Consider the following 115,343-nt stretch of genomic DNA (forward strand, 5'->3'; position numbering starts at 1 on the left):
ATGAGTGTCTTATGTAACTAAAAAATAATAACTTTTTATTTAAAGTGCTGTTTGTTTTAAATATTTTTAAAAAAATAAGTTCAACGATATTTTTAAAATAATGAGTAAATAAAAAATAGAGTAAATGTAAAAAATAATTACAGGCAACAGGTAATAAGCAAAAAGATACAGTTATTAAAATGAAACCGTATCTTCTTTTTTAAAGCTCAATTTTAGAAATTATCTTTAAGAGTACGTATATGTGCGAAGTCTTCAACACTTTCTGCGCGAAGAAAGGGATTGGTCGCCAACTCAAGTTCAATCGTACTTGGTAGCGTGATTAAACCTTGTTTTCGTAGTTCACGGACTTCTTGAGCTCGTTCTGCTAAGGCAAGATTATGAGGTTCTACCGTTAAAGCAAATTCGGCATTTGAAAGCGTGTATTCATGTGTGCAATAAACTTTTGTGCTGGTTGGTAATGCTGCTAGACGGCTCAGTGAGTGATACATTTGTTCAGCCGTGCCTTCAAATAATCGACCACATCCCATTGCAAATAAAGTATCACCACAAAATACAGCTTCTAATTCTTCAATAAAATATACAATGTGCCCTAGGGTATGACCTGGAGTTGCAATAATTTCTACTTTTAAATCATTAAATTTTAGATGATCGTCATGTTGTAAGGGATGGGTAATTCCCGGAATCTTTGTGAGCTCATCACGGGGACCATAGACAGTAATATTTTGGGCAGCCGTTAAATCAGCAACACCACCTATATGGTCTTTATGCCAATGAGTAAGCCAAATTTGTTTTAGATTTAACTGATGCTTCTGACAAAATTGGGTGACTAGTTCTGCTTCTGTTGGGTCAACTGCTACAGCTTCTTGGGTTTCAGTATCTTCTAAAATCCAGATATAGTTTTGGAGGGCATTCTGCACATCAATAAAATGAATTCTATAACGCATTGTTTTATCCTGAAACTAAATCCAAAGAGTAAATGAATAATAATGACTAAATCTGATCATACCAGAAAATGGTATTGAGCCATGTACTCAACTATCTTTAAGAAAAGAGTTGTAAAACAAAAAAAGCCCTCTAGAAGAGAGCTTTTTTGTATGGATGACTTAACGGAGTTTAGCGAGCCAGTTTCCTAGCGTTTGTACAATCTGTACTAATAGTAATAGGATAATGACTGTTAAAATAACAACGCTGGTATCAAAACGTTGATAACCATAAGAAATCGCTAAATCACCAATACCACCTGCACCAACTGCGCCAGCCATAGCGGTTGCACCGATAAGACTGATTGTCGCTGTTGTAAGGTTTAAAATGAGCGAACTGCGTGCTTCAGGCAAAATAAAGCGATAGATAATTTGCCAAGGTGTAGCACCCATTGCTTGAGCAGATTCAATAATTCCTTCATTGACTTCAAGCAATGAAGTTTCAATCAGACGTCCCATATAAGGACCAACATAAATAGTCAATGGAACAATAGCTGCCCATGTACCAATTGAAGTACCTACTAACAGCTTAGTAAGAGGAATCACTGCAATAAGTAAAATAATAAAGGGGAGGGAGCGTAAAGCATTTACAATTGGATTAAGTAAATGATAAATCACTTTATTCGGTAAAATGCCCTCTGGACGGGTAACTAATAAAATAATTCCCTGAATAAATCCCCAAATACCACCAAACAAAAGTGCGAAGAAAACCATGTTAAAGGTTTCTTGCAAAGCTGTAACGAATTGATCAATAGAAAGGGAGCTGTGCCAGAAAGGTTGAGTAAGTTCAGTTAACCATTGTACGATTAAATCTCTCATACTTGATCTCCTGATTGAACTACACCTACTTCATTTTGTTCCAAAAACTCAATAGCCTGCTTAATTAGCTGAGGATCACCTAAAAGCTGCACAAACATTTGACCAATGACTGTGCCATTAATTTCAGTCATGTTGGCAAATAAAATATTTAAGCTAATATCGAATTGTTTAATTAGTGACTGAATTACAGGTTCTTGAGCAGAACGCCCTAAAAACTGTAAACAGTAAATACTATGATGATGCTGGTTTTCAAGCTGATTTAAAATGTTCACAGGCAACTGTTGATGTAAAACAGTTTGAATGAAGTTTTTAGTCGTTGGATGTTGAGGTTTACTAAAGATATCAATCGTTGAACCTTGTTCAATGACTTTACCTGCTTCCATCACAGCCACATGATCACAAATAGTTTCGATGACATCCATTTCATGGGTCACCATAACAATCGTGATTTTTTGCTCTTGATTAATTTTCTTTAATAGTTCTAAAACTGACTTGGTTGTTTGCGGATCTAGGGCAGAAGTTGCTTCATCACACAAAAGAATTTTTGGATGATTTGCTAAAGCACGGGCAATACCAACACGTTGCTTTTGACCACCAGAAAGTTCATCTGGGTAAGCATCTTTTTTATGCTTAAGATCAATGAATTCTAATAATTCATTTAAGCGCTTTTCGCGTTCTACCTTGTTGTAATTCAGTAGGCGCATTGGCATTTCAATATTTTCAGCAACCGTCTTGGTTTGTAGCAAATTGAAGTGCTGAAAAATCATTCCAATACTTGCACGTTCCTGACGTAATGAGCGCGCATCCAAAGCGGTGAAATCTTTCTGATTAATAATGATTTGACCTTCTGTTGGTCGCTCAAGTAGGTTGATCAGGCGGATTAAGGTACTTTTACCTGCACCACTATAGCCAATGATGCCAAAAATACTGCCCTCTGGAATCTCTAAATTGATTTGGTCGAGTGCGCGTATGGTTTGACTTTTGAGCTGATAGTGCTTTGAAATGTTTTTAAATTGAATCATATCTTCAGAAACTATGCTGGAAAGAAAAAACAGGCAAAGAGAATTTGCCTGTTTCACGTTTGGGTTATTATATTACTATTTAGCTTCTGAGAGATAGCTGATCGGTTGATCTACGTCAACTTTTGTTCCACCTAAGTGTTCTTCAACGTATTTTTTAACAGCGGCAGTGTGGTAAAGCTTACCAACTTTTTGCAAGACAGGATCATTTTTACGTGATTCAGTAGTTGCTAGAACGTTTACACTAATTTTTGAGATTTGATCAATAGGTTCATAGAACATAGAATCTTTGAGTACGTTTAAACCTCCCTCGAGTGCTATGGTATTATTTAATACAACTGCATCAAATTCATTTTTAAGACGTAATGCAGTTTCCATTTTGATTGGTTTGATGTTGATCTTTTTGGGATTTTCGATAACATCAATTGGACTGCCATGAATAGGATTAAAGTCAGCTTTAAGCTTGATTAAGCCAGCAGTTTGTAACAAGAGTAGCGCACGAGATTCGCTGGCAGCATCATCCGGGATTGAAATAATTGCACCTTCAGGAAGTTCTTCAATTTTTTTGTATTTACTTGAATAAATCCCCATTGGCTCAATATAAGTGGTAGAAACTGGTGCAATCTTATCCGGGTTTGAATTATTAAATGCAGTAAGATAAGAATAAGCTTGGAATGCGTTCAAATCTACTTCTTTATTTGCAATTGCTGTATTCATTGAAACGGAGTCTGAGAAGTTTTTTACTTCTAACTTCAGTCCAGCAGCTTGGGTTTCAGGTAAAGATGCGATATAACGCCAAATTTCAGCATCCGAACCTGTAGAGGCAATTACTACCTTTTGTACTTTGGAACTATCATTGTTTTGTTCGGCTTGTTGAGCATTTTCTTGTTTGCTACATGCTGTCAATAATACTACTGACATGCTTAAAAAAAGGCTGATCAGCTTTTTCATTTAAAAAAGTCCTGATTAAGATATAGAACAATAAAGATTGATCTATATCAATATGAAAAGAGAGGAGTTGAAATTACAACTAGTCTAAACTCTGTGATCTTTTTCTGGGGTTCCATAATTTGCTTGCATATTTTGGCTATAACAGAGGGTAATTGTTTAATAAACAAAAACTGTTTCCCCAAACAGTTCATCCCCAACAGTAGCCAAACGAGCATTCATAAATTTAGAATATTAAAAAACTCTCTACAGGCATAATTTGTAGAGCAAGTCTTTATGGAAATTATTAAAACAGCAGTGTCTGATGACAGTTACAACTATGTACTAATGATAGCAATAAAAGTATGCTTGATATAGGGGACTTCTTTTTATTTGTTGATATCTTTAGCAAAATTTTAAAGATTTATACGATTTCTTATATCGTGATACGTAATAAAAAAGCCTCTATATAGAGGCTTTTTTATTAGCGTTTTAAACTTGTAGGTTTTTTAAGCTTTTTCACGTGCAATTGCGCGGTAGCCAATGTCATTACGATATTGCATACCAGTAAAGGTAACTTGACCACATACTTCTAGCGCATTAATTTGTGCTTCAAGAACGCTGTCGCCCAATGCTGTTACGCAAAGAACTCGACCACCAGAAGTCACGATGTGACCATCTTCACGAGTTGCAGTACCTGCATGGAAAATTTTAGTATCTTCAGGTGATTGTCCGATACCAGAAATTACATCGCCTTTGCGTACACTATCAGGATAGCCTTCAGCTGCGAGTACAATACCGATTGACTTACGCTCATCCCATTCAGCTTCTTTTGGTAAATTACCAGCAATACCAGCTTCTACCAATTCCACAAGAGATGATTTTAAACGCATCATGATCGGTTGAGTTTCAGGATCGCCAAAACGACAGTTAAACTCGATCACACGTGGTTGACCTTGCTCATCAATCATTAGACCAGCATATAAGAAACCAGTGTAAACATGTCCATCAGCAGCCATACCGTCAACAGTCGGACGCATGATTTCAGACATAACGCGTTCGAAAATGTCAGAAGTTACAACCGGAGCAGGAGAGTATGCACCCATACCGCCGGTGTTAGGACCTTGATCGCCTTCAAAAATACGCTTGTGATCTTGTGAAGTTGCCATTGGTAAAATATTTTTACCATCAATCATACAAATGAAAGAAGCTTCTTCACCCGCAAGGAACTGTTCAATCACAACGCGTGAACCAGCATCACCAAATTTGTTGCCAGCAAGCATGTCATCAATCGCTGCAAAAGCTTCTTCGTTGGTCATTGCAACGATTACGCCTTTACCAGCAGCAAGACCATCAGCTTTAATTACAATTGGCGCACCATTTTTTTCAACATACGCTTTAGCTGCATCTACTTCAGTGAAAACGTCATAGAAAGCAGTTGGAATGTTGTGACGCTTTAAAAAGTGCTTAGCAAATGCTTTTGAGCCTTCAAGCTGCGCTGCGTATTGAGTAGGTCCCCAAATTTTTAAACCTGCTTCACGTGCAGCATCTACCACGCCATTAACTAATGGTGCTTCTGGACCAACAATAATAAGATCAACATTATTTTCTTTAGCAAAAGCAATGATTGCTGAGTTGTCTAAAATATCAAGTTGAACATTAACACATTTGTCTTCTGTTGCAGTTCCAGCATTACCTGGCGCAACAAAAACTTGAGTAACATTGGTATCTTGCGCAATTTTCCATGCTAAAGCATGTTCACGACCACCACTACCTAAAACTAAAATATTCATTTTTAATTTGTTCCTTAACTTTAATCCTTTTCATCTCCCTCTATCCCTCAAGTTGGAGAGTTAGCTCCATTATTGTGGAAAACCCTCCTGAATAAAAGGAGGGTTAGGGAGGACTAAATTTAAATTAGTGGCGGAAATGGCGCATACCAGTGAAGACCATTGCAATACCAGCTTCGTCAGCTGCTGCGATTACTTCTTCATCACGCATAGAACCACCTGGTTGAATAATGCATTTAATGCCAGCTTTAGCTGCATTATCAATCCCGTCACGGAACGGGAAGAATGCATCTGATGCCATTACAGCACCTTCAACAACCAAACCAGCATGTTCAGCTTTAATGGCAGCAATACGAGCTGAGTTAACACGGCTCATTTGACCTGCACCAACACCAATAGTTTGGCGATTTTTCGCATAAACAATTGCATTTGATTTTACATATTTCGCAACTTTCCAAGCAAAGATCAGGTCATCAATTTCTTGTTCAGTTGGTGCGCATTTAGTTACTACTTTAAGATCATCTTTAGTAATCATACCTAAGTCTTGATCTTGAACTAATAAACCGCCATTAACGCGTTTGTAGTCAAGTTGTGGTGCACGTGCGTCAATCGCAGGTAATTCGCCACATACTAAAACACGTACGTTTTTCTTAGCGCCAGTAACTTCAAGCACACCATCAGCAATACTTGGAGCAATAATCACTTCAACGAATTGACGGTCAACGATTGCTTGAGCAGTTGCAACATCTAACTCACGGTTAAATGCAATAATGCCACCGAAAGCAGATTCTGGATCTGTTGCATAAGCTAAATCGTAAGCAGCTTTAATGCCGTCTAAAGAAACAGCAACACCACAAGGGTTAGCATGTTTTACAATTACACAAGCAGGTTTTGCGAATGATTTAACACATTCAAGTGCAGCATCTGTGTCAGCAATGTTGTTATAAGACAATTCTTTGCCTTGTAACTGTTTTGCTGTAGAAACTGATGCTTCTTTTGCATTTGCTTCAACGTAAAATGCAGCAGATTGGTGTGGGTTTTCACCGTAACGTAGATCTTGCGCTTTGTTCAATTGAGTGTTGAACGTACGAGGGAATAAATCAGCTTCACCTTCGGTCTTACCAACGCGAGCGCCTAAGTAAGAAGCGATCATGCCATCATATTGAGCAGTATGTTCAAATGCTTTAACAGCTAAATCAAAACGTGTTTCATAAGAAAGTGAACCAGCAGTTTTTAATTCATTGATTACGGTGTCGTAATCTGAAGCATTTACTACAATACCTACAGAAGCATGGTTTTTAGCAGCTGCGCGAACCATTGTAGGACCACCGATGTCGATATTTTCGATTGCATCAGGAAGGGTACAGTCAGGTTTTGCAACTGTCGCAGCGAATGGATAAAGGTTTACAACAACTAGATCAATCGGATCAATGTTGTGTTCTTCCATTACTGCTTCGTCTAAGCCGCGACGAGCAAGAATACCGCCATGAATTTTTGGATGTAATGTCTTAACACGACCATCCATCATTTCAGGGAAGCCAGTATGTTCAGATACTTCAACAACTGCGATGTTATTATCTTTAAGCAACTTGTATGTGCCGCCTGTAGATAATAATTCTACCCCTAAAGCTGCAAGGTTTTGAGCAAATTCGACAATTCCTGTCTTATCAGATACAGAAATCAAAGCACGTTTAATAGTCATGATGTTTAATTCAACAATTTCAAGTCTACGGATTAAAACCAATAAGCATAAAAAAATGCCCACGAAGTCGTGAGCATTTTATCATTTATTCACTCATTAAACCGTGAGCTTTTAACTTTTTACGTAAAGTGCCACGGTTGAGTCCAAGAATCTCTGCAGCACGGGTTTGATTACCACGTGTATATTCAAGAACTACAGATAAAAGAGGTTTCTCCATTTCTGCTAGCACCATGTCATATACCTGAGATGGTTGCTCACCTTGCAATTGTGCAAAATAATGACGAACTGCGCGATCCACGTGGATGCGAAGAGCAACATCAGATTGTGCAGTAAAAATAGGAGATTTGCTATTCATGCGAGTTAATCCGAAAATCAAATACTAACTTGGATAAAGTAGTATATAAATGTGGTCTAAAAATACGGAGTCCTGTTTTAGATCCTAAAACAGTGACTCTAAAACATAAGAACAATTAGCTTGCCATATTTCTTCGTATTGAATAAAAAATAAGCGTAACAATAGTTAAATATTTGTTACAGCTCCCTCAAAAACAAAAAAAGTTAGGCTATGTGCTTAAAGTAGAAAAGCACACATGCTTAACAGTATTTTTTTTGGATTGAGAGCGAGGAGTATATGAGTCAAAGCTTTCGTGGCGCGTATCATACCATTGTCTAGGAAAAAGTGAGCAAATTAACTGCATTTTTTTTTATTTTTTTTTCACTTTTTTTACATTTTAGGGGTGGACAATTTCTAATCGATAATTTAATAGGCTTTTTTTGCTTTTGTTTAGATCAAATTGGAATCGGAAAGGGGTATCAGAGGGAATGCGTTGAATACCTCGTAAGTTTTCAACAAGATATTGTTGAGGAGTCAATATAATTTCTTCTGTTTTGTTTGGCTCTGTTGAAAAACTCAACTTTAGGTTTGGAAGTTCAATACTTTTATCATTTTGATTAAGCAATATGCCTGAGAATTGGGTATGACTTGTATCAACTTTGCGGAGTTTTAACTTTTCTATATAAATAAGTTGATATTGTTCGGCTGACTTATTGCAATGCATTATTCCGCAAACATAATTAAACGCATGGCTAACGGTCGGGCTTGCATGCATGAGCTTAGGATTAAACCAGAGAATTTGAAAAGTAAAAACTAAAATTAAAATAAGGTTAGCAGAACTCCAGAGCGTGTAGTACAGCCAACTATGCTTTTTATTATTGTCTTGTTCTTGCGAGGAAGTTTGTTCAGCTAAATTAAGATTTGGCAGAGCATTAATAGGTTCGTTATGAAAATAATTTAAGTTATTGAGATAAGTTAAAAGATCAATATTGGAATTTTCAACTTTTTGCTCAAAGATATCTAACACATGTGAATGTGTCATATATCTCGTTTGCATTGAACCATTGGCTAATGTTGATGAGTTAATTATGACAGGATTTTCAATATTAATCAGATGGGTGAGTGCATTAAAGCTCGAATCACATTTAGGGCAACAAACCATACCCTGAGCAACAGTCAATTGAGTAAGAGATACTTTATAAACTGTTAAACACTTAGGGCAGCGGGTTTGTTTTTCATTCATGAGTTAAAAGTCTCAATTTATTGTTTTACGTTTTCCTGAAATGCGACACCAGTTCTCTTCGCGCTTTTCGACATCTAATATATCAAAAAATTCAGAATAAACACCTGAAACATCAGTAACTTGCTCTTCAATTACCCCTGCGAGTGCGAACTCACCCTCAGATTTAATTAAATTTGCAAACTCTGGCGCAAGTGCCATTAATGGACCAGCCAAAATATTTGCAACTAGAACATCTGCTTGCTGAGGTTTGAACTCTTGATCGAATTCTTCAGGAAGGCCTACATATAGTCCATCTAATACCCCATTAAGTTCAGCATTTTGTTTTGTTGCTAAAACAGCCTGAGGGTCAATATCAGTGGCATATACTTTTTTAGCACCTAATAATAAAGCGGCTACCCCTAAAATGCCTGAACCACAGCCATAATCAATCACGATCTTATCTTTAACGTCAGTTTTACCTAGCCATTGTAAGCATAAGAAAGTACTTGCATGGTTACCTGTACCAAACGCAAGACCTGGATCTAACTTAATGTTGGTTGCATCAGCTTCTGGTGGCTCTAGCCATTCAGGTACAATCCAGAACTTTTCCCCAATTTGGATTGGTTCGTAATAATCCATCCATGCACGTTCCCATACTTGATCTTCAAGTTCTTCGTGGCGTATAGGAGCATCTGGAAGTTGTGCTTTTAAGAAAGCTTCTAAAGTGTCGACATCAATTGGGTCTTGTTCGTCTTGTTGATAGATGCCTGTCACGATTACTTTGTTCCATAAAGGTGTTTCACCTGGTAATGGTTCGAGCAAAGCCTGATCTTCAGCATCATCCAGAGTTACGCTTACCGCACCTAGAGACATTAAAAGTGTTTCTGTGAACTCAACTTGTTCTTGATCAACGGTAATGTGTATTTGTAACCACTTCACGAAAAGGACCTAAAAATTTTATTTAAAGGCGTATTGTAGCGGACTAGACCATTTTAAAAAAGAAAGCGGCTCATCTTTAATGAGCCGTCTTTGAAAATACTGATGAGATGTGGCGGAAAATAAATGACTTCTTCTACCTTATGTCAAAACAGATTAAGGGGCAGGGGCTTTAAATTGTAGTTTACCGTTTTCATTTGGTTCGCAAGTACCATTAAAGGTTACACCATTATGGCTATAAGATACCCATTCACCTTGCTGTTTTTTCATACAAGCTCTAAGTTCTTTTTGCATCACTGATTTGCTTGAATCTGCAGTATGACTAGCTGTTTTGCTTGATTTAGACATATGAGTCGATTTAGCAGTATGATTCGTCGCAGCGTGGGTAAACGTTACGCCTGAAAAACAAAGGAGAGATGCGGTTAAGATTTTTAACATAGTCGTTTTCATTTTGTGTTCCTTCTCGTTGCGTTAATTTTAAATTCGTAGAAGTGCTGTACATTTTTTATTCTAGGATGAAAAATTCTTAAAAACATTCACTTTGTATTGAATTCATGCAACAAAATGTCAAAACATGTGGAGTACCGTAAATCATGTAAAGACAATTTTGTAATTATGTACATCAATAAGCAGATAATTTTGCTATAATGTTCCGTCTTTTTTTTCTGGTGTTTTGTACTCATGCACTACCCTAAAGTTTATGATGTTATTGTTATCGGCGGCGGTCACGCAGGTACGGAAGCGGCCCTTGCTGCTGCGCGTATGGGACGACAGACTTTGCTTTTGACCCATAACATTGAGACTTTGGGCCAAATGAGTTGTAACCCAGCAATCGGTGGTATTGGTAAGTCGCATTTAGTACGTGAAATTGATGCACTTGGTGGCGCAATGGCGTTAGCTGCCGATAAAGGTGGTATTCAGTTCCGTATTTTAAACTCGCGTAAAGGTGCCGCAGTGCGTGCAACACGTGCTCAAGCTGACCGTGTGCGCTATAAAGCTGCCATCCGCGATACTTTGGAAAATCAAGCAAATCTTGATATTTTCCAGCAAGCAGCTGATGACCTGATTGTTGAAGGTGATACAGTTAAAGGTGTAGTTACCCAAATGGGTATTCGCTTTGATGCAAAAACTGTTGTGTTGACTACAGGTACATTCCTAGGTGGTGTAATCCACGTTGGTTTAGAAAAATCAAGCGGTGGTCGTGCGGGTGATCCACCTTCTATTGCACTTGCTCAACGTTTACGTGAATTAAAACTACCTGTTGGTCGTTTAAAAACTGGTACTCCACCACGTATTGATGCACGTTCGGTTGATTTTTCAGTCATGATTCCACAGCCGGGTGATTTCCCGTCTCCGGTCATGTCATTCATGGGTGATGCTTCTATGCACCCAGAACAAGTAAATTGTTATATCACGCATACAAATGAAAAAACTCACGACATTATTCGTGGTGGTTTAGATCGTTCACCAATGTATACCGGTGTTATTGAAGGTGTTGGTCCACGTTACTGCCCATCAATCGAAGATAAAATTCACCGTTTCGCTGATAAAGACTCGCATCAAGTATTTTTGGAACCAGAAGGTTTAGATACACACGAACTTTATCCAAATGGTATTTCGACTTCGCTTCCATTTGATGTGCAGTTTGAGCTTGTTCGCTCTATTCGTGGTATGGAAAATGCGCATATTTTGCGTCCAGGCTATGCGATTGAATACGATTATTTCAATCCGCAAGCTTTGAAATTCACCCTCGAAACTAAAGCGATTAATGGTCTATATTTTGCTGGCCAAATTAATGGTACGACAGGTTATGAAGAAGCAGGTGCTCAAGGTTTACTTGCTGGTTTAAATGCTGCGCGCCGTGCGTGGGAGCAAGAAGAGTGGACACCTAAGCGTGACCAAGCTTATATGGGTGTATTGGTTGATGACCTCATCACTTTAGGTACTAAAGAACCGTACCGTATGTTTACATCACGTGCGGAATACCGTTTGATGCTACGTGAAGACAATGCAGATCAGCGTTTAACGACTGTTGGTCGTGAACTTGGTTTGGTTGATGATATTCGTTGGGCTGCTTATTGTGAAAAAATGGAAGCGGTTGAGCGTGAAACCTCTCGTTTACAACATTTGTGGGCAGCACCAAATAACCCTATGGGTAAAAAATTCGTTGAGATGACGGGTGCTGATTTAAGTAAAGAATGTAGCGCAATTGATTTGCTTAAACGCCCTAATATTAGCTTTGGTCAAATTGCAGAACTTACGGGTTCTGAAGTTTCTGAGCAGGTTGGTGAGCAAATCGAGATTGCTGTGAAATACGAAGGTTATATTAACCGTCAGCATGAAGATGTGGCACAGTTAAAGCGTCTTGAAGAAACTAAAATTCCTACCGATTTTGACTATGACGTAGTGTCTGGTTTATCTCGCGAAATTACCCAGAAATTAAAAACAGTTCTTCCGGAAACATTAGCTCAAGCAAGCCGTATTCCTGGTGTTACACCAGCAGCTGTTCAGCTTGTAATGATCACAATTCGTAAAAACAATATGATTAAGAAAACAGCTTAATCATTTAAGTGTACAAAAAGCCCAGTTAAGACTGGGCTTTTTTATTTTCTGTTCAAAAAATATATGGAAACTTCCTAAGGAAGAAAATAGATTTCGCTTCCTTTTTTTCTTATTTCACATATTTCAGGTAGCCAGTTATATTAAATTCACGTTCAAACAAGAGGGCTTTAACCATGACAATGAAATCAATTCGCTACAATGGATATGAAATGGCATGCCAATGTTCATGTTCAAAATAGCGCAAAAGAAAGAGCAGATCAGTTTTGTGGGGGAAGAACAGATTGATCTGAAACAACTATAAATATAAGAGCCAATATAAAATTAAGAAAATTATAATTCAAAATCTAAAGAGAACCTTATGGTTCTCTTTTTTATATCTATTTATTCTCAGATTCAATTTCTCGAACAGCGTTGTGTACTTGAATTGGTTCGATATGCAGTAATTTTTTGCCAAAACTACGTAGCCACCACACAAGTTGAGATGTAAAAGGTACTGTTGCGGTAACTTCTACAATATTTTCTTCAAGTGGAATGATAGTTTGGTCTTTACTTAACTGGCTTTCATAGAAAGTTCGAGCGGTTTGCTCTGTCATCGTTAATGTGAGCTGGATTGATTCAGTTGGCTGTTTATAGTCCACTCTGAAGCCTAAAGCACCTGAATCAATATAATGATCAATATCAAAATTGACAGGATGCAGTGCTCGACTATCTAAGACTTTTGCTGATTTAAAACGGTGCAAGGCAAACGTTTGAACTTCAGTTTTGTCATGCCGTGTGCAAATCAAATAAATTACTGCACCTTTTTGTACCAAAGCCAAAGGGTTTAAAACATAAGTTTTATCTTCACCTTGATTTACTCGAGCCTGATAAACACATTCAATTTGTTTGTCTTGCAGCAATCCTTCATAAATTGCTTGTTGAGCAGCACGGTCGACTACAGGAGGAATAAGTGGTTGGCTTGCTGGGACAATGCGTACTCGGTTAATCCATTGTCTTACATTATTTTGTGTAGAGAGGCTGCGTTTAGCTAAATCAAACCAAGGCCCCATCTCATCAAGAAGACTAGGTGGAAGCAAGTGTTTAAGATGCTCCTCAACCATCATAAAGGTTACTGCCTGAGAACTCGTCATGTGCGGTAAGCTCTGAATAGGCGCATCGGATTGCCACCGCCAGCCCTGAGGTACGGCCTTATTGCTTTCAATCGGAAAGCGCTGAGCAATTTGATTTAAATCACGCTGAATAGTCCTTAAACTGATATCAATACCTTCACGTTCAAGCATTTCTTGTAATTCCCGTGTTCCGATCCATTTACCGGTTGGAAGGCGAGACAAGATCTGCCATTGGCGATATAAACTATTCGAAGTTTCTTTTTCTATTACAGACATAAGCGTAATACATCTATATCCAATTGCTTTGGTGTCAACACAATAAAAAATCTTTACAGATTTAGCAAGTTTGTCAGATTCGGTTTACTGAACCTTTTACAATCAATGTTAAGATTTAGAAGAAGAAAGCTATAACAAAACACCGTAAAAATATTAAACATATATAAGTGGCATTGAAATTGCTTATTTAAAAATGAAATATAGATAAATGATAAGACGAGGTGGTTATGTCAGAACAAGAGCATGAATTACATATAGATAATGATTTTTTTATACAAGAGCAGACAACTACGGCACTCATTAACCAAACCTCTTTTTTAGAACATATTTCCGTACAAACCAATTTATTTGAACAGCTAAAATCAGAGTTTTTTAATGAGATGTTGGATGATGTGACATCAAATGGAGCGGCTTCTAAAAAAATTGAACAATGGTTGAGTATTCGTACTTTAGATGATTTAAAAGAATTAAATGCTCAAGCGAAGCAGCATTTTCTTTATCATGGAATTACTTTTAACGTATACGGTGATAAAGAAGGTACAGAGCGAACGATTCCTTTTGATTTAATTCCACGGGTAATTGAAAAAAAACAGTGGGAGAAAATAGCTTCGGGCTGTGCGCAGCGTGTTAAAGCATTAAATTATTTCCTAGATGATATTTATCATGGACAACATATTTTAAAAGAACAGCTTATTCCCGAAGATCAAATTATGGGGAATGAGGCTTTCCAACCCCACATGCTCAAACATGCTTTGAAAGGTAAAATTTATTCACAAATTAGTGGAATTGATATTATCCGTGATGGTGAGGGAGAGTTTTTTGTATTGGAGGATAATTTAAGAACACCTTCAGGTGTGTCTTACATGATCGAAAGCCGAAATATTAGCCAACAATTGATGCCGGAGCTATGTGCAGCCAATAATTTACAGGGAATTGAGCATTATCCAAAACTTTTAAAAGAAATATTGCAGGAGAACTCACCTGCGGACCAGCCTTTTGTGGTGGTACTAACACCGGGACGTTTTAACAGTGCTTTTTATGAGCATGCTTTTCTGGCACGTGAAATGGATGTGCCACTAGTTACAAATCGGGATTTATTTGTAGAAAATGATCAAGTTTTTGTCAAAACTATTCGTGGGCGTCAAAAAGTAGATGTGATTTACCGCCGTTTAGATGACGATTTTCTAGATCCTTTGGCATTTAGACCAGACAGTGCATTAGGCGTGGCAGGTCTTATGTCTGCTTATTTGCAAAAAAATGTGGTGATTGCAAATGCGCCTGGAACAGGGGTAGCTGATGATAAATCTATTTATCCTTACGTAGACCAAATGATTCAATACTATCTGGGTGAAACTCCAATTCTAAAAAATGTACCTACTTATCAGTGCCGTAAAGATGAACATTTAGATTATGTGCTATCTAATTTAGATCAATTGGTTGTTAAAGAAGCACAGGGTTCAGGTGGTTATGGCATGTTAATTGGGCCTAAAGCAAGCTCGTGTGAAATTGATGACTTTAGAAAAAAATTGATCGCTACGCCTCATATGTACATTGCACAACCTACCTTAGCTTTATCTGTTGCTCCGACTTTAACTACAGGAGGGGTAGCTGAACGTCACATTGATTTGCGTCCATTTGTATTGAGTTCACCTTATCGTACAGAAATAGTACCGGGTGGCTTAACACGTGTGGCGATGCAGGCTGGCTCTCTAGTCGTAAATTCGTCCCAAGGTGGCGGTATAAAAGATACATGGGTTGTCGAAACATTACATTCCTGATTGTGGGTTAAAGAGGAACTTTATGGTTTTACTCAATTCGAGTGCGCATCAAATATATTGGTTGGGTCGATATTTAATGCGAGTTAAATTCGCAGCCTCTCATTTACCCTTTACACAAGATGAGAAAGCAACAAAATTTGCAGCAGCATTTGGTTTGATCATAGAAAATGCTGAATTACTAAATCACTATATGTTAGACAAGAAGCAAACATTTTCATTACTGAACCAGTTCATTATTGCTAAAGATAATATTCAGGAACTAAGAGGTATATTGTCATCAAAGGCTTATGCAGAATTAAATCATGTTATTAACACGCTTGAAGCTCAACCTGAAATCTTGAGAAAAGCTGTTGAACAATGTACTCAAATACTAGAAGCGGAAAATGAAGATGTTTGTTTATTTCTGCATTTAGGTCAAAAAATAGAGCAATTCGATATTGAGTTACGTTTTGGACAAGATTTAGCAGCTCTTATTACTGAGCTAGATATTTTGGTGAAACGGCTTGCTGATTTAGGGTGGGAGAATATAGATCAAAATTGGCAAGTGCTGAAGCAGCAACTTACGTGGGACGCTTATTATACTTTTACGCAGCAGTTGGAAAATATGTTTGAGGTCTGATTATGAAATTGATGGTTAATCATCAAACGCATTATAGCTATACGGAAACTGCTCAAAACAGTATTCAGTATATTAAAATGATGCCTCAAACATCGCCGCATCAACATGTTATGAATTGGGCAATTAGCGTGCCGGGTGACAAAACGATTAAAAGGGACATATTTAACAATGTCTGGATGACGGCTAGTCAGCGCTATCAATACCAACATCTTACATTCATGGCTCAAGGGATTGTTGAGCTTCAAGATCTAGAGCTGGGTTGTGTAAATTTATCTACACCTACAAATTTGTTTTTGCAGATGACAGGTGCAACCCGATGTGATTCAGAAATGTTGGATTTTGCTAGAAATATTGTAGTAGTCAAAGATCGACAGCATATTGCATTATTAAGTGAATATATTTTGCAGAAAATACTTTATCAGCCTGAAAGTACTTCAGTTCAGACAACTGCAACTGAAGCCTTTCATGCTGGAGAAGGTGTATGCCAAGATCATGCTCATGTTTTAATTGCAATGTGTCGTGCGCTACAATTACCAGCACGTTATGTCTCTGGTTATCTATTTGATCAAAACTATCCGCACCTTGCCAGTCACGCTTGGGCGGAAGTATTTGTAGAAAATCAGTGGTATTGTTTTGATGTAAGCAATCAGTTGTTTACACCCAAACATCATATCTACCTTGCAGTTGGCCGTGACTATCTCGATGTTGCACCTATTCGTGGTGTAAGAGAGCAAGGTGGAGTTGAGAACATGATGTCTGTGGTTCAAGTGTTGGCATGTTGAATGTAAAGAGAATGAAATGACTTATTGTTGTGCGCTAAGATTGGAACAAGGTTTAGTGTTTATTAGTGACACGAGGACTAATGCAGGAGTTGACCATATTTCTGTGTTCCGAAAATTGCATACTTTCGGCGTTACCGGAGAGCGTTTTATTGCTTTGCAAACAGCCGGTAATTTAGCCACAACGCAAGCTGTTATAGGTCATTTGCAAAATGCGCTTACTTTACAGCAAGAGCCTAATTTATATAGTGTTAATACGATGTTCGAGGCAGCAGAACTCATAGGTAAAACTTTAAAAGCTGTTTTAGAGGATATTAGTTCGGACACCCAAGAACAAATGAATTATGCCTGTAGTATTTTGGTGGGTGGACAGATTAAAGGTGGTGACATGCAACTTTATAATGTCTATCCACAAGGCAATTTTATTTGTGCAACGACGGATACGCCTTATTTTCAAATTGGTGAAAGTAAATATGGCAAACCGATTCTGGACAGGGCTTTATATTATGCAATGCCATTAGATGATGCATTACGTTGTAGCTTAATTTCTTTTGATTCAACTTTACGTTCAAATGTTTCTGTTGGTTTACCACTGGATGCATTGATTTATATGAAAGATAGCTTTGTAATTCCGATGGGAAAACGAATTACAGAAGATGATCCTTATTTTTCACAAATCAGTCGGCAATGGTCGGATACTCTACGCCGTGGCTTACAGGAAATGCCAAAACCGACTGATGACTACTGGCGATAAAATTTTGAGTACATATATAAAAAAATCCAAGCATGCTTGGATTTTTTTTAATTTTATTATTTAACTGCTTTTACGAGTGGGGCGATTGCTTAGGCGACAGAGTAATTCATATCCTATCGTTCCGTTTGCATCCGCAACATCATCCACTAGACGGTGTGCACCCCAGAGTTCGACTGGCGTACCTAATTTTACTTGCAGACCTGTCACATCGATTGCAAGCATATCCATACTCACTCGGCCTACAACTGCACAGAGCTGTTTATCAATAGCGACATAGTTCTGTTTAATATAAGCTCGTGGGTAACCATCACCATAGCCTATAGAAACAATCGCGATATCCATTGCTTGCTTTGCACAAAAAGTAGAGCCATAACCGACATGCTCATTAGTCTGAATATGGTTTAGTGCAATGACTTCTGCTGAAAAAGTCATGACTGGTTTTAAGTCAAGATCATGGATTGTCTTATCGGCGAAAGGTGAAGCGCCGTAAAGCATAATACCCGGACGAACATAATCAAAATGTAATTCTGGCCATTTATAAATAGCAGCAGAGTTACAGCAAGAAGCTAAAACTGGATCACAAGCTTGTTTAACTTGTAAAAATTGTTGCTTTTGTTGTTCGTTAAGCGGGTGGTCTACATCTGCATTTGCGAAATGCATCGCTAGTACACAGGTAAATCCTTCGGCTTTTAAAGTTTTAATAACTTCAATAATTTCAGTAAATTTAAAGCCTAAACGGTTCATGCCGCTATTAAGCTTAACCCAGACTTTTAAACTTTGAGCGATGTATTTTTGCTTATGTTTAATTAACCATTCAAATTGTTGTTGATGGTGAATCACACATTCAAATTTTTGTTCAATTGCAATTGGCATTTCATCTTCAGAAAATACCCCTTCAATTAAAGTAACAGGTTGTTGAAATCCGAGTTCACGAATTTCTAAACCTTCTTGTAGGCAGGCGACACCAAAGGCATCTGAGGCATTTAAGGCTGCTAAACAGTCTTTGATTCCATGTCCATAAGCATTAGCTTTCACCATACTTACAATTTTTGAATTTGTTGCGAGTTGTTTGACACGGTTTAAATTATATTGAAGCGCATTGCGATCAATATAAACTGTTGCTTGGCGCACCCTCATTTACTCCTTTGGGCTAGAGATAGAGTTTATTCTTCATCATCATATTGGCTGTAATACTCAGGAGAGAGATTACTAAATCGAGTATATTGACCTTCAAAGGCAAGACGGACTGAACCAATTGGACCGTTACGCTGCTTACCAATAATAATTTCTGCGGTACCAGCTTCTTTCGACTCTTTGTTATAAACCTCATCACGGTAAATAAACATAATTAAGTCGGCATCCTGCTCGATCGCACCAGATTCACGTAAGTCGGACATTACTGGGCGTTTATTTGGACGGTTTTCCAGACTTCGGTTGAGCTGGGAAAGTGCGATAACTGGGCATTGCATTTCTTTTGCTAATGCTTTCAAGCTACGTGAAATTTCGGAAATCTCACCTACACGGTTATCACCCATGCCTGGAACTTTCATGAGCTGCAAGTAATCGACCATGATACATCCAATTTTGCCATCATGCATTTTTGCAACGCGTCGAGCACGGGCACGAAGTTCCGTTGGAGGTAGGGCAGATGAGTCATCAATATACAAATGCATTTGTTGTAGTTGTAAAATGGTACCAGTCACTTTGGTCCATTCATCTGCATCTAAGTTCCCTGAACGTAAATGTCCTTGGTGAACTTTACCCATTGCGGAGATAAGACGCATCGCAATCGAATCTGCTGGCATCTCCATAGAGAAAACCAGAGCGGGTAGCTTGTTATATTGCAAAACACTTTCAACCAAATTCATGGCAAAAGTAGTTTTACCCATCGATGGACGTGCAGCAACAATAATTAAGTCACCAGGCTGCATACCAGATGTTTTGTTATCAAGTTCTAAGAAGCCTGTGGTTAAACCGGTAATATTGCCATCTAGTTTTGAGAGTTCATCAAGTTTACTAATTACATCGGCAGTAACAGAGCTAATAGATTTAGGACCTGCATCCTTTTTATTGTTATTGTGCTGTTCTGCTAAAGAGAAAATACTCGTTTCGGCCAAGTCTAGAATTTCACTAACACCACGACCTTTTGTGTCATAAGCATTTTGTAAAATTTCAGTACTGACTTTGATCATGCTGCGAAGCGTAGAGAACTCTTTAATTTTACTGGCATACGTTTCTAAGTTATAGAAACTTGATGGTGAATCAGCCATAAGCTGCATTAAATATTCTTCGCCACCAATTGCATCGAGTAAATTTTGTTTTAAGAGCCAGTCACTTACTAATACAGCATCATAAGGAGAGTTTTCTTGTGCTAGTTTCTCAATGGCACGATAGATATATTTGTGACGTGTTGCATAAAAATCATTTTCTTTTAATAAGTCGCTGACTTGTTCAAAAGATTCGGCAACTGTCATTAAGGCCGCAAGAACAGCCTGTTCAATGGCTAAATTGTGTGGGGGAGTGCGAAACTCTTTAAGTTGGCCTGATTCACTCGTCTTATTTTCTGTTGGAGATGAAAGAGTTAAAGAAGTGGCATTCGCCTGAGACATAATTAGACCTGATGATAAAGAAAGATGTACGCAAATAGCCTGTGAGGCCGAGAACTATCTTAAAACAAAATGAAATAAACTACCTAATTAAAAAACCAATTAAACTAAAGAACTGATCAGGAATTAATATATCTTATTTTAAAAATAGGGCACATAAAAAAAGAGCATGCAGAAGCATGCTCTTTTTTTGATGAGAAATTACTCAGATACGATAGTAACGAGAACTTCTGCAACAACATCATGGTGCAATTGGATTGCGATGTTGAATTCACCAGTGTGACGAAGCGCGCCATTCGGTAAACGAACTTCTGCACGGTCAACTGTAAGACCAGCATTCGTTAAAGCGTCAGCGATGTCACGAGTACCGATAGAACCGAAGAGTTTACCTTCGTCACCAGCTTTAGCAGTGATAACGATGTTAACTTCATTCAATTGTTCAGCACGTGCTTGAGCAGCAGCTAAAATTTCAGCTTCTTGCTTTTCAAGTTCAGCGCGACGAGCTTCGAAAGCAGCAGTGTTAGCTTCAGTAGCTGCAACTGCTTTACCTTGAGGGATAAGGAAGTTACGGCCGTAACCAGCTTTAACTGATACTTTATCGCCTAATTTACCAAGGTTCTTAATGCGTTGTAATAAGATAACGTCCACAGATCACCTCACTTATGGTTGTCAGTGTACGGAATCAAAGACAAGTAGCGAGCTTGCTTGATAGCAAGAGCTAATTGACGTTGATAACGAGCTTTAGTACCAGTGATACGGCTAGGAACAATCTTGCCGTTTTCAGTGATGTACTGTTTTAAAGTATCGATATCTTTGTAGTCGATGTACACAACATTCTCAGCTGTAAAGCGGCAGAACTTGCGACGACGGTAAAAACGTGCCATTGATGTTCTCCTTATTCAGCGTCTTGAGCAACTTGCTGTGCTTCTTCACGTTGAGCTTTACGCGCACGCTTTTCTTCAGCACTTTTAGCAAGCAATGACTCTTCAGTGATTGCGTGTTCACGACGAATGATAAGGTTACGAATGATCGCGTCATTATAACGGAACAATTCTTCTAACTCATCAAGTGTAGTTTGACCACACTCAACATTCATAAGAATGTAGTGCGCTTTGTGAATTTTGTTAATTGGGTAAGCCAATTGACGACGGCCCCAATCTTCTAAACGGTGAATTTGACCTTCAGCTTCTTTGATCTGAGAGATATAGCGTTCAACCATACCTACAACTTGATCGCTTTGATCTGGGTGTACTAAAAGTACGATTTCGTAATGACGCATTGTCAGCTCCTTACGGTTTAAACAGCCCCTAATAAATAAAAAATTAGAAGCAAGGAGTCATAACTTGAAAGTTATGTCGCAAAATTTGCGAAGGCTGAATTATAAGTAAAAGTTCGACTAAAAACAAATCTTTTGATGAGAAAAGTAAAACTTCTTTACTATCGAGGAGGAAATCCTCCCTTATTTAAAAGAGAGGAAGATTTGGAGCAGGGGATTGATAGGTAAAGCTAAAGCTCAAACTTAACAGGGTAATTAATATGACCGAGTAAAGGAAAAAACGTTTAGCCCAAAGTTGGTCATTTTCAGCTTTAAAGCCAATAATTGATAAATAGAACCAATATGCTGTTAATGCATTAAAGGTTACTAGAAAAAATATATTGGTATAGCCAAAACAATATAAACCATTCAATACGGCTGCAAACAACACAATATAAATGACACACTCTATTTTCGTACGATAAATAGAACGTGCAACAGGCAGAATGGGAATTCCCGCATTTTTGTAATCGTCAAAACGATAAATAGCAATTGCCCATGAATGTGGCATTTGCCATAGCGCGTAAGCTAAAAACAAAAGTAAAGCGGCTACATCAAAATGATGAGTTACTGCTGTATAACCAATAACAGGAGGGCTCGCTCCGGAAATACTACCAATGACGGTTTGATGAATTGAGGTACGTTTTGTCCACAAACTATAAAAACCGACATAGACAATAAAACCAATCATTGCAAACAAGAAAGCGTAAGCATTTACACCAAACCACAAAATACTAAAACCGATAAGTCCAAGAACAAATGCATATATAAGTGCAACAGTAGGAGAGATGGTTTTTTTGACTAATGCACGGTTTTGCGTGCGCTGCATTTTTGTGTCGATGTCTTGGTCTATCACATTATTTACAACACAACCAGAAGCGACAACTAAAGTTGTTCCAAGTAAGGTGAGTAGTAATAATAAGATGTCTATAGAGCCTTGGGCGGCTAAGAAAAAGCCGCCCAAGGTGGTAATGAAATTACCGAAGAGAATTCCTGGTTTAGTCAGGAATAGATATTTTTTCAACATGACAATCAGTTTAGATCATCATATTGTAGTGAAGGTAATTCATAATCCACACAGAACCGATTAAAAGCACAGCGATACATAAGATTGTGTAGATGAATGCAATCATATTCCAGCGTTGTTCAGATGATGTATTCATGTGTAGGAAGTACACAAGTTGTACAAGAACCTGAGCAACAGCAGCGATAGCAATTACTGTAACTAAGATGCCACGACTGAAACCACCCGCCATCACCATCCCGAACGGGATGATGGTGAGGATAACAGAAAGGATAAATCCAACAGTGTATTGCTTAAAGTTACCGTGTGACGCACCTGCAGCATTATGGTCATGACTACTCATTAGAGAACTCCCAGTAAGTAAACGACGCTGAATACACAGATCCAAACGATGTCAAGGAAGTGCCAGAACAAGCTTAAGCAAGCTAGACGACGTGTATTCGGTAATGTCAAACCTTTAGTTTTGATTTGATACATCAATACCAACATCCACACTAAACCAGAAGTTACGTGGATACCGTGTGTACCAACCAAAGTAAAGAACGATGATAAGAATGCACTGTGAGTTGGACCATGACCTTCTTCTACAAGGTGATGGAACTCATAAAGCTCCATTCCAATGAACGTTGCACCAAAAAGGAATGTAATAAATAACCAAGTAATAACTTGATTTACATTCTTTTTATAAGATCCAAGTACAGCAAAACCGAAAGTTACCGATGAAATCAATAAGGCAAATGTTTCAGTTAAAACGTAGCCTAATGAATCATGGAACAGGTCATATGCACTTGGAGTTCCTGGTGGAATATGACTGCTTAATACAGCGAACGCAATGAAGAGTGATCCGAAAAGAATCAAGTCACTCATCAAGTATGTCCAGAAACCAAAGACCGTTAAGTCAGTATCATCATGTTCATGATGACCATCGTGGCCGTGGTTGTCGTGATGAAGTACTTCAGCCATTTCCTTAGTCCTTCTTCAAGTGTTTTTCAAGTAAAGCATAGCGTTCGTTTTCAATACGCTCAACTTCAGCAGCAGGAACGTAGTAATCAACATTCTTAGTGAATGAGCTTACGATCAAGCTAACAACAGCTGAAACGAATGAAACAACAACGAGCCACCAAATATGCCAGATGAGTGCAAAGCCAAGAAGAGTAATGAACATTGCAATGACAAAACCAGCAGCACGATCAGTCGGCATGTGGATGTCTTCATATTTAGTGTTACGTGCGTATGCTACACCATTTTCTTTGTCAGTCCAGAAACGGTCAATACCGCTTGCATCTGGTTCATGCGCAAAGTTATAGAACGGAGCAGGGGAAGAAGTCGCCCATTCAAGCGTACGTGCATCCCATGGATCGCCTGTAAGGTCCATGTTGTCTTTGCGTTGTAAGAAACCAACAATGATTTGCATTAAGAAACATGCAATACCAATCGCAACGAGAACAGCACCAAATAATGCAATTGCAAGGTAAGGATCCCATTCTGGGTTGTCATATGTATTCAAACGACGAGTCATACCCATGAAACCAAGGATATAAAGTGGCATGAATGCAAAATAGAAACCGAAGAACCAGAACCAGAACGCAGCTTTACCCCATGCTTCATTGAGCTTCCAACCAAACATTTTTGGCCAGTAGTAAATGATGCCGGCAAACATACCAAACACCACACCACCAATAATTACGTTATGGAAGTGAGCGATCAAGAATAATGAGTTGTGTACAAGGAAGTCCGCAGGTGGAACAGCCATAAGTACACCAGTTAAACCACCGATACCAAATGTGATAAGGAAGCCAAGCGTCCACAACATTGGAGTAGTAAAAGTGATGCGACCTTTGTACATGGTGAATAACCAAGAGAAGATTTTCACACCAGTAGGAATCGCAATAACCATGGTCATGATACCGAAGAACGCGTTAACGTTCGCACCAGCACCCATGGTAAAGAAGTGGTGAAGCCATACAACGAACGCAAGAACTGTAATCGCGATAGTTGCATACACCATAGACTTGTAACCGAACAACGCTTTACGAGAGAAGGTTGCAACGATTTCTGAGTATAGACCAAATGCTGGTAATACTAAGATATATACTTCAGGGTGACCCCATGTCCAGATCAAGTTCACATAAAGCATTGGGCTACCGCCAAGCTCATTTGTGAAGAAATGGAAACCGAAGTAACGGTCTAGAGTTAACATTGCAAGTGTACCTGTTAATACAGGGAACGATGCAATGATTAATACAGCCGTACAAAGTGAAGTCCACGTGAAAATAGGCATATCCATTAATTTCATGCCAGGTGCGCGCATTTTGATGATGGTAACGAAGAAGTTAACACCAGATAAAAGCGTACCTAGACCAGAAACCTGAAGTGCCCAGATATAGTAGTCAACACCTACACCAGGAGAATATTGAATGCCAGACAGAGGAGGGTAAGCCATCCAACCAGTCGCAGCAAATTCACCTAATACAAGTGAAAGCATCATCAAACCAGCAGCACCAGCGAATAACCAGAAGCTTAAAGAGTTCAATAATGGGAATGCAACGTCACGAGCACCAATCTGTAATGGTACAGAGATGTTCATCATACCAACAACAAGACCCATTGCTACGAAGAAGATCATGATTACACCGTGTGCGGTGAAGATCTGGTCGTAATGGTCTGGATGTAGATAACCTTCGCCGCCGCCTTTAGCGAGGAAAAGCTGTAGACGCATCATAATTGCATCGGCGAAACCACGCAAAAGCATGACCACAGATACAAGAATGTACATGATACCAATTTTTTTATGGTCTACCGTAATAAACCACTCATTCCACAAGTATCCCCATTTTTTGAAATAGGTGATACCGCCAAGCACAACAATTGCACCAAGTGCCATAAGGACCATGGTGACAAGCACGATTGGCTCTGTCGGGATAGAGTCCCAACCCAGTTTACCAAAAATCATATCCATGTCTTATTCCCCTTGAGCAGCGTGTTCAGCTGTTGCATGCGCAGCAGAGTGGTCAACACCATGATAATTACTCATGTAATGGTTGATAATTGTTTCAAACAATTGTGGTTCAACTGAAGAGTAATAAGTCACAGGGTGTGGCTTAGTCGGGAACGGTTTCATAGCTTCAGCTTTAGCAAGCGCTTCTTGATCACCAGCAGCTTTAGCACGATTTACTAAATGCTCGATCTGGTGCTTAGAACGGTCACCATCACGTAAGGTTGCTAATTCAGCTTGGTCAAGCGTAGTTTTTTGAACTGCTTCTGGATTAATAGTAGAACCATTACCCGCTTTTACAGCTGCTACCCATTCGTTGAACTGTTGCTCTGTAACACTATGCGCCTTGAAACGCATTTGAGAGAAACCGTAACCTGAGTAGTTAGAAGAGAAACCACGATATACGCCAGTTTCATTTGCTAACAAATGAAGGTGAGTTTGCATACCTGCCATTGCATAAATCTGGCCGCCTAACTGTGGAATGAAGAATGAGTTCATTGTAAAGTTAGAGGTGATTTTAAAGCTTAACGGAGTTTTTTCAGGGAAACGTACTTCGTTAACAGTTGCAATGTTTTGTTCAGGATAAATGAAGATCCACTTAAACTGTTCTGCAACAACTTGAATAGTTAAAGGAGCTTTATCTGATTCTAAAGGACGGTATGGGTCATACTTGTGGGAACCCCACCAAGTTAACCAAGCTAGAATACCAATAATAATGACAGGGATACCCCATACTACAACTTCAATTGTAGTTGAGTGTGCCCATGTAGGTTTATAGTCTGCATCTTTATTTGACGCGCGATATTTCCAACCAAACCATAATGCCATGATGATTGAAGGAATCACCACAAGTAACATTAAATAGATCGCAGTCATCATAAGGTCACTTTGACCTTGACCAACTGGACCTTTAGAGTTTAGAAGTACCATATCACCACCACACCCAGTCAAAAGTGCGGCAAGCGTTGATAAAGACAATACAGCTAAAATCGTTTGTCTCATTTTACAACCTCGGTGAAGAGTCCCATTCCCTAATTAAATATGGGATAGCGATTAAAGTGTCGCATGATTGAGAACGCTAATCCTTAAATTTAGACTTCTCAATTATATGACACCGCTACGTTGTAGGGCATTATGCCTCATATCGACAAACTAAGCTATACATAAAGTAGTCTGAAATAATTGTTTTAAAACCCGATTTTTTTTGTAGGGTATCCAATCTATATGGAGCTTTTATTTAAATATCAACTCTCTATAGAAAAAAGGAGGCAGGGTGCCTCCTTTTTTTTTAGACCTTAAATGAATGAGTCATTCACTATCATTTGATCACTTTTGTTCTTGCAATTTTGTCATGTAGCGCCTGTCTCTTTTGCCCTAATGCAAAAGCGTAGTCAATAATTGTACTAATAGGCATAAACAACAAGTTGAGTATGATGAAAACAATACTTCTTAATAAGAAGATGCGAGTTAAATTAACTTTACCATTGCTCTCGGCATCTACAATTTTAATTCCAACAATTTTCTTACCTATACTTTGCCCATATTTTGTTAAAAGAAAGGCTTGAATTGCAAGCATGATTACGACGTAAACAAGCATAGAATGCCAAGCTTCAATAGGAATCAAAGTAAAAAGTTGATGTTGTAGCTCTGCTGCTTTAGTTGAAGCAACTTCAGCTGATTGCATTTGTTTTTGCAATTCAAATAATTGCTTATACTGAGATTCATTAAAGAAAAAAGACGGAATTGCGGCTATTGGTAACCAAAGCAATAAGTCAATAATTTTTGCCAAAGCTCGAGATGGAATAGAGGCAAGTTCGTGAATTTTAGGCTCTACACGAATTTGACGAATAGTTTCGTTAGGTGAGCTGTTTGTGTTTATGACAGGTGCAGAATAACCGATAGGTTGATATACAAGTTTACCTTGGGTTAATTCTCCTAAAGCTTTCCATTCTGTCATGCCTTCATGCCAAGCTAAATCAGTTAACAAAATTTGTTGGCTAGCCAACATTTGATTTACTTGTTCTAAGGTGTAAGGCCCAGCTTGTTGATTATTACGTGCCAAGTAAATTTGCATAAATAAAAATTCTCTATTCTAAAGATGAAAAAAGACCCACGGATGGGCCTTTTTTTATAACATATTAGATTTGCTTGATTTTTTCTTCAGCAAGGAAGAACCATGTATCTAAAACTGAGTCTGGATTAAGAGAAACAGACTCAATACCTTGTTCCATTAACCATTTTGCAAGATCTGGATGGTCTGAAGGACCTTGACCACAGATACCTACATATTTGCCTGCTTTACGGCAGGCATGGATTGCCATTGAAAGAAGAGCTTTAACTGCTGCATCACGTTCATCAAATAGGTGTGAAACAATGCCAGAGTCACGGTCAAGACCTAGGGTTAACTGAGTTAAGTCATTCGAACCAATAGAGAAGCCATCAAAATGCTCTAGGAACTGTTCAGCTAACAAAGCGTTAGTTGGTAATTCACACATCATGATTACTTTTAAGCCGTTCTCACCGCGTCTCAAACCATTTTGTGCGAGTAACTCAATAACGCGTTTTGCTTCAGATACAGTACGTACAAAAGGAATCATGATTTGAATATTGGTTAAACCCATTTCATCACGAGCTTTTTTAAGTGCACGGCATTCTAATTCGAAACAGTCACGGAAGTTATCAGATACATAACGGCTTGCACCACGGAAACCGAGCATCGGGTTTTCTTCTTCAGGCTCGTATAACTTACCGCCAATCAAGTTTGCATATTCATTTGATTTGAAGTCAGACATACGAACGATAACTGGCTTGTCACCAAATGCAGCAGCAAGAGTTGCAATACCTTCAACCAATTTTTCAACATAGAAATCTACTGGTGAAGCATAACCCGCAGTACGAGTTAGAACCGCAGCACGAGTTTCACGCGGTAGGCTATCAATGTTGAGTAGGGCTTTAGGATGCACGCCGATCATACGGTTAATAATGAACTCAAGACGAGCAAGACCAATACCTTCATTTGGAATTTGAGCAAAGTCAAACGCGCGGTCAGGGTTACCTACGTTCATCATAATTTTGAACGATAGCTTAGGCATAGATTCAATTGAGTTACGTTGAACTTCGAAATCTAAAGCACCTTCATAAATGAAGCCAGTGTCACCCTCAGCACAAGAAACAGTTACTTCTTGACCATCAGTCAATACTTCTGTTGCGTTACCACAGCCTACAATAGCAGGTACACCAAGTTCACGTGCAATAATTGCCGCGTGACATGTACGACCACCGCGGTTAGTAATAATTGCCGCAGCACGTTTCATTACCGGTTCCCAATCAGGATCAGTCATGTCTGATACAAGAACGTCGCCTTCTTGAACTTTGTCCATTTCTTTAATTGAATTAATGATACGGACTTTACCAGAACCAATACGTTGACCAATTGAACGGCCTTCACAAAGAACAGTACCTCTTTGTTTAAGAAGGTAGCGCTCCATTGTGCCTACATTTTGACGGCTTTTTACTGTTTCAGGGCGAGCTTGAACAATGTAAATTTGACCATCATCGCCATCTTTTGCCCATTCGATATCCATTGGCGCACCGTAATGCTGCTCAATAATAAGCGCTTGTTTAGCTAGCTCTTGTAACTCATGATCATTTAAAGCAAATTGTTGGCGCTCTTGTTTCTCAACATCAACAACGACAACTGATTTACCAGCAGAACCTTCTTCACCATAAATCATTTTCTGGTGTTTTGAACCAAGGTTACGACGTAAAACTGAATGTCTACCAGCATTTAATAATGGTTTAGATAAGTAAAATTCATCTGGGTTAACGGCACCCTGCACAACCATTTCACCTAAACCATAAGATGCTGTAATAAATACAACTTCGCGGAAACCAGACTCAGTATCAAGTGTAAACATTACACCCGCAGCGCCAGTTTCTGAGCGAACCATACGCTGAACACCTGCAGAAAGTGCAACAACGTCATGGTCAAAACCTTGGTGTACACGGTAAGAAATCGCGCGGTCATTATATAAAGAAGCAAATACTTCTTTAATCGCAATAAGAACGTTATCAATACCGCGAATATTCAAGAAAGTTTCTTGCTGACCTGCGAATGAAGCATCTGGTAAATCTTCAGCAGTTGCAGATGAACGAACGGCAACCGCGATTTCTGGGTTGCCGTTAGAAAGAGTTGTAAAAGCGGCGCGAATTTCTTGTTCTAGGGCTGCAGTGAGTGGAGTCTCTACAATCCATTGACGAATTTTAGCGCCTGTTTCTGCAAGAGCATTTACGTCATCGACGTTGAGTTGAGCAAGTTCTGCTTGAATTCGAGCGTTAAGACCGCTTTGATCTAAGAACTCACGATAGGCATCAGCAGTAGTTGCAAAACCGCCAGGTACCGATACACCAGCATTTGATAAATGGCTGATCATTTCACCCAAAGATGAGTTTTTCCCACCTACGAGTTCGACATCGTGTTTCCCTAATTTTTCTAGACCGATTACGCGCGCTTCCAAAGTTTTCACTCCACTTTTGCAGTATTAATGTCTATCTTGGCATGAAATTATAAAAATAAAGTGCTTAGTTGAGAATTATACTAAGCGACAGTCATGTAAGATCAGTTTACTATAAAGATTATATAGCACTAAGACAAATGTTTAAGGAGAATTTTAATGTCAGAAAGTAAACAGTTTAGACGGAGCGTTTTTTTTATTTCTGATGGAACTGCAATTACTGCCGAGACTCTTGGACATTCGTTATTAGCACAATTTCCCAATGTTGATTTTGATATTCATATCATGCCGTATATTACAACTGAAGAAGCGGCAATGGATGTTGTGATTGAAATTAATAGATGTCAAACCAAAGATGGTTGTCTACCTTTAGTCTTTGACACTTTAGTTGATCCACACGTACGAGAAATCATTAATACCGCTAAAGCAGTTAATCTTGATGTGTTTGAAGGTTTAATCAGCAAATTAGAACAAGAGTTAGGTACGCCTCCTACGACATTAGTTGGGCAGACACATGCCGTAACCGATTCTGAATCTTATAAAGCTCGTATTGATGCTGTTCATTTTGCGCTTGATAATGATGATGGAGCGCGTACTCGTCATTATGATAAAGCGGATTTAATCTTAATTGGCGTTTCTCGTTCGGGTAAAACTCCAACTTCTATTTACTTATCTCTTCAATTCGGTATCCGTGTTGCAAACTATCCTTTAACAGAAGAAGATTTGGATGATAACCGTTTGCCAGCAGTACTAAGACCGCATCGCAGTAAATTGTTTGGTTTAATGATTGATGCTGAGCGATTAGTTGCGATTCGCAGTGAGCGTAAGGCAAATAGTCGCTATGCAAGTTTTAGTCAATGCCAAATGGAACTTAGAGCAATTGAAGGAATCTATATTTCAGAAGGGATTAAATATTTAAACGTGACGGAAATGTCGATTGAAGAAATTTCAACGCGCGTTTTACAAATGACAGGATTAAAACGTCGTATTGGTTAATTTAGTCAAACCTTTATTTTAACCATTCAATTTATATATATTTATTTGTGATTAAATTGAATGGTTTTAAATATAAAACATGAGAAAAATAAAAGTTTTAAATATAAAACAAAAAGTTATTAAAACGTTTTTATTGGTTATCAGCCTGTAAGGTTTTTATGATCCAATTGTGAAATAAAATAAGAGTATTGAAAAGAAATGTATATATTTGAGTGAGTTTAAAAATTCTAATTAATTAATTTTTCTAAATATTTTTAAAAATCATGTAAAAATACATCAAATACTTAAAAGTGATAAATAGATCACACTATTTTTGTATTGTGTGATTAGTTTTTGATTTTAATTATACTTTCCCACCTCGATATGGGACTATCCGATTATCAAAATGCTAAAAAAATGTGTTTTTTCATTGGTATATATCTTGCCACTTAATTTATATGCCGCTCAAGTGGATGAATTGCGAGAGCAAGCTATTCATACTTACAAAACTGGACAAACTCACCAAGCAATATTGCAACTAGATCAATTGCTAAAAACCTATCCGCATGATCAAAAATTGCTAGCTGATTATTTAGTTGTAATGTCAAATGAAAAAAAAGATCTAGTAACTTTTTCTCAGCATTTAGCGAATATTAATTTAGTTACTTTTCCAGAATATGGACAGTTACCTTTAATACGTAATTTACGTGATTTTAAACACTTTAAAGATGCGATTGCTTGGTCAAATAAATTTAATATTCAAAAAACGCCTGATGGACAGATTTTGCTAGCAGTTTTATATGCTGAAGCTAAAGATGTTGTAAATAGCAAAGTACAGTTAGCAAAGATTAATACTAAAAATCTGAAGACTGATCAACTTGTACAAATCGCCTATGCATATCGACTTATCAATTCGCCTGTAGATGCTTTATCTGTAATTGAACAAGCATATGAGCAGCAGCCGAAGTCTTTCGCAGTTTTACAAGAATACAGTTACGACTTAGCGGCTGTAGGGGCCTATAACAAGGCTCAGCAGTTATTGCTTGCCAGCGATAAAAATCCACAAACAGAATCGTTGCAACACTGGCTACAAGTCAGTGAATTTTCTCAACGTGTAAATAACGCAATTACTCGTTATAAATTTTTGAATCGGGAAGGCATGGCAGATAGTGAAGCTTTTGCTGAGCTTGATGCTGTGTTGAAGCAAGGCGAGCAAATGCAGCTTTTGATTCAACCGTCAGATCCTAATTATTTAAGATTCCATTATGACTATATATATGCGTTAGATTTCCGCGGGCGTAACCGTACGGTATTAGATCAATTTACTAAATTAAATATACCTCTAGAAAAACTACCTGCCTATATTCGTCATGCGATCGCTGATAGCTATTTGGCTGAAAGACTGCCGCAACAAGCTGAGCTTGCTTTTAGCACCTTACTGACTGAAAAAAACTATTCAGATATGACGGTATATACCGGACTGTATTACTCATATATTGAACAAGAAAAATATAAACAAGCTGAACAACTTTTAAGTGATGTTGATCGGTTAATCCCTACGTATAAATATAGTCAAGCCAAAGGGGTGGATAAATCGAGCCACCCTGATCGTGATGATTATATTGCTTTACAAGGTATGCATTTAGCTTATGCAAATCATTTGGATCAATCAGAAAAACATTTCCAGAAACAAGTAGATCTTGCACCTGCCAACGAAGGCTTAATTAATAACCTTGCTCGTGTTGAGCGTTGGAGAGATAAACCTTTACAGTCCAAACAAACAATTGATCGTTTAAATGGCTTAACACCAGTTGCTAAAGATACTCGAATTAACCAGATGCAAAATGCTCAGGCGTTAGGGGATATTCCTGAGTGGCGCAAAAGCACAGAAACTCTTTTGCAATATTATCCTGAAGATAGCGGTGTAGTTAAAAGTCGAAAAGAGTTAGACGATCGTGATAGAGCAACCATCTCGCACTCAACAACTTGGGGCCAAAGTAAAGCAGAGAATAGTGATTCTGTGAGTGGGCAAAATGGTTTAAAAGACCGCGAAATGGAAACTCGTATTAATAGCCCGTGGATTAAAGATAATTATCGTCTATTTGCTTGGCATCAAGATCGTTACGGAGAATACCGTTTTGGTGATGTGCATGACCAACGTTATGGGGTCGGCGCTGAATGGCAAGCGAATCGTAAGGCATTGTCGGCAATTTTGTCGCAAAGTACAGATGGTGGACAAGCAGGAGTTCGTCTTGATTGGTCGCAATGGTTAAATGATCACTGGCAATATCAATTGCAATATGACAGTCAAGCTAATATTCCATTGCAGGCAATTGACGCTGGTGAGGATGGACAAGCTTACCGTGCCGCTTTGACATGGCAAAAAGATGAGTCACGTCAAATTGGGGCGAGTTATGGCTTAACCGATATAAGCGATGGTAATAAACAACAAGAATTTTCTACTTTTTGGCGCGAGCGATTATTTGATGCGCCTCACCATATTACTTACGGAACCGTTCGTGGATTTTATGGCAGTAATAGCCAAGATCAGACAGCTTACTTTAGCCCAAGCAATCACTACAGTGCTGAGTTGAATTTAAGTCATGACTGGGTCACTTGGCGAGAATACGAACGCTCATTTAAGCAGCATTTTGAAGCTGGAGTCGGGCTTTATAAACAAGCAGATTACTCAGCTCGACCAACATATTCTTTGCAATATCAACATCAATGGCAGCTCTCACGGACCTGGCAACTTAATTATGGAATTGGTTGGCAATACCATCCATACGATGGTCATGATGAACAACATACCTACGGTATTTTCGGATTTGAAGGGCGTTTTTAATGAATAATATGAAGTCAAAAATGTTGAGCTGTGTGTTTGCTTCAACATTATTACCCGTACAATTTTCTCATGCCCGCATTGAAACTGAACTACCAAAAAATCATACAGTTTCTTTAACTTTTCATGATGTACGAGATGACGTATTAAAGGAAGGTGACCGCGATGTTTATGCGATTCAGACCAATAATCTGGCGCAGTTTCTCGATTGGCTCAGTCAGTCTGATTGGAAACCGATTCGCTTAAAAGATATTGAAGAGGCGCGTAAGCAAGGTAAAGAATTGCCTCATAACTCTATTCTACTTACCTTCGATGATGGTGCATTGAGTAGTTATAGCCGAGTATTTCCTTTACTTAAGCAATATAAAATTCCAGCAGTTTTTGCTCTTCCAACCAGTTGGTTAAATGGCAATACTCAGGCAGCTTATGAAGCTTATGGGCAGGGTAACTTGGTGAACTGGGCTCAAGTTCGTGAAATGCAAGCATCGGGCTTAGCCGAGTTTGCAAGCCATAGTGACGATTTGCATCATGGCGTATTGGCCAATCCTCAAGGCAATGAGCAACCAGCTGCAACTTCTTATGCCTATTTAAAATCGCAATCACGTTATGAAACAGATGCAGAATATCAACAACGTATTTTGCAGGATTTGAAAAAATCCTACGCCGTTTTGAAAAAAGAAGTCGGTGTTAATCCGAAAGCAATTATTTGGCCTTATGGTGCTGTGAATGAGCAACTGGAAAAACTAGCGCAGCAAGCAGGTTTTGATTTTTCCTTCAGTTTGGGCCGTGATGGTATGAATCGGGTGAGTGATTCAACATTTAAGCGAAGCTTAGTTATAGGTAACCCTACAGCTGAACAGCTCACCGAAGGTATGTTAAATATTCTGAATTTCGAAGAGTCAGATTTATTTAAGCAACCTCGTCATTTTGTGAGTATGGATTTAAAGCAGTTAGCAGCTCCACAAAATGCTCAGACCGATGAAAAACTAGGGCAGTTGTTATCAAAACTATATAGCCTAAAAAACAATGCTCTAATCTTAAAGCCTTTGGAAGATAAAGACGGAGATGGACAATACGATGTTGCTTATTTCCCTACAAATAAAATGCCTGTTCAACAAGATATTTTAAACCGTAGTTTATGGCAGGCTCAAACTCGGGCAGGTCAATCGGTAATATTAGAACTGCCAGCTTATCCTCAAAAAGATAAGCCATTTTTAACAGTAGATTTGGCTAAAGATATAGCACGCTTTAACAGTAATTTAAGTGGTGTTCAACTCAATGCAGGAACAGCTTTAAACTGCGCAATGCAAAAAATAACAGTGCAAGAAAACAGTTGTATTGAGCAATCAAAACAGCTCGCACAACTGAGTCAAATGACTAAAAAAGCGGTAAAACCTTATTTAAATATGAGTAATCAGGCGCAGTTTAGTTTATTGCTTAAACCTGATTTAGATCATGTGGAAAAGCTACCTGAGCTTATAAAAACGCTTTTATTACAAAATGATTTAGTCAATTTGAAGTTCGATGTGATTGGCAAGAAAAAGCAATTTAATGAGTTGCTAATGCTTTTAAATACACTTAATGAAAATGATAAGCAAAGAATAATGCTGACTTTAGAATTACCAGAAAACTCGCAAAAAACTGCTTGGGAAGAAGTACAGCAAGGACTTTTTTCGATTCAGCGAGTAGGAATCCAGAAATTTGGTATCGATGGCTATGACTTTGAAAAATCAAAAGATGTTCATCAATATTTGTATAATCCAATTAGTCTGAATGCTAGTCCTGTGATGTATCAGCCTTTTGCTGAATTGGTAGAGGGGAAAAAGTAATGAGAGTATTACTTGATATTCTATTTGCTTTTGCCTTTTTATATCCCTTACTGATGGCTTGGACATGGATGGTAGGGGGACTTTGGTTCTTCTTTAAAAGAGAATACCGCGAACAAGCACTTCCTGAACCGACCAGCGAAGGATGCAGTATCATCATTCCGTGTTTTAACGAAGAAGCCCAAGTACGCCAAACAATTCGTTATGCACTGCAAACCAAATATCCTAATTTTGAAGTGATCGCCGTTAATGATGGAAGTAGTGACAGGACAGCTGAAATTCTAGATGAATTGTCAGCACAAGATTCACGACTTCGGGTTGTGCACTTAGCAGAAAATCAGGGTAAGGCCGTAGCTTTAAGATCGGGAGTATTGGTGAGTAAATACGAATATCTTGTTTGTATTGATGGCGATGCATTGTTACATCCGCACGCCGTACTTTGGTTAATGCAGCCATTTATTAACTTTCCGCGAATTGGTGCGGTAACGGGCAACCCACGAATTTTAAACCGATCTAGTATTTTAGGAAAATTACAGGTTGGTGAGTTTTCTTCGATTATTGGTTTGATTAAACGTGCGCAGCGTACATATGGTCGTATTTTTACAGTATCGGGTGTGATTGCGGCATTTCGTAAAACAGCACTCGTTCGAGTCGGTTTTTGGTCAGACGATAAAATTACCGAAGATATTGATATTTCATGGAAGCTACAGCTCGACCATTGGGATATTCAGTATATTCCACAAGCGCTTTGTTATATCTATATGCCTGAGACATTTAAAGGGTTATGGAAGCAACGCCTTCGTTGGGCTCAAGGTGGGGTAGAGGTTCTTATAGAATATATTCCACAAATGTTCAAACTGCGTGTTCGCAGAATGTGGCCAGTCATGATTGAGGCGCTAGTCAGTATTATCTGGTCTTATGTCATGATTCTGATCTTTACGCTATTTTTTGTGGGATTGTTTATTGAGTTGCCTCAGCAATGGCAGATCAAAACGCTTATGCCACAGTGGTACGGTGTAATACTCGGTGGCACATGTTTAATCCAGTTTTTGGTGAGTCTGTGGATTGATCAACGCTATGACCGTAGCCGCTTCTTTAGAAATTATTTTTGGGTCATTTGGTATCCGTTATTTTTCTGGCTACTGACTTTGTTCACAAGTGTTGTTGCGGTACCAAAGACTTTATTTAACACTAAAAAACGTGCCCGCTGGGTAAGCCCAGACCGAGGCTTCCGTGGAGATAACCCATGAAACCTGAGGAAAATAAGGATGTCGAAACGTTAGATATCCCTGAATATATTGACCAGCCAGAATACGTCAAAAATAAAACGGCAAACTATACATTACAAACCATCGGTTGGTTTTGTTTGATGTGGTTGTTGTTTCCACTGGTTTCTCTGTTTTTATGGGTTTTTGAAGGACACTTAATTTATGATTATGTCTGGGTTGACCATATATCAGAAGTTAAGACTTTATTACATTTAGCTTTGCTCATTGGAATTAGTGCGCTCATTTTAATTTTATGGGCTAGTTATAACTGGATTAGATTTAGTGGTGAGGACCGAAGAGTTAAGGCACCTAATAGTTCTGTTGAACTGTTAGCTACCCAATTTTCGGTTAGTTCCGGGATGTTAAGTGAGTTGCAAAAGAAACAACGTGTCATTTTGCATTATGATGATCATGGCAATTTGCAAAAGTATGAGTAAATAAAAAAGCATGGCTTAAAAACCATGCTTTTTTTATTTTTATGCGGTTGTTCTAATGATGATATCAACAGGTTGTTCTATGCCGTCCATACTATGAATTGATTTATGGTTAACTTTAACAATCGGCCAAGTTTGTAATTTACAGTTGGATTTTTGAAGTGCCGCATAATAGCTATCAGATTTAAAAAATACTTTTTTAGCCGTTGCCATATTGGGTGTTAAAAGGCGCTTAAGCCATGTTTCACTCACCTGAGTATCAAGAAAACGTAAAGCCAAAAGACTTTTTACTCGATTGTTAAATAATCTCCGGTTTTTGATAATGAGAGGATGGGTAATTAACTTATTTGTGCCCATTTGACTGTGGGGCAAAATAAAGTGAGGTGTGATTTGAAATACGGTCACAAATTTTGCTTGTTGACAGATTTTTTCAAGATGGGTCACGGTATCTTGATTTGTACCAATAATCGCGACAGATGAATGTGAAAAATCAAATTCTTTAATTGAGGTTGATGAAATCACTTGACCAGTAAAGTCTTCAAAATCTTGAGAGGTATTTTGAAAAATTACTGATTTTGAAGTGTTATTTTTAATATTAATACTCATTTTTCCAAAAGTCCTTTTGGTTTTTAAATCATGATGTTTTTATCGTTTTAATATAAATAACCAAGCAGGAAGTTGGGGTAAAGTCTTTTCAGATAGATGGTCATCCCATACTCGAAATCAATTCAAGTATGGGCATGCGAAGCGGAGTTTAATGTTCTGTTTTTACGTTCATTAGTTGTGTAAAGCTTTCTAAACGTTTAGCTGTATCGTATACATCGCATGTGAAAATAAATTCATCAACATCGTATGTCGCTAAAAGTTTTTGTAAACCAGAGCGAACTGTATCTACAGAACCAATTTGAGCCATTGCATAGAAATTTTCAACAGAAAGCTGTTCTGCTGTATTCCATAATCCCTGCATTGATTCAACCGGTGGTTTAAGCTTTAAACTTTCGCCACGAATTAAACCTAATACACGTTGGTACGCACTCGTTGCTAAGAACTGAGCTTCCTCATCTGTATCTGCCACAACAACAGGTACACCCATAGAAACATAAGGTTTATCTAAATACTCAGAAGGCTCAAAGTTTTCTCGATAGAGCTGAATCGCTTGACCTAACATACGTGGTGCAAAATGAGATGCAAATGAGTAGGGAAGTCCAAGTTTCGCTGCGAGTTGCGCACTAAAAAGACTAGATCCAAGTAACCAAACAGGAACATGGGTATTTTGCCCCGGTGTTGCAATAATCTTTTGCCCTGCCTGAGGGGCATCAAAATATTTTAAGATTTCGACAACATCTCTTGGAAATTGATCTTCTGTTTCTTGATGACCACGACGTAAAGCTCGCATGGTAAGTTGATCTGTGCCAGGAGCACGGCCTAAGCCAAGTTCAATACGGTTTGGATATAATGTAGCAAGTGTTCCAAATTGTTCTGCGACAACTAAAGGAGCATGGTTAGGAAGCATAATGCCGCCGGAACCTAAACGAATATGCTGTGTATGTGCTGCAATAAAACCGAGTAAAACCGCTGTAGCAGAGCTCGCAATTCCATCCATGTTGTGATGTTCTGCAAGCCAGAAACGTTCAAAACCTAGTTTCTCTGCATGTTGTGCTAACTCTAATGCGTGACGTAACGAAAATTCGATGGTTTTATCATTACGAATGGGAGCAAGTTCTAAAATTGAAAACTTGGTATCTTGAAGTGATCGCATGCGATATTCTCGAATAGGGATATATCGAAATACTACGATATATAATGGGTAATGTATATCGTTTTTTTTCGATATTAAATTTTACCTCTTAATAAAAAAGCACCCGAAGGTGCTCTTTTGTTTCATATGTGAATTAGCGGTTTTTATACCAGCCACGATGTAAGCCATTGTCGTGGCGGTGACGACCACCTTTATAATAACGACGGTCGCCATCATCATATCTACGATCATCTCGATCGTAACGGCTACCACGATCATAGCGATCATCGTAGTTACGATCTTCAGAAACTTTACGACCTAGGGCTGAACCACCCGCAGCACCTACTGCTGCACCGATATAGCCACCGTTGGTACCGCCCATGTTTTTACCGACGGTATAACCAGCACCACCACCTAAAGCACCACCAATCGCAGCTTCTGTACGATTGCGACGGTCACTTGCTGCGGCTGCACCACCAGCACCACCTAAAGCAGCACCAATTGTTGCGCCTGTTGTGCCACCCATGCTTTTACCAATTGCTGTACCAACTACACTACCTAAAGCAGATGTTGCAGCAACACGCGTACCATTATCTGCATGTGCAACTGTCACCATAGACGATGTTGCAAGTACTGCACTAGCTAACCAAATATTCATTTTCATCTTGGAACTCCATGTCCTTTTTACTGAAAGGACAGTATTTTTATCTTGAAGTAAATGTAATAAAAAATTTCGTGATAATTATGGAGAAGCCAAACGGAGATACGAGTGTTTTGTGTCGGTTTGTATTGTTTCTATTAATTTATGGATAAATCCTGAGCAAAGGAGAGGTAATGAATATTTGTTGATGCTAATAAAAAAGCACCCGAAGGTGCTTAGAGTCGTTTCATCAAATTTAATTAATGATGACGACGGTGTTTTTTCTTCCAGTGTTTAGAAGAGCGGTCATAATCGCGGTCTTTAGAAATTTTATTACCTAAAGCACCACCACCTGCCGCACCTAAAGCAGCACCGATGTATCCACCGTTTGTACCACCCATACTTTTACCAACGGTATAACCAGCACCACCACCTAAACCACCGCCAATTGCTGATTCTGTACGGTGACGACGATCACTTGCAACAGCTGCACCACCAGCACCACCTAAAGCAGCACCAATTGTTGCGCCAGAAGTACCGCCCATGCTTTTACCAATTGCAGTACCAGCGACACTACCTAGAGCAGAAGCAGCCGCTACATGTGTTGTGTTGTCAGCATGCGCTACAGTAACCATAGAAGTTGCTAAAACAGCACTACATAACCAAGCATTTAATTTCATTTTCTACTCCGTGTCCTTAGCAGCAGGACGCTATATCTTTTGTTACGGCAAATGTAACAAAACACGTTTCTCAAAATATGGAGAACCATCAATTCATTATTGTAGTTTAGTGTCTGGTTTGTATGTTTTCTATTAAAATAGAATATTTAATACCCATATAAATAAATATGAATCTCATTTAATTTTTATGAGTTGATTACTCACGATCTGAACAGAGAAAATTGATCAAAGCTCTTGTCGCAGAAGACATATGCTTATGTTGTGCATATAGTAAAGAGAAAGGGCGTGTGTGACCTGCATATCGTTCAAGTAAAGGCTGTAGCGTTCCTTGTTGAATTTTTTCATTAACAATAAAGTCGTAACTCTGGCATATCCCTAGTCCATTTTCAGCAAGAGACACGACTCCTAAAATATCTTCTTTTACTAAAATCCGATTTGTCGGTATCCACTGAATTTCCTGATCTATATCTTTAAGGAACCACGGAGTGACCTTGCCATTACTGGGTAACTCAAAGGCTATACACTGATGATGATTTAATTCTTCTAGCGTTTTTGGAATACCCATACGGTTTAAATAAGTGGGTGAGGCAACAAGTTTTAAAGGTGCTTGTTCTAAAGGTCGAGCCACAAAAGAGCTATTTGGAAGATGTCCTTGACGAATAGCTAAATCAAAACCCTCAGCAATTAAATCAACGTTTCGATTAGAAATACTGATTTCAATTTGAATGTCCGGATATTGCAAAAGAAATTTTTCTAGTAAGGGTGGTAAACGATAATGTCCATACGTTGTAGGAACACTTAATTTGATTTTCCCACAAATTTGTAGTTGTTCGCCTTGAATTACACGTTCTGCATGGTCAATTAACTGAAAAGCATGCTGCATTTTTTCGTAATAAAGTTGGCCTGCTTCCGTCAAGCTCAGATGGCGAGTCGTTCTTCTAAAAAACTGGATACCCAATTTTTTCTCCAGCCGTGTAATTGTTCTACTAATGACTGAAGGCGTCGTAGACAAATGAATTGCAGTTGCACTAATAGAAAGCTTCTCAGCTACAATTAAAAACACTTCAACATCGGCAAGGTAGTCAAATTGACGAGACATTTTGTCCTCAAACGCAAAAAAGATTTGTAAACGGAGTTGTTTTTCTACCTCTGGGGTAAAAATAGAATATAGCCATCCCAGTTATAAATCCAGCAAATGCTTGGAATGAAGGTCGAATAATGAAGATGTTAAATAAAATAATGTTTGCAATGATTACCGCTTCAGCAGCGTTAAGTGCAAATGCAGCTCATGTATTGGTTGTGTTGTCTGATGAAGCCCAATTAGAGCTAAAGAATAATCAAGTTTTTAAAACAGGTTTTTACCTTAATGAATTGATGCAGCCTACAAAAATGCTTTTAGATGCAGGTCACACAGTAACTTTTGCGACCCCTCATGGGAAAGCTCCGACTTTAGATGAGTCATCAAATAGTGCAATGTATTTTAACCAAGATGAAAAAGCGTTAAAGCAATATGCAGGTTTATTGCATGATCTAAAGTTAACATCTGCTCAAGATTCTCCAGTTTTGAGTTTGTCTCGCATTGAGCAAATCAGGTTTGATAAGTTTGATGCGATTTATATTCCGGGTGGACATGCGCCCATGCAAGACTTATTAAAAGATAAACAGCTCGGCAAAGTCCTCACGGCTTTTCATAAAGCTGGAAAACCTACCGCATTGGTTTGCCATGGTCCTATCGCTTTAATGTCAACTTTACCTAATGCCTCGGAAGTAGTTGGTCAACTAGAACAAGGTAAAACAGTCAAAACTGGTGAATGGATTTATAAAAATTATCGGATGACGGTGATTAGCAATCAAGAAGAAGAACAAGCAAAAGCTTTGTTAAAAGGTGGTGAAATGAAGTTCTATCCACAAACGGCATTACAGTCAATTGGGGGTAAATATCAAAGTAATACAACTGCGTGGACCCCAAACGTGGTGGTAGACCGTGAACTTATTACTGGGCAAAATCCGGCCTCGGCTGTTCTTGTGGGTAAAACATTATTAGAAAAATTAAAATAAATAGACCAGATAATAGAGGTTTTATAAATAAAGCCTCTATTACCAGTTGAGTGAAAAACGTGGCTTATTATTTTTTTATAGAGAAAGCTAAATTATAGGCCAGTGCATAAATCTTATCTGAAATCATTATATCGTTCAGCCGTTACTTACCGTGAAAGTTGATGAATTGGCTGATTATATATGTCATTTAAGCGCCATAATCTGTAAACTATGCGCTATTTTTACGATTTTGCTTATCTTCTATTTATATAGCATTCGATAAGCTTTTTGGACTTTTGAGATATTTCCTCTTATGAAAGCGTCACTCCGTTTACGACTTGATCAACTCTGTGATCGACATGAAGAACTTACCGCGTTGCTTGCAGATGTGGAAGTCATCTCCGATAACAAACGTTTCCGTAAATTGTCTCGCGAACATAGTGATTTATCTGAAATTACCGAAGTTTGGGGCAAATACCGTCAAGCAGAAGAAGATATTGAAACTGCTGAAATGATGAAGTCTGATCCTGACTTTAAAGATATGGCAGAAGAAGAAATTCAAGCAAATAAAGATTTGCTTGTAGAGTTAGAAAGCCAGCTCAATATTTTGATGATTCCAAAAGACCCAAATGACTCTAATGCAGCTTATTTAGAAATTCGCGCTGGAACGGGTGGTGACGAGGCGGCAATTTTCTCTGGTGACTTATTTCGCATGTATAGTAAATATGCCGAGACACAAAATTGGCGTATAGAAGTACTTTCTGAAAATGAAGGTGAGCATGGTGGCTTTAAAGAGGTCATTTGCCGTGTAGATGGCGATGGCGTTTATGGTCGTCTAAAATTTGAAAGTGGTGCGCATCGTGTGCAACGTGTTCCAGCGACTGAGTCACAAGGTCGTGTTCATACTTCAGCTTGTACAGTTGCGATTTTGCCTGAAATTGATGTTGATACCAATGCTGAAATTAATCCGGCAGATTTACGTATTGATACTTACCGTGCATCTGGTGCAGGTGGTCAGCACATTAACAAAACCGACTCGGCGGTACGTATTACCCACATTCCAACAGGTACAGTAGTTGAGTGCCAAGAAGAACGTTCACAGCATAAAAACAAAGCTAAAGCGATGGCCCTTTTGGTATCGCGTTTAGAAAATGCCAAACGTGCAGCGGCTGATGCTGCAACTTCTGAAATGCGTCGTGATTTAGTCGGTTCTGGTGACCGTTCTGAACGTATCCGTACGTATAACTATCCACAAGGTCGTATGACTGACCACCGTATTAACCTAACTTTATATAAGTTAGATGCGATTATGGAAGGTGATTTAACTGAATTGCTTGACAGCTTACATCGTGAATATCAGGCAGATCAGCTTGCGATGCTTGCACAGGAAAATGGCGGCTAATGAATATTGCTCAAGCGCTTGCAATTCGTGGTGAGCCTGACAGTTATGAACGACAAGAAAATGCTTGGTTACTTGAGCATTTTCTAAAAATCAATTCGCTTGAATTAAAGTTTAGACTTGAGCAAGAGTTAACCGCCCAACAAGAGCAAGACTATGTAGCTGGTCTTGAACGTATTCAAAAAGGTGAACCTTTAGCTTATGTGACGGGTTCACAGCCATTTTGGACGCTCGATTTAAAAGTAACATCTGATACTTTGGTGCCACGTCCGGATACTGAAATTTTAGTTGAAACCGTTTTAAATCTAAATTTGCCAAATACTGCAAATATTGTTGATTTGGGAACGGGGACAGGTGCAATTGCGCTTGCGTTAGCGAGTGAACGTCCAACTTGGACCGTCACAGCAACTGATATTTATGCGCCTACTTTAGAAGTCGCAAAAGAAAATGCACTAGCTCATAATTTGCAACGTGTAAAATTCGCTTGTGGCGCTTGGTTTGAAGCACTTGAGCCACAAAAATTTGATTTAATTGTTTCTAATCCGCCGTACATTGACCCTGAAGATGAACACATGCAAGCTTTGGCAACAGAACCACGCCGTGCATTGGTTGCAGATCATCAGGGACTGGCTGATATTGAAATTATTATCGCTGAAGGGAAAAACTGGTTAAAACCACAAGGCTGGATTGCACTAGAGCATGGTTATGATCAGGGGCAAGCTGTTCGAAATATATTTGCTGAGCATGGTTTTAGTGAAATTAAAACCATTCAAGACTATGGCCAAAATGATCGGGTTACGTTGGCTTCATTATCAATAAAATAAGAACGATTTAATCTATAGAGTTAAAGGTCGCTTCCCGATACGCACCTGGACTGACGCCAGTCCATTTTTTAAAGGCACGGTGAAAGGCGCTTGGATCTTGGAAACTTAAATCTTCACTAATATCTTGAATTGAATCATTCGTTTTACTTAAACGTTCAACGGCAATATCACATCGGATTTCATTTTTAATTTGTTGATAACTGCCCCCTTCATGTTTCAGTCGGCGCTGAATGGTGGCTTCTGAAATATTGAGTTGTTTTGCAACATCTTTGAGTTCGGGCCATTGCGCGGGATGGAGTTTCAATAGATGGCGACGAATAAGAACGCTCAAGGCATTTTCATTTTTAAAGCGAACTAAAAGATTTTGCGGTGTTTTTTCTAAAAAATCATAAAGCGCTTTTTTATCTTTTTTAATTTTAATATCTAAGTAATGAGCATCGAATTCAACTCGATTTATCTCGGCATTAAATTGAATATCTTCACCGAAACGTACGAGATAATCCTGAATATCGTTCGGTTTAAGACAACGTATTCTAATATTATTTAAACCAATTCGTTGGTCTACTAACCAGCACATAAGTCCGTGTACCAGCATTAAAAAGGTTGCATAGGTAAACATGCGTTTAGGTTGTTTTTGATCATGAATCACCAAATAAGCTTTTTCTTGATCTCGAATGAGTTCTGCACGCATGTCATCTAAAACAAAGTTAAAAAACTTTAAAATATCGTGGAGTGCCTTTTCTAAAGTTTCGGCCGTACTGACAAGTTTAGTCAATAACTTATAGCTGCCACGACGCATAGGGTGGCTATCCATGCCAAAAAATTCATCGTTCATGGCATTGGCAAGCTCTATCCACAATTGGGCATATGTTGTAACAGGCACACGAGCCTTTGGAGACAACAGTAATTCAGTGGGGATGCCTGCTTTATTGAGAATTATTTGTGTATTTAGGCCTTTGGCATAAGCCGCACTTAGTGCTTCATGGACTAGTGCAATCGAAATTGTGCCTTTACTTAAAGAAGATTGGACAACCATGTCAAAGACTCATATTTTCTTCATATATTTCAAGTGAAATATTTCATATTTAAAATTTGGATTGATCAAAAGCTGCAAGCATTTTGAGGCTTTTTGAAATTGTATCGGAAAACAACAACTTTTACTCTCACTACTAAGTTTAAAGAATATTTCTATAGGATCGTAAATAATGAAAATTCAAGGGAAACATTTCGTGATTACAGGTGGTGGCTCTGGTTTAGGTGCTGCTACAGCTGAGTATTTAGTCCAGCAAGGTGCTTCAGTCACATTGGTCGACATGAATGTAGAAGCAGGCGAGCAGCAAGTAAAACAATTAGGGGGAAAAGCTGACTTCGTAAAACTTGATGTAACAGATGAAGTTGCTGCTGAACAGTTCTTTAAAGATGTCTTAGTAAAACATGGTCGTTTGCATGGTTTAGTGAACTGTGCAGGTATTGGACCTTCTGCTAAAGTGGTTGGCCGTGAGGGTGTTCATGATTTGGGGTTGTTTGCAAAAACTTTAAATATCAATGTCACGGGTACATTTAATATGCTGCGTTTTGCCGCAGATGCAATGAGTAAAAACACGGTTGAAACAGGTGAAGAAGACCGTGGTGTAATTGTAAACACCGCTTCCGTTGCGGCATTTGACGGTCAAATTGGTCAGGCAGCTTATTCAGCCTCTAAAGGCGCTATTGTTGCCATGACATTGCCGATTGCTCGTGAGTTAGCGCGTCATGCCATTCGTATTATGACCATTGCACCAGGAATTATGGAAACTCCAATGCTTAAGGGCATGCCACAAAATGTACAAGATGCTTTGGGGCAAATGGTGCCATATCCATCGCGGTTAGGAAAGCCAGAAGAATTTGCTCGTTTGGTCGCACACATTGCTGAAAACTCATATTTAAATGGTGAAGTTATTCGTTTGGATGGTGCAATTCGTATGGCAGCAAAATAATAAAAATAAGGATGTTGAAATGATTCTAAATGCTGAACAAAGTATGGTTCAGGAGATGATGCGAAACTACTCGCAGAATCAGTTAAAACCAACAGCCGCACATCGCGATAAAACCCATGAGTTTCCTGCTCAGGAATTAAAAGATTTAGGTGCACTAGGTGCTATGGGGATGACCGTTCCAAATGAATGGGGCGGTGCGGGAATGGATTATGTATCTTTGGTGCTTGCAATCGAAGAAATTGCCGCAGGTGATGGTGCTATCTCGACTATTGTAAGTGTTCAAAATTCATTGATTTGCGGTATTACGCTCGCGTACGGTTCAGAGCAGCAAAAACAAACCTATTTGCCAAAATTTGCATCTGGTGAATGGCTAGGATGTTTTTGTTTAACTGAGCCTCATGTCGGTTCCGATGCGAGCTCAATTTTATGTAAAGCTGAGCGAGATGGTGACCATTGGGTTTTAAATGGCGTAAAACAATTTATTACCAGCGGTAAAAACGCCCAAGTGGCTTTGGTATTTGCGGTTACAGATAAACAAGCTGGCAAAAAAGGCATTTCGTGTTTTCTTGTGCCGACGAACACACAAGGTTATTTTGTGACTCGAATTGAAGACAAAATGGGCCAACATGCTTCAGACACAGCGACCATTACTTTTGAGGACTGTCGAATTCCGTTAGAAAATTTGGTAGGGCAACAAGGTGAAGGTTATAAAATTGCACTTTCTAATTTAGCAGCTGGCCGTATTGGTATTGCTGCTCAGTCTGTCGGAATGGCAAGAGCTGCTTTTGATGCGGCGGTGCAATATGCAAATGAACGTAAAGCCTTTGGTGTAGAGCTGGTTCAGCATCAGGCGGTTGGTTTTCGCTTAGCCGATATGGCAACCCAGATTGAAGCTGCACATCAGCTCGTTTTACATGCTGCAACTTTAAAAGATGCGGGATTGCCTTGTTTAAAAGAAGCTTCAATGGCAAAGCTATTTGCGTCTACTATGGCTGAACGAGTATGTTCGGATGCGATTCAGATTCATGGCGGTTATGGCTACGTAAGTGATTTCCCTGTTGAGAGAATTTATCGGGATGTTCGTGTAAGCCAGATTTATGAAGGCGCTTCTGACATTCAACGTTTAGTGATTGCTCGTGAAGTTGCTCAAGTTTAAATATGAGATTTAAAAAAATAGTGACTGAATGCAAAAGACCGCAATTGTTATGCGGTCTTTTGCAATTAAAACTGTTTAGTTTTAACTTATTTCAATGAAATTTAGAAAGTTAAAGCTAGCTTTTTGATGATTAAAGCTGAGCTTTGACTTCTTCACCAATTAAATAAAACGTTCCTCCTGCAATATAATGCAGACTTCGAAGTTCTTTAGGTGCATCTTGAAAATACCAGTGCCCATCTCTAAAAACGCGACTATCTGCCCAGGCACCTACAACAGAACCAATAAATAAATCATGTGCTGACTGATTATGCGGTTCTGGAATAAGTTTACATACGAGCCATGCAATGCATCCTGATACAAGCGGACTGGTAAGACCTTCTTGATAAAATAGTTCAGTACCACAATGCTCAAGTTTTTGTGGATCATCCAACTTACTAATGGTTCCAAGTTGATGAGTCAGATCGAGCTGTGCATAGCAGGGAACTTGTAGGGTGAAATAACCACTTTGCTCAACGAGCTGTCGGGTTTTAGTACTTTTATCTAAAACCACGGACACTTTGGCTGGTTTAAACTCTAAGGCACATGCCCAAGCAGCAGCCATCACGTTGCGGTCATCGCCATGTTGCGCAGAAACAAGGACAGTTGGACCATGATTTAACAAACGATAAGCTTTTTCTAACTCTACTGGTGCAATATATGATTGCGTCATATTTAGCCTAAGTAATAAAGAAAATAGATATTTCTATTGTTGCAGAAAGCTTTATAGATGCAATGTTATTAAACAAGCTTTATAAGAATAAAAAAGTTGTTTCTATTTTATAGCTTTCATAATGACGAACTTAGTCATAAAATCATTTCGCTTCTAAGTGAAAGGATTAACGCGTGACCGAGCTTCAAGATATCGATTTTGTAGAGTTAAGTGATGAAGAAATGCATCTCTATAGCCGTCAGATTTTACTTGATGGATGGGATATTGAAGCTCAGGAAAAACTCAAACTTGCTAATGTGCTGATTGTAGGTGCTGGTGGAATAGGCTGTAGCAGTGCAGAGCTACTTGCGCGAGCAGGGGTTGGGAAAATTACACTGATTGACGCAGATACTATTGAGATAAGTAATTTACAGCGTCAAATTGCATTTGGTCATGAAGATATCGGACGTTATAAAGCAGAAATTTTGGCTAAACGTTTACAGAAAATTAACCCTTATATCTGTGTCGAGTACTACAACGAACGTTTAGATGAACATAACATTGATAGACTCGTTGAACACCAAGATGTGGTTTTAGATGGATGTGATAATTTTACAACTCGCTATTTAGTAAATGCAGCTTGTAAGAAGCATCAGGTCGCACTAATTAGCGCTTCAGCAATTGGTTTTCAGGCACAAATGTTTATGGTTGAAGGAGATTCAGCGTGTTATGAATGCCTTTTTCCGAAAGAACAACATAGTAATGAAGGCCTTCGCTGTGCAGAGTCAGGGGTACTTGCAACTACTCCTGTAATGATAGCGTCATTACAAGCACATCACACTTTGCTATATTTAGGTTTAAATCGTACACCTTTAAAGCAGAAACTATTATTGTGGGATGGTTTAAATATGACACAACGTATTGTTAGTTTTGATAAAGATGTAAATTGCCCACTTTGTCAGGCAAGCTAATCAGTAAATTAAACAAAATTTGCTACACTCAACCTGAATGATTTAATTTTGAAGAAATATGAAAAAAAATATTTTGTTTGATGGGCTACGTTCGGTTGCCCGCATTGGTGAAACAGCAGTGGTTGCGGCCAAAGCTGGAATTAAATACGCAACTGAAAAACCAAGTAATGCCAAACTCATGCGAGAGACTTTTGAGTCACTTGGTTCAACTTATATTAAGCTTGGTCAGTTTATTGCAAGTACTCCATCGCTTTTCCCGCGAGAATATGTAGAAGAATTTCAAGGTTGTTTAGACCAGACCCCAACACTCCCATTTAGTTATATTCAAGGTGTGCTTGCATCTGAGTTTGAAGGGCGTGATTTAAGCCAGATTTTTAGCTACATCGATGAAAAACCATTAGCTTCTGCTTCAATTGCTCAGGTTCATGCAGCTAAGCTGACCACAGGTGAAGATGTTGTTATTAAAGTACAAAAGCCTGGCGTTGAAACTATTTTATATACAGATTTAAGTGTGGTGCATTGGGCTGCCAAGCTACTTGAACGTGCGGTACCAAAAATAAAATTTGCTGCTCTTTCCGAAATTGTTGATGAAATTAAAAGCCGTATGGTTCGTGAAGTCGATTTCATTGAAGAAGCACAAAACTTAGATGACTTTATTGAATATCTGAATATTTCACAAAACAAAGCTGCGACTGCACCTAAGGTTTATCATCAGTTTTCTACACGCCGTGTTTTGACCATGCAACGCCTATACGGTGTGTCATTGACTGACTTTAGTGTCGTAAAACAATATGCTAAAGATCCATCGCAAGTACTGATTACTGCCATGAATACATGGTTTGGTAGTTTAATGCTATGCAAGAGCTTCCATGCAGATTTACATGCTGGAAACCTAATGTTGCTTGAAGATGGTCGAATTGGTTTTATCGATTTCGGTATTGTGGGGCAGTTAAAGCCAGAAGTTTGGACAGCATGTATGGCCTTTATGGATGCATTGCAAAAAACTGATTATCAGGCAATGGCTGAAAATATGCAGAAAATGGGTATGACTCATAACAAAGTTGATGTTGATGTATTGGCACAAGATTTAGAGCGCTTATTTAATGGCGTATTAATGTCTGACCCTCAACAAATTCTCGCTTCAAATCCAGCTGATTTAAACGATATCATGATGGATATGGTAGGGGTTGGTGAGCGCCACGGCATTAAATTCCCTCGAGATTTTGCCTTGTTATTTAAGCAAATGCTTTATTTCGATCGTTTTATGCGCGTACTCGCACCATATACTGATATTTATGCAGACCAACGTTTGAAAATGGTTCAAAATATGGAACCTGCTTCGTTGTTAAAGCACTAAGGTCAGTTTAAATTTATGGATGCCATTATTATTGAAGGCTTGAAGGTTGAGACAGTGATTGGCTGTTTCAACTGGGAAAGACAAATCATTCAACCTTTAATGTTGGATTTAACCATCCATAATGATTTGAGCCGAGCAGCAGAGTCTGACAAACTTGAGGACACGCTCAACTATGCCCAGATTTGTGAGTTATCGGCTCAAACCATTCAACAAGCCAAACCTGAATTAATTGAACATGCAGCACATCTTGTTTTGAAATGTTTGTTTGAAACCTTTCCAACAATTGAAAAAATTACCATAACCATCCGTAAGCCCGCCATCATTGCAGAAGCTAATGCTGTAGGAATTCGTCTTGAACGCACCAGAAACAATTTTTGCGCTCGCCCTAGCGAGTAATTTAGACGCAGATCAGCACTTTACTTTTGCTTATATGCAATTGGCAACATTGGGGAAAGTGCAGTTTTCATCTGTTTATCAAATTCCATGCCGAGATGGTATTGGAGATGATTATTGGAATTCAGCATGTCTATTAAAAAGCACTTTATCGTGTGATCAAATAGAATCTTTTTTAAAGCAACTCGAGTCAGATTCGGGGCGTGTTCGTCCATCACATCATATTTCTTTAGATGTAGATTTAATTGCATGGGGAACTAATCTGGACCATATGCAATTTAATTCTAAAAAATTACCTTTAGCGCTTGATGTAAAAATTCCTTTATATGAACTTTGGCCTTGTGAAACCTTAAAAGCTGATAGCACGCTTTATCCAGTCGTTAATTTTAAAGTTTAAAGGCCTTCAAACTAGATTTTACGCAAACTTTACGCGGTCTTTAATTTCCTCAATAGAGAATTTACGGGCATTTTATCAATACTGAAATTCACTAAATTAGTGTTATTTCAGGACAATAAAGATGCTTATAAATTCTCAAATGCGCATCTTGCATCAGTCTGGCATTGTTTTATGCGGACTTAAAACAAATGATATTTCTTCATCTCTCCTTATTTCCAGTTTGGCAAATCAAGCCAAGGGGTATAGAGGAGAATAGCCATGTTAGAACTTATACTTGTTTTATTTATTGCTATTTTTTTAGCATGGTGTCTCGGTAAATATCTATCCAAAGTGATGACAAATCAGCCGATGGTGGGCGATGGATTATTTCGCTGGATTGAAAATCCTGTTTATCGCTTGTTAGGTATATCTCCACAACAACAAATGAACTGGAAACAATATTCTCTAGCATTTGTTGTTAGCTGTGTTTTTCTAGCTGTAGCCGTTTTTGTTATTTTTATAACACAAGCATGGCTACCATTAAATCCAAATCATGCACCAAATATGAGTTGGGATTTAGCATTACACACGGTTATTTCATTTTTAACTAATACCAATCAACAGCATTATTCTGGGCAAGCTCAATTATCTTATTTGTCGCAAATGACAGGTATTGTGGGCTTGCAAGTCATTACTCCAATGATGGGGCTGGCTTTAGTTGTCGCGACATTAAGAGCTTTCTTTTATCAACGTCCAAGCCATATTGTGGCCGATGTTGCTGAGCAGCCAGATCAAATTTTAATTGGTAACTATTGGGCAGATGTAATTCGCCCTACAGTCCGATTCTTGCTTCCTCTCTGTTTTGTCTGGTCTTTATTGCTCAACAGCCAAGGCGTACCAGCGACTTTCCAAGGCGGGCCAGAAGTACAGCTGATTGATAAAGCCAATACAGTTCAAACCCAAAAAATTCCTTTAGGGCCAGTTGCACCAATGGTAGCGGTTAAGCAATTGGGTAGTAATGGTGGTGGTTGGTATGGTCCAAATAGTAGTGTGCCTTTAGAAAATCCGACACCACTTTCTAATTTATTAGAAATGATTGCCATCTTACTCATTCCTCTTACCGTGATTTTTATGGTTGGGCATTTTACCCAGCGTAAAAAGTTTGCTTACTTTGTGTTTGGCAGCATGCTTTTCATGTCGATTATTTCAGGTGCAGCGGCTGTCTGGTCTGAGAGTATGTCATCGACAGCATCTCAACTTGCCGTAATGGAAGGTAAAGAACAACGATTTGGACCAGCTGCATCATCAGTTTGGGCAGCGCTTACTACACAGGTGAATAACGGTTCGGTCAATATGATGCATGATTCTTCTGCACCGCTTACTGGTTTAGTCGAACTCATCAACATGTTGATTAATGCGATTTGGGGTGGTGTGGGCTGTGGTCTGCAACAGTTTATGATTTATCTGTTACTTGCAGTATTTATTGCAGGTTTAATGACAGGCCGTACTCCTGAATTGTTTGGACGTAAGATTGAAGCGGCAGAAATTAAATTGCTCGCGATTATTATCTTGATTCAACCTTTAATCATTCTTGCATTTACCGCATTAAGCCTCAGCGTTCCAGGCATATCTGGAATTAGTAATCCGGGACCACATGGTATTAGCCAAGTGTTCTACGAATATGTTTCTGCATTTGCCAACAATGGTTCAGGTTTCGAAGGTCTTGGAGACAACACTGTATGGTGGAATGTCACTTGTAGTATCGCTCTACTGTTAGGACGTTTTCCGACCTTAATTTTGCCATTAATGATTGCGACACGTTTAGCAGCAAAAAGAAAAGCACCCGAAACAGCAGGTAGTCTTCAAGTTGAAACTCCAACCTTTGCTTTAACGCTGATTACGATTGTTGTGTTGCTTACCTTATTACAATTTATGCCAGTTCTTGTCCTTGGGCCTATTGCCGATCAACTTTTGTTGGTTAAAGGCTAAGGAGGCGAGTGAAAATGAATACACAAACTCATGTAAATAGCCATAAACAAACCATGGCAGTGCCAAATTTTGAAGTTTGGAAAAATGCATTTGTGAAACTGCTACCGCAGCATGCAATTAAAAACCCTGTGATGGCAATTGTATGGCTTGGAACAGTAGTTACAGGCATTAGTACAATCTTGGGTTACACCACGCTGTTATTTGGTTTCGCGGTTACAGCAATTCTGTTTATTACCATTTTATTTGCTAACTATGCTGAAGCAGTTGCAGAGGCCAGAGGTCGTGGACAGGCATCTTCATTACGTGCAGCAAGAGAAAATTTAACAGCTCGAAGACTCAACTCTTTGACAGATCGTCAAGCGACTCAAGTTGCAGCTACTGAACTTCACTTGAATGATTTTATTGAAGTACATGCAGGTGAGCTTGTTCCAGCCGACGGTGAAATTGTAGAAGGGTTTGCCACCATTAATGAATCGGCTGTTACAGGTGAGTCAGCACCTGTGTTACGTGAAGCTGGAACAGACCGTTCAGGTGTTATTGGCGGAACCAAAGTACTTACAGATCGTATTGTTGTGCAAGTGACTGCTGAATCTGGTCAGAGTTTCTTAGACCGTATGATTGCTTTGGTGGAAGGCTCAAATCGCCAGAAAACTCCGAATGAGATCGCGCTTGGCTTCCTGTTAATGGTGATGACAATCACATTTTTAATTGTTGTGATTAGCTTGCCATTTATTGCCAAGTATTTGCATATTGAACTTGATCCAGTTGTGCTCGTGGCATTATTGGTCTGCTTAATTCCTACAACGATTGGTGGTTTGTTACCTGCGATTGGTATTGCGGGGATGAACCGCGCGCTCAAGGCCAATGTTTTGGCGAAATCAGGTAAAGCTGTAGAAGTTGCAGGTGACATTGATGTGCTTTTACTCGATAAAACAGGAACCATTACCTATGGTGACCGTCAAGCGACTTCTTTTTATCCTTTAACTTCAGTAACCGAGTCGGAGTTGAGAGCTGCTGCTTGGGTAAGTTCGCTTGCCGACCCGACACCAGAAGGGAAATCGATTGTTAAATTAGCAAAAGAACAAGGTTTAAAACAGCAAGAACCTGAGCAAGCCGAATTCATTTCTTTTAGTGCTTCGACTCGAATTTCTGGTGTGAATTTACCGAATGGTGACCAAATTCGTAAAGGTGCTTTAGATGCGATCTTGAAGTTTGTAGATGAAGATTATTCTCAAGATTTAGAGTTAAAAGCACGTGTTGAACAAGTTGCCAAAAAGGGTGCGACACCATTGGTTGTCGCAAATCAACATCATGTAATGGGTGTGATTGAACTCTCCGATGTGATTAAACACGGCATTAAAGAACGTTTTGCACGTTTAAGAGAAATGGGCATCAAAACCGTTATGGTTACAGGTGATAACCCATTAACTGCGGCCGCGATTGCTGCTGAAGCTGGTGTAGATGACTATATTGCCGAAGCAAAACCAGAAGACAAATTGGCTTGTATTCGCACAGAACAGCAACAAGGCCGTTTAGTTGCGATGGTCGGTGACGGAACCAACGATGCACCAGCACTAGCACAAGCCGATATTGGCTTAGCCATGAACTCAGGTACACAAGCTGCAAAAGAAGCTGGCAACATGGTCGATTTAGACTCTGACCCAACCAAACTACTTGCTGTGGTTGAGATTGGAAAACAGCAGCTGATTACCCGTGGTGCTTTAACAACATTTTCGTTAGCAAACGACGTCTCTAAATACTTTGCTATCTTGCCTGCATTGTTCGCAGCTGCGATTCCACAAATGCAGGTATTGAATGTAATGCATTTGGCTAGTCCAAGCAGTGCGATTTTATCTGCACTAATTTTTAACGCGATTATTATCCCGTTATTAATTCCAATCGCACTCCGAGGCGTGAAATTTAAACCTTCAACTGCAACTCAGTTACTACGTCGAAATATGTTGATTTATGGGGTGGGTGGTGTGGTTCTACCATTCATTGCCATTAAGGCGATTGATGTAGTGATTGTTCAATTATTTGGTTTGTAATCTGGAGTTTGAAATGAAAACTTATGTACAAAATTCAGAAGCAAATTTGGGTCAGACCTTAAGAGCATCTTTGGGATTATTAATTTTTACCTTAGTTGGCTGTGGTGCTGTTTATAGTGCGATTGCTACAGGTGCGGGACAGGTGCTATTTAACAATCAAGCGAATGGTAGTTTGATTGAAATAGATCATAAAGTTTTAGGGTCAAAGTTAGTTGCTCAGCCATTTGTTGGAGAGGCTTATTTTCACCCACGTCCTTCAGCAGTCGCTTATGACCCGATGGCTATGGCAGGTACAAACTTAGCGCGTACTAATCCTGAGCTACAGCAACAAATTGATGCTCAGATTCTTGCGGTGAAAAAACAAGATCACACAGGTAATACACCAATTCCAAGTGATTTGGTGACTAAATCTGGTAGTGGTATTGATCCGCATATTAGTCCTGAATCTGCTCAGTTACAGGTTGCTCGAGTGGCTCAAGCTCGTCATTTAGACCCTAAGGTTGTGGAAGAGCTTTTGCAAAAGCATATTGAAGCTATGCAGTTTGGGGTTTTGGGGCAAGCTCGTGTTAATGTATTACAGCTCAATATTGCTTTAGATCAATTACAATCTACACATTAACTTAAAAATAAAGTTGTTAGTTTACTGGATGATATCAAGTGCAAAGCAATCGCGAAAATCAGGCTGAGGCCTTATTAAATCATGTCAACAGATATCAAGCCGGGCGACTAACGGTCTTTCTCGGTGCGGCACCTGGTGTGGGAAAAACCTATGCCATGCTCGCCCGCGCCAAAGAGTTATTTCAACAGGGCACAGATGTTGTTGTGGGTATTGTTGAAACTCATGGACGAATAGAAACTCTAAAAATCTTGGAAGGATTGCCTGAAATTGCTCGAAAGGAAATGCAATATCAGGGGCATACTTTAGACGAAATGGACCTCGATGCTATTTTGCTTCGGCATCCAGAAATTGTGTTGGTTGATGAGTTGGCTCATCGTAACGTCCCAAATAGTCGTCATGAGCGACGGTGGCAAGATATCAATGAATTGCTAGACGCAGGTATAGATGTATTTACGACTATTAATATTCAGCATTTAGAAAGCTTAAATGATGTGGTGTACCAGATTACGGGCGTTCGAGTAAATGAAACGGTACCAGATCGGGTATTTGATCGTATTCGAGACATTCGCTTAATTGATTTACCCGTCAGTGAACTCATTGAAAGGCTCCATCAAGGAAAAGTCTATGTGCCAGAGCAAGCAAATCTGGCATTACAAGGCTTTTTTAGCATTTCAAATTTAACAGCATTACGTGAACTCGCAATGCAATGCGTTGCTGAGCATGTCGATTCAGACTTAAAAGAGAGTTATGCCTCAAAGGGTTTGAAATCTATATCTTTACAAAATGAATTGATGATTGCGATAGATGGGCAAGGCTCTTCTGAATATTTAGTACGGGCAGGCTGTCGTTTAGCAGAACGTAATGGTGCTACATGGACTGTAGTGAATGTTGCTAAAAGTCTGGACTTTGGACAGAGTTCAGTTAGTTCTTATAAAAAAGAATACATTGAGATTGACCGCGCCTTTGAGTTGGCTCGACAACTCGGTGGTCGAACCGAGGTTTTATATGGGCATCGAGTTGCGTCAGTGTTAATGGATGCCGCTGTTGACCGAGGAATTTCGAATCTAGTCATTGGTAAAAGTATTTCACCATGGTGGTTAAAGTTATTTAAGAAAAATTTAGCTCAACAATTATTGAATCAAGAAAACTCAATTGCTTTAACCATTTTGCACCCAGAACAGGGCACTAAAAAGATTAATCAGCTCGAAAAACCTTCATTTTTATCATTAAAAGAAAGCATTTTTGTTTTAGCTGTGACGTGCGGTAGCATTTTTCTAGCTCACTTCGCCGAAGTTCTATTTGGTATTGAAGACTTCTCTGTCATTTTTATTATTTCTGTTTTAATTGTTGCAACTAAGACTCGAATGTTAGCTGCCGTAGTGGCAGCCTTAATATGTTTCTTGGCCTATAATTTTTTCTTTATTGCACCACGTTATACCTTTCAGATTTCAGCACACCAAGGGGTAGTCACCGTTGTGGCTTTTTTTGCAGCAGCTTTAATTGCTGGGCGTTTGGCTTCTCAGTTACGCCAGCAAGTTTTATCCTTAAAAGCAGCAAATGCCTACACTACGGTAATGCAAGACTTGGCACGTAAGCTTTCTAGTGCAGTAAACCTTGAAGAAGTCATGCAAACAGGACGTATGACTTTAGAAACACAACTACAAACTAAAGTGTGGATTTCTATTCGAGATAAGGTAATTTCATCTGATATTGAGCTAAATGATAAAGAAAAAGTAGCCGCAGAATGGTGTTTGAAACACAAGCAGCCATGTGGGCGTTTTACCGATACTCTGAGTCAGTCAAACTGGTGGTTTTTACCTCTTTTAGAACAAAAAAATAGCCTAGGTATTGTGGGAATTTACTTTAAGGATGAAATGGTTTCCTTAAATTTTGAGCAAAAGAAACTGACGGAAAGTGTAATTGAATATATTGCACAGGCAGCACTTCGAACCCAATTGGTCAATGAGCTAGAACAAGCAAAAGTCACCAGTGAAACGGAGCGATTACGTTCTGCTTTATTATCTTCGGTATCGCATGATTTACGTTCACCACTTGCTTCTATTATTGGCGCAGCAGACACACTTGCCCATTTTAAAGCCGATATGTCAGAACAAGACCAGCAAGATTTACTCGAAACCATTCATTTAGAAGGTGAGCGTTTAGATCGTTATATTCAAAACCTACTTGATATGACACGTTTGGGGCATGAAGGTCTATCTTTAAAAAGAGACTGGATTGGGGTAGATGAGTTAATTGGTTCTGCAACTCGCCGTTTAAAGCGCTATAAACCAGATACTCAAGTGTTGGTTGAATTACCTGAGCAAACCATAAGTTTGTATGTTCACCCAGCTTTGGTAGAACAAGCTATTTTTAATGTACTTGAAAATGCAGCAAACTTTTCACCTCCAAGTGAGCCGGTTATGATTCGTACTTATCTTTTATCGGAAGAAGAAATACAAATAGAAATTGAAGATAGAGGTGCAGGAATCCCTGAAAATGAAAGAAACCGCATTTTTGATATGTTTTACACCATGGAGCGCGGAGACCGTGGAAAGTTTGGTACGGGTTTAGGCTTAACAATCGTAAAAGCGATTATTGGTGCTCATATGGGTACAATAGAAGCATTTTCAGGGCGCCAAAATAAAGGTACTTTAATTCAAATCAGATTACCCATTCATCCAGTAAAAGAATAAGTTGTAAAGTCATGATAACTTCAGAAACATCACCTGTAGAAACACGTATTGTGATTATTGATGATGAGCCTCAAATCCGTAAATTTTTAGACATCGCCTTAAGAACACAAAAATACAAAACCACGCTCTGCGAAACGGGTTACAAAGGCTTAGAAACTTTGGCGACCCAAGGTGCCGACTTAGTTATTCTTGACCTAGGCTTACCCGATTTAGATGGTAAAGAAGTCCTTCAAGAATTACGTAGTTGGTCGAATGTTCCCGTTATTGTGTTATCTGTACGCGCTGATGAATACGAAAAAGTTGCTTTGCTCGATGCTGGCGCAAATGATTACATGACCAAGCCTTTTAGTGTGCAAGAGCTTTTGGCGCGCATACGTGTCATTTTAAGAAACCAACCTATTCAGCAAGAAGCACATGTGTATGACGATGGCTATCTTAAAGTCGATGTCACACAACGTTTAGTGTGGGTCGAGCAACAGCCAATCACTTTAACTCGAAAAGAATTTCAACTTTTGACGTTATTAATGCGCTATCAAGGACAGCTTTTAACACAGCCACAGCTCTTAAAAGAACTATGGGGGCCAACCCATCAGGAAGATACGCATTATTTGCGTATTTTGGTGGGGAAGTTACGTAGTAAGTTGGGGGATAACGCGATTCAACCACGCTATATTGCTACTGAACCTGGTGTTGGATTACGTTTTTTAGCTCAACAGAAGAATCATTAATGAGATATAAAAAAACCTTAGGGTATTTCTCCCTAAGGGATTGCAAAGTGGTTTTTATCTTTTAGCTTTTTTTATTTAAATATCCCAATGTTGTTCTGCTTCAGTCATTTGGCTGTAAATATTTTGATATTCAGCCAACTTAACTGTGTACCAATGCTCTACAAAGTCGGCCCCTAAATATCCTTTTAAAATAAGACTTCCTTTAAATATTTTTAACGCTTCTGGTTGGTTGTTGGTTAATAAAATGTGCTCGTCTGGAAATTTTAAAAGATGTGCAGGTTTTGGTAGCGGTAACTTATGAGATAAGCCATATGACGCGCCCGCTAAAATAGTCGCTGTCACCAGATAGGGGTTACAGTCAGCTCCAGCAACCCGATACTCTAAACGTTGATTTTTTAAATCTGAGCATGGAATGCGAATTGCGACATTACGATTATTGGTATCCCAGTTGGCTTCTAATGGCACATGATGACCAATTTTAAAACGTCTATAAGAATTAATATTAGGCGCTAAAATCGCCATAGATGCAGGCATTAACTCAATGAGTCCACTAATCGCGTTTAGTAATTTGACGGAAAGCTCATCTTTTTTTTTTCTTCTGAGCTAAATATATTTTCATGGTATTGATTGAGTAGACTCATATGAAAATGCATGCCACTACCAGCTTTTGCTAAGTTGGGCTTTGCCATGAAACAAGCAGTTAAGTCATGCTTTCTTGCGACTTGCTTTACAATTCTTTTTAAAGCATTAATTTGATCGCATAGCTTCAAAATGTCATGGCTATGTTGGAGGTTTAATTCATATTGTCCAGGTGATGACTCTGCAACAATAGCCGTAATTTCAATAGATTGCAGTAGGGCGGCTTTTTCAACTTCATCTAGGACTTGCTGATAGTTATTCGGTGCATCTATATCGAAACATTGGTTTTCTATGCAGGTTTCAGACTGATGCTGAGGTGAGAAAAGGTAAAACTCTAGTTCGGCCGCCATAACAGGAAAGTAATTGGTAGCATGTAACTGATTTAATAATTTTTTTAATATATTGCGTGGTTCATAATGACAATCTGAGCCATCTTCTTCTTGCATGGATAGGTAAAGCTGAGCATTCAGTTCAGGAGATAATGCGTTGGGTTGCAAGCTGCCTAAAATGGGCAGGCAAAGTCTGTCTGGTTCACCAATATATTTTCCTAAACCTGTCTCTTCAATCACTTTTCCATCAAGGCTCATGGCGTAAACAGAAAGTGGAAAATAGCATCCATTAGAGAGATTCTTTAAACTTTTAACATCAATCCGTTTGCCACGAATATGTCCGTTTAAGTCGTGCAGACAAATATCAATGTGCTGGGTATGAGGATATAAGTTTAAATATTCATCAATCTCTTTTAAAAAAAGCTCGGAGTTGAAAATGTGAGTTTGTGTTGGAGGAATAAAATCATCTGATATTTTAAATGCCTTAAAGTAAGGATTTTGTAAGTTTAAACTTGGGTAAATATGCGTACTCATTATAAAAAACCTTGGTGGTTATTTAGCTAAAATCCTACCGTAGCGTTTGAATTTAATCGCGTAAAAAAAGAGTAAAATGATTAAACAGTAATTCATGAATGGTTTTGGTTTTTTGTTTTAATAATCAAAATCTTGCAATTAATTTTTAAGGTAATTATTTTAAGTAAAATTAGTGTATAAAGGTCGTTTAAGAGCGAGTAAATTTCTGCGAATTTGCTTTTTTTAATTAAACAATATTAAGAATTATGACCTTTCAATTTGGTGAGATAGTCAAACTGATTTAAACTTAAGACTTATCCAGTGAATCACTTATTTTTGAAGTCTTGAATAGAGCAGGACCTTTTAGGGTGTTTACTGGAATTTTATTTTTGCGTTTTTTTAATTTATTTTTGAGTTCTCTTAATATGAAAAATATCGGTTTAGCCATTCTAGCAATCAGCCTTTCAGGTTGTGCTGCAATGAGCGTAGAAGAATGTAAGACTGCGAATTGGTCATTAGTGGGTGAGAAAGATGGTTCAAAAGGTTCGTCACCACGTTTAGATCAATATTACAAAGCATGTGGAAAAGCCAATATTGTTCCAGATCAAAAGTCATATGAACGCGGGTATAAAGAAGGGCTAGGGTATTATTGCCAGCCAACAAATATTTTTTATAGCGCTTTAGAGGGTAGTGGTAATATCAATGTGTGCCCAGTTGAGCAGCGTAATCGTTTAAGACCGTATTATCAGGCAGCTTCCGACTACTATAATGCAAAAAATGAATATGACCGTTATGACGAAAAGTTTAAGCAATATTCTGACAGTGCTTATAACGAAAAATTAAAGCCCGAAGAGCGTGAACGTTATCGTAAGCTTTTAAGAGAATTACAAAATGATCGTGACCGTATTAATCGAAACTATTGGAACTCAATTCGAGATATTGAACGTTTCAAATATGATCACGGCTTAAAATAATATTTAAAAAGGATTGATCCGAATTAGATCAATCCTTTGTTTTTTTAAAGATAATAACTAGTTTTTGTCATTAGCTTTGAAATAGCAGTCATCGTAATTTTTACTGCATATGGTAATTCAACACCACCTGCCTCAAGCGCTGTATGGCGATGATGTAACTCATCTTCATTCATTTGCTCTAAAATTTTACGAGAACGATCATCTTGAGCAGGTAACTGGTTTAAATGATCTTGTAAATGAAGGCTGACTTGACGTTCAGTTTCGGCCACAAAACCTAAGCTATATTTGTCACCAGCAATACCCGCAAGTGCGCCCATGCCATACGAAAGCCCATACCAAATTGGGTTTAATAAACTAGTATGACTATTTAGCTCTTTTAAACGAACTTCACACCACGCTAAATGATCTTGTTCTTCAATTGCTGCTTGTTGCATTTCTTTGCGTACATTTGGCAATTTCGCCGTTAATGCTTGTCCATGATAAAGAGCTTGTGCGCATACTTCACCACTATGGTTAACACGCATTAAGCCTGCAACATGACGAGCATCTTCTACACCTAGTTTTGCTTCAACCGATTCGGCTGGATTTTGGCGCTGTGCTGCGGTTGCACCCGGAACAAGACTACGTAATGCTTGATCAAAAGAGTTAATGAGCTGATCAATTCCAGTATAGTGGCGCATAAATTAGTCCTCCAAAGAAAGATGTGCTGTGGCAAGCATTGGTTTTAGACGTGCTAGAAGCCAAATACTAAAGATTGCACTAAGTACAGCTGTAATAATAAAGAGTATTTTAATATCAATTTTTAAAACACTTAAGATTAAGATTGAAAAAATTGCAGATGAAACCATAAAAACGGCATTTAAAATGTTGTTTGCTGCTACAACACGAGCGCGATGTGAACGTGGTGAATAAGCCTGCATCATGGCATATAAAGGAACAATATAAAAACCACCGCTAATTCCAAGTAAAGTCACCGCAATCATGACGTGATAGTAAACCCAACCTTGGGTAAAAATATCTTTTAATGTAAGTAATGCGCCAGTTCTTTCGGGTACAAAAGCTAAACTGGCAGCAAGGTAAAGCGCAAAAAGGGTAAGACCAATCGCACCAATTGGTACCATTTTAATATTAATTTCTGAGCCACCAATTTTACGACAAAGAAGAGACCCGACTCCAATACCGACTGAAAAGAAAGTAAGCAAAAGGCTGACCACATTTTCTGATGCATGCAGATTTTGTTGAGTAAGCTGTGGAATTTGCGTTAAATAAGTCGCTCCATAAAACCAGTACCATGAGTTGCCTAGCAAAATAGTAAATACTAACGGTAAGCTTTTGGCATACTTGATCGTTTGGAAACTGGTACGAATGAAATTCCAATCAATATCTAAGTCAGGCGCGGCAACTTTCTGTGGCAAGATGAAGCGACTACATAAATAGCCAATGCAAGCAATAATTACAACAGTAAGACTAATCCACAATAAGTTCCCATGTGATGATGCAATTACAGCACCACCTAAAATCATCCCGAATAAAATTGCCATTGATGTGCCCGACTGAAACAGAGCATTACCAGACATTAATTCTTGTGGTTTTAAAATTTCAGGCAAAATTGCGTATTTAATGGGACCGAAGAATGTCGAATGTGTACCCATTAAAAATAAAGCGAAAAGAAGTAGCCATAAGTGACCCAACATGAAACCAGCAGTACCGATGAGCATAATGATGATTTCTAAAATTTTAATGCCACGGACGAGTTGAGAACGCTCATATTTATCTGCAATTTGCCCAGCAGTGGCCGAAAAAAAGAAATACGGCAAAATAAATAAGAGGGCTGCCAAATTATTAAGTGTGCTTACAGGAGCAGATTGTTGCTGAATCCATCCATAAGTAATCACCAATAATAAAGCTTGCTTAAAAACGTTATCATTTAATGCGCCAAAAAACTGGGTAAAAAACATCGGTACAAACCGACGTGAGGTCATCAGGTGCTCATCTTGTTTCATCATGTGCAAACTTCATTGTGTTTTATAAAAAAATGTGACCGAGTGTTAATTTGCATCGAAAACCATGTATGATATTTTTAACGCTTGATTAAATGAAAAATCAATGGTTTTGAGTGAGTTTTACACTTACCTTGGTGCGTTTTATTAAAAAATAAGTCTAGAGTTTTCTATGCCTTCTAAAATTAAGTTTAAACAGTCAACTCTCTCTCATTCTATGCATTTAATTTTAAAAATGCAGGGGATTCCTAAACTTATTTGTAGCAGCTTGTTGTTAAGTGTTTGTGTAACGCCAAGTTTTGCTCAAACCTCAGTTGAGAGTAACACTTCAACTTTAAATCAAACGGTGCCTGATGCGTCGACTGAACAATTAGTTCCAGTGAATCAGCAAACAACTGCTCCTATAACAGATATTGCTACACTTGTGACTCAAGCGCAGCAACAACAAGATAGCTTGGCTATATTGCAACAACAAGAACAATTTCCAAATCAAATTGACGAATTTAAGCCAATTACGCTTGATAATCTTGATGATTTACCGGAAATGCCTGTTGATCAAAACATGGCAAACGAGATTTATAAAGTCGCTGAAGAAGCTAAAAGTGAGGCGCAAAACTTCCAAAATGGTACTCAGAAGCTACCCGAAGTTACAGTCAGTGATGCAACTCAGTCTGAGTTAAATCAGATTAATCAAGCGCCTGTAAATATTGATCAGCTTATGCAAGAGATTAAATCTGATAGTCAGATTGTAGTCGAAGCAAATGAAACTGGAAAAACTTTACCTGAGTTAACTCCGGAGGCTGAGCAGCCACCTGAGCAAGCTGGTTTCTTTAAACGTATTTTAAATAAAGTCCGCCCACCACGTGCAATTCCGATGGAACAAGTGCCGCGTATTAGTGCAGATGTGGACGGTGCTTCAGATGCACTGGCTAAAAATATTAAAGGGAAATTATCAACCTTCACCCAAGAATCATTCGAAGATTTTAATGCGGCTTTACCTCAGCTCAGAACATTAAGTAATCAGGCTGCTCAAGCAGTGGGTTATTATAATGCTGAGTTTAAATTTGAAAAATTAAGTCCGAGCCGGGTTCGTGTTAAGGTTACCCCCAATGAACCAGTGCGAATTAATGAGCAAAATATCGAATTTACTGGTGCTGGTGAAAAACGCCCTCAGTTTCAGGTTATTCGCTTAATTCCTGATCAGGATGTTGGGGATATCTTTAACCATGGTTTATATGAAACCACTAAAACCAGAATTGTTAACGCAGCCACTGATAACGGTTATTTTGATGCTTATTGGCGACTGCACGATGTGAAAGTAAGTCAGCCAGAAAACAAGGCTGATATCAATTTGCGCTACGAAACAGGTGAGCGCTATAAATTAGATAAGGTTGAGTTTCGCATGAGCGATCCATCGAAACCCTTACCTTTGAACCAAAATATTTTAGAAAGTATGGCCCCTTGGAAAGAGGGTGATGACTATGCATTTTGGCGTGTAAATACTTTAGCAAATAACCTAACCAACTCTCGTTATTTTAACTACACCTTAGTTGATAGCATCAAACCCGATCCAATTGAAAAGCCACTTGAACTACCACCAGATTTGCAAGCTTTAGTCGATGAGCAAAATATCGATGTTGATGAGTCTAATTTACTTTCACCTGAAGAAAGACAACTTGCTAAAGCACGTCAATTAGCCACATCTAATAAAGAAGTTACACAAAATGTAGTAGATGAAAAACAGTTTGCTGGAACACAAAAAGTAAAAGAGGGAGAACCTCGAACAGCAATGTTGCAAAGTGCTCCAAGTCAGCAGGATGATAAAGAAGCTGAACAAGATCGTTTACAAGCTCAAGCACGTGAAACGAAAAGAATTCCAGTCATTGTGACTTTAAATGCAGATAAGCTAAATAGTTTAGAAACAGGTATTGGTTATGGAACCGATACAGGTGCACGTTTACGTAGTCAGTATCGCCGCTCTATTGTGAACAAATATGGTCATTCTTTTGATGCCAACTTAGAAGTCTCACAAATTCGTCAATCGATTGATGGGCGCTATAGTATTCCCTATAAGCATCCGTTAAATGACTATTTTAACATCGTGGGCGGTTATGAGCGTGAAACTCGTGATGACATTGGTCCAGATGTAAGTTTGCTTACTGAATCCGCTGTTGTTGGTGGTGAGCGAATCATTAAGCGTCCACTAGGGAACTGGCAACATACTTTTGGTGTCCGCTACCGTTTAGACCGTTTAACCCAACAGGGTAATGTTGATATTTCTGAGTTACCAGATGCATTTAAAACTGCGGCATCAGAGCAAGAAGCATTATTATTTAGTTATGAAACCTCTAAAACTTCAAGTAATACACGGTTAAACCCAACGAAAGCTTTTAAACAAACCTATAAATTAGAATTAGGTAGTGAGAGTTTACTGTCCGATGCCAATATGGCTATTGCAAGTGCAGGTTGGAGATTTATTTATTCTCTTGGTGAAAATGATGATCATCAATTCGTTGGGAGATCTGACCTTAGCTACATTTTTACCGACGATTTTGACAAAGTTCCGTACAATCTTCGATTCTTTACTGGTGGTGACCAGACAATTCGTGGTTTTGACTATAAGAGTCTTTCCCCAGAAGTAGATGGATATAAAATTGGGGGGCAAGCTTTGGCTGTAGGTTCTTTAGAATATAACTATCAGTTTAAGGATGGTTGGCGTGCTGCTGTTTTCTCAGACTTTGGTAACGCCTATGATAAAGACTTTAATAATCCAGCAGCTTATAGCGTTGGAGTTGGAATTCGCTGGAAGTCTCCAATCGGACCAATCCGTTTAGATGTCGCATCGGGTATTTCAGATGAAAACCATCCGATTCGTTTACATTTCTTTATAGGCCCACAACTTTAAAAATAAAATTTTATTAGGTTTATTTTATGGCGGATGTAGAACAGCAGCCAACTTCGGCACCTCGCTCACCTAAGAAGCGGCGCATTTTGCGTAGTTTCCTGCTGACGATATTGATCATATTTTTATTATTAGCGTCTTCGTTAGTCATCATGATGTCAACAGATCGTGGAAGTCGTTTTTTATTAGATCGGGTTTTAGAAGCTCAGAAAATAATTAAATATGAATACGAAGGCGGAAACTTACTGCGCGGAATTATTCTTAAGAATGTTTTGGTGCAATTAACGGAAGTTGATGTTTCATTAGACAGAGCTGACGTAGGTTTGGGTTGGCGCTCTTTATTGTTAGAAAAAGAAGTGCATTTAAGCCATGCAGATGTGCGTAATTTACGTATTATTAATAAAACACCGCCGTCTGGTAAGGCATTCGAATTTAAGCCAATTAAATTACCATTTGTTCTACGCGTCGATGAAGCTGATGTTGATCATTTAGAAATTAAGCTAGCAACCTCAGATGTAAATTTTCATGATGTACATTTGCAAGATGCACTTTGGTCAGAGACTAAACTGGAATTTGAAAAATCCAGTATGGATATGGGCTATCTTTCAGTCCACAATGCCACAGGAAAAATGGATTTCAGTGGTAAATATCCATTAGATGCTACAGCAGATTTAAGAATCCCATCTTTAAAAAGTTTAAATATTCAAAATATTAAAGTCGTAGCACGCGGAAGTTTGGATACTTTAAAAGCTGGGGTTGCAACAACAACTCCCGATTTATTAACGGGTTGGGTGGTATTGCATCCTGTTCGTGATGAAGTTCCAATGCAAGGTGAATTATTACTAAAAAATTATCAATTACCTTTATTGGTTGAACAAAAATTATTTGCAAAAAATGGTGTAATCAAGTTTCAAGGTGATATTAAACAACTTAATTTAGCCGTTGATACAGATTTAAAAGGTGAGAACTTACCTGAAGGTCAATACAACGCTTTAATGAATACTGATTTGGTTCATCAGTTGAATATCACTGATTTTAATGGCCAAGTCATGAAAGGCGCTGTTAACCTAAAAGGATTAGTCAGCTGGAAAGATCATGTTACTTGGGATATTAAAGGCCGTTTAGACCATATTAACCCTAAAGACAAAGCCATTCCTCAGGTTGTACAAGACTTTTTACCACCAAGTTTAGATGCCGCTGTTGCCTCAACCGGTTCTTTAGAAAAAGGTACTGAATTATTTGCTAACGTTGATTTTGACCGTTATGAATCTTGGAAGCTTAAGTTTAATCAGGCTCCTGAAAAAAATAATAAACCTCAGCCAATGCTCATGAATGTAGCTTGGACGAAAATAGATCGTGCAATGCCTTATATTGGGTGGTTAAGTAGTGATAGTGGTCAGGTCGATTTAACGTTACGTGATGGTCAGCAAGATATTAAAGTTGCGACAAAAGTATATCAGCATGAAAAAACTTTATTGCCAGCAGGACAATATCTAGCCAATCTGAATGTTAAAGATAACGTTTTAAATGTTCCCAATTTTAGTTTTGCTGCTGAAAAAGGTAGCTTAACTGGTCAGGCTAAAGTATTTCTTCCGACTGAAAAACGTCAGTTGGTCTGGAATGCATTATTAAATGCAAAAGATTTTAATCCACAAAGTATTCATGCGGCAGCACCTGTTAATCTTTTAAATGGTTCGATTAAAGCAAATGGTTTTGCTAAACCAAATCAGCAAATCATTCAATTTGAGAAAATTGATTTAACTGGTCGACTAGCTCAAGCTGGTCAAGAGACTGTAAGTTTGGGGGGGAAAAGTACCGCAGCATTATTATTCCATGATGTAAAAGCTGGTGGTGGCTTTAAAGGTTTTGCAGTTAATTATGATGGATCTTTAAAAGCCCTAAAACAGGCAAATGGTTTATTGAAGTTTTCTATAGCAGGTACACCAGATTTTATTCGAATTAACCAGTTACAACATGATGGTGTCGCTGGGAAAATCTATGCAACAGGTTCTGTAAATTTGAAAGATCGCATTGCATGGGATATTAATAGTTCATTGGTGCGCTTTAAACCTCAATATTTTACCTCAGCTGTAAAAGGTGAACTTTCAGGTAATCTGAAAACCCAAGGGGTTTGGTCAGATCATTTAAAACGAATTAATATTCAACAATTGAATCTTGCTGGTTTTATAAATAATAAACCTGTTCGAGGTAAGGGGAATCTATCTTTATTGATGGACTCTAACCAAAACGGCTTTTTACCTCAGCAATTTGAAGCAAATAATTTATTTTTAGTCTATGGGCAGAATCAGCTACAGGCGACAGGTAATGCTCAAAATCTAAAAATTAAGCTCAATGCACCAGCACTTTACGAGTTATACCCAGGATTACGCGGTCGAGCTTATGGGGATCTGAATGTACAATCACAGCCACGTTTAAAAGCAACAGCAAATATCGCAGTAGATGATTTTGCTTTTAATACTTTAGTGAGTGTGAAGAGATTAAGTATTCAGGGTGAACTTCCGACATCGGAAACAACGCCAACTCAATTAACCGCAAAATTAGATAATTTGCGTAGTGGAAATAGACAAATTCAGTCTGCTGAAGTGAATTTGACAGGAACGAGAAAAGCGCATTTATTGAAAGTACTTGGCAATAATAGTATTTCAAAGTTCTATGTTCAGTTGGCAGGTGGGTTTAACCAGAACAATGATTGGTTAGGTCAAATCCAAAAAGGAAGTTTTGATTCACGACGTATTCGTCTGGCACAAAATCAAAATGCTCCAGTGATTTATTCTTCTGCAAGATCTGAGCTATATGTAGGTCAACATTGTTGGCAAAGTGCGAATAGCCAGCTCTGTTTTGATCAGCCAGTACGAGTAAGTAAGGCTCGCGGTAATATTTCGTTTGTAACTCAAAACATGGATTTAAGTGACTTCGCGGCATTTATGCCAGAAGGCTTGGCAATGACGGGGCAACTAAATGGTTATGCCAAGGCAGCGTGGGTAAACGGAGGCAATCCAAAACTTGATGCACGTTTAATTACGCGTAAAGGTGAAATTGGTTTAGCTGCTGAAGATCCACAAGATCCTGCAACTACTCTGGCTTATGATGAACTGGGTATTATTGCAAAAAGTGTATCTGAAGGGCTGTTATTCCGTGTTGATGTGAAAACACCTGATATTGGTACGGGTTATGCGAACGTCATTATCAATCCATTCCAGCCATCAATGCCAATGCATGGTGAAGTTGCATTTAATGATGTTCAATTAAAAGTATTAAAACCATTTATTCAAGATGTCCGTAAACTGAGCGGGACCTTAGCCTTGGCTGGTAAAGTCAACGGTACATTAACTCAGCCACAATTTACTGGTGAAATGCGTTTGAAAAATGGCGCAATCAGTATGATTTCGCTTCCAGTTAATTTAACGAATGTTCAGGTTTACTCATCAATTCGTCAGGACATGGCAACAATTGATGGCGCGTTTAACAGTGGTCAAGGCGTAGGGCTTTTAAAAGGTAGTTTTGAATGGAAAGATTCGCCGCGTCTTCAATTAAACCTCAAAGGTGATAATTTACTTGTACGTCAGGCTCCGTTAATTACTGCAATTGCTAATCCAAACCTTACACTTGATATGTATCCTTTCGATAAGCGTTTAAGCTTAAAAGGATCGGTAGATGTTCCTCGTGCACGTATTTCAATGCCAGAAACAACTGCTCCAGTCATTAATACCTCATCAGATGTCCGCATAGTTCGACAAGGCCAAGATCCGCTTGCAATTTTACGAGCTGCTAAACCTTGGGATATTCGAGCTGATATTGCTGTTAATATTGGAAATCAAGTGATATTCCAAGGCTTCAACAGTAATATTCCATTAGTTGGTCGTTTAAATTTAAGCCAACGTGGCTACGAAACTGCAATGCGAGCGAATGGGGCAATTGGTGTCAGTCAAAAAGTGAAAATCGAAGCCTATGGGCAAAGCCTAGATTTGAATCGAGCAATTGCTCGTTTTAATGGTCCATTGGCAAATCCAACTTTAGATATCGATGCCAACAAAAATGTTCAGGGCAGTATGGTTGGGGTACGTGTTACAGGTACTGCAACATCGCCAAACATTCAGGTTTACAATGATGCCGGACTATCTGAGCAAGAAGCATTGAACGCACTCGTTACCGGACGTATTAACGAAGGTTCAAGTGGTTTAAGTAATGCAGAAGGATTTAAGTCCGATGTAAATAACACCATTGCTGCCGCAGGGATTAGTATGGGGTTGGGTGGTACACGTGCTTTAACGAATCAGATTGGACGTACTTTCGGTTTGAGTGGCTTGGCTTTAGATGCACAAGGTACGGGTGAAGATACGCAGGTGAGCTTAACGGGCTATATCACACCTGATCTATTTATTCGTTATGGTGTTGGCGTATTCACCCCAGTGAACAAACTGACTTTACGTTATCAAATGAATCGACGTTTATACTTAGAAGCAAGTCAGTCTTTAGAAAGAGCGATCGATCTTTTCTATAACTGGCGTTTCTAGTAGATGGAAATTAAACATTAGAAAGTACCTTTGTAACTATAATGATTTGATTAGTCTCAAGTAATAACAAAATAAAAGCTCACTTCTTAGTGGGCTTTTATTTTAAGTATTTCTATATGAATTGAAAAATTGAATATTTATCAATATAGAGTCTTAATTCTCTTAAAAAGAACCAAAGCTTGAACAGGCTTTTAATTAAAGAAAACTCACTTGAAAATTACTATTTTATAAATTAGTTTTCAGAATCATTAAATGAAACTAAATTGATAATACCTTGTTGATAAGTGCAAATAAGGTGGTTTTTTCCAAGGATATAGCAGTGAAAATAGATACTTCTGTTGAAATTAAATATGACAAGGAAAACGATACAAATACTAAATATCGTGGGCTAATTCAAAAACTAACAGCAACATTGTCGATGACACTTTTGTCATTTGGATGGGGCTCTACCGTAAATGCTGCACAACAACAAATTGCTTTAGTCGGAACATGGACATCGATCCCTAACGCACCACTTGCGCAAAAACCAAAGCAAGCCAGTGAAGGTTTGTACCAGCTTAAAGTCAACAGTGATGGAACATTAACTCCTGTTAATGTCTTGAAAATGAAAAGCCCTTCTTGGATTGTGAAATCGAAAGATGGCCGTTTTGCCTATACTACTAATGAAGAAAATGAAGGAGCGGTGACTGCATTATCCATTCAAAATGGAAAGGTGAATGTATTGAACACAGTGGATAGCCATGGTGGACATCCAACACATGCATCAATCAGTTTAGATGGTAAATTCCTATTTGTGTCGAACTATTCCGCATTTGATAAAGGTCGTGGTGGGGTAGCTGTTTTCCCAATTTTGTCAAACGGCCATTTAGGTGAAAAAGTACAAAATATTGTTTTTAGCGAGGGTTCTGGTCACGTCAAAGGTCGTCAGGACAGTGGTCATGCACATTCGACCACATTTAGCCCAGACGGTAAGTATCTATATGCAAGCGATCTTGGAAATGACAAAGTCTATACTTTTCACTATAACCCGAATAAATCACAACCACTCGAAGCGGATAATAGCCGAGATGTGACTTTTACGCATGGTTCTGGCCCGCGTCATATGGTCTTTTCACCAAATGGCAAACATGCATACGTTACCGCAGAAATGCGAAGCGAAATTGTGACATTTAATGTGCAAGATGGTCATTTGAAAAAAGTGGCTGAGTTAAAACTAATTCACGAAAACAAAACACCTGAATTTAAGAGCGCGAGTGGAATTATCCTCAGTCCAAATGGCAAATATGTGATTGCTGCTAACAGAGGGGCAGACAATAAACTTTTGGTATTTAAAATTCAGCAGAATGGATTACTAGCTAAACCAGTAGTTTATAAGGCCAATGGTATTGAACCACGTGCTTTTTCATTCGATGCATCGGGTAAATATCTGTATGTAACCAATGTTTATAGTAATAACATTAGCTTGTTCCGTTTTGATGCCAACAAAGGCACCTTAAAACCCGTTGGCGATGCGGCAAAAATATCAACACCGACTGATATCAAATTTTTTAATTAACTCAAACTAGCATTTCTAATGCTTGATATAAAAAAGCCGAAGGGAAATCATCTCGGTTTTTTTGACTGTTTTTGCAAAAAAGATGATTTTCCGTATGATATGGGCAGCAATAATTAGTGTAGTGAAATGATGAAAAAGATTTTATTGATTGCAGTGAGTTTATTCTTTGTTGGTTGTTCAGAAAAGAAACCATTAACACCTGAAGAGCAATGGCATGGCTTTTGTACTAGCGTAGGAAATGCGGCTAGAAGCATTGTTTTTGATCGTCAGCAAGCAATTGAAAAAACTCAGGCCGTTGAGCATGCAAATAAAATTGAAGATGACATTACCAAAAAGTTCATTCTTAATATTATTGACAAAGTCTATGCAATTCCAAAAGAAGAACTAACTCAAGATTCTCAAGCACTCCAAGAAAAAGTTAGAAAGCAAGCGATGGATGAATGTTTGATAACACCTCATGACAAAATGCCAAAATATAAATCGTTCTAATTGTGTAAGGTTATTGAATTTCCTCTCTTAAGGGGTATTTTTGCTCAAAAATAATCCAAATTTGGCTAATTTGTTCGTTATTTATACATGGGTATTTAGATACAAAATAATGGGCATCACGGAGAAACACCCCGTTTTCATTAACTTTTACCTTGAACTCTAGTAAACTTTTGTAGTCCATATTACTTGTGAAGCTTTTTAAGAAAGCTGGAATTTGCAAGTAATTTTTCAAAAAAAGAGGAATGAACACCGTGCTAGAAGCTTACCGCCAACACGTTGAAGAACGTGCCGCACTCGGAGTCCCACCGAAGCCACTTGATGATGCTCAAACAGCTCAGCTTGTTGAACTATTAAAAAATCCACCAGCAGGCGAAGAAGCGTTCTTGGTTGATTTGCTTGAAAACCGTGTTCCTGCAGGTGTTGACCAAGCAGCTTACGTAAAGGCAGCGTTCTTGGCAGCGATTGCAAAAGGCGAAGCAACTTCACCACTCGTTTCTAAAGAACGTGCTGTTTACTTACTAGGCACAATGCTTGGTGGTTACAACGTAGCACCACTTGTTGAGCTTCTTGACGATGCTGAACTTGCAAACCTAGCTGCTGAAGCATTAAAGAAAACACTTCTTGTATTTGATGCATTCCATGACGTAGCAGATAAAGCAAAAGCTGGTAACGCTGCGGCTAAAGCTGTTTTACAATCTTGGGCAGAAGCAGAATGGTTCACTAGCCGTCCTGATGTTCCAGAAGAAATCAAAATCACTGTGTTCAAAGTAACTGGTGAAACAAATACTGATGACTTGTCTCCAGCTCAAGATGCTTGGAGCCGTCCAGATATCCCATTACATGCAAATGCAATGTTGAAAAATGAGCGTGATGGTATCAACCCTGAAAAACCAGGTGAAGTTGGTCCATTAAGCCAAATCAAAGAACTCATCGCGAAAGGCAACCAAGTTGCTTATGTTGGTGACGTTGTTGGTACAGGTTCTTCTCGTAAATCTGCAACTAACTCTGTACTTTGGTTCTTCGGTGACGAACTTCCACACATTCCAAACAAAAAAGATGGTGGTGTGTGCTTAGGTTCTAAAATTGCTCCAATTTTCTTTAATACAATGGAAGACGCAGGTGCATTACCTGTAGAAATCGACGTTGCTAACATGAACATGGGCGACGAAGTTGTATTGAAAATTGACCACGCTGCTGCAAAAGTTACAGCTTTTAAAGATGGCGTACAAATTTCAGAAGCAGAACTTAAAACTCCAGTACTTTTAGACGAAGTACGTGCTGGTGGTCGTATTAACTTGATCATTGGTCGTGGTTTAACTACCAAAGCACGTGAAGAATTAGGTCTTGCACCTTCTACATTGTTCCGTACACCTGTACAACCTGCTGACACTGGCAAAGGCTTCACGCAAGCTCAGAAAATGGTTGGTCGAGCATGTGGTTTAGCTGAAGGCCAAGGTATTCGTCCTGGTACTTACTGTGAACCTAAGATGACTACAGTTGGTTCTCAAGATACAACTGGTCCTATGACTCGTGACGAGTTAAAAGACTTAGCGTGTTTGGGCTTCTCAGCTGACTTAGTGATGCAGTCTTTCTGTCACACTGCTGCGTATCCAAAACCAGTTGATGTAACAACTCACCATACATTACCTGACTTCATCATGAACCGTGGTGGTGTATCTTTACGTCCAGGTGACGGTATTATCCACTCTTGGTTAAACCGTATGTTACTTCCAGATACAGTAGGTACTGGTGGTGACTCACATACTCGTTTCCCAATCGGTATTTCATTCCCAGCGGGTTCTGGTCTTGTTGCGTTCGCAGCGGCAACTGGTGTTATGCCACTTGATATGCCAGAGTCTGTACTTGTTAAGTTCAAAGGTAAAATGCAACCTGGTATCACTTTACGTGACCTTGTACATGCAATTCCTTACTACGCAATTCAAGCGGGTGACTTAACTGTAGAGAAGAAAGGTAAGAAAAACATCTTCTCTGGTCGTATCCTTGAGATCGATTTATCAGAAATGGAAAATGACTTGACTGTTGAGCAAGCGTTCGAACTTTCTGATGCTTCTGCTGAACGTTCTGCTGCTGGCTGTTCAATCACACTTTCTGAAGAGAAAGTTGCTGAATACTTACGTTCTAACATCACCATGTTGAAGTGGATGATCGCAGAAGGTTATGGCGATGCTCGTACTATGGCGCGCCGTGCTGAAAACATGCAGAAGTGGTTAGACAACCCAAGCTTGTTAAAAGCGGATGCTGATGCAGAATACTTAAAAGTTTACGAAATCGATCTTGCTGACATCAAAGAACCAATTCTTTGCTGCCCGAACGATCCAGATGACGCGAAACTTCTTTCTGACGTTCAAGGCGACAAAATTGATGAAGTATTCATCGGTTCTTGTATGACGAACATTGGTCACTTCCGTGCAGCTGGTCAGTTACTTGATAAAGTACCTGGTGGTTCATTGTCTACTCGTTTATGGTTGGCTCCACCAACTCGTATGGACGAGCACCAATTAATGGAAGAAGGCTTGTATAATATCTATGGTCGTGCTGGTGCGCGTACAGAGATGCCAGGCTGTTCATTATGTATGGGTAACCAAGCACGTGTAGCGCCGAACACAACATGTGTATCGACTTCTACTCGTAACTTCCCTAACCGTTTAGGTCAAGGTGCAAACGTTTACTTAGCGTCTGCTGAGCTTGCATCTGTAGCTGCGGTTCTTGGTAAATTACCAAGCCCAGAAGAATATCAACAGTACGCGTCGCAAATCGACAGCGCTTCTGCTGACATCTACAAATACTTAAACTTCGACAAGATGAGCGAATATACTAAAGAAGCTGATCAAGTTGATACTAAGAAAATCCAAGCTGCTCAATTGACTTAATGAGCTAGGATCAAGAAAAGCCGAAAGGCTTTTCCTAGCGCAAGAGCGAATCTATGATTTGCTTGAGCAAAAAGCTAAAAATAAGGGCTGATTAATCAGCCCTTATTTTTTGTTAATGTTGTTTTTTGTAAATAAGTTCTTTAAAATTTTTATAATTAAAACTTAGATATTTATAAAATGGCTAAACCTAGAATTTTATCAGTTCTACTTATTTTGATTTACGTAATATTCGTAGTGACTTAGAGCGATATATAAAAGAAAGAAATTATGATGCTATATTGAACGAAAAAGGACACATTGCGTATTCTAATACAAAAAGATTAGAGGAATACTGTTATAAAGAGATAGCGAATTGTGATATTTTAATTTCAATTATAGGTGGAAGATTTGGTTCTAATGCTTTTGAAACAGATGGCTATTCAATCTCACAAAAAGAATTAAAAACAGCGTTTGACCAAGGAAAGCAAGTTTATATATTTATTGAAAAATCAGTACTTCATGAATATAGAACTTACGAGAAAAATAAAGACGATATCTCTATTTTGGAAAAAATAAAATTTTCAGCTGTTGATAACATAAAGATATATGAGTTTTTAGATGAAGTTTTTAGCTTACCGGTAAATAATCAATTTACAGGATTTGAAACATCAAATGATATTATCTACTATTTGCAAGAGCAATGGGCGAGCTTATTCCAAAGCTTATTGCAAGATGCCTCGAAGCAAAAAGACATAAAATTAATTGAAGAGATGAGAGATAGTTTTAAGACATTAAAACAGTTGGTTACTTATTTAGCTAACGAAAAAGAAAAAGGTCACGCTGCTGTTAATGAAATTTTATTTGCCAATCATCCTTTATTTAATAAGATTAAAACAGCATTAAATACTAAGATGCGTATTTATTTTACGAATATTGAAGAATTAGAAAATACTATGAGTGCATTTGGTTATCTATTTGATGACCATCCTTTCTATGAGGAAAGTTATAAATGGCATTATAAAAATAAGACAATAGTAGTGGCGCAAAAACTATTTTCGCCAGAGGGTAAGTTAATTCCTATGGATATAAGTCAATGGGATGATGATGACTTAAAAGTTCTAGTTCATCAGTCTAATTTTGCTCTGGAGGATGATTTACCTTTTTGATGTAATATAAAAGTTCAATATATTTGTAATACTTTACATTTTTTCAAATATATTGTTGGATCTATGAAAAACTGAACGATTTAAAAAGTTGAAGTGAAAAATGGCGAAACAATCGCGTTTCTTATGTATTGGTGGATTTCTTAACGGTTCTGCTGTTAAAGATCAAGGTGATAGTTTTATCTGTGTCGAAAATAACAAACAAGTAGCCTATCACAAAAAGGAAATCTTCCATCCAGATTCGTGGGATCAAGATTACTACGTCTGCGAAATGACAACAGACCAACAAGCACGAAATTGGGTTTATGATATCAAGCCCGATTAATTAAACAGATGTAATTTAGTACTTTTTAAAGTAAATATATGAAAAAGCCCCATCACAAGGGGCTTTTAAAAACTAAAATAATTCTACCAATAACCCAACACTTTCCACCAAAGTCCGCCAATCACCACAAAAATGATGATATTAACCACGCTCATGACAAAGCCAGCTTTCCACCATTCACCGAGTGTGGTGTAACCCGAGCCAAACACAACAGGGGAAGTGCCAGTTGCATAGTGGGTTAAGGTCATCATAATGCTTGAGGCTGCTGCCATCATTAAAGCAAACAACATTGGCGGTGCACCAAGTGCAAGTCCTGCCGTATAAAAGGCTGCAAACATGGCAGTAATATGTGCCGTAGTGCTAGCAAACATATAATGTGCATACAAATAGGCGAGCATTAATAATAGACAAGCAGGCATCCAGCTTAGTCCTAAATGACCAATACTGGTTTCTAACACACTCGAGAACCACGTGATTAAACCAAGCTTATTTAAATAAGTTGCCATCATGACTAAAGCTGCGAACCAAGTAATCGTATCCCATGCGTTCTTTTGCGTAAGAATATCATCCCAAGTTAAAACACCTGTAAGTAGCAATAATCCTAAACCAATAAAAGCAGTCGTCGTTGGATCAACAGCCCAAGCAGATCCCAAAATCATGGCGGGAATCCCTGCCCATAGCATCAATAAAATACCGAATACACCAAGCATGATAATTTCATTTTTACTGACTGGGCCCATTTCTTTTAATTTACTTTTAGCAAACTGAGCTGCATTAGGCATTTCTTTGACTTCGGGTGGATACATCAAATACATAATCAAAGGCATAATAATTAATGCAATCAAACCCGGCAGTAACATTGCCAGTGCCCAAGTACTCCAACTTAAAGAAATTTCACTATTGGTCGCCTTTGCCACTAAATCAACGACTAATGGGTTAGGGGCAGTTGCCGTAATAAACATTGCAGAGGTAATCGGGTTGGCTTGGTAGTTAACCAATGACAGATATTTTCCCATCCGACCTTCGGTACCTTTAGCAGGATCAGAATCATAACTAGTAGAAATTGCCAGTACAATCGGATGAATTATTCCGCCACCATGAGCCGTATTACTTGGCGTTACAGGGGCGAGAATGAGTTCTGAAAGTACCATGCTATAGCCAGTCCCAATGGTTTTCTTGCCCCAAACTGCGATGAATAAATAGCCTAATCGTGCACCCAATCCAGTTTTTTGCAAACCTTTAGAGATCATGATAGAAATACCAATCAACCAGATGAGTGGGTTAGCAAAGCTACTAAGCGCATCTTGAATGGCACCGCTTGGGTAGCGACTAAAGTTATTGCAATAATGGCAATGGCACCAATTGGCATCGCTTTACCGATGATTGCGGCAATTACACCGACAAACATTGCTAGCAAATGCCAAGCATCAGGATCAACACCATTTGGTACAGGAATAACGAACCAGATTAACAATGTAATAAATAAAGAAATAAGTGTAGGGAGGGCTTTAAATCCCATGTAATTTCCCCTTGTTTTCATATGATTAAAAATTAAAGCTCTTTATGAGTAAATCGCTAAAGACATAAGTATTAAAGTTCTATTATCGATTAAATGATTCAAGAATTCAAAAAATAACAAGCGATAAGTACTAACTTTCATTTCTATGAAAACATCATTCTTTTAAGTTAAATATTTCTTAATTTAAGCCTAAATTGTTAAGTTTTTCTGAACTTTTAGTTCTGAAATGGATTTCAGAATGATAAATTCTTTGTATAGATATCAGTCTAATAAATAGTACTTAGTATGGTTAATTTTAAAGAAAGCTATAAAGATATCTTATTAAATTAATATATTCTAATACTAATTTTTAGAAAATATTAAAGATCAAAAAATAAATTATATATCTAGATTAAGGTGTAACAGGTGTAAAAAATTATTAAATAAAATAACTTAGATATAATGTTGGATAAAAATTGGTCTTTTTGAATTATTGATTTTATTAAAAGCGTGAAATGAGTCATAAGTTTATTTAAAAACGTTAAATATATCATTTTAAATTTTGATATATATAAAATTGAATATAGTAGTAGTAATTAACTGGTTTTTTGTTTTAAAATAATTAAACGAACTTAAAAATAATTAAAAAAAATATGGGTATTTTATATAGGGAATTTGAGAATGCTAAAGACAATAGTTGAATTTAAATTTGATGATTATCAACTATATGAACAAAAAATGCACTCTAACGAAGGAGGGATTTTAGTTCAAAAAACTGAAGACATCGCGCAATATATTTTCAGTATATTGAGAAATAGATATCATTTAAATGTAGAACTATATAGTGAAAATTGGGGATGGCAAATTGAAATTCCATTGCCTGAAATAACGATGTATCTTGGAATAAGTGTCTATGAAGAATATAGAAATGGATTCGCAATTTTTATTTCACCGAATACACCTATTTTAAGAAAATTTTTATTTCGAAAAATTGATATTACCCATCATATTATGGTGCTGCAAAATTATATAAATATTATCTTAAAATCACATCCGGGAATCTATGATGTGATGTGGTGGAAAGAAAATGAATTCCGATGTGTAGCGGCGAGCTGAAGTAGAAAAATATAAAATTTTAATTACCGAAGCGTGTTAAGGAAAATTTATTGAAGACCGTATTGGTGAATAGGCAGTGAAAGCTTACTATATCTTCAATATCAAGTGGTCAGATCAATATGCAAAATTCAGCGTTGAAGGGATTGCGTAAGTTTTTCTATAATAATCTTCATAATCATGACTATGAAACTACGGTAAGTAGATGTATTAATTATTTTTTAGTTGTTTTAATTATTGGTAATGTCGCTGCCGTTTTATTAGAAACAGTAAATGATTTGTACACAAGTTATCGTGTTTGGTTTGACTATTTTGAAGTTATTTCTATTGCAATTTTTAGTATTGAATATTTATTGAGATTGTGGAGTATTGCAGATCGAGATACGACACAATCCGCATGGAAAACTCGCTTGAATTGGATGAAAAGTGGGGAAGCAATTATTGATTTGATGGCAATTTTACCTGCCTATCTCAATTTCTTTGTACGAATTGATCTTCGTATGCTAAGAATCTTACGTTTACTTCGCCTATTAAAATTAACACGGTATTTTATATCACTACAGATATTGTTATGTGTGATTAAACGTGAAAAGGGTTCTTTTCAAGCAGTTATCTTTATTTTAATTATTATGATTATTATGACTGCTTCTGGAATTTATGTGGTTGAAAACAAGGCTCAACCAGAAGCTTTTAGTTCAATACCTAAATCTATGTGGTGGGCTGTAGTGACTTTAACCACAGTGGGTTATGGCGATGTAACACCAGTGACCAGTTTAGGAAAGTTACTGGGGGCACTCATTACAATTTTGGGTGTTGGTATTGCGGCTTTACCAGCTGGTATTTTGGCGTCTGGACTTGCAAATGAGCTTAATCAACGTAATCAGAGACTAGAGCAAGAGTTTCGTGAGTTACTTCAAGCACAAGGCATTGATATTTTACATGATGAAATTGAAATAGAGCGGGTCCGTCAAAAAGTAGGATTACCAAAAGAGCAAGCGCATAATTTAATTATTCAAATTATGCGTGAAAAAGTATTAGAGGAAGAGGAGTCGGCTCGAGAGAAAAAATGTTATTGCCCACACTGTGGTGGAAGGCTAACTGATTAGAAAAAATAAGTTAGCCTTTTCTTTAATTAAGCTTTTTTGCTGGCTTTTTCTACTGCAAATGCAATAAGTAAAATGATAAGACCGCCAAGGCTTAAAACAAAACCTACCCAGATTGGTGCGATCCAGCCCATTTGGTGGCTGAGTACCCATCCCCCTAAAAATGCACCTAATGCATTGGCCATATTAAAGGCAGAGTGGTTGAGTGATGCTGCTAATGTTTGGGCATCGCCTGCAACATCCATTAGACGGGTTTGCAAAGCTCCGCCTAATCCCATTACGGTGAGGCCAATCAAAAATAATGAAGCAATAGCACTATAGATATTACTCATTAAGAAACTGGCAACAACAAAAGCGATTGCTGAACTAATTAATACACCTACAATCGTTTTGTTTAGGTTTTTATCTGCAAGCCATCCCGCTGCTAAGCCACCAATAACCATACCGATACCCCAGATAGCTAAAGCGATAGGGACAATTTGGATATTAACTTTTGTATATTCAGTCAAAATTGGTGAGACATAACTATAAACAGAAAACATGCCTCCAAAACCGATAGCACCTACTGCTAGTGTTAACCACATGTTGATATTTTTAAGACCAGCTAATTCTGTTTTTATACTGGCAGTAGCTTGGACTGGAATATTGGGTACAAAAAAGCCAACAGCAATTAAAGTGACGAAAGCAAAGGTTGCTGAAAACTCAAAACCAGCTCTCCAGCCAAAATTTTGACCTAACCACGTCGCGAGAGGAACGCCAATTACAGTTGCGACTGTAAGACCCATCATCATTTGGGCAACTGCAGAAGCTCTTCTTGATGGGCCAGCGAGTTCTGCTGCAACTAATGCACCTACTCCAAAATATGCTCCGTGTGGTAAACCTGCAATGAAACGTGAGATTAAAACAGTTTCGGGGGTATGAGCTAAAGCGGTAAAGGCATTAGCTACACCATAAAAAAGCATTAAGCAAAGTAATAAAGTTTTTCTCGGAACTTTGGCGCCGAGAATAGCAATGATAGGAGCGCCAATAACTACACCTAATGCGTAAGCACTAATAAAGTGACCAGCTTCAGGTACAGTAATATTTAAGTTATTTGCAATTTCTTGAATCAGTCCCATTGCGACGAATTCGGTAGTTCCAATACAAAAACCACCTACAGCGAGAGAGAAAATTGCTAAAAAGAGTGAATAGTGTTGATGTGTAGAAAGAGGAGATTGTGGGGACGCCATAATAAGTTGAGGAAAGACACAAAAAAGAGAAGTATAAGGGAAAAGAGAACAGAATAATAAAAAACTAAATTAATGAGAAAATGATTACATATTTAAATGAGGTAAATTTAAATTTTCACGTTTTGATCTATAAATAATAAAAAATAACGAATGATAATAAGAATTATTTTTATTTGTGTATACTGTATCCGCTTATATTTTGTCTGATTTTTTCACTTTGCATACAACAGGATTTTGTAATAATGAATAGATTTCTAATGACGTCACTTGCATTGATATGTACAACAGGCTTTGCTCACGAACCTTATGTAGCACCTGTAGCTTATAAAACTGAACAGACTCAAGTAACTGTAATTGCTGGTTATGCTGAAGAAGCATTAAATAGTGAATATGCTTTAAAGGATGCCAAGCTTACTGTAATTACACCTAAAAATGAGCTTAAAACCATCAACTCAGAAGCTGTACATAAGTCTGTAACTGTTTTTGATATAGACCTACCTGAAGAAGGCACATACATTGTTCAAACTCAGGCGAGTTATCCTTTAAAATATGTATATGACCAAAAAGAATGGCATCTATTTGTTGATATGCCAGCTGATAAAGCTCCACCGAAAGCAGAACGTGAATATTTGATTCCGACTGACCTTGAAACAAAAACAATTAAACCAGAGCAAGTAACACGTGAGTGGATATTGCAGAGTTATCTTTCTAAGGGAAAAGTTTCAGATATTCAGCTTCCTAATACACCGATTAAAGTTAGTTTCTCCGTACATCCAAACCAAATTAAAGCTGCTCAACCAGTTAAATTAGCTATAACTGAAAAGGGCCAGCCTTTAGCTTATGCTGAAGTTAATTTAAGAGAAAAGGGTGCAACTGACAAACAAGTAAAGCAGTTTAAGGCAGAAAAGAATGGTCAGGTTGAGCTTAGATTTCCAAAAGCTGGAGAGTACTTAGTAGAAGTAACAGCTCCCCTAAACTTGAAAGTAAAACCTAAAAACCAGAGTTATACGATTATTAGCTTAAATGTATTAGCACAGTAATTTTTAATGTTTTAAAAAATAGACCTTTATGAGGTCTATTTTTGTTTTTCATACTTTTTTTAATCACTTTAAAAACTTTATGAGATCGTTTTAATTTCCCTTCATTTTTAAAGATACCTAAATTCATCCCAAGCAAAAATAGTGAAATAAAATTCATGTTGAGACAAACTAACTAATTTTGTGTTAAAGTGAATAAAATTCATTAATGCAGATTTATCGAAAGTTTTATGGAAAAGTAAAGATGAGCTTTATCCATTTGTAGATAAATCTCTTTTTTAGGCTTGGCCCATGTTAGAAATTCGTCACCTTAAAACTTTAGTTGCTTTACGCGAGCATGGTTCATTAGTTTCGGCAGCAAATGACCTTTGTTTAACGCCATCTGCCATTTCCCATCAATTAAAAGAATTAGATCATTGGTATGGGGTAGAGGTTGTTAATCGTCGAAGTAGACCTGTTAGTTTTTCTAATGTTGGACAGCGCTTATTAAAGTTAGCTGATGATGTTTTGCCACAAATTCAGATTACCCACAGTGATATCACGCGTATTGTGCATGGACAGACCGGCAGAATTATTTTTTCATCGGAATGCCATAGTTGTTTTGACTGGTTAATGCCTTTATTAAATCAGTATCGCCAGCAATACCCAGATGTAGATTTAGACTTCGCTTCAGGTTTTGAAGCCAATCCGCATGAACTCTTACAAAATGCTGAATTTGATTTGCTGATTACAGCAGACCCAATTGCATTAAAAGGAATTGAGTATTTTCCGATTTTTGAATACGAATCACGGTTAGTCTTATCAAATACTCATCCTTTGGTGCGGGCTGAGAATATTACAGTTCAAGAGTTGGCCGAAGAGGTTTTAATTACTTATCCAGTTGATAAGCACCGTTTAGATATCATGTCTAAACTTTTCATTCCTGCGAATATTCAGCCTAAGCAAATACGAACAACAGATTTAACCCAAATGCTTATTCAACTTGTTGCAAGTGGACGAGGTATTGCTGCTTTACCTGATTGGGTAGTAAATGAATATGAACAAAAGGGGTGGGTCACAAGCCGTCGTTTAGATTGTGTTTCTCCTACAGGTTTAAGACGAACTTTATATGCGGGTTATCGAACTGAAGAAAAAGAGAAAAGTTATTTTGAAGGATTTTTAAAGCAGTTAGAAAAGTTTTCTTTAAAACGAAATGCCTATTATTCTGGCTAAAAAAAATAATTTAGCCTAAGTGTTAAAAAGGTGCTTAATTGCACCTTTTTTAATATCGACTTCTTATTTACCAATAAATAAAGAGAGTAAGCCTGCTGCAATCAGAGGGCCGACCGGTACACCACGAAGTAGAGCAACACCAGCAACCGTACCAATCAATAAACCTGCAACCACATCAGGTTGGCTTGACATTAGTTTTACTCCACGACCACCCAACCAAGCGACTAATAAGCCAATTGCAATAGCCAAAAGTGATTTAAAACTAACAAATGATTTTAAAATACTCTCCCCACTGAGCTTCCCACTGGCAATTGGAGTAAGGACACCAATCGTTAAAATAAGAATTCCTAAATTAAGACCGTGAGCTTGAATATAGGGAAAAAACTCATTTAATGGCGTAATTTTAACGACAATGAGCACACCGGCTGCAATCGTTACAGCTGCATTTTGACTTAATAAGCCGCAGATCAACAGAACGAGTAGAACAACTAAATTAACATCAAATTGGGCAAGCATGGGGAGTGCAGAGGAAGTAAATAAATGGAATTGTATAATATTTAAGACACGTAATGTGAACGCTTTAAAAGATATAGCCGATTTCAAATCTTATTTTTACGAATAAATGATTGTATATCTCTCAATCCTAAAGAGTTTTAATTTCTGGTTACGCTTGGAAACAATGTTATATAAATTAACAAGTTAAAAAATTTAGTTTTTAAAAATTGTGATATAAAAATAGTCATTACTCATGAGTACAGGACAGATTTATGGACATTATTGATATCAAAATCAAAGATCAGTTTGACCAGATTCATGATGCAAAAGCGCAACTAAAGAAAAATTTAGTTGAACATGAGAATGAATCGTTAAAGCTGAGCCAACGTATTGAACATATTATTGTTGATAATGAAATTATTTTGCCTACTACCGAATTATTATTTGAAAGTGAGCAGAACGAAAATATTTATCGAGTAGTTGAAGAATAGTGTGTGAGTTGAATGAAGTAAATGTAAAGAGCTGCTCGTAGCGTTTAGTAAAAAGTGGAAACTACGTTAAAATAACAGCTTAGTTCTAATGAGAAAACTTCATGCTGCTGGAAAAAATTTTACAATCACAAGGGTTTGGTTCACGTAAATATTGTCAGCAGTTAATAAAAAACGGATCTGTAAGTATTGATGGAGAGGTTGCAGATGATCTCAAAAAGCAATTCTCTCCAGAAAATTTAGAGTTTTCTCTATTTGGGGAAAATTATCAATATCGAGAAAAAGTTTACCTTGCTCTAAAAAAACCAAAAGGTTTTGAGTGTTCACACCAGCCTCATCATCATCAAAGCGTATTTAGCCTCTTACCAGAAATTATGATTCAACGTGGTGTGCAGGCTATTGGTCGTTTAGATCAAGATACGACGGGCTTACTTTTACTTACCGATGACGGTAAATATCTTCAAGCTTTAACTCATCCTCGTAAACATGTACCAAAGGTTTATCATGTTTCGACTATAGATCCAGTTACACCTGAGCAAATTGAAATGTTGAGCCAAGGCGTAAATTTGCATCAAGAAAAAGGTGTTTTTGCTGCAACAGATGTTGAGATATTAGAAACGCATCAATTAACTATGACGATTCATCAAGGTGTTTATCATCAAGTAAAAAGAATGATTGCAGCTGTAGGAAATAAGGTAGAAGCATTACATCGCCATCAAGTAGGGCAATTGGTTTTACCTGAACTTGAAGATGGTGAGTGGGTTTATTTATCTGAACAACAAAAACAGCTCGCTCAAAATATCATTTAAGAAAACAATGGAAGGTTTGGAACTCACTATCTCGAATAAATCCCATTTGTTCATATAAACGATGAGATTCATGGTTGTTACTTTGAGTTTCCAAACTAATCCGCAAAGCATTTTCTTGTTTTGCAAATAAGATTGCTGTATCGATTAGCTGTTTAGCGGAACCTTGACGACGAAAAACGGGCGTAACATATACATCATCTAAAATATAATAAGTTGAACAAGCAACTGAAGAAAAACCTAAATAGAGTAAAATAAAACCCGTGATTTTATCGTCTTTAATATGAATGAAGAACACACTTTCTCTATTTTCAAAACGTTGTTTAAGGAAGTGAAGTGATTCATTAAAATTAGAAGAGGCCCCATAAAATTGGCGATATTCATCAAATAAAACGGCGAGTTGCTCTAAATCTTCAAAAGTCGCTCGTCTAACGATCATTTGGCACTCCTTGTAACTTATCATTATGTTTTTACAAAGAGAGCATAACGAAAAAAACAGCTTTTTGACGTTAAAACTTGTTTATAAATGCAACAGTGTTAAGTTTTGTCGCTTTCACCAAGAAGTGCATTAAGTTCTTCAAATAAATCTTCATGGTCATCATCTTCAGTTAAAGTTGATGGATTTTGGTTCAATGAAGATGCTTTTGCTTTTCTCAGCTTTAATAATTGTTCCATATTAATATTCTGATTTTCGATAGCAAAAGGAATAGATTTAGTTAATACGACCTGTTTAAAAAAAAGTCGTACTGCTTGGGCAGGGGTAATTCCCAGTTGTTTAAAAACAGCAAAAGCCTGCTTTTTTTCTTGGGAGTCAAGTCGAACCTGATAAACTTCTGTTTTTCGCATGAATAACAAAACCAAATGATTTTTAATTTTTAGGAATTTATTTTAAACCATCGCAATGTAATTTCAATGCTTTTTGGCATAAAAAATAATCTTTTTGTCATTACGGTTACATTACAATGTCAATTCAAACTCAGAATTGAAAGACATTCCCTCTTTTGTGAGGGGATCTATAAATGAAATGTGCTTAGCTAGCAGCTGTAATGGTTCAGAGAAATCATCTTCTGCCTTGTGTTGAACTACTGGATAAAATGGATCATTTTTAATCGGAATTTCTAAGTAATTAAGATGCACCCGGAGTTGGTGCTGTTTGCCTGTTGTCGGTGTTAAGCGATATTTTGCCCAAATCTGGTTATGCTCGATAAGCTCAATATAAGTCTCGGTATTTGTTTTTGCATTTTCTATAACTTGCATAGTGTAAAAAGGATGACCTTTATCTAAATGCAAATGTAATGTCTGAGGGAAATTTAAATCTTTTTTATAAGGTGCAACAGCGTGATAAATTTTATTGACTTGGCGCTCTGCAAATAATTGTTGGTAAATACCACGCGACTCAACCCGTTTGCAAAATAGAACAACACCAGCAGTTTCACGGTCTAGACGATGAATAGGGGTTAAAAATTCATTGCCTGTTTGTTTTTTAAGACGGACTAAAAGTGTTTCTTGAACATATTGTCCAGTCGGGCTAATTGTTAAAAAATGGGGTTTATCGGCCACCAGTAAATCATCATTCTCAAATAAAATCCGATGTTCAAATGGAACATGTGGTTCATAAGCCAGAAATCGATAATAAAAAATATGGGTATTACTTTGGTATGGACTGTCTAATGTTAGTTTTTGTCCATTTGCGCCATAAATAAGTCCATCTTGAAATCGTTGTTGCCACTCTTGCACTTTAATATGTTGGAAATGTTGGCATAGATACTCATAAATCGTTTGAGTATTTGTGTGTGCAGGAAGATAGACTTGGCTTGCGCTTACACCATCAATCATAGGTGGCAAAAAATCGTTCGGACTAGACATAAAAAAGTGTAAATATGTAAGAAAATTGATATAAAAAAAGCCAACTTCTAGGGCTTAAGTAGGCTTTTAAGGCAGGGCAATGTTATCATATCGATTATTTCGAATCATGTTATGTGTGCTATGTCGTATTCATTGAAATTGGTCTTAAATCATGAAGAAGATACTGAGCGTTTAGCTCAAGCTTTGGCGCAGCATGTTCAGTCGGGTGTAATTTATTTAATTGGGGATCTAGGTGCGGGTAAAACCACACTTACGCGCTATTTCTTACAGGCATTGGGCCACAAGGGCTCTGTTAAAAGTCCAACTTATACACTCGTTGAACCCTATAAAATTAATAATAAAGAAATTTTTCATTTTGACTTATATCGTTTGAATGATCCGTACGAACTTGAATTAATGGGAATCCGTGATTATTTAGATATCACAGACGCATTATTTTTATTTGAATGGCCATCAAAAGGTGGCGATGAAATTCCAGAGGCCAATATCATTATTGATATTCAAAAGTCAGATGATGAGTTGAGCCGTTTAGTAACCCTAACGTTACCTACAGAACATTTGTATCAGACTTTGCAGGAACAGCTTCATGACTGATGAAAAGCTAACACAACGTCGTATCCATACATTAGACGCAGCGTTAGCCAACCAGATTGCTGCTGGTGAGGTGATTGAGCGTCCTTCATCTGTTGTTAAAGAATTATTAGAAAACTCTATCGATGCTGGTGCAACTGAACTCATTGTGCGAATTGCTCAAGGTGGTTCGACCCTAATAGAGATTATTGATAATGGGCATGGTATTCATTCTGAAGATTTAGCACTAGCTGTTATGCGTCATGCCACAAGTAAAATTAAAACGGCAGAAGATTTACACGCTATTGTAAGTCTAGGATTTCGCGGGGAGGCACTTGCTTCGATTGCCGCTGTTTCAAGATTGACATTGACGAGTAGTCAAGATGAAAGTGGGATCGGCCATCAGGTTGAAGTAAACGGCACAGCATTTGATCATCAAGAAGTACAAGCTGTTGCTGCTCAAAAGGGAACCCATATACGTGTTCAGGACTTATTTTTTAATGTTCCTGCACGACGTAAATTTTTAAAAAAACCAACCACTGAATTTGGTCATATTGAAGAAATTGTACGTCGTCTGGCTTTAACACATTTTGATATACGTTTTGTACTCGAGCATAACGATAATATTCGGATTAATTTACCAATAGCCGATAGCGGTGAATTAAGATTTCAGCGTGTACAGCAATTATTGGGTCAACAGTTTGTTCAAAATGCTTACTGGATAGATGCTGACAGTATCAACATGCGTTTGTCGGGTTGGTTAGGACATCCTTCAGATGCACGTGCTCAAGCAGACTTACAATATGTCTATGTAAATGGCCGAATTGTGAAAGATAAAACCATTTCACATGCTTTACGAATGGCTTATGACGGTATTTTACATGGTCATCAGCATTCATCTTATTTACTTTTCTTAGAAGTTGATCCTGAAAATATTGATGTTAACGTTCATCCAACCAAACATGAGATTCGTTTTCTAAATCAACGCGAAGTACATGAGTTTGTAAGACATTACGCTAAAGAAACCCTAGCACAATTTCAGACAGCGAGTGCTGATTTAGCCCAAGCTATGAAGGTGGACGATACTCAGGCCTCATGGGTACAACCTCAGCCTAAATATCAAGAACAATTCACATTGCATCGTACAGAGCAAGCTGTTGATACAACACTAGACAAGCCGAGTAGTTATCAGCCGTCTACTGAACTTTTAACTGATTTTAACGACAGTCGTCCACAAGCTGTTCACTATGCAGAACAAACTCCAAAATATAATGGTTCTGCGCAGTTAAATAATGCCTTAAAGACTTACTTGGCTCCATTACGTGATCAACCTGCTGCCAATTTTTCAGTTGATGAAAATATTGAGCCTGTTGCTAAAGTCGATGAATTTCCATTAGGTATCGCAATTGCTCAACTTCATGGAATTTATATTTTAGCCCAAAATACCGAAGGGCTTATTATTGTTGATATGCATGCGGCACATGAGCGTATTTTATTACAACAAATGAAAAATGCTTGGGATAAACCTGAATTTTGGACATCTCAGCAGTTACTTATACCTAAAGTCATTTCTATTAGCCGTATGCAGGCCGTTAGGGTAGAGGAGTTAAAACCTCAACTTGAGCGCTTAGGTTTGGAAATTGATTTATATGGCGGTGAGCAAGTTATTGTTCGCGGTGTGCCTGCCATATTACAAAAAGCTGATTTTGAAAATCTTATTCCAGAACTTTTAAATGATTTAGATCCAAATGATGAGGCACAAGGGTTACTTCAAAAAAGAGACGAGTTATTAGCTGGAATGGCATGTCATGGTGCAGTGCGTGCACATCGACAACTCAGCCTTTCAGAAATGAATGCTTTACTTCGTCAAATGGAACAAACTGAATTTGCGAGCCAATGTAACCATGGGCGGCCGACTTGGCGTGCATTTCCATTATCTCAATTAGATAAATTATTTGCTCGAGGAGAGTAGTTTTACATGTCAAATCAATTGCCCGTCATCAATTTAATGGGACCAACTGCAAGCGGAAAAACCGCTTTGGCATGTGAATTATATGAGCGTGGAAATTTTGAGCTAATTTCTGTTGATTCTGCACTCGTTTACAAAGATATGGATATCGGCACGGCTAAACCAACGCGTGAAGAGCAAGCGCTCTATCCTCATTATCTGATTGATATTATTACGCCTCTTGAAGTTTATTCAGCTGCTCAGTTTGTTGAAGATGCATGTAAGTTAATTGATGATATGCATTCACGCGGTAAGACTCCTATTCTGGTAGGAGGCACCATGTTGTACTTTAAGGCATTATTAGAAGGGTTGTCTGGTAATTTGCCGAGTGCTGATGCTCAAGTTCGCGCAGCAATTGAAGAAAAAGGTTTAAATGAAGGCTGGCAAGCCGTTTATGATGAGTTGGTTTCTGTAGATCCTGCTGCAGCTATAAAATTTAATGTGACTGATAAGCAAAGGATTATTCGAGCATTAGAAGTTTATAAGATTACGGGTGAACCAATTACTAAATTGCAGGCAGAACAACCAAAAAACGTACCATATCGATACATATTTCATAATTATGCTTTACTTCCAGATCGGGTAGAATTACATCAACGCATTGAGCAAAGATTAAGCAAAATGTGGGATATCGGTTTTTTGAGTGAAGTTGAAGCTCTAATTGAAAAATACGATTTAGATGAAAATTTACCCTCAATGCGTTCAGTGGGTTATCGACAAGCACTAGAATTTCTATTAAAAAGTGACTTAAGTCTCAAAAGTAAACGTGAAATGGAGGATAAAGCTTTATTTGCAACACGACAACTTGCCAAACGTCAATATACGTGGTTACGTTCTTTGCAAGAAATACACGATTTTAAAACTTACTTGACGATAAAGCAGGCGAAAGAAGACTTGCGAAACTCTTATGGATAAAGCAAAATTTGCACACTGTCTTTTTATAATTTTTAGTTGAAAAATAAAGATAGTTTTTTTGCGCTGATTTAAAAATTTTTTTTTGGAGTTAAAAATGTCTAAAGGTCAAACTTTACAAGATCCGTTCTTAAATTCTCTCCGTAAAGAACGTATCCCTGTTTCTATTTTCCTTGTGAACGGTATTAAATTACAGGGTCATATTGAATCTTTTGACCAATATGTTGTTTTATTAAAAAATACAGTAAGTCAAATGGTTTACAAACACGCTATTTCAACTGTTGTTCCAGCTCGTAACCCACGTCCAGCAGGCGCGCAAGGTACAGGCTTCCCAGCACAAGGTGGCACACAAGGCGGCTTCGGTGGTCAACCTACTGGTGGCTTTGGTGGCGGTCAAGGCGGTGGCTTTGGTGGCGGTCAAGGTGGTGGCTTTGGTGGTAGTCAAGGCGGCTTCGGCGGTCAAGGCGGCTTCGGTGGTCAAGGCGGCGGCTTCGGTGGTCAAGGTGGCTTCGGTGGTCAAGGCGGTTTCGGTGGTCAAGGCGGTTTCGGTGGTCATCAAGGTGGTTTTGACAACGATACTAAATTTGAAGATGGTCAAGAAGACGAAAATAATCGTTAATTGAAATCTAAAAAGAAGCCAGTCAGATAATGACTGGCTTTTTTTATGTTTATTTATAAATTAATTTAAAATATTTGATTCAACAGTAGTCGTAATTTGATCATTATGGCTGATATATCTAAATAAATAGAGTTTTAATCGATGCTATTAATATTAGCTGCTGCTTTAAGCAGTGTTTTGGTGTCCATCCTATTAAAAAACTTAAAGAAAAAAGGTTACCAGCCGCTACAAATGATTGCATGGAATTATGCGAGTGCGAGTCTTCTTTGCTTTTGGTGGTTTCAGCCGGATATTCAACATATTTCAATAGAAAAGACGCCTTGGTGGTTAATTGTTGCATTAGGAATGATTTTGCCCAGTATTTTTCTATGTTTAGCTAAATCATTAGAATATGCAGGAATTGTTAAAACTGAGGTTGCACAACGTCTTTCCGTGGTACTTTCTTTACTCGCAGCTTATTTCATTTTTAATGAGCAATTTAATGCATTAAAGCTGTGGGGAACAGGTCTAGGAGTTTTTGCAGTCTTACTCGTCTTATTTGGACAAATGAATACTTCTTCGAATCACCAATCTCGAAAAGCAATTGTTGCTCTATTAAGTGTTTGGTGTGGATATGCCGCGGTAGACATTCTCTTAAAATATACGAGTAGTTTAGGTCTTCAATTTACACTCACGTTGAATCTTATTTTTATTACATCTTTTATATTATCAATTTCATATTTATTGGTGCAGAAAACCCAAAAATGGCAGCTTAAAAGTGCTATAGCTGGATTAGTATTAGGTGTGCTTAATTTTTCAAATATTGCTTTATATGTGAAGGCTCATATTCTTTTAAAGGATTCACCTGCAATTGTTTTTGCAAGTATGAATATTCTCGTTGTGTTATTAGGAATTGCAAGTGGCGTTATTTTATATAAAGAAAAATTAAAATGGTCTACCACTTTGGGTATTTTATTGGGGATCAGTGGCGTACTTTGTTTAGCTCGGGCAATGAGTTTATAGTTCAAGAGAGTTGAATCTCTTGAACCATTTTCATTTTATAAATAGGTAAAAATAACTTCATCTGGTAGGCGTGATTTAGGTAATTTGGCATTGAAATCGTTTTCACTGCGATAACCTAGAGAAACAATGACTGAACTACGCAGGCCTTTTTCAGTTAACCCAAGCTCAGTATTTAAAATATCTTCATCAAAGCCGCCCATTGGCGTAGCATCAATTCCTTCTAAACCAGCAGCAAAAAGTAGTTGCCCTAAAGCAATGAATGTTTGATTTTCCATCCACCCAAATAAATTTTTCTGCTCATTTCGATAGAATTCAACATAGCCATGGCGAGTATCTTTTTGGCCGAGCTTTGCTTTTTCATCTTTAAAACGACCGCTCAAATCATCTTGTTCAAGCAATTGATTTAAGTATTCAGCTGAAATATCTGTTCTTGTGCAAAAGATAAGTGTGTGTGATGACTCGAGTACTTTTGGAGCATTGTAGGCATATTTACCTGTTAAGGCTTTTGCAATTCGTTCTTTAGCTGCCTGATTATCGGCAATTACGAAATGCCAAGGCTGAATATTTACTGAAGAAGGAGTAAAACGTAAAATTTCTAATAATTTATTAAATTTTTCTTGAGGAATTTTCTTTTCAGAATCATACGCTTTTGTTGTATAGCGACTTTTAACAGAATTCAATAGGTCCATAGGTGTGCTCCATATCAATCTTATGGCAATTGAGAGAATTTAATCTTTGCCATCATACGCTATTTTATTCAAAAACATTTCCTATGTAATTCGATAAAGAAATATAATGTTTATATGAAGTTTTAGTAATTTATTGAAAATGATTGATTTAATGCCAACAAATGCAAAGAGTAAGCTGCGAGAAATTAGAATTGTTAAAGCCTTTATCATTCTTATATTTGTATTGAGTCTTCTTATTTTATACATTGATTATCACGATCATGCACAAATAAGCTGGAGATTTATATTTATTGCCAGCATGTGTGTGATTTACGATTCTGATTTAAATAAAAAAATTAAAGAATTGAAAGTTGAAATAAAAAATGACTAATTACTAGTTAATAATTCCAGACAATCAATTCGAGATGTTGCGTATTTGAGGATGGATCAATTTCCAAAATATAAGCCTGATCTTCACGCCAATCGCCAAGAACAATTCGTTGTTTCGCTTTTACCTGGTGAATTGAAGGGCGGTGAGTATGCCCATGAATCAGTATATCTACATCTTCTAAAGCAGAAATAACAGCTTGTTCATTTACATCCATAATTTCATAGCTTTTTTGCTGTTTATCAGCGGAGCTTCTTTTGCGAAAGCCATTCACTAGTTTAGTGCGAAAACTGAGAGGAGTCCGGCGTAAAAGAGCAACTAAGAGCGGATTTCGAATAATCTTTTTAAATCTTTGATAAGAAATATCATCTGTACATAATGCATCGCCGTGTTCTAGACGATATTGATGTCCTGCGATATTGAGGGAATAAACGTCAGGGAGTAAGACGCCATTAAATTTATTGAGGAAAACCTGATTAAGCGCAAAATCACGATTACCGACTTGAAAGTAAACCTGATTCCCTTTTTGATTAAAGTCTTTTAAGGCCTCAACAATTTCATCAAGCCATGGTGCTGAATAGTCATCTCCAATCCAGGCATTAAACCAGTCGCCTAAGATGTAGAGTTGAGTATTTTTATGCTGGTAATGCACCAATAAGTCTAAAAACCCTCGAACGAGTCGAGGGTGTTCAGGTGACAAATGTAAATCTGAGATAAACAGATAAGTCACAGCTTTATCCTAAAATTATTCAGAAATAATTTTAGCAGATTCGATTACTACATTTTCTAAAGGAACGTCAGCGTGATAACCGCGGTTGCCAGTGCGAACACCTTTGATCGCTTCAACAACATCTAAACCTTCAACAACTTTACCAAATACAGCATAACCCCAACCTTGAGCAGTTTTAGAAGTATGGTTCAAGAAAGAGTTATTTTTTACATTGATGAAGAATTGAGCAGACGCTGAGTGAGGAGCTTGAGTACGCGCCATTGCAATCGTACCTTCGTCATTGCTTAAACCGTTATCAGCTTCGTTTTCAATTGAATCGCGTGTCGCTTTTTCTTTGAAGTTTTCATCCATACCGCCACCTTGGATCATGAAACCATCAATGACGCGGTGGAAAATAACGCCGTCATAAAAACCGTCACGTACATATTCTAAAAAGTTTGCTACTGTTTTAGGTGCTTTTTCAGCATTCAGTTCAAGAACAATACGACCTTTATTGGTGTTTAATTCGACTTGAGGAAAACTCATTACATTAATCTCCTAAACATGGGCTTATGACCATGGGTTTTTGGTTGAGAGAAGCATAAGCAAACTGTAAACTACAAGGCAAGTAAAAAACGTTAAAATCTTTGTGAAAAATGAAGATAGCGTTTAAATTTTTCGAAATTTTATCTACAAAGAAGTGATTGATACACTATGAAGCCTAATGATGTTGTCTCGAGCCTGCCAAATAACCCGACACCGAATACTCATGCCTCTGTCGATTCTGCGCAGCAAGAACAACAGGCTGGCTTAGATTTCGTTCGCCAAGTCATTACAGAAGACTTGGCTGCTGGGCGTGCAAAGCAGATCGTAACGCGTTTTCCACCAGAACCAAATGGCTATTTACATATTGGTCATGTAAAAGCAATTTGCCTAAACTTTGGTGTGGCTGAAGAATTTGATGGGTTATGTAATTTACGTTTTGACGATACAAACCCTGATGCTGAAGAACAAGAGTATGTTGACGGTATTGCTAATGATGTGAAATGGCTTGGTTTTAACTGGAATGGTGAACCACGCTATGCATCGGGTTATTTTGATCAATTATATGCATGGGCTGTCCAACTCATTGAGCAAGGCGATGCTTATGTTGATTTACAATCTCCAGAAGAAATTAAGTTAAACCGCGGTAGTTTTGTTGAGCCGGGTAAAAATTCACCATACCGTGATGCATCTGTTGAAGAGAACCTTGCGCGTTTTGAAAAAATGCGTAGTGGCGAATTTAAAGAGGGTGAAGCGGTTTTACGTGCCAAAATTGATATGGCAAGTCCAAACGTACACATGCGTGATCCAATTTTATATCGTGTATTGCATTCAGAACATCACCAAACAGGTGATAAATGGAAAATCTATCCAATGTATGACTATGCTCATCCATTGTCTGATGCGATCGAGGGGATTACTCATTCACTTTGTACATTAGAGTTCCAAGATCACCGTCCGTTTTATGACTGGATTGTAGAAAAGGTAAAATCTCCAGCGGTTCCACATCAGTATGAATCTTCACGCTTAAATGTGGACTACACCATTACATCAAAACGTAAATTACGTAAATTGGTGGAAGGTGGTCATGTGAATGGTTGGGATGACCCGCGTATGCCGACTGTAGTGGGTATGCGTCGTCGCGGTTTCACACCAGAAGGCTTACGTGAGTTTTGTAAGCGTGTAGGTGTATCTAAAACTGACGGTATTGTAGATGTTGCAATGCTTGAGTTCTGTATTCGTCAATCTTTGGAAAATACAGCTGCGCGTGGAATGGCTGTTTTAAGTCCACTTAAAGTGACTTTAACTAATTTACCAGCAGAAGATATGGATCTTACACATGCTCGCCATCCAAACGTAGATATGGGTGACCGTGTGATTCCTTTAACTAAGGAAATCTATATTGACCGTAAAGACTTTGAAGAAGTACCACCAAAAGGCTTCAAGCGTTTAGTTCCTGATGGTGAAGTGCGTTTACGCCATGCTTATGTCATTAAATGTGATGAAGTTATTAAGGATGCTAATGGTGAAGTGATTGAGCTTAAATGTTCAATTGACCCAGAAACATTAGGTAAAAACCCTGAAGGCCGTAAAGTGAAAGGCGTAATTCACTGGGTATCTGCGACAAAAGGTATTCCTGCTGAAGTACGTATTTATGATCGTTTGTTCACAGAAGCAGATCCTGAAACAGGTGATGATTTCTTGGCGAACTTAAATCCGGATTCATTACAAGTGTTAGAAGCTGTAATTGAACCTGCTTTGGCACAAGCGAATCCAGAAGATCGTTTCCAGTTTGAACGCGAAGGTTATTTTGTTGCTGATCAACACGATCATTCACCTGAAAAACCAGTGTTTAACCGTATTCTCGATTTAAAAGATAGCTTTAAGCCTGAGAAAAAATAAGACGCGTAAAATGTTTTTGAGCAAATAGCAGATATAAAAAAGCCCAACTCAGTTGGGCTTTTTTATATCTATTTTCTTACATATATTATGCTTTATGGTGCTTTGGCAAATAAGCTAAGCCGGATTAACCACGTAGAAATAAAGAACAATGATTATAAGAAGAATAGATGCTAGCAATAAATAAGTGTTCACTGTATTAAAGCTTTTAATAAATTTCAGGATTTCCATAGTAAATCAGCGTTTATTTTATGTTACAAAGTTAATAAATTAATAATACACGGAAATTAATTATAAAGGTTCCCAAAGACGGATTAATAATCCATCTCTGGGTGAAAAATGAGCATTTGGCTTTCTAAGTATAATTTAACTAATATATTGAATTAAAGATTAACCACTATATCCAATTCGTTTAAGAAATTTTTGAATAACATCAAAAGCAGCATGTTCGAGATTTTGAGCATATTGCTGATTTTCTTCGCGAAGTTTTGGAATTGAAATATTGGCATGGCGAAGTTCACATGTATGACCAATGAGCCATTTTTCAAAATGTTCTTCAGTCGTTTCAATGTGGAACTGCAAGGCAAGAATATTATTACCGACTTCAAATGCCTGATTGGTGTAAACATCGGAACTTGCTAATAGCACCGCATTTTCAGGAAGATCAAAAGTGTCGCCATGCCAATGTAGAACATGAACATTGTTAAGCAAACCAGATAAAACCTGATTAGCGCGTAAGCTTAAGCTCAGTGGTCCCCAGCCAATTTCTTTTTGATGTCCTGCATATACTTTTGCGCCAAGTGCATGAGCAATAAGCTGTGCGCCTAGGCAAATACCAAGTGTAGGCTTGTCAGCTGCTAAACGTTGTTTGAGTAAAGCGATTTCATCTTTTAAGAATGGATAATCGTCAGTTTCATAAACTCCGATTGGACCGCCTAAAATAATAGTTAAACCTTCATGTGAAAAAGCAGGGGTTAAATCATCAACACCTGCCTCAAAATAACGGACGCGAAATCCGAGTTGATAAAAGACATCTTCTAATGAACCTAAGTCTTCGAAAGCAAGATGCTGAATGGCATAAATAGTTTTTGGGAAGGCGTTTGTTGTGCTCATACAAATGATTCATAGAAGATCAATAGGTGGAGTATAGCGATAAATATAAAGAAGAAAATATCTGTATAAATCGTCAATACCTGAAAATTGATATTTTTCGTTAAAATGATGTTGTTATGCAAAGGATTATCTATTTATCAATAAATCCCTAAACATATTCTACTGTTTAAAATAATAGCTTTTGAGTTCCCTCAAGACCTATATCTGAAAGTTGATGTTCATCTTTTAAATTAACTCCTGAAAAGCCGAGCTGTTTTGATTTTTTCATTAATGTCATTAAACGTTGTACCGCAACTGGAATACTTAAGCCTGCAGAGCGGACATTAGAAATACAATTACGTTTAGCATCAAGACAGCCTGAATATGCATTCCATGTGTAGTAGATTCCCATACTGTCAGGAGAGCTTAAGCCCGGGCGCTCACCGATGAGCATCACTAGCATGGGTGCCTTAAAGATCTCAGCAACCTCATCACCTAAAGCAACCCGACTGCCTGTTGCCAGTGCAATGGATGCAAGAGTCCAGTTTTCTTGCTGAACTTGCTCAGTTAGCGCGGTAATGAATGGAATAGCATTCGCTTCAATCGCTCTTGCAGAGAGTCCATCACCGACCACAATACAAACATCGTATTGTTGAATGTCTTCTGCATACTTCTTAATTAAGGCATCTTTTGATTGATCTGAAAGCTGACGTCCTAAATCAGGACGTTTAAGATAAATTTCCTTATTGAGTGCGTTGCTTTGGACATGAAGAGTTTGCAGCTGTCTTTGCGCTAATTGCTCAGATAAATAGGAAACATCCAAGTCTTGATAAACCGCATCTTTTGCTTGTGCATGCGACAATTGGAATTCAAGTAAGGCTCGTGTTGGGATGCTACAACCTGCACGTCCTAGAGCAATGCGGGCATCAGTAAACTGTTTAAGTTTTTCCCACTGATCTTGATGAGTAGAGGGAGGGTATTGAATATTACGGTTCAGTTTCATGGTGTTCTCCCTAGTTCATGAGCAGACGAGAGAATTGGTCAGGCATGTGGTCTGCCCAACAGATTTGAGAGTTTTGCTGTTTAAAAATACCTTGCTGTTCAAGCCAAGCTGAAAACTCAGGAGCGGGTTTTAAACCGAGGAGTTGTCTTAAATAAAGAGCATCATGGAACGAGGTCGTTTGATAGTTGAGCATGACATCGTCTGAACCCGGAATTCCCATAATAAAATTAATGCCCGCAGCACCAAATAGGGTAAGGAGAACATCCATATCATTCTGGTCAGCATCGGCATGGTTGGTATAGCAAATGTCGCAGCCCATTGGTACTCCGAGTAATTTGCCGCAGAAGTGGTCTTCTAGCCCCGCACGTATAATTTGTTTACCGTTAAAAAGATATTCGGGGCCAATAAAACCAACGACTGTATTCACTAAAAGCGGATTGTATTTACGGGCCACTGCATAAGCACGCGTTTCTAATGTTTGCTGGTCAACGCCGTGATGAGCATTGCTGGATAAGGCACTGCCTTGACCCGTCTCAAAGTACATAACATTTTGTCCAATCGTTCCGCGTTTAAGTGCGAGCGTGGCTTCATATCCTTCTTGTAGTAAATCGAGTGAAATTCCAAATCCTTCGTTTGCCAGTTGGGTGCCAGCGATTGATTGAAACATTAAATCAATTGGCACGTTTTTTTCAGCCAGTTGAATACCTGAGCTGATATGGGTAAGTACACAAGATTGTGTCGGAATCTGATATTCCTGAATGACATGATCAAGCAATTTCAGTAGCTCTGACAAATTATGCAGGTTATCTGTGGCAGGGTTAATGCCAATCACGGCATCACCATTGCCATACATCAAACCATCTAAAATACTGGCAGAAATACCAAGCACATCATCGGTAGGGTGGTTCGGTTGTAAGCGAGTGGAAAGATGCCCCTTTAAACCAATCGTGTTGCGAAACTGGGTAATTACCTCACATTTGCTGGCGACATAAATCAAATCTTGATTACGCATAATTTTGCTGACAGCAGCTACCATTTCTGGAGTTAAACCTGATGCTAATGCTTTTAAGCTTTGGCAAGTGGCATGTTCTCCAAGTAACCAATTTCGAAAATCACCTACCGTAAAGTGTGAAATAGGGGCAAAGGCTGCCAGATCATGGTCATCAATAATCAGTCGTGTAATCTCATCAGTTTCGTAATCGACCACAACTTCATTTAAAAAGGTTTTAAGCGGTACATCGGCCAAAGTCATTTGTGCCGCAACATGTTCGGTTGCATCTCTGGCTGCTACACCTGCTAATTCATCGCCAGAACGTAACGGCGTTGCTTTTGCCATTAAGGTCTTCAGGTCAGCAAAGTGATACTGTTGATTGGCGATAATATTGCGATAACTCATAGCTGAATCCTTTTTTATAGTTCTTGTTCTGCCGCTTTAATATTTGCAAACTCTTCTTCTGGCGTACCTTTAACTAAATGATAACGGCTATAGAGTAAAAAGTAAGCAATAAATGCGACATAAATAGCGGCAGCAATAAACCAAACTTTTGGATTAACAACAAAGCCTGCAACTACAGCAGCGACTGCTAGGATTAAGGCAATACTTGAAGTAACGATTCCTCCGGGAGTTTTATAAGGACGAGGCATGTCGGGTTTAGATAGGCGTAGTTTGATGTGGGATAAGAGAATCAACACATAAGAAATGGTTGCACCAAAAACCGCGATTAAAATCAGTGAATCGCCTTCTTTGGTCAGTGAAAGTAAGAACCCAATAATGCCCGGAATAATAATCGCAAGATAAGGGGCTTTATTTTTATTGGTTAAAGAGAGTGAAGTAGGTAAGTAACCAGCACGAGAGAGTGCAAAAATTTGACGGGAATAAGCATAGATAATTGAAAAGAAACTTGCGATTAAACCTGCTAAACCAACAAAGTTAACAAAAGTCGCAAGCCAAGTATTGGTACCATAAACTTTAACCAGAGCATCGACGAGGGGAGCACCTGAGTTTTGCAAAGTACTTGCACCTGCTGCGCCTGCACCCAAGAATAAAATGAGCATGGCAAACGCCGTTAAGATGAGCATTGCACCGATTAGACCGCGTGGGAGAGATTTTGCTGGATCTTTCGCTTCTTCGGCGGCTAATGGCACACCTTCAACTGCAAGAAAAAACCAGATTGCAAAGGGAACTGCGGCCCAGATGCCTAAATAGCCATGAGGTAGAAAACGACTTGCACCAGCTGCTGTGCCAACAGGAATATCTAACAGGTTTTGTGTATTAAAATGTGGAATCATTGCGACAATAAACACAACTAGAGCAACAGCTGCGACAAGTGTAATTGCGAACATAATTTTTAAGGCTTCGCCGGCACCTTTCAGATGTATGCCCATAAAAATGGCGTAGCAGGCGAGATAAATCATCCAGCCATTAATGCCAAATAGAGATTCGCAATAACCGCCAATAAATACGGCAATCGCCGCAGGGGCAATTGCGTATTCAATTAAAATGGCTGTTCCTGTTAAATAGCCCCCCAAAGGGCCAAAAGCAGCACGTGCAAAACTATAACCGCCACCTGCTGTCGGCATCATGGTGGACATTTCTGACATAGAAAGACATAGACATAGGTACATCAAGGCGGCGAGTGCAGTGGCAATAAACATGCCACCCCAACCACCTTGGGCTATGCCGAAGTTCCAGCCAGCAAAATCACCCGATATCACATAAGCAACGCCTAAACCAATCAGGAGTAACCAACCAACCGTACCTTGTTTGAGTTGACGCTGAGCAAAATATTCTGCTGATGAGAATTCTGTGCTTGAAGAAATGACGGAAGCTGTTTCTGGTTGATTCATACAATACTCCTGCGAGTGGGTTTGTATTTATCAATGCAAAAGCAGTGCCTAAATGAAGAACTTCAGTGAGTAGATGGAGCTTTTTTATTCCAAATGATAAAAATGCAAGCTTATTGGCACCATACAAAGAAGCCAGCAATCTAAATTACTGGCTTCTTATATAATTAGTCATCTTACTTCTTTCTAGTGTTGATAGTTTGGTATCAACTTGGTGCGAAACTTAGAAGAAGCCCATTGGTTTAGTTGAATAACTCACCAACAAGTTTTTAGTTTGTTGATAATGATCTAGCATCATCTTATGGTTTTCGCGGCCAATACCAGACTTCTTGTAACCACCAAATGCAGCATGTGCAGGGTAAATGTTATAGCAGTTGGTCCAAACACGGCCAGCTTCAATAGCACGACCAGCACGGTAAGAAATGTGAGCTGAACGTGACCATACACCTGCACCTAAACCATACATGGTGTCATTGGCAATTTTAATTGCATCGTCAAAGTCTTTGAACGTTGTCACAGCAAGTACAGGTCCAAAAATTTCTTCTTGGAAAACTTGCATGCCATTGTGACCTTTAAAAATAGTTGGATCAACATAGTAACCATCGCCTACTTCTTTACGGCCACTACCACCAAGTAAGAGTTCTGCACCTTCTTCACGACCAGTGTTAATACAACGTAAGATTTTCTCTTGTTGTTGTAGAGATGCTTGAGCACCAATCATTGTTTCAGTATCAAGTGGGTGACCCGTTTTGATACGTTTTACGCGCTCGACAGCCATTTCCAAGAACTGATCAGCAATACTTTCTTGTACTAAAGCACGAGAAGGGCAAGTACATACTTCACCTTGGTTTAAGGCAAACATGGCAAAACCTTCAAGCGTTTTCTCTAGGAAGTCATCTTCTTTATCCATGATATCTTCAAAGAAAAGGTTTGGTGATTTACCGCCAAGTTCTAATGTGACTGGAATAATATTTTCGGTCGCATATTGCATCACCATTTGTCCAGTTTGAGTTGAACCTGTGAACGCGATTTTGGCAATACGTGGGTTTGTCGCTAAAGGTCGGCCGACTTCTGAACCGAAACCATTAACAATATTAAGTACACCTGGTGGTAAAATATCTTGGATGAGTTCAGCCACCAACAAAATGCCCACTGGAGTTTGCTCAGCTGGCTTAATCACAACACAGTTACCAGCTGCTAAAGCAGGTGCAAGTTTCCATGCTGCCATCAAAATCGGGAAGTTCCATGGAATGATTTGACCAACTACGCCGAGTGGTTCATGGAAATGATACGCAATGGTATCTTCATCAATTTCAGAGATGCCGCCTTCTTGAGCACGAATACATCCAGCGAAATAACGGAAATGGTCAATCGCAAGTGGAAGGTCAGCTGCTAAAGTTTCACGGACTGCTTTACCGTTATCCCAAGTTTCTGCAACAGCAAGCATTTCAAGATTTGCTTCTAAACGATCAGCAATTTTTAAAAGGATATTTGAGCGTACTGTTGGTGATGCTTTATTCCATGTTGCTTTCGCTTTGTGCGCTGCATCTAGAGCGAGTTCGATATCTTCGGCACTAGAGCGTGGAATACGTGTAAAAGCTTTTCCGTCAACAGGAGATACATTGTCAAAATATGCACCTTTTACAGGTGCTACCCATTCACCGCCAATAAAATTTTCGTATTGTGATTTAAATTGAACTTTTGAGCCTGGTTGATTTGGATCGATATAGCGCATATAAATATTCCTTTGCTTTTTAGGACTAAAGACTAACAAGAACCCTGTCAGTAGGTACTTTCGTACTTTGTATAATTAGGATATAAAGAAGAAGGTTGGAGAAAGGTTGGAATAGAAATGTGGATATATAAGGAATTTACAAATGTTCACAAAAAAGGATTTATTGCAGCAACGGACGTTGATTGATCAACTGCGCACGCAAAATAGTCTCTCTCCTCAGAATGCTGCCAAACTCGGCCAAAGTATTGCAAGCTCATGGGAACGATCAGCTTCTGCTGCGATTCCTAAAGAGCGTTTTGCGGCTCCTTTAGTCGAAAAAAAATCTGCTTCACAAAATGCTTTAGATATGGCTTTAAGCCAATGTGCCAACGATTTACGTCATATTGCAGAGCAATCTTCAATGGTGATTGCTGTCGGTGACATTGGCAGTACGATCATTTGGACGGCACCAAGTGCTCAAATGCAAAGTGCTGCTGAACGTGTACATTTTGTGCAGGGTGGACAGTGGCGTGAAGAATTTGTAGGCACAAATGCCTTGGCTTTATCTTTAAAAACTCAACAATCAAGCTGTGTTTTTTCAAATGAACACTATATGGAATCGATTCATGAGTGGGTGTGTTATGCCGCACCGATTATTGATCCATACTCAAAACAAACCCTAGGTGTCGTTGATTTATCAACCACTTGGAAGAACCATAATAGTTTAGGAATATTGGCTGCTGAACGTTGTGCATCCATTATTCAGTCTGCTTTGCTAGAGCAGCAACGCCAACAATTACATATTCGTGCATTTTCGACGCCACAAGTTAAATTTAATGGCAAAAGTTTGTTATTAACACCGCGTCAAATTGAAATTTTAACCATATTGGCGTTATGTCCTCATGGCTTAACTTTAGAGCATCTTTATCAGGCGCTCTATGGCGAACGTAAAGTCAGTATGGGTACGCTTAAAGCTGAAATGTCTCAACTACGAGATATTTTGGGTGGTTTACTTGGTTCACGTCCCTATCGTTTGCTGGTGCATGTTGAAGCTGATTTTTTACAAGCTGAACAAGCACTCGATGCAGGATATGCAGCCTCGGCTTTGCAGCTTTACACAGGTGTATTTCTGGCAAAAACTGAAAGTCCGTTTTTGTGCGCATGGCGTGACTGCCTTGAATCACGTTTAAGTGATGCGATTTTTAAAACGCAAGAAACGGATTTATTACTCAAGCATTTAGCTCATTTCCCTGAAGCAATCGATGCGGTAGAACGTCTTATGGAGTTAGTTCCGAGCGAACATCCTGCGCATCAATTGCTGATGAAATACCTTGACTCACCTAAGCTCAGTTAAGTGATTTTTTGATCCAGCCATTGAAACAATTGTTGATAGACTTGTTCTCGTACTGGCTGGGCCGAAAGGACTAAATCATGCAATCCATTATGAATAGAGACAACAGAGACATCGCCTTTGATTTTTTTACCAAATTTTTCAATGTCTTTAACGTCTAAAATTACATCGCTTTGAGTCGCATCTGCTCCCCATTTTTTAGGGTTTTTAGTTTGGTGGGAATGCATGATGAGTGCGGGAACATTGAGTTTAAACCCGCGATGTATTTCTTTTTGTGCTGTATGAATCGCATGTAAAAAACTGAGTTGAACTGTCGGGGCAGAGGTAGGTTTCCAGTCCAGATTAAAGTCCCATTCGCCCTTGAGCTGTTTGTGAAGGCTCGCGGTATACCATTTGTTTAATTGACTTGGAAATTTAACTTTTGGCAGATATTTTCCTACTCGACTAAGTACTGGAATGCCAAATTTCTTTTCGACTAGACTTAAATTGAAGTCATAAAACGGACTATTTGCCCAAAGTCCTTTAATCAGAGGGTGGTTTGGGTTATGGGCAGCATAAAGCGTCGCCGTTAAACCACCAGTTGAATGACCTGCAAGCAAGACTTGGGTGTGCTGTTCTTTGCCAATAATCTCTAATGCTTGTGTAATTTCCGCATCGTATTCATTTAAATCAAGCACATTATAAAAAATTTGATGAGGCAGCTTTGAGCGACCATATTTTCTTAAGTCGAGTGCGTAGAAGTCATAACCATGTGCATTGAATTGCTCAGCCATTTCGGTTTGAAAGAAATAATCTAAAAAACCATGAATATACAGCACGGCTTTTTGAGTCGATTGAGCGGCCTTTTTACGCACTAAGGTAGCTACAACTTTTCCTTCGTAATCATTAGGAAAGTTGAGTGTTACCTGTTCGTAGCCAGTACCTAAAATATCTGGAACATAAGTTTGATTAGCTGAAGATGTATTCATTTTTATCGAGCTATTGTAATTAAGACATGCAGAGTATCCTTCAATGAAATGGGCGAATTGTCAATCAGGTTTAGAGAAGGTTGAAGTATCGTTCTTAAAAAAAGGGAATACCGCTGGAGCTAAGTATTCCCTAAAAAAGTAAGTCACCGGTCGGAGGGATTTGACTTACTAGAGGGACAAACTATTACATCAGGATTAAAGTGCTGCTTTAAAAATCTCCACAACTTGAGCATGGTTTGCTTTACGAGGGTTGGTCAACATACATGCATCTTTTTGAGCATTATCTGCCATCACTGCAAGGTCTTCGGTTTTCACACCAAGCTCTGTTAAACCAGATGGAATACCAATTGATGAAGACAGTTTACGAATGGCATCAATTGCAGCATATGCAGCTTCCATCACTGTTAACCCGTGAGTTCTTACACCCATTAACTCGGCGATTTTTGCGTAACGATCTGGGCAAGCAATTAAGTTAAATTCGCAGACATGCGGTAATAATATTGCGTTACACACGCCATGAGGTAGGTTGTAGAAACCGCCCAACTGGTGAGCCATTGCGTGAACATAACCTAAAGATGCGTTGTTAAATGCCATACCAGCCAAGTACTGTGCATAGCTCATTGCATCACGCGCTTCGATGTTTTCACCATTTGCGACAGCAGGTTGGAGCCACTGGCTAATCATCGTAATCGCTTTTTCTGCACACGCATCAGTAATTGGGTTTGCCGCTGTAGAAACATAAGCTTCAACTGCATGGGTTAATGCATCCATACCCGTTGCCGCTGTTAAACCAGCCGGTTTTGCAATCATGAGTTTCGGGTCATCAATGGCAATAAGTGGTGTACAACGCCAGTCAACAATTGCCATTTTTACGTGAGTGTCTGTATTGGTAATAATACAGAAACGAGTCATTTCAGATGCAGTACCAGCCGTTGTGTTCACTGCAATGAGTGGTGTCATTGGCACTTTGCTTTTATCAATACCTTCATAGTCACGAATATGGCCACCACCAGCAGTGACTAATCCAATCCCTTTTGCACAGTCATGAGATGAACCGCCACCTAGAGAGACAATAAAGTCACAGCCATTTTCGTTATAGGCATTTACACCGTTATGAACATTAATATCGGTTGGGTTAGGTTCTGCACCTGGGAAAATATGGCTCGCAACGCCTGCTTCAGTTAAATAGTTTGCGATAAGATCTGCGACACCAAATTTAAACAAGCCTTCATCGGTCACAATTAATGCTTTTTTTGCGCCGAGGTTTTGTGCCTTTGTACCAATTTCTTTAGCACATCCTGGTCCAAAGAGTGATACGCATGGAATATAAAAACCGTTTGTTTGATCTGCAATATTTTTAAAAGCCATGGAGTGATTCCTTCTTCCATAAATCCATTGTTTGTTATTACAGGTGAGCCTCACCATGGCCTTAGTATTGTGATGTGAAGATTATTTTCCTACCTACCAAAAACCTACCAAATATTATTTTATTATTAGTTATTGATTTATAATGATTTTACAGAAATTCTGGCGCATTCATTTAATTTTTTCGGGAAAGTCGTTAAGCTATGGGCTGTTGAAGATGTACTTATGAGATTATGAAACAGGAAACTGCGCTTAAACTGCTTAAAGCAGGTGAAAATGTCTTTTTAACCGGTTCGGCTGGTGCAGGGAAAACCTATACACTTAATCAGTACATCCAATACCTAAAAGCACGTAAAGTGCCTGTGGCAATTACGGCATCTACAGGTATTGCTGCAACACATATGAACGGCATGACCATTCATACATGGGCGGGCATTGGCATTAAAGATCAGTTAACTGACGATGACCTAAAACGTATGAAAGAGCGTAAATATCTCAAGGAACACCTTGAAAATGCTCAAGTTCTCGTCATTGATGAAATTTCGATGCTGCATGCTAAGCAGCTTAATCTGGTCAATCAGGTTTTAAAGTATTTTAAAGAAAGTGATGAAGCTTTTGGCGGTATTCAAGTCATTGTGGCTGGAGATTTCTTTCAGTTGCCACCCGTTGGACGTAATAGTGAAGCCAACCGTGACAAGTTCTGTTTTATGTCTGATGCATGGGTCGAAGCCAAATTTCGCGTATGTTATTTAACGGAACAACACCGGCAAGATGATGAAATTCTTAATCAGATTTTAAATGCCATTCGTGCGCAGAATATTCAATCAGATCATTTACAAGCACTGCGTCAATCACGCTCGCATGATATTGGTGAGACCTTTACTCGTCTTTATACGCACAATATGGATGTCGACAATATCAATTATCAGCACTTAAATGAAATTGATAACGAAGGGCATCAATTCAATGCCGTTTTAGACGGTAATGAAAAACTGGTAGAAACTTTAAAATCTTCGGTACGCGCCCCAGAAGAACTCACCCTAAAGAAACATGCAAAAGTCATGTTCGTAAAAAACAACTTTGATATGGGATATATCAACGGGAGTTTAGGTGAAGTTATTGGCTTTGAAGAAGATGACGAAAATGGCTTATTACCAAAGGTAAAACTAACCGATGGCACCACTTTGCTGGTTGCTCCTGAAACATGGTCAGTTGAAAACGAAGCGGGTAAAGTGATTGCAAGTTTTCAGCAAATTCCACTTCGTTTAGCGTGGGCAATTACCATTCATAAAAGCCAAGGCATGACTTTAGAAGCTGCTGAAATTAACCTCACGAATACCTTCGAAAAAGGTCAGGGTTATGTAGCATTGTCGCGTTTAAAATCTTTAACTGGTCTGAAGTTATTAGGGATTAACGAGCAAGCTTTAGAGTTAGATAGTTTAGCTGTAAAAGCTGATCGTCGTTTCCAAGAGCTTTCTAAAGAAGCTGAAGACAACTTTGCAGATGTAGATTTAACTGCTCAGCATAAAGCCTTTATTCGTCACTGTGGCGGCACTTTAAATGAAACTGAGATTTCTCGTAATGAGAAGAAACTCGCAAAAGGTGGAAAGCAAAATTACGCTACCGCAACGCTAGACGAGACCCGTGCGTTGTTTGAAGAAGGCTATGAAATTGAAGACATCGCGCATGAGCGTGGTCTGACACCAGCAACCATCATTAATCATTTGGCTCGACTTCATAAAGAACAAAAGCTGGATATTTCGGTTGCCCATCCGGGTGAAGAAGTGGTCGAAGAAATTCGTAAAATTTATAAGAAGCTGAAAAAACGTCAAAATCCAGATCATTTTTCTGATGACGGTTCGATCAAACTAAGACCAATCGTTGAAGCAACTAGTCCACGAATGGGATATGATCAGGTTCGATTAGCTTTATTATTTATTGAGTAAAGTTTAATTGGCTTAATTACTTATTACATAAATTGAGGTGGCTATGCCGCACGTTGTAGTTGATTATTCAGATAATTTAACTGGATTAAACGCAAAACAATTACTTGAAGAAATTAATACCACACTGATTGAGACAGAGCTATTTAGTCCAGAAGACATTAAAAGCCGTGCGCGTAAAGACGAGGTTTTCCTGATTGGCTTAGGAGCTGATCAAGCTTATATTCATGTAAAAGTTTATATTTTGTCTGGAAGAACTGCTGAACAAAAACAGCTCATTGGCGATCAGCTATTAACGGCACTCAGCAATAAAAATTATTTACAACAAGAGTTTAATAAAGAAATTCAATTGTGCGTTGAGCTTGTCGATATGCCAAGAGAAGATTATTTTAAACAAGTTGTATAACACTTAAAAGCGCAATTTCGATCAAGAATAGAGATCAGCACTATGTAAAAGTAGTGCTATCGAATGAACAGACATAAATGTATGGCTGTATATATACAAAAGCTGCAACTGGTTTGCGATTATATTCAAAGACATTTAGACGAAGATTTGGATGTTGACCGATTGAGCCAGATTGCGGCTTTATCTAAGTTTCATTTTCATCGTATTTTTGCCATTCATATTGGTTTAAATGTGATGAAGTTTATTCAACTTTCTCGTTTAAAGCGGGCCTCTTTTCAATTGGCTTTTGAACCTGATCTCAAGATTATTCAGATTGCATTGCATGCAGGGTTTGACAGTCCAGAGGCATTTACTCGTGCATTTAAGCGTTCATTTGATCAAACTCCTCGGGCTTTTAGAGATAAACCAGACTGGGAATCTTGGCACCAGAAGTTTGTTTTTACACTTCCAAAGAGTGAGCTAAAAATGAATGTAAATATTGTTGAGCGTCCTGCTGAAAAGATTGCCTATCTGTCTCATTTAGGCAGTCCAGATAAAGTCTTTGAAACCGCTGCACGTTTTATTGCTTGGCGCAAAGAAACAGGTTTGTCGCCTGTGAACAAGTCTAGAACTTATGGTATTCCGTTTGCTGACCCTGAGCAGACTCCATCTGACGAATTTAGATTTGATATTGCTGGTTCAATTGAAAAGGCTGTACCCGAAAATAGTTACGGCGTACAAACAGGTGAAATTCCTGCAGGTCGTTATGCGACTGTAAGACATTTGGGTAGTCACGACCAGATTAAAGATAGTGTTTATTACATCTTTAGAAACTGGTTACCTGAGCAACCCGAAGAAGCAGGGGAATATCCAGTTTTCTTTCACTATCATAACTTTGTGCATGATGTGAAAGAGTGTGATCTTATTACAGATATCTACTTACTTTTAAAGTAAGAGTAGTGGGACACAGGCATAACTTGCGGTTATGCCTTTAAACCTAATAGTTTTATATTTGCATATTGCTCAATCAGGTTATCATCTAACATATGAATATAGTCCATAAAAATGGTACTAAAACTTCCCATGGTTTGTGCCTGATTGGCAGCAAGTTTACCCGCAATTGCAAAATGTACATGGGCTGAAAGCGCTGCAATGGTTGGAGTCGTTACCGCACTATATGCAGCGATTAATGCACCTAAAGCACAACCAGTTGCTGTAATTTTAGGTTGTAAGGGACTTCCACCGTTAACTTGGATAACAACATCTAGTTCTTTAGATAAAATGTAATCTGATTCACCTGAAATTGCGATACAGTCGGTATGTACTAATAGCGCGTAAGCTTGTCGATAGGCATCATCACTGCTTAGGGTACTATCAACACCTTTAGATTGAACTTGATTACCTGCAAGTGTACTGATTTCTGAAGCATTACCACGAATAACACTCGGCTTGAACTGTAAAAGTTCATCTGTCATTTGACTGCGCCAAGCTAAAACTGGCCCATAGCCCACAGGATCAAGCACCCAGGGAATATTACTCATTTGCGCCGTTTTTGCAGAAATTTGCATAGCTTGCATTTGCTCTGAGGTGGGAGTACCTAAATTAATGCTTAAAGCTGATGAAATTTTAGTAAAACTTTCTGCTTCATAAGGATTATCAATCATCGCAGGTGAAGCACCAGAAGCGAGTAATACATTGGCTGTATAGTTAGCTGCAACGCTATTGGTAATACATTGCACAAGAGGCGTTTTTGCCTGCATGTTCTGCCAAGCTTCAATGACCTGTTCAATCAAACTAGATGTCGATGTCATATTATTATCCCTAGTAAGCTAAAGTGATATAGATTTAGTGGGTAAAATAGTGGTCTTGATGCTTACATTTTTGGCAAATCAAAGACACATAATCTGCGGCATCATAGTCAACGCTTAAATCATTTGAGCCACAATACATACAACGTTTCACAGAATAAAAATTTAAACGTGGTTCAATTTTTCGCCATGCTTTCCATACAGGCTGCACAAATATCTGTTCGTCATAACCTAAGAAACGGTTCAATAGAATGTAGCTCATTTTACTATAAGGAATATTGTGGGGACGAGGTAGCATGGAAGTTTCCCACTTCTCAGTTAATGCTCTCTCGCGATATTGTTCTAAAGTTTTCTTTAATAGGTTGGTGTTAATAAATTTATCATTACGGGGCTGTAAGGCTTTTTGCTTATAAAGATATTCGAGCGCAGTCTGTACTAGATAATAAATTTGTCCAATTGCGAGTGAATCCATTAAACGATAACAAAAGCTTTGAAAATTTGTATTGCCCGCAATTTGGATCCCCCAAGTTCGACAATAGAACTGCATAAACTGGATAATTTCTTGATAGAGCACTTGAAAAAGTACGTCTTTCACTTCGTCTGCACTGCGAAAGGGAACGCCGAAACTTAAATTTTCATAAAACCAATTACGTAGTTGTTGAGCCACACTAAATAAACTTGGATCGCTATAACCATCTAAACGAATATTTAAGTGAAAACACTGTGGATCATCAGTTTGATCATTTGCATTCAAAATTCCATCTTTATGCAACTGTTTAATTAAATAGCTCTGAAACATCCAGTTAGGGGTAATGGGATGGTATTTAACTTTGTCCCAATGAATATATTCATCATGAGTAATCTCTTCACGCGCATATTCATCTAAAAGGCTCAGCAAGAAAAGTTTATGTAAGAAGCTAAGCTGTTCCAGACTGCGTTGTGGCTGCTCTTTTGACTTAAATTGGCGTTGTTCTTGTAGGCGTGTTTGTTGTAAAAGCTTTTTACGTTGTTTTGTACACTGATCACAGTGGCAAGTCATTCTTTCATCTTTAAATATGCGATGCTGACAATGACTGCATTCATGAAATTGAACGTCTTGTTCAAATTGCTCGGCATCTACCCAGTACATTGAAGCTTGGCAGAGAGGACAATGGCTACTTTCATCCAGTTGTTTCTGTAGAATTTGTAAGGCCATTTTGCTCCGAACATAAAATGAAAAATGATGGGGCTATTATACACAGCCGCACTGTAGATGGCTGAGATTGCTAATTTCGTTTGTTGTTAAAATAAAAAGACCTAAAAACTATATTGAGATTTTAGGTCTTTATCGCGTGTTAAATGGTTCATTAAACAGGGCACGGAAGGTTCTCATCGGTCTGTCCAAGTTTTTTAGCATTGATAAGTGCCTGTACTTTTTTACTTGGTAATTTTACTTTGCCGAGTGCATCATAAGTATTCACGATGGCACTAACCTCCTGAGTCGTAATAGAAACACCTTCCGCAGTTAAGAACACTGCAATCACATGGTGATCAAGTCCTGCTGCTGATAGATCATGAATTGCTTTAATATTTTCTAAACGATGAAAATGTGCTTTTAATTCCATATTGACACCTCTTGCTCTTATTGAAATACCCATATTGGTCTATTTAAATAGGCAAGAACCATGCCCAAAATGTAAGCTGACTCTAAAAAATGTTAAAAGCTAAAGGTATTTTATTTTTATTGTATAGATTGCTTATATAAACAACGATTATCGTAAATTTGGTCTAATCTGTGCTAATAAAACCAGATTCTAATTTGAAATGTATCAATAAAGTCCCATTAATTTTATAAAGGTAAGCAAATACAGTATGTATGACTTGGCGTATGATATTTCATGGCGACTCATACTGCCGTTTTAGACGAGTATATAAGGAATAAAGATGAATATTGCGGCGCAGCCTCCAGTTCAGGCAGATCAAACAGTTTATTTAAAAGATTATCAAAAACCTGCGTTTTTAGTTGAATCAATTAATCTTGATATTCAAGTATATGACGATAAAACGATTGTTGATTCAACATTGGTGATGAAGCGCCAAACTGAGGGCGATCTGGTTTTACTTGGTCGTGATCTTGAGTTGCAATCTGTTCAGTTAAATGGACAAATTCTTACTTCTGCACAATATTCACTCGATAGTGAGCAATTGGTGATCACTAACGCACCAGCTGAAGTCATTTTACAAACACAAGTCATTATTCATCCTGAAACCAATACTCAATTAGAAGGTTTATATAAAGCCGATGAGTTGTTTGTAACCCAAAACGAACCAGAAGGTTTCCGCAAAATTACGTTCTATCCAGACCGTCCAGACGTACTTTCAGTCTTTACTACACGTGTAGAAGCAGACAAAAAATATCCAGTGTTACTTGCCAATGGTAATTTGCTAGAAACAGGTGAAGTTGGCGAAAACCGTCACTTTGCGATCTGGCAAGACCCGACTAAAAAACCAAGCTATTTATTTGCTTGTGTCATTGGTGATTTAGCTGTTCTTAAAGATCGTTATACGACGTCTGAAGGGCGTGATGTTGCTTTAGAAATCTATGCGATTGAGAAAGACATTCCAAAATGCCATATCGCAATGGAAGCATTAAAGCATTCTATGCGTTGGGATGAAGAACACTATGGCCGTGCCTATGACCTCGACAATTATATG

101 protein-coding genes and 2 pseudogenes (1 of these 103 cut by a window edge) are annotated in these 115,343 nt (G+C 38.3%); 50 read left to right on the plus strand and 53 right to left on the minus strand.

Annotated features, from left to right (window positions below; genetic code table 11):
• Positions 1-212: 212 nt before the first annotated feature.
• The 10 genes from gloB to F968_RS06460 all read right to left on the minus strand — a co-directional run bounded on the left by gloB (position 213) and on the right by F968_RS06460 (position 10,179).
• On the minus strand, positions 213-944 hold the full coding sequence (gene gloB, locus F968_RS06415; protein WP_004791421.1) for a hydroxyacylglutathione hydrolase: 732 nt from the start codon (positions 942-944) through the stop codon (positions 213-215).
• 159 nt (positions 945-1,103) lie between these two features.
• Positions 1,104-1,799, minus strand: a complete 696-nt coding sequence (locus tag F968_RS06420; RefSeq protein ID WP_004791423.1) for a methionine ABC transporter permease — start codon at positions 1,797-1,799, stop codon at positions 1,104-1,106.
• Positions 1,796-2,821: a methionine ABC transporter ATP-binding protein gene (locus F968_RS06425; RefSeq protein WP_004791425.1), complete on the minus strand. Its 1,026-nt coding sequence runs from the start codon at positions 2,819-2,821 to the stop codon at positions 1,796-1,798. Before F968_RS06425 ends, F968_RS06420 begins: the two co-directional genes overlap by 4 nt.
• A 75-nt stretch (positions 2,822-2,896) precedes the next feature.
• Positions 2,897-3,769, minus strand: a complete 873-nt coding sequence (locus F968_RS06430; RefSeq protein ID WP_004791427.1) for a MetQ/NlpA family ABC transporter substrate-binding protein — start codon at positions 3,767-3,769, stop codon at positions 2,897-2,899.
• A gap of 485 nt (positions 3,770-4,254) precedes the next feature.
• The gene (gene purD / locus F968_RS06435; RefSeq protein ID WP_004791429.1) at positions 4,255-5,538 is read right to left on the minus strand and encodes a phosphoribosylamine--glycine ligase; all 1,284 of its coding nucleotides are present in this window, start codon (positions 5,536-5,538) and stop codon (positions 4,255-4,257) included.
• A 124-nt stretch (positions 5,539-5,662) separates the two neighbouring features.
• Complete coding sequence (purH, locus tag F968_RS06440) at positions 5,663-7,237, minus strand: bifunctional phosphoribosylaminoimidazolecarboxamide formyltransferase/IMP cyclohydrolase (RefSeq protein WP_013197325.1); 1,575 nt, start codon at positions 7,235-7,237, stop codon at positions 5,663-5,665.
• Positions 7,238-7,322: 85 nt separating this feature from the next.
• Positions 7,323-7,592, minus strand: coding sequence for a DNA-binding transcriptional regulator Fis (fis, locus tag F968_RS06445; RefSeq protein WP_001086304.1), 270 nt, complete (start codon positions 7,590-7,592; stop codon positions 7,323-7,325).
• Between the two features lie 376 nt (positions 7,593-7,968).
• Entirely contained in the window at positions 7,969-8,814 is an 846-nt protein-coding gene (locus tag F968_RS06450) for a DUF3426 domain-containing protein (RefSeq protein WP_004791433.1), read from the minus strand.
• A 12-nt stretch (positions 8,815-8,826) separates the two neighbouring features.
• Positions 8,827-9,732: a 50S ribosomal protein L11 methyltransferase gene (gene prmA, locus F968_RS06455; protein ID WP_004791435.1), complete on the minus strand. Its 906-nt coding sequence runs from the start codon at positions 9,730-9,732 to the stop codon at positions 8,827-8,829.
• Between the two features lie 153 nt (positions 9,733-9,885).
• The gene (locus tag F968_RS06460; protein ID WP_004791437.1) at positions 9,886-10,179 is read right to left on the minus strand and encodes a hypothetical protein; all 294 of its coding nucleotides are present in this window, start codon (positions 10,177-10,179) and stop codon (positions 9,886-9,888) included.
• A gap of 231 nt (positions 10,180-10,410) precedes the next feature.
• On the opposite strand from F968_RS06460, the gene mnmG reads away from it, so the two are divergent.
• Positions 10,411-12,291, plus strand: coding sequence for a tRNA uridine-5-carboxymethylaminomethyl(34) synthesis enzyme MnmG (gene mnmG / locus F968_RS06465; protein ID WP_004791439.1), 1,881 nt, complete (start codon positions 10,411-10,413; stop codon positions 12,289-12,291).
• A gap of 377 nt (positions 12,292-12,668) precedes the next feature.
• Here the strand turns inward: mnmG and F968_RS20430 are convergent, their stop codons facing one another.
• On the minus strand, positions 12,669-13,676 hold the full coding sequence (locus F968_RS20430) for a helix-turn-helix transcriptional regulator (protein WP_004791440.1): 1,008 nt from the start codon (positions 13,674-13,676) through the stop codon (positions 12,669-12,671).
• 227 nt (positions 13,677-13,903) lie between these two features.
• Here F968_RS20430 and F968_RS06475 point away from each other — a divergent pair, with 227 nt between their 5' ends.
• The 4 genes from F968_RS06475 to F968_RS06490 are packed head-to-tail and all read left to right on the plus strand — an operon-like array spanning position 13,904 to position 17,606.
• Positions 13,904-15,454, plus strand: a complete 1,551-nt coding sequence (locus tag F968_RS06475; RefSeq protein WP_004791442.1) for a circularly permuted type 2 ATP-grasp protein — start codon at positions 13,904-13,906, stop codon at positions 15,452-15,454.
• 22 nt (positions 15,455-15,476) lie between these two features.
• Complete coding sequence (locus tag F968_RS06480; protein ID WP_004791444.1) at positions 15,477-16,073, plus strand: alpha-E domain-containing protein; 597 nt, start codon at positions 15,477-15,479, stop codon at positions 16,071-16,073.
• Positions 16,074-16,075: 2 nt separating this feature from the next.
• Complete coding sequence (locus F968_RS06485; protein ID WP_004791445.1) at positions 16,076-16,855, plus strand: transglutaminase family protein; 780 nt, start codon at positions 16,076-16,078, stop codon at positions 16,853-16,855.
• Positions 16,856-16,871: 16 nt separating this feature from the next.
• A complete protein-coding gene (locus F968_RS06490; RefSeq protein ID WP_004791447.1) occupies positions 16,872-17,606 on the plus strand; it encodes a proteasome-type protease in 735 nt (244 codons plus the stop codon).
• A gap of 60 nt (positions 17,607-17,666) precedes the next feature.
• Here the strand turns inward: F968_RS06490 and alr are convergent, their stop codons facing one another.
• The 12 genes from alr to ppsA form a co-directional block, all read right to left on the minus strand.
• On the minus strand, positions 17,667-18,737 hold the full coding sequence (gene alr / locus F968_RS06495) for an alanine racemase (protein WP_081399491.1): 1,071 nt from the start codon (positions 18,735-18,737) through the stop codon (positions 17,667-17,669).
• 32 nt (positions 18,738-18,769) lie between these two features.
• On the minus strand, positions 18,770-20,215 hold the full coding sequence (gene dnaB / locus F968_RS06500; RefSeq protein ID WP_004791451.1) for a replicative DNA helicase: 1,446 nt from the start codon (positions 20,213-20,215) through the stop codon (positions 18,770-18,772).
• Between the two features lie 198 nt (positions 20,216-20,413).
• Positions 20,414-20,860, minus strand: a complete 447-nt coding sequence (gene rplI / locus F968_RS06505; RefSeq protein WP_004700828.1) for a 50S ribosomal protein L9 — start codon at positions 20,858-20,860, stop codon at positions 20,414-20,416.
• Between the two features lie 8 nt (positions 20,861-20,868).
• Complete coding sequence (gene rpsR, locus F968_RS06510; protein ID WP_004791454.1) at positions 20,869-21,096, minus strand: 30S ribosomal protein S18; 228 nt, start codon at positions 21,094-21,096, stop codon at positions 20,869-20,871.
• An 11-nt stretch (positions 21,097-21,107) separates the two neighbouring features.
• Positions 21,108-21,491 carry a 30S ribosomal protein S6 gene (gene rpsF / locus F968_RS06515; protein ID WP_004791455.1) on the minus strand — a complete coding sequence of 128 codons (384 nt, stop codon included), beginning with the start codon at positions 21,489-21,491 and terminating at the stop codon, positions 21,108-21,110.
• Positions 21,492-21,675: 184 nt separating this feature from the next.
• Entirely contained in the window at positions 21,676-22,554 is an 879-nt protein-coding gene (cyoE, locus tag F968_RS06520) for a heme o synthase (protein WP_004791458.1), read from the minus strand.
• A 10-nt stretch (positions 22,555-22,564) separates the two neighbouring features.
• Positions 22,565-22,894: a cytochrome o ubiquinol oxidase subunit IV gene (locus F968_RS06525; RefSeq protein WP_004643325.1), complete on the minus strand. Its 330-nt coding sequence runs from the start codon at positions 22,892-22,894 to the stop codon at positions 22,565-22,567.
• Positions 22,894-23,514 (minus strand): cytochrome o ubiquinol oxidase subunit III, encoded by a 621-nt coding sequence (cyoC, locus tag F968_RS06530; protein WP_004791460.1) that lies wholly within the window; start codon positions 23,512-23,514, stop codon positions 22,894-22,896. Before cyoC ends, F968_RS06525 begins: the two co-directional genes overlap by 1 nt.
• Positions 23,515-23,518: 4 nt before the next feature.
• Positions 23,519-25,510 (minus strand): cytochrome o ubiquinol oxidase subunit I, encoded by a 1,992-nt coding sequence (gene cyoB / locus F968_RS06535; protein ID WP_004791462.1) that lies wholly within the window; start codon positions 25,508-25,510, stop codon positions 23,519-23,521.
• A 3-nt stretch (positions 25,511-25,513) separates the two neighbouring features.
• Entirely contained in the window at positions 25,514-26,548 is a 1,035-nt protein-coding gene (gene cyoA / locus F968_RS06540; RefSeq protein WP_004791463.1) for a ubiquinol oxidase subunit II, read from the minus strand.
• 316 nt (positions 26,549-26,864) lie between these two features.
• Positions 26,865-27,620, minus strand: a complete 756-nt coding sequence (locus F968_RS06545; protein WP_004791466.1) for an RDD family protein — start codon at positions 27,618-27,620, stop codon at positions 26,865-26,867.
• 64 nt (positions 27,621-27,684) lie between these two features.
• Positions 27,685-30,072, minus strand: coding sequence for a phosphoenolpyruvate synthase (gene ppsA, locus F968_RS06550; protein WP_171065147.1), 2,388 nt, complete (start codon positions 30,070-30,072; stop codon positions 27,685-27,687).
• 147 nt (positions 30,073-30,219) lie between these two features.
• On the opposite strand from ppsA, the gene F968_RS06555 reads away from it, so the two are divergent.
• The 5 genes from F968_RS06555 to pgaD all read left to right on the plus strand — a co-directional run bounded on the left by F968_RS06555 (position 30,220) and on the right by pgaD (position 37,408).
• On the plus strand, positions 30,220-31,056 hold the full coding sequence (locus F968_RS06555) for a posphoenolpyruvate synthetase regulatory kinase/phosphorylase PpsR (protein WP_004791471.1): 837 nt from the start codon (positions 30,220-30,222) through the stop codon (positions 31,054-31,056).
• Positions 31,057-31,441: 385 nt separating this feature from the next.
• Positions 31,442-33,880, plus strand: a complete 2,439-nt coding sequence (gene pgaA, locus F968_RS06560; protein WP_004791473.1) for a poly-beta-1,6 N-acetyl-D-glucosamine export porin PgaA — start codon at positions 31,442-31,444, stop codon at positions 33,878-33,880.
• Positions 33,880-35,706: a poly-beta-1,6-N-acetyl-D-glucosamine N-deacetylase PgaB gene (gene pgaB, locus F968_RS06565; RefSeq protein ID WP_004791474.1), complete on the plus strand. Its 1,827-nt coding sequence runs from the start codon at positions 33,880-33,882 to the stop codon at positions 35,704-35,706. The genes pgaA and pgaB overlap by 1 nt, the downstream gene beginning before the upstream one ends.
• Positions 35,706-36,953, plus strand: coding sequence for a poly-beta-1,6-N-acetyl-D-glucosamine synthase (gene pgaC / locus F968_RS06570; protein WP_004791476.1), 1,248 nt, complete (start codon positions 35,706-35,708; stop codon positions 36,951-36,953). The genes pgaB and pgaC overlap by 1 nt, the downstream gene beginning before the upstream one ends.
• Positions 36,950-37,408: a poly-beta-1,6-N-acetyl-D-glucosamine biosynthesis protein PgaD gene (gene pgaD, locus F968_RS06575; protein WP_004791478.1), complete on the plus strand. Its 459-nt coding sequence runs from the start codon at positions 36,950-36,952 to the stop codon at positions 37,406-37,408. The genes pgaC and pgaD overlap by 4 nt, the downstream gene beginning before the upstream one ends.
• Positions 37,409-37,447: 39 nt before the next feature.
• On the opposite strand, the gene F968_RS06580 is transcribed toward pgaD, so the two are convergent.
• The 5 genes from F968_RS06580 to F968_RS06600 all read right to left on the minus strand — a co-directional run bounded on the left by F968_RS06580 (position 37,448) and on the right by F968_RS06600 (position 41,562).
• Positions 37,448-38,011 carry an NAD(P)/FAD-dependent oxidoreductase gene (locus tag F968_RS06580; RefSeq protein WP_004791480.1) on the minus strand — a complete coding sequence of 188 codons (564 nt, stop codon included), beginning with the start codon at positions 38,009-38,011 and terminating at the stop codon, positions 37,448-37,450.
• 148 nt (positions 38,012-38,159) lie between these two features.
• A complete protein-coding gene (locus tag F968_RS06585) occupies positions 38,160-39,164 on the minus strand; it encodes an LLM class flavin-dependent oxidoreductase (RefSeq protein WP_004791482.1) in 1,005 nt (334 codons plus the stop codon).
• Between the two features lie 133 nt (positions 39,165-39,297).
• A complete protein-coding gene (locus F968_RS06590) occupies positions 39,298-39,807 on the minus strand; it encodes a glycine zipper domain-containing protein (RefSeq protein ID WP_004791484.1) in 510 nt (169 codons plus the stop codon).
• Between the two features lie 236 nt (positions 39,808-40,043).
• Positions 40,044-40,463, minus strand: a complete 420-nt coding sequence (locus tag F968_RS06595) for a glycine zipper domain-containing protein (RefSeq protein ID WP_004791486.1) — start codon at positions 40,461-40,463, stop codon at positions 40,044-40,046.
• A 196-nt stretch (positions 40,464-40,659) separates the two neighbouring features.
• A complete protein-coding gene (locus F968_RS06600) occupies positions 40,660-41,562 on the minus strand; it encodes a LysR family transcriptional regulator (RefSeq protein ID WP_004791488.1) in 903 nt (300 codons plus the stop codon).
• 119 nt (positions 41,563-41,681) lie between these two features.
• Between F968_RS06600 and F968_RS06605 the strand changes: the two genes are divergently transcribed.
• The 3 genes from F968_RS06605 (at position 41,682) to prmC (ending at position 44,723) form a co-directional block, all read left to right on the plus strand.
• On the plus strand, positions 41,682-42,521 hold the full coding sequence (locus F968_RS06605) for a type 1 glutamine amidotransferase domain-containing protein (RefSeq protein WP_004791489.1): 840 nt from the start codon (positions 41,682-41,684) through the stop codon (positions 42,519-42,521).
• Between the two features lie 292 nt (positions 42,522-42,813).
• Entirely contained in the window at positions 42,814-43,902 is a 1,089-nt protein-coding gene (gene prfA, locus F968_RS06610; protein WP_004791490.1) for a peptide chain release factor 1, read from the plus strand.
• Entirely contained in the window at positions 43,902-44,723 is an 822-nt protein-coding gene (gene prmC / locus F968_RS06615; RefSeq protein ID WP_004791491.1) for a peptide chain release factor N(5)-glutamine methyltransferase, read from the plus strand. Before prfA ends, prmC begins: the two co-directional genes overlap by 1 nt.
• Positions 44,724-44,730: 7 nt before the next feature.
• On the opposite strand, the gene F968_RS06620 is transcribed toward prmC, so the two are convergent.
• Positions 44,731-45,759: an AraC family transcriptional regulator gene (locus F968_RS06620; RefSeq protein ID WP_004791492.1), complete on the minus strand. Its 1,029-nt coding sequence runs from the start codon at positions 45,757-45,759 to the stop codon at positions 44,731-44,733.
• A 169-nt stretch (positions 45,760-45,928) separates the two neighbouring features.
• On the opposite strand from F968_RS06620, the gene F968_RS06625 reads away from it, so the two are divergent.
• Together F968_RS06625 and F968_RS06630 are read left to right on the plus strand one after the other, a co-directional pair.
• Positions 45,929-46,699, plus strand: a complete 771-nt coding sequence (locus tag F968_RS06625; RefSeq protein ID WP_004791493.1) for a 3-hydroxyacyl-CoA dehydrogenase — start codon at positions 45,929-45,931, stop codon at positions 46,697-46,699.
• A 19-nt stretch (positions 46,700-46,718) separates the two neighbouring features.
• On the plus strand, positions 46,719-47,855 hold the full coding sequence (locus tag F968_RS06630) for an acyl-CoA dehydrogenase family protein (protein ID WP_004791494.1): 1,137 nt from the start codon (positions 46,719-46,721) through the stop codon (positions 47,853-47,855).
• Positions 47,856-47,985: 130 nt separating this feature from the next.
• Here the strand turns inward: F968_RS06630 and F968_RS06635 are convergent, their stop codons facing one another.
• The gene (locus F968_RS06635; protein ID WP_004791495.1) at positions 47,986-48,564 is read right to left on the minus strand and encodes a flavin reductase family protein; all 579 of its coding nucleotides are present in this window, start codon (positions 48,562-48,564) and stop codon (positions 47,986-47,988) included.
• Between the two features lie 173 nt (positions 48,565-48,737).
• Here F968_RS06635 and F968_RS06640 point away from each other — a divergent pair, with 173 nt between their 5' ends.
• The 9 genes from F968_RS06640 (at position 48,738) to F968_RS06680 (ending at position 59,717) form a co-directional block, all read left to right on the plus strand.
• Positions 48,738-49,514, plus strand: coding sequence for a HesA/MoeB/ThiF family protein (locus tag F968_RS06640; RefSeq protein ID WP_004791496.1), 777 nt, complete (start codon positions 48,738-48,740; stop codon positions 49,512-49,514).
• A 58-nt stretch (positions 49,515-49,572) separates the two neighbouring features.
• Positions 49,573-50,871 (plus strand): ABC1 kinase family protein, encoded by a 1,299-nt coding sequence (locus F968_RS06645; protein ID WP_004791497.1) that lies wholly within the window; start codon positions 49,573-49,575, stop codon positions 50,869-50,871.
• Between the two features lie 15 nt (positions 50,872-50,886).
• The gene (gene folB / locus F968_RS06650; protein ID WP_004791498.1) at positions 50,887-51,267 is read left to right on the plus strand and encodes a dihydroneopterin aldolase; all 381 of its coding nucleotides are present in this window, start codon (positions 50,887-50,889) and stop codon (positions 51,265-51,267) included.
• A complete protein-coding gene (locus F968_RS06655; protein WP_004791499.1) occupies positions 51,224-51,661 on the plus strand; it encodes a 2-amino-4-hydroxy-6-hydroxymethyldihydropteridine diphosphokinase in 438 nt (145 codons plus the stop codon). The genes folB and F968_RS06655 overlap by 44 nt, the downstream gene beginning before the upstream one ends.
• 258 nt (positions 51,662-51,919) lie before the next feature.
• Positions 51,920-53,629: a potassium-transporting ATPase subunit KdpA gene (gene kdpA, locus F968_RS06660; protein ID WP_004791502.1), complete on the plus strand. Its 1,710-nt coding sequence runs from the start codon at positions 51,920-51,922 to the stop codon at positions 53,627-53,629.
• Positions 53,630-53,637: 8 nt separating this feature from the next.
• On the plus strand, positions 53,638-55,677 hold the full coding sequence (gene kdpB / locus F968_RS06665; RefSeq protein ID WP_081399492.1) for a potassium-transporting ATPase subunit KdpB: 2,040 nt from the start codon (positions 53,638-53,640) through the stop codon (positions 55,675-55,677).
• Positions 55,678-55,690: 13 nt separating this feature from the next.
• Complete coding sequence (kdpC, locus tag F968_RS06670) at positions 55,691-56,296, plus strand: potassium-transporting ATPase subunit KdpC (RefSeq protein WP_004791506.1); 606 nt, start codon at positions 55,691-55,693, stop codon at positions 56,294-56,296.
• Between the two features lie 38 nt (positions 56,297-56,334).
• The gene (locus F968_RS06675) at positions 56,335-58,989 is read left to right on the plus strand and encodes a sensor histidine kinase (protein WP_004791509.1); all 2,655 of its coding nucleotides are present in this window, start codon (positions 56,335-56,337) and stop codon (positions 58,987-58,989) included.
• An 11-nt stretch (positions 58,990-59,000) separates the two neighbouring features.
• Complete coding sequence (locus F968_RS06680) at positions 59,001-59,717, plus strand: response regulator (protein WP_004791511.1); 717 nt, start codon at positions 59,001-59,003, stop codon at positions 59,715-59,717.
• A 75-nt stretch (positions 59,718-59,792) separates the two neighbouring features.
• Here the strand turns inward: F968_RS06680 and F968_RS06685 are convergent.
• A pseudogene (locus F968_RS06685) lies at positions 59,793-61,219 on the minus strand (glutamine synthetase family protein).
• A gap of 404 nt (positions 61,220-61,623) precedes the next feature.
• Between F968_RS06685 and F968_RS06690 the strand changes: the two are divergent.
• A complete protein-coding gene (locus F968_RS06690) occupies positions 61,624-62,172 on the plus strand; it encodes a DUF2799 domain-containing protein (protein ID WP_004791516.1) in 549 nt (182 codons plus the stop codon).
• Between the two features lie 44 nt (positions 62,173-62,216).
• Here F968_RS06690 and coq7 read toward each other — a convergent pair whose 3' ends face one another.
• Positions 62,217-62,852: a 2-polyprenyl-3-methyl-6-methoxy-1,4-benzoquinone monooxygenase gene (gene coq7, locus F968_RS06695; protein WP_004791519.1), complete on the minus strand. Its 636-nt coding sequence runs from the start codon at positions 62,850-62,852 to the stop codon at positions 62,217-62,219.
• A gap of 3 nt (positions 62,853-62,855) precedes the next feature.
• Positions 62,856-64,178 (minus strand): MFS transporter, encoded by a 1,323-nt coding sequence (locus tag F968_RS06700; RefSeq protein ID WP_081399493.1) that lies wholly within the window; start codon positions 64,176-64,178, stop codon positions 62,856-62,858.
• Positions 64,179-64,344: 166 nt separating this feature from the next.
• Here F968_RS06700 and F968_RS06705 point away from each other — a divergent pair, with 166 nt between their 5' ends.
• The 7 genes from F968_RS06705 to F968_RS06740 all read left to right on the plus strand — a co-directional run bounded on the left by F968_RS06705 (position 64,345) and on the right by F968_RS06740 (position 78,011).
• Complete coding sequence (locus F968_RS06705) at positions 64,345-67,077, plus strand: autotransporter assembly complex protein TamA (protein WP_004791523.1); 2,733 nt, start codon at positions 64,345-64,347, stop codon at positions 67,075-67,077.
• 26 nt (positions 67,078-67,103) lie between these two features.
• Positions 67,104-71,609, plus strand: a complete 4,506-nt coding sequence (locus F968_RS06710) for a translocation/assembly module TamB domain-containing protein (RefSeq protein WP_004791526.1) — start codon at positions 67,104-67,106, stop codon at positions 71,607-71,609.
• Between the two features lie 319 nt (positions 71,610-71,928).
• The gene (locus F968_RS06715) at positions 71,929-73,164 is read left to right on the plus strand and encodes a lactonase family protein (protein WP_004791529.1); all 1,236 of its coding nucleotides are present in this window, start codon (positions 71,929-71,931) and stop codon (positions 73,162-73,164) included.
• 126 nt (positions 73,165-73,290) lie between these two features.
• Positions 73,291-73,653: a hypothetical protein gene (locus F968_RS06720; protein ID WP_004791531.1), complete on the plus strand. Its 363-nt coding sequence runs from the start codon at positions 73,291-73,293 to the stop codon at positions 73,651-73,653.
• A gap of 251 nt (positions 73,654-73,904) precedes the next feature.
• Positions 73,905-76,544, plus strand: a complete 2,640-nt coding sequence (locus F968_RS06730; protein WP_004791533.1) for a bifunctional aconitate hydratase 2/2-methylisocitrate dehydratase — start codon at positions 73,905-73,907, stop codon at positions 76,542-76,544.
• 251 nt (positions 76,545-76,795) lie between these two features.
• Complete coding sequence (locus F968_RS06735) at positions 76,796-77,689, plus strand: DUF4062 domain-containing protein (RefSeq protein WP_252511794.1); 894 nt, start codon at positions 76,796-76,798, stop codon at positions 77,687-77,689.
• Positions 77,690-77,789: 100 nt separating this feature from the next.
• Positions 77,790-78,011: a hypothetical protein gene (locus F968_RS06740; RefSeq protein ID WP_004791537.1), complete on the plus strand. Its 222-nt coding sequence runs from the start codon at positions 77,790-77,792 to the stop codon at positions 78,009-78,011.
• Between the two features lie 83 nt (positions 78,012-78,094).
• Here F968_RS06740 and F968_RS06745 read toward each other — a convergent pair.
• Positions 78,095-79,530: pseudogene (locus tag F968_RS06745) on the minus strand (DASS family sodium-coupled anion symporter).
• A 660-nt stretch (positions 79,531-80,190) separates the two neighbouring features.
• On the opposite strand from F968_RS06745, the gene F968_RS06750 reads away from it, so the two are divergent.
• On the plus strand, positions 80,191-80,625 hold the full coding sequence (locus F968_RS06750; protein WP_004791543.1) for a hypothetical protein: 435 nt from the start codon (positions 80,191-80,193) through the stop codon (positions 80,623-80,625).
• Positions 80,626-80,744: 119 nt separating this feature from the next.
• Positions 80,745-81,728, plus strand: a complete 984-nt coding sequence (locus F968_RS06755; protein WP_004791545.1) for an ion transporter — start codon at positions 80,745-80,747, stop codon at positions 81,726-81,728.
• Positions 81,729-81,754: 26 nt separating this feature from the next.
• Here the strand turns inward: F968_RS06755 and F968_RS06760 are convergent, their stop codons facing one another.
• Positions 81,755-82,954: an MFS transporter gene (locus tag F968_RS06760; protein WP_004791547.1), complete on the minus strand. Its 1,200-nt coding sequence runs from the start codon at positions 82,952-82,954 to the stop codon at positions 81,755-81,757.
• 242 nt (positions 82,955-83,196) lie between these two features.
• Here F968_RS06760 and F968_RS06765 point away from each other — a divergent pair, with 242 nt between their 5' ends.
• Together F968_RS06765 and F968_RS06770 are read left to right on the plus strand one after the other, a co-directional pair.
• Positions 83,197-83,994, plus strand: a complete 798-nt coding sequence (locus F968_RS06765; protein WP_004791549.1) for a DUF4198 domain-containing protein — start codon at positions 83,197-83,199, stop codon at positions 83,992-83,994.
• A 288-nt stretch (positions 83,995-84,282) separates the two neighbouring features.
• Positions 84,283-85,203 (plus strand): LysR family transcriptional regulator, encoded by a 921-nt coding sequence (locus F968_RS06770; protein WP_002122195.1) that lies wholly within the window; start codon positions 84,283-84,285, stop codon positions 85,201-85,203.
• A 63-nt stretch (positions 85,204-85,266) separates the two neighbouring features.
• On the opposite strand, the gene F968_RS06775 is transcribed toward F968_RS06770, so the two are convergent.
• The gene (locus F968_RS06775; RefSeq protein WP_004791554.1) at positions 85,267-85,719 is read right to left on the minus strand and encodes a DUF441 domain-containing protein; all 453 of its coding nucleotides are present in this window, start codon (positions 85,717-85,719) and stop codon (positions 85,267-85,269) included.
• A gap of 251 nt (positions 85,720-85,970) precedes the next feature.
• Between F968_RS06775 and F968_RS06780 the strand changes: the two genes are divergently transcribed.
• Positions 85,971-86,189 carry a hypothetical protein gene (locus F968_RS06780; RefSeq protein ID WP_004791556.1) on the plus strand — a complete coding sequence of 73 codons (219 nt, stop codon included), beginning with the start codon at positions 85,971-85,973 and terminating at the stop codon, positions 86,187-86,189.
• Positions 86,190-86,290: 101 nt separating this feature from the next.
• Positions 86,291-86,995, plus strand: a complete 705-nt coding sequence (locus F968_RS06785) for a pseudouridine synthase (RefSeq protein WP_004791559.1) — start codon at positions 86,291-86,293, stop codon at positions 86,993-86,995.
• Here F968_RS06785 and F968_RS06790 read toward each other — a convergent pair.
• From F968_RS06790 to F968_RS06800, 3 genes are all read right to left on the minus strand, one after another.
• Entirely contained in the window at positions 86,988-87,431 is a 444-nt protein-coding gene (locus F968_RS06790; RefSeq protein WP_002122286.1) for a GNAT family N-acetyltransferase, read from the minus strand. The two genes, F968_RS06785 and F968_RS06790, sit on opposite strands and share 8 nt — an antisense overlap.
• Before the next feature lie 98 nt (positions 87,432-87,529).
• Positions 87,530-87,838, minus strand: coding sequence for a type II toxin-antitoxin system RelB/DinJ family antitoxin (locus F968_RS06795; RefSeq protein ID WP_004791563.1), 309 nt, complete (start codon positions 87,836-87,838; stop codon positions 87,530-87,532).
• Between the two features lie 111 nt (positions 87,839-87,949).
• Complete coding sequence (locus F968_RS06800; protein WP_004791565.1) at positions 87,950-88,858, minus strand: pseudouridine synthase; 909 nt, start codon at positions 88,856-88,858, stop codon at positions 87,950-87,952.
• A gap of 120 nt (positions 88,859-88,978) precedes the next feature.
• Between F968_RS06800 and tsaE the strand changes: the two genes are divergently transcribed.
• The 5 genes from tsaE to F968_RS06825 all read left to right on the plus strand — a co-directional run bounded on the left by tsaE (position 88,979) and on the right by F968_RS06825 (position 93,969).
• Positions 88,979-89,452, plus strand: coding sequence for a tRNA (adenosine(37)-N6)-threonylcarbamoyltransferase complex ATPase subunit type 1 TsaE (tsaE, locus tag F968_RS06805; protein WP_034596161.1), 474 nt, complete (start codon positions 88,979-88,981; stop codon positions 89,450-89,452).
• Complete coding sequence (gene mutL, locus F968_RS06810) at positions 89,445-91,400, plus strand: DNA mismatch repair endonuclease MutL (RefSeq protein WP_004791569.1); 1,956 nt, start codon at positions 89,445-89,447, stop codon at positions 91,398-91,400. The genes tsaE and mutL overlap by 8 nt, the downstream gene beginning before the upstream one ends.
• Before the next feature lie 6 nt (positions 91,401-91,406).
• Positions 91,407-92,351, plus strand: coding sequence for a tRNA (adenosine(37)-N6)-dimethylallyltransferase MiaA (gene miaA, locus F968_RS06815; protein ID WP_004791571.1), 945 nt, complete (start codon positions 91,407-91,409; stop codon positions 92,349-92,351).
• A gap of 94 nt (positions 92,352-92,445) precedes the next feature.
• Complete coding sequence (hfq, locus tag F968_RS06820) at positions 92,446-92,967, plus strand: RNA chaperone Hfq (RefSeq protein ID WP_004791573.1); 522 nt, start codon at positions 92,446-92,448, stop codon at positions 92,965-92,967.
• 141 nt (positions 92,968-93,108) lie between these two features.
• Positions 93,109-93,969, plus strand: coding sequence for a DMT family transporter (locus F968_RS06825; protein WP_004791575.1), 861 nt, complete (start codon positions 93,109-93,111; stop codon positions 93,967-93,969).
• A 35-nt stretch (positions 93,970-94,004) separates the two neighbouring features.
• Here the strand turns inward: F968_RS06825 and nfsB are convergent, their stop codons facing one another.
• On the minus strand, positions 94,005-94,658 hold the full coding sequence (gene nfsB, locus F968_RS06830; RefSeq protein WP_004791577.1) for an oxygen-insensitive NAD(P)H nitroreductase: 654 nt from the start codon (positions 94,656-94,658) through the stop codon (positions 94,005-94,007).
• Positions 94,659-94,797: 139 nt separating this feature from the next.
• On the opposite strand from nfsB, the gene F968_RS06835 reads away from it, so the two are divergent.
• Positions 94,798-95,028 (plus strand): hypothetical protein, encoded by a 231-nt coding sequence (locus tag F968_RS06835; protein WP_004791579.1) that lies wholly within the window; start codon positions 94,798-94,800, stop codon positions 95,026-95,028.
• A 7-nt stretch (positions 95,029-95,035) separates the two neighbouring features.
• Here F968_RS06835 and F968_RS06840 read toward each other — a convergent pair whose 3' ends face one another.
• The gene (locus F968_RS06840; protein WP_004791581.1) at positions 95,036-95,755 is read right to left on the minus strand and encodes a UDP-2,3-diacylglucosamine diphosphatase; all 720 of its coding nucleotides are present in this window, start codon (positions 95,753-95,755) and stop codon (positions 95,036-95,038) included.
• Between the two features lie 15 nt (positions 95,756-95,770).
• Complete coding sequence (locus tag F968_RS06845; protein ID WP_004791583.1) at positions 95,771-96,280, minus strand: peptidylprolyl isomerase; 510 nt, start codon at positions 96,278-96,280, stop codon at positions 95,771-95,773.
• 168 nt (positions 96,281-96,448) lie between these two features.
• Between F968_RS06845 and F968_RS06850 the strand changes: the two genes are divergently transcribed.
• Positions 96,449-98,179, plus strand: coding sequence for a glutamine--tRNA ligase/YqeY domain fusion protein (locus F968_RS06850; RefSeq protein WP_004791584.1), 1,731 nt, complete (start codon positions 96,449-96,451; stop codon positions 98,177-98,179).
• Between the two features lie 114 nt (positions 98,180-98,293).
• Here the strand turns inward: F968_RS06850 and F968_RS20595 are convergent, their stop codons facing one another.
• From F968_RS20595 to F968_RS06875, 6 genes are all read right to left on the minus strand, one after another.
• On the minus strand, positions 98,294-98,407 hold the full coding sequence (locus F968_RS20595; RefSeq protein ID WP_081325758.1) for a hypothetical protein: 114 nt from the start codon (positions 98,405-98,407) through the stop codon (positions 98,294-98,296).
• Positions 98,408-98,566: 159 nt separating this feature from the next.
• Positions 98,567-99,289 (minus strand): glutamine amidotransferase, encoded by a 723-nt coding sequence (locus F968_RS06855; RefSeq protein ID WP_004791586.1) that lies wholly within the window; start codon positions 99,287-99,289, stop codon positions 98,567-98,569.
• 166 nt (positions 99,290-99,455) lie between these two features.
• Positions 99,456-100,271 carry an ethanolamine ammonia-lyase subunit EutC gene (eutC, locus tag F968_RS06860; protein WP_004791587.1) on the minus strand — a complete coding sequence of 272 codons (816 nt, stop codon included), beginning with the start codon at positions 100,269-100,271 and terminating at the stop codon, positions 99,456-99,458.
• Between the two features lie 10 nt (positions 100,272-100,281).
• The gene (locus F968_RS06865) at positions 100,282-101,667 is read right to left on the minus strand and encodes an ethanolamine ammonia-lyase subunit EutB (RefSeq protein ID WP_004791591.1); all 1,386 of its coding nucleotides are present in this window, start codon (positions 101,665-101,667) and stop codon (positions 100,282-100,284) included.
• Positions 101,668-101,681: 14 nt separating this feature from the next.
• Positions 101,682-103,118, minus strand: coding sequence for an ethanolamine permease (gene eat, locus F968_RS06870; RefSeq protein WP_004791592.1), 1,437 nt, complete (start codon positions 103,116-103,118; stop codon positions 101,682-101,684).
• A 220-nt stretch (positions 103,119-103,338) separates the two neighbouring features.
• Entirely contained in the window at positions 103,339-104,850 is a 1,512-nt protein-coding gene (locus F968_RS06875) for an acetaldehyde dehydrogenase ExaC (protein ID WP_004791594.1), read from the minus strand.
• A gap of 142 nt (positions 104,851-104,992) precedes the next feature.
• On the opposite strand from F968_RS06875, the gene F968_RS06880 reads away from it, so the two are divergent.
• Complete coding sequence (locus tag F968_RS06880; protein ID WP_004791596.1) at positions 104,993-106,183, plus strand: helix-turn-helix domain-containing protein; 1,191 nt, start codon at positions 104,993-104,995, stop codon at positions 106,181-106,183.
• On the opposite strand, the gene F968_RS06885 is transcribed toward F968_RS06880, so the two are convergent.
• Both F968_RS06885 and mdh read right to left on the minus strand, forming a co-directional pair.
• The gene (locus F968_RS06885) at positions 106,180-107,148 is read right to left on the minus strand and encodes an alpha/beta hydrolase (protein WP_004791598.1); all 969 of its coding nucleotides are present in this window, start codon (positions 107,146-107,148) and stop codon (positions 106,180-106,182) included. The two genes, F968_RS06880 and F968_RS06885, sit on opposite strands and share 4 nt — an antisense overlap.
• Positions 107,149-107,343: 195 nt before the next feature.
• Positions 107,344-108,516: an iron-dependent methanol dehydrogenase gene (gene mdh / locus F968_RS06890; protein ID WP_004791599.1), complete on the minus strand. Its 1,173-nt coding sequence runs from the start codon at positions 108,514-108,516 to the stop codon at positions 107,344-107,346.
• Between the two features lie 230 nt (positions 108,517-108,746).
• Here mdh and F968_RS06895 point away from each other — a divergent pair, with 230 nt between their 5' ends.
• The 3 genes from F968_RS06895 to F968_RS06905 all read left to right on the plus strand — a co-directional run bounded on the left by F968_RS06895 (position 108,747) and on the right by F968_RS06905 (position 111,795).
• The gene (locus F968_RS06895) at positions 108,747-110,459 is read left to right on the plus strand and encodes an AAA family ATPase (RefSeq protein WP_004791601.1); all 1,713 of its coding nucleotides are present in this window, start codon (positions 108,747-108,749) and stop codon (positions 110,457-110,459) included.
• Between the two features lie 43 nt (positions 110,460-110,502).
• The gene (locus F968_RS06900; RefSeq protein ID WP_004791603.1) at positions 110,503-110,862 is read left to right on the plus strand and encodes a 5-carboxymethyl-2-hydroxymuconate Delta-isomerase; all 360 of its coding nucleotides are present in this window, start codon (positions 110,503-110,505) and stop codon (positions 110,860-110,862) included.
• Between the two features lie 81 nt (positions 110,863-110,943).
• Positions 110,944-111,795 (plus strand): AraC family transcriptional regulator, encoded by an 852-nt coding sequence (locus F968_RS06905; RefSeq protein ID WP_034596164.1) that lies wholly within the window; start codon positions 110,944-110,946, stop codon positions 111,793-111,795.
• Positions 111,796-111,824: 29 nt separating this feature from the next.
• On the opposite strand, the gene thiM is transcribed toward F968_RS06905, so the two are convergent.
• From thiM to F968_RS06920, 3 genes are all read right to left on the minus strand, one after another.
• Positions 111,825-112,652 (minus strand): hydroxyethylthiazole kinase, encoded by an 828-nt coding sequence (thiM, locus tag F968_RS06910; protein WP_004791607.1) that lies wholly within the window; start codon positions 112,650-112,652, stop codon positions 111,825-111,827.
• A gap of 34 nt (positions 112,653-112,686) precedes the next feature.
• Positions 112,687-113,844 (minus strand): hypothetical protein, encoded by a 1,158-nt coding sequence (locus F968_RS06915; protein WP_004791609.1) that lies wholly within the window; start codon positions 113,842-113,844, stop codon positions 112,687-112,689.
• 151 nt (positions 113,845-113,995) lie between these two features.
• Entirely contained in the window at positions 113,996-114,253 is a 258-nt protein-coding gene (locus tag F968_RS06920) for a hypothetical protein (protein ID WP_004791611.1), read from the minus strand.
• Between the two features lie 319 nt (positions 114,254-114,572).
• On the opposite strand from F968_RS06920, the gene pepN reads away from it, so the two are divergent.
• A protein-coding gene (gene pepN, locus F968_RS06925; RefSeq protein WP_004791612.1) for an aminopeptidase N crosses the window boundary here: on the plus strand, positions 114,573-115,343 show its beginning. 1,836 nt of this gene lie beyond the right edge of the window; only the first 771 of its 2,607 coding nucleotides appear in the window; it begins with the start codon at positions 114,573-114,575; its stop codon lies off the right edge, out of view.

The organism is Acinetobacter sp. NIPH 817, assembly GCF_000368405.1.
In the GTDB taxonomy this organism is placed as follows: domain Bacteria; phylum Pseudomonadota; class Gammaproteobacteria; order Pseudomonadales; family Moraxellaceae; genus Acinetobacter.

What these genes read in the sequence shown, in the direction of transcription:
- purD (WP_004791429.1), bottom strand. Translation starts at nt 5,538, where the DNA reads ATGAATATTTTAGTTTTAGGTAGTGGTGGTCGTGAACATGCTTTAGCA.
- cyoA (WP_004791463.1), bottom strand. Translation starts at nt 26,548, where the DNA reads ATGAGACAAACGATTTTAGCTGTATTGTCTTTATCAACGCTTGCCGCA.
- pgaB (WP_004791474.1), top strand. Translation starts at nt 33,880, where the DNA reads ATGAATAATATGAAGTCAAAAATGTTGAGCTGTGTGTTTGCTTCAACA.
- F968_RS06785 (WP_004791559.1), top strand. Translation starts at nt 86,291, where the DNA reads ATGCTGCTGGAAAAAATTTTACAATCACAAGGGTTTGGTTCACGTAAA.
- gloB (WP_004791421.1), bottom strand. Translation starts at nt 944, where the DNA reads ATGCGTTATAGAATTCATTTTATTGATGTGCAGAATGCCCTCCAAAAC.
- rpsR (WP_004791454.1), bottom strand. Translation starts at nt 21,096, where the DNA reads ATGGCACGTTTTTACCGTCGTCGCAAGTTCTGCCGCTTTACAGCTGAG.
- F968_RS06600 (WP_004791488.1), bottom strand. Translation starts at nt 41,562, where the DNA reads ATGTCTCGTCAATTTGACTACCTTGCCGATGTTGAAGTGTTTTTAATT.
- F968_RS06605 (WP_004791489.1), top strand. Translation starts at nt 41,682, where the DNA reads ATGAAGATGTTAAATAAAATAATGTTTGCAATGATTACCGCTTCAGCA.
- F968_RS06850 (WP_004791584.1), top strand. Translation starts at nt 96,449, where the DNA reads ATGAAGCCTAATGATGTTGTCTCGAGCCTGCCAAATAACCCGACACCG.
- F968_RS06545 (WP_004791466.1), bottom strand. Translation starts at nt 27,620, where the DNA reads ATGCAAATTTACTTGGCACGTAATAATCAACAAGCTGGGCCTTACACC.
- folB (WP_004791498.1), top strand. Translation starts at nt 50,887, where the DNA reads ATGGATGCCATTATTATTGAAGGCTTGAAGGTTGAGACAGTGATTGGC.
- F968_RS06755 (WP_004791545.1), top strand. Translation starts at nt 80,745, where the DNA reads ATGCAAAATTCAGCGTTGAAGGGATTGCGTAAGTTTTTCTATAATAAT.
- eutC (WP_004791587.1), bottom strand. Translation starts at nt 100,271, where the DNA reads ATGAAACTGAACCGTAATATTCAATACCCTCCCTCTACTCATCAAGAT.
- F968_RS06525 (WP_004643325.1), bottom strand. Translation starts at nt 22,894, where the DNA reads ATGAGTAGTCATGACCATAATGCTGCAGGTGCGTCACACGGTAACTTT.
- F968_RS06775 (WP_004791554.1), bottom strand. Translation starts at nt 85,719, where the DNA reads ATGCTTGCCCAATTTGATGTTAATTTAGTTGTTCTACTCGTTCTGTTG.
- F968_RS20430 (WP_004791440.1), bottom strand. Translation starts at nt 13,676, where the DNA reads ATGTCTGTAATAGAAAAAGAAACTTCGAATAGTTTATATCGCCAATGG.
- F968_RS06800 (WP_004791565.1), bottom strand. Translation starts at nt 88,858, where the DNA reads ATGTCTAGTCCGAACGATTTTTTGCCACCTATGATTGATGGTGTAAGC.
- F968_RS06450 (WP_004791433.1), bottom strand. Translation starts at nt 8,814, where the DNA reads ATGAATGAAAAACAAACCCGCTGCCCTAAGTGTTTAACAGTTTATAAA.
- F968_RS06430 (WP_004791427.1), bottom strand. Translation starts at nt 3,769, where the DNA reads ATGAAAAAGCTGATCAGCCTTTTTTTAAGCATGTCAGTAGTATTATTG.
- F968_RS06425 (WP_004791425.1), bottom strand. Translation starts at nt 2,821, where the DNA reads ATGATTCAATTTAAAAACATTTCAAAGCACTATCAGCTCAAAAGTCAA.
- F968_RS06620 (WP_004791492.1), bottom strand. Translation starts at nt 45,759, where the DNA reads ATGGTTGTCCAATCTTCTTTAAGTAAAGGCACAATTTCGATTGCACTA.
- F968_RS06680 (WP_004791511.1), top strand. Translation starts at nt 59,001, where the DNA reads ATGATAACTTCAGAAACATCACCTGTAGAAACACGTATTGTGATTATT.
- F968_RS06710 (WP_004791526.1), top strand. Translation starts at nt 67,104, where the DNA reads ATGGCGGATGTAGAACAGCAGCCAACTTCGGCACCTCGCTCACCTAAG.
- F968_RS06750 (WP_004791543.1), top strand. Translation starts at nt 80,191, where the DNA reads ATGCTAAAGACAATAGTTGAATTTAAATTTGATGATTATCAACTATAT.
- F968_RS06625 (WP_004791493.1), top strand. Translation starts at nt 45,929, where the DNA reads ATGAAAATTCAAGGGAAACATTTCGTGATTACAGGTGGTGGCTCTGGT.
- F968_RS06475 (WP_004791442.1), top strand. Translation starts at nt 13,904, where the DNA reads ATGTCAGAACAAGAGCATGAATTACATATAGATAATGATTTTTTTATA.
- pgaA (WP_004791473.1), top strand. Translation starts at nt 31,442, where the DNA reads ATGCTAAAAAAATGTGTTTTTTCATTGGTATATATCTTGCCACTTAAT.
- F968_RS06765 (WP_004791549.1), top strand. Translation starts at nt 83,197, where the DNA reads ATGAATAGATTTCTAATGACGTCACTTGCATTGATATGTACAACAGGC.
- coq7 (WP_004791519.1), bottom strand. Translation starts at nt 62,852, where the DNA reads ATGCGCCACTATACTGGAATTGATCAGCTCATTAACTCTTTTGATCAA.
- thiM (WP_004791607.1), bottom strand. Translation starts at nt 112,652, where the DNA reads ATGACATCGACATCTAGTTTGATTGAACAGGTCATTGAAGCTTGGCAG.
- miaA (WP_004791571.1), top strand. Translation starts at nt 91,407, where the DNA reads ATGTCAAATCAATTGCCCGTCATCAATTTAATGGGACCAACTGCAAGC.
- F968_RS06485 (WP_004791445.1), top strand. Translation starts at nt 16,076, where the DNA reads ATGAAATTGATGGTTAATCATCAAACGCATTATAGCTATACGGAAACT.
- F968_RS06780 (WP_004791556.1), top strand. Translation starts at nt 85,971, where the DNA reads ATGGACATTATTGATATCAAAATCAAAGATCAGTTTGACCAGATTCAT.
- F968_RS06835 (WP_004791579.1), top strand. Translation starts at nt 94,798, where the DNA reads ATGATTGATTTAATGCCAACAAATGCAAAGAGTAAGCTGCGAGAAATT.
- F968_RS06920 (WP_004791611.1), bottom strand. Translation starts at nt 114,253, where the DNA reads ATGGAATTAAAAGCACATTTTCATCGTTTAGAAAATATTAAAGCAATT.
- F968_RS06490 (WP_004791447.1), top strand. Translation starts at nt 16,872, where the DNA reads ATGACTTATTGTTGTGCGCTAAGATTGGAACAAGGTTTAGTGTTTATT.
- F968_RS06770 (WP_002122195.1), top strand. Translation starts at nt 84,283, where the DNA reads ATGTTAGAAATTCGTCACCTTAAAACTTTAGTTGCTTTACGCGAGCAT.
- prfA (WP_004791490.1), top strand. Translation starts at nt 42,814, where the DNA reads ATGAAAGCGTCACTCCGTTTACGACTTGATCAACTCTGTGATCGACAT.
- F968_RS06855 (WP_004791586.1), bottom strand. Translation starts at nt 99,289, where the DNA reads ATGAGCACAACAAACGCCTTCCCAAAAACTATTTATGCCATTCAGCAT.
- cyoC (WP_004791460.1), bottom strand. Translation starts at nt 23,514, where the DNA reads ATGGCTGAAGTACTTCATCACGACAACCACGGCCACGATGGTCATCAT.
- F968_RS06555 (WP_004791471.1), top strand. Translation starts at nt 30,220, where the DNA reads ATGTCAGAAAGTAAACAGTTTAGACGGAGCGTTTTTTTTATTTCTGAT.
- tsaE (WP_034596161.1), top strand. Translation starts at nt 88,979, where the DNA reads ATGTCGTATTCATTGAAATTGGTCTTAAATCATGAAGAAGATACTGAG.
- F968_RS06630 (WP_004791494.1), top strand. Translation starts at nt 46,719, where the DNA reads ATGATTCTAAATGCTGAACAAAGTATGGTTCAGGAGATGATGCGAAAC.
- mnmG (WP_004791439.1), top strand. Translation starts at nt 10,411, where the DNA reads ATGCACTACCCTAAAGTTTATGATGTTATTGTTATCGGCGGCGGTCAC.
- F968_RS06480 (WP_004791444.1), top strand. Translation starts at nt 15,477, where the DNA reads ATGGTTTTACTCAATTCGAGTGCGCATCAAATATATTGGTTGGGTCGA.
- F968_RS06460 (WP_004791437.1), bottom strand. Translation starts at nt 10,179, where the DNA reads ATGAAAACGACTATGTTAAAAATCTTAACCGCATCTCTCCTTTGTTTT.
- F968_RS06420 (WP_004791423.1), bottom strand. Translation starts at nt 1,799, where the DNA reads ATGAGAGATTTAATCGTACAATGGTTAACTGAACTTACTCAACCTTTC.
- purH (WP_013197325.1), bottom strand. Translation starts at nt 7,237, where the DNA reads ATGACTATTAAACGTGCTTTGATTTCTGTATCTGATAAGACAGGAATT.
- F968_RS06825 (WP_004791575.1), top strand. Translation starts at nt 93,109, where the DNA reads ATGCTATTAATATTAGCTGCTGCTTTAAGCAGTGTTTTGGTGTCCATC.
- mdh (WP_004791599.1), bottom strand. Translation starts at nt 108,516, where the DNA reads ATGGCTTTTAAAAATATTGCAGATCAAACAAACGGTTTTTATATTCCA.
- F968_RS06585 (WP_004791482.1), bottom strand. Translation starts at nt 39,164, where the DNA reads ATGCGATCACTTCAAGATACCAAGTTTTCAATTTTAGAACTTGCTCCC.
- F968_RS06880 (WP_004791596.1), top strand. Translation starts at nt 104,993, where the DNA reads ATGTTCACAAAAAAGGATTTATTGCAGCAACGGACGTTGATTGATCAA.
- F968_RS06645 (WP_004791497.1), top strand. Translation starts at nt 49,573, where the DNA reads ATGAAAAAAAATATTTTGTTTGATGGGCTACGTTCGGTTGCCCGCATT.
- F968_RS06915 (WP_004791609.1), bottom strand. Translation starts at nt 113,844, where the DNA reads ATGGCCTTACAAATTCTACAGAAACAACTGGATGAAAGTAGCCATTGT.
- F968_RS06845 (WP_004791583.1), bottom strand. Translation starts at nt 96,280, where the DNA reads ATGAGTTTTCCTCAAGTCGAATTAAACACCAATAAAGGTCGTATTGTT.
- kdpA (WP_004791502.1), top strand. Translation starts at nt 51,920, where the DNA reads ATGTTAGAACTTATACTTGTTTTATTTATTGCTATTTTTTTAGCATGG.
- dnaB (WP_004791451.1), bottom strand. Translation starts at nt 20,215, where the DNA reads ATGTCTCAGGCGAATGCCACTTCTTTAACTCTTTCATCTCCAACAGAA.
- F968_RS06700 (WP_081399493.1), bottom strand. Translation starts at nt 64,178, where the DNA reads ATGATGAAACAAGATGAGCACCTGATGACCTCACGTCGGTTTGTACCG.
- mutL (WP_004791569.1), top strand. Translation starts at nt 89,445, where the DNA reads ATGACTGATGAAAAGCTAACACAACGTCGTATCCATACATTAGACGCA.
- rpsF (WP_004791455.1), bottom strand. Translation starts at nt 21,491, where the DNA reads ATGCGTCATTACGAAATCGTACTTTTAGTACACCCAGATCAAAGCGAT.
- F968_RS06720 (WP_004791531.1), top strand. Translation starts at nt 73,291, where the DNA reads ATGATGAAAAAGATTTTATTGATTGCAGTGAGTTTATTCTTTGTTGGT.
- F968_RS06895 (WP_004791601.1), top strand. Translation starts at nt 108,747, where the DNA reads ATGAAACAGGAAACTGCGCTTAAACTGCTTAAAGCAGGTGAAAATGTC.
- F968_RS06900 (WP_004791603.1), top strand. Translation starts at nt 110,503, where the DNA reads ATGCCGCACGTTGTAGTTGATTATTCAGATAATTTAACTGGATTAAAC.
- F968_RS06740 (WP_004791537.1), top strand. Translation starts at nt 77,790, where the DNA reads ATGGCGAAACAATCGCGTTTCTTATGTATTGGTGGATTTCTTAACGGT.
- hfq (WP_004791573.1), top strand. Translation starts at nt 92,446, where the DNA reads ATGTCTAAAGGTCAAACTTTACAAGATCCGTTCTTAAATTCTCTCCGT.
- F968_RS06580 (WP_004791480.1), bottom strand. Translation starts at nt 38,011, where the DNA reads ATGAGTATTAATATTAAAAATAACACTTCAAAATCAGTAATTTTTCAA.
- prmC (WP_004791491.1), top strand. Translation starts at nt 43,902, where the DNA reads ATGAATATTGCTCAAGCGCTTGCAATTCGTGGTGAGCCTGACAGTTAT.
- F968_RS06760 (WP_004791547.1), bottom strand. Translation starts at nt 82,954, where the DNA reads ATGGCGTCCCCACAATCTCCTCTTTCTACACATCAACACTATTCACTC.
- F968_RS06705 (WP_004791523.1), top strand. Translation starts at nt 64,345, where the DNA reads ATGCCTTCTAAAATTAAGTTTAAACAGTCAACTCTCTCTCATTCTATG.
- F968_RS06905 (WP_034596164.1), top strand. Translation starts at nt 110,944, where the DNA reads ATGGCTGTATATATACAAAAGCTGCAACTGGTTTGCGATTATATTCAA.
- pgaD (WP_004791478.1), top strand. Translation starts at nt 36,950, where the DNA reads ATGAAACCTGAGGAAAATAAGGATGTCGAAACGTTAGATATCCCTGAA.
- pgaC (WP_004791476.1), top strand. Translation starts at nt 35,706, where the DNA reads ATGAGAGTATTACTTGATATTCTATTTGCTTTTGCCTTTTTATATCCC.
- F968_RS06795 (WP_004791563.1), bottom strand. Translation starts at nt 87,838, where the DNA reads ATGCGAAAAACAGAAGTTTATCAGGTTCGACTTGACTCCCAAGAAAAA.
- cyoB (WP_004791462.1), bottom strand. Translation starts at nt 25,510, where the DNA reads ATGGATATGATTTTTGGTAAACTGGGTTGGGACTCTATCCCGACAGAG.
- F968_RS06875 (WP_004791594.1), bottom strand. Translation starts at nt 104,850, where the DNA reads ATGCGCTATATCGATCCAAATCAACCAGGCTCAAAAGTTCAATTTAAA.
- kdpC (WP_004791506.1), top strand. Translation starts at nt 55,691, where the DNA reads ATGAAAACTTATGTACAAAATTCAGAAGCAAATTTGGGTCAGACCTTA.
- F968_RS06790 (WP_002122286.1), bottom strand. Translation starts at nt 87,431, where the DNA reads ATGATCGTTAGACGAGCGACTTTTGAAGATTTAGAGCAACTCGCCGTT.
- F968_RS06865 (WP_004791591.1), bottom strand. Translation starts at nt 101,667, where the DNA reads ATGAGTTATCGCAATATTATCGCCAATCAACAGTATCACTTTGCTGAC.
- F968_RS06690 (WP_004791516.1), top strand. Translation starts at nt 61,624, where the DNA reads ATGAAAAATATCGGTTTAGCCATTCTAGCAATCAGCCTTTCAGGTTGT.
- F968_RS06595 (WP_004791486.1), bottom strand. Translation starts at nt 40,463, where the DNA reads ATGAAATTAAATGCTTGGTTATGTAGTGCTGTTTTAGCAACTTCTATG.
- F968_RS06590 (WP_004791484.1), bottom strand. Translation starts at nt 39,807, where the DNA reads ATGAAAATGAATATTTGGTTAGCTAGTGCAGTACTTGCAACATCGTCT.
- F968_RS20595 (WP_081325758.1), bottom strand. Translation starts at nt 98,407, where the DNA reads ATGGAAATCCTGAAATTTATTAAAAGCTTTAATACAGTGAACACTTAT.
- eat (WP_004791592.1), bottom strand. Translation starts at nt 103,118, where the DNA reads ATGAATCAACCAGAAACAGCTTCCGTCATTTCTTCAAGCACAGAATTC.
- F968_RS06885 (WP_004791598.1), bottom strand. Translation starts at nt 107,148, where the DNA reads ATGAATACATCTTCAGCTAATCAAACTTATGTTCCAGATATTTTAGGT.
- cyoE (WP_004791458.1), bottom strand. Translation starts at nt 22,554, where the DNA reads ATGTTGAAAAAATATCTATTCCTGACTAAACCAGGAATTCTCTTCGGT.
- F968_RS06635 (WP_004791495.1), bottom strand. Translation starts at nt 48,564, where the DNA reads ATGACGCAATCATATATTGCACCAGTAGAGTTAGAAAAAGCTTATCGT.
- nfsB (WP_004791577.1), bottom strand. Translation starts at nt 94,658, where the DNA reads ATGGACCTATTGAATTCTGTTAAAAGTCGCTATACAACAAAAGCGTAT.
- fis (WP_001086304.1), bottom strand. Translation starts at nt 7,592, where the DNA reads ATGAATAGCAAATCTCCTATTTTTACTGCACAATCTGATGTTGCTCTT.